96 protein-coding genes and 3 tRNA genes (2 of these 99 only partly in view) are annotated in these 115,343 nt (G+C 47.8%); 37 read left to right on the top strand and 62 right to left on the bottom strand.

The window, feature by feature from the left end:
• Nucleotides 1-72: the 3' end of a tRNA (N(6)-L-threonylcarbamoyladenosine(37)-C(2))-methylthiotransferase MtaB gene (gene mtaB, locus OO017_RS04845; protein WP_266051323.1), read on the top strand. The gene continues 1,248 nt to the left of window position 1, outside the view; 72 of the gene's 1,320 nt are visible here — the last part of the coding sequence; its start codon lies beyond the left edge, outside the window; its stop codon occupies nt 70-72.
• A 68-nt stretch (nt 73-140) separates the two neighbouring features.
• On the top strand, nt 141-761 hold the full coding sequence (locus tag OO017_RS04840; RefSeq protein WP_266051322.1) for an OmpH/Skp family outer membrane protein: 621 nt from the start codon (nt 141-143) through the stop codon (nt 759-761).
• Nucleotides 762-846: 85 nt separating this feature from the next.
• Here OO017_RS04840 and OO017_RS04835 read toward each other — a convergent pair whose 3' ends face one another.
• Nucleotides 847-2,091, bottom strand: a complete 1,245-nt coding sequence (locus tag OO017_RS04835) for an ABC transporter permease (protein ID WP_266051321.1) — start codon at nt 2,089-2,091, stop codon at nt 847-849.
• 133 nt (nt 2,092-2,224) lie between these two features.
• On the opposite strand from OO017_RS04835, the gene OO017_RS04830 reads away from it, so the two are divergent.
• A complete protein-coding gene (locus tag OO017_RS04830) occupies nt 2,225-3,490 on the top strand; it encodes an asparagine synthetase B (protein WP_266051320.1) in 1,266 nt (421 codons plus the stop codon).
• A gap of 119 nt (nt 3,491-3,609) precedes the next feature.
• Here the strand turns inward: OO017_RS04830 and OO017_RS04825 are convergent, their stop codons facing one another.
• The 3 genes from OO017_RS04825 to lpxK form a co-directional block, all read right to left on the bottom strand.
• A complete protein-coding gene (locus tag OO017_RS04825; protein ID WP_266051319.1) occupies nt 3,610-4,218 on the bottom strand; it encodes a MiaE family protein in 609 nt (202 codons plus the stop codon).
• A 75-nt stretch (nt 4,219-4,293) separates the two neighbouring features.
• Nucleotides 4,294-6,225, bottom strand: coding sequence for a putative porin (locus OO017_RS04820; protein WP_266051318.1), 1,932 nt, complete (start codon nt 6,223-6,225; stop codon nt 4,294-4,296).
• A 39-nt stretch (nt 6,226-6,264) separates the two neighbouring features.
• The gene (gene lpxK / locus OO017_RS04815) at nt 6,265-7,317 is read right to left on the bottom strand and encodes a tetraacyldisaccharide 4'-kinase (protein WP_266051317.1); all 1,053 of its coding nucleotides are present in this window, start codon (nt 7,315-7,317) and stop codon (nt 6,265-6,267) included.
• A gap of 72 nt (nt 7,318-7,389) precedes the next feature.
• Between lpxK and OO017_RS04810 the strand changes: the two genes are divergently transcribed.
• The 11 genes from OO017_RS04810 (at nt 7,390) to groL (ending at nt 19,654) form a co-directional block, all read left to right on the top strand.
• Complete coding sequence (locus OO017_RS04810; protein ID WP_266051316.1) at nt 7,390-8,490, top strand: Nif3-like dinuclear metal center hexameric protein; 1,101 nt, start codon at nt 7,390-7,392, stop codon at nt 8,488-8,490.
• A 3-nt stretch (nt 8,491-8,493) separates the two neighbouring features.
• Nucleotides 8,494-9,225 carry a zinc ribbon domain-containing protein gene (locus OO017_RS04805; protein WP_266051315.1) on the top strand — a complete coding sequence of 244 codons (732 nt, stop codon included), beginning with the start codon at nt 8,494-8,496 and terminating at the stop codon, nt 9,223-9,225.
• A 71-nt stretch (nt 9,226-9,296) separates the two neighbouring features.
• On the top strand, nt 9,297-10,736 hold the full coding sequence (locus tag OO017_RS04800; protein WP_266051314.1) for a tetratricopeptide repeat protein: 1,440 nt from the start codon (nt 9,297-9,299) through the stop codon (nt 10,734-10,736).
• Nucleotides 10,737-10,744: 8 nt separating this feature from the next.
• The gene (locus OO017_RS04795) at nt 10,745-12,046 is read left to right on the top strand and encodes an anthranilate synthase component I family protein (RefSeq protein ID WP_266051313.1); all 1,302 of its coding nucleotides are present in this window, start codon (nt 10,745-10,747) and stop codon (nt 12,044-12,046) included.
• Nucleotides 12,047-12,229: 183 nt separating this feature from the next.
• Entirely contained in the window at nt 12,230-13,660 is a 1,431-nt protein-coding gene (gene miaB, locus OO017_RS04790; RefSeq protein ID WP_266051312.1) for a tRNA (N6-isopentenyl adenosine(37)-C2)-methylthiotransferase MiaB, read from the top strand.
• A gap of 103 nt (nt 13,661-13,763) precedes the next feature.
• On the top strand, nt 13,764-15,041 hold the full coding sequence (locus OO017_RS04785) for a sigma-54 interaction domain-containing protein (RefSeq protein WP_266051311.1): 1,278 nt from the start codon (nt 13,764-13,766) through the stop codon (nt 15,039-15,041).
• Nucleotides 15,025-15,552 (top strand): LPS assembly lipoprotein LptE, encoded by a 528-nt coding sequence (gene lptE, locus OO017_RS04780; protein ID WP_266051310.1) that lies wholly within the window; start codon nt 15,025-15,027, stop codon nt 15,550-15,552. Before OO017_RS04785 ends, lptE begins: the two co-directional genes overlap by 17 nt.
• Nucleotides 15,553-15,581: 29 nt before the next feature.
• Nucleotides 15,582-17,033, top strand: a complete 1,452-nt coding sequence (locus tag OO017_RS04775; RefSeq protein WP_266051309.1) for a DUF8458 domain-containing protein — start codon at nt 15,582-15,584, stop codon at nt 17,031-17,033.
• A gap of 1 nt (nt 17,034) precedes the next feature.
• Complete coding sequence (gene secG / locus OO017_RS04770; protein ID WP_266051308.1) at nt 17,035-17,415, top strand: preprotein translocase subunit SecG; 381 nt, start codon at nt 17,035-17,037, stop codon at nt 17,413-17,415.
• A 265-nt stretch (nt 17,416-17,680) separates the two neighbouring features.
• Nucleotides 17,681-17,971 carry a co-chaperone GroES gene (gene groES / locus OO017_RS04765; protein ID WP_266051307.1) on the top strand — a complete coding sequence of 97 codons (291 nt, stop codon included), beginning with the start codon at nt 17,681-17,683 and terminating at the stop codon, nt 17,969-17,971.
• Nucleotides 17,972-18,013: 42 nt separating this feature from the next.
• Nucleotides 18,014-19,654, top strand: coding sequence for a chaperonin GroEL (gene groL, locus OO017_RS04760; protein ID WP_266051306.1), 1,641 nt, complete (start codon nt 18,014-18,016; stop codon nt 19,652-19,654).
• A 68-nt stretch (nt 19,655-19,722) separates the two neighbouring features.
• Here groL and OO017_RS04755 read toward each other — a convergent pair whose 3' ends face one another.
• The 3 genes from OO017_RS04755 to OO017_RS04745 form a co-directional block, all read right to left on the bottom strand.
• Nucleotides 19,723-20,328, bottom strand: coding sequence for a hypothetical protein (locus OO017_RS04755; protein WP_266051305.1), 606 nt, complete (start codon nt 20,326-20,328; stop codon nt 19,723-19,725).
• A gap of 119 nt (nt 20,329-20,447) precedes the next feature.
• A complete protein-coding gene (locus OO017_RS04750; protein WP_266051304.1) occupies nt 20,448-21,050 on the bottom strand; it encodes a hypothetical protein in 603 nt (200 codons plus the stop codon).
• 162 nt (nt 21,051-21,212) lie between these two features.
• Nucleotides 21,213-22,613 carry a peptide MFS transporter gene (locus OO017_RS04745; protein ID WP_369426409.1) on the bottom strand — a complete coding sequence of 467 codons (1,401 nt, stop codon included), beginning with the start codon at nt 22,611-22,613 and terminating at the stop codon, nt 21,213-21,215.
• Nucleotides 22,614-23,276: 663 nt separating this feature from the next.
• On the opposite strand from OO017_RS04745, the gene pckA reads away from it, so the two are divergent.
• From pckA to OO017_RS04730, 3 genes are all read left to right on the top strand, one after another.
• Nucleotides 23,277-24,893 carry a phosphoenolpyruvate carboxykinase (ATP) gene (gene pckA / locus OO017_RS04740; RefSeq protein WP_266051302.1) on the top strand — a complete coding sequence of 539 codons (1,617 nt, stop codon included), beginning with the start codon at nt 23,277-23,279 and terminating at the stop codon, nt 24,891-24,893.
• Between the two features lie 146 nt (nt 24,894-25,039).
• Entirely contained in the window at nt 25,040-25,756 is a 717-nt protein-coding gene (locus OO017_RS04735; protein ID WP_266051301.1) for a 16S rRNA (uracil(1498)-N(3))-methyltransferase, read from the top strand.
• 21 nt (nt 25,757-25,777) lie between these two features.
• On the top strand, nt 25,778-26,440 hold the full coding sequence (locus OO017_RS04730) for a DUF4159 domain-containing protein (protein ID WP_266051300.1): 663 nt from the start codon (nt 25,778-25,780) through the stop codon (nt 26,438-26,440).
• Between the two features lie 114 nt (nt 26,441-26,554).
• Here OO017_RS04730 and OO017_RS04725 read toward each other — a convergent pair whose 3' ends face one another.
• Nucleotides 26,555-27,085 carry a hypothetical protein gene (locus tag OO017_RS04725; RefSeq protein ID WP_266051298.1) on the bottom strand — a complete coding sequence of 177 codons (531 nt, stop codon included), beginning with the start codon at nt 27,083-27,085 and terminating at the stop codon, nt 26,555-26,557.
• A gap of 48 nt (nt 27,086-27,133) precedes the next feature.
• On the opposite strand from OO017_RS04725, the gene OO017_RS04720 reads away from it, so the two are divergent.
• The gene (locus tag OO017_RS04720; RefSeq protein ID WP_266051297.1) at nt 27,134-28,348 is read left to right on the top strand and encodes an ArnT family glycosyltransferase; all 1,215 of its coding nucleotides are present in this window, start codon (nt 27,134-27,136) and stop codon (nt 28,346-28,348) included.
• Between the two features lie 493 nt (nt 28,349-28,841).
• Complete coding sequence (gene smc / locus OO017_RS04715) at nt 28,842-32,378, top strand: chromosome segregation protein SMC (RefSeq protein ID WP_266051296.1); 3,537 nt, start codon at nt 28,842-28,844, stop codon at nt 32,376-32,378.
• 68 nt (nt 32,379-32,446) lie between these two features.
• On the opposite strand, the gene OO017_RS04710 is transcribed toward smc, so the two are convergent.
• From OO017_RS04710 to OO017_RS04690, 5 genes are all read right to left on the bottom strand, one after another.
• Complete coding sequence (locus OO017_RS04710) at nt 32,447-32,998, bottom strand: 1-acyl-sn-glycerol-3-phosphate acyltransferase (RefSeq protein WP_266051294.1); 552 nt, start codon at nt 32,996-32,998, stop codon at nt 32,447-32,449.
• A gap of 96 nt (nt 32,999-33,094) precedes the next feature.
• Nucleotides 33,095-33,730 (bottom strand): hypothetical protein, encoded by a 636-nt coding sequence (locus tag OO017_RS04705; RefSeq protein WP_266051293.1) that lies wholly within the window; start codon nt 33,728-33,730, stop codon nt 33,095-33,097.
• An 87-nt stretch (nt 33,731-33,817) separates the two neighbouring features.
• A complete protein-coding gene (locus tag OO017_RS04700; RefSeq protein ID WP_266051292.1) occupies nt 33,818-34,582 on the bottom strand; it encodes a patatin-like phospholipase family protein in 765 nt (254 codons plus the stop codon).
• A gap of 1 nt (nt 34,583) precedes the next feature.
• Nucleotides 34,584-35,426, bottom strand: a complete 843-nt coding sequence (locus tag OO017_RS04695) for an MBL fold metallo-hydrolase (protein ID WP_266051291.1) — start codon at nt 35,424-35,426, stop codon at nt 34,584-34,586.
• Between the two features lie 126 nt (nt 35,427-35,552).
• Complete coding sequence (locus OO017_RS04690) at nt 35,553-36,503, bottom strand: acetyl-CoA carboxylase carboxyltransferase subunit alpha (RefSeq protein WP_266051290.1); 951 nt, start codon at nt 36,501-36,503, stop codon at nt 35,553-35,555.
• Nucleotides 36,504-36,729: 226 nt separating this feature from the next.
• Here OO017_RS04690 and OO017_RS04685 point away from each other — a divergent pair.
• The 3 genes from OO017_RS04685 (at nt 36,730) to OO017_RS04675 (ending at nt 37,073) form a co-directional block, all read left to right on the top strand.
• Nucleotides 36,730-36,803, top strand: a tRNA-Asp gene (locus OO017_RS04685).
• A 61-nt stretch (nt 36,804-36,864) separates the two neighbouring features.
• A tRNA-Asp gene (locus OO017_RS04680) sits at nt 36,865-36,938 on the top strand.
• Between the two features lie 61 nt (nt 36,939-36,999).
• Nucleotides 37,000-37,073 (top strand) — tRNA-Asp (locus tag OO017_RS04675).
• A 150-nt stretch (nt 37,074-37,223) separates the two neighbouring features.
• Here the strand turns inward: OO017_RS04675 and gmd are convergent.
• The 5 genes from gmd to OO017_RS04650 all read right to left on the bottom strand — a co-directional run bounded on the left by gmd (nt 37,224) and on the right by OO017_RS04650 (nt 43,477).
• Nucleotides 37,224-38,342, bottom strand: a complete 1,119-nt coding sequence (gene gmd / locus OO017_RS04670) for a GDP-mannose 4,6-dehydratase (protein ID WP_266051289.1) — start codon at nt 38,340-38,342, stop codon at nt 37,224-37,226.
• A gap of 54 nt (nt 38,343-38,396) precedes the next feature.
• Nucleotides 38,397-39,332: a GDP-L-fucose synthase gene (gene fcl, locus OO017_RS04665; protein ID WP_266051288.1), complete on the bottom strand. Its 936-nt coding sequence runs from the start codon at nt 39,330-39,332 to the stop codon at nt 38,397-38,399.
• A gap of 39 nt (nt 39,333-39,371) precedes the next feature.
• The gene (locus tag OO017_RS04660; RefSeq protein WP_266051287.1) at nt 39,372-41,744 is read right to left on the bottom strand and encodes a GumC family protein; all 2,373 of its coding nucleotides are present in this window, start codon (nt 41,742-41,744) and stop codon (nt 39,372-39,374) included.
• 9 nt (nt 41,745-41,753) lie between these two features.
• Nucleotides 41,754-42,533, bottom strand: a complete 780-nt coding sequence (locus OO017_RS04655) for a polysaccharide biosynthesis/export family protein (protein ID WP_266051286.1) — start codon at nt 42,531-42,533, stop codon at nt 41,754-41,756.
• A 140-nt stretch (nt 42,534-42,673) separates the two neighbouring features.
• The gene (locus OO017_RS04650; RefSeq protein ID WP_266051285.1) at nt 42,674-43,477 is read right to left on the bottom strand and encodes a DUF481 domain-containing protein; all 804 of its coding nucleotides are present in this window, start codon (nt 43,475-43,477) and stop codon (nt 42,674-42,676) included.
• Nucleotides 43,478-43,688: 211 nt separating this feature from the next.
• On the opposite strand from OO017_RS04650, the gene OO017_RS04645 reads away from it, so the two are divergent.
• The 3 genes from OO017_RS04645 to OO017_RS04635 all read left to right on the top strand — a co-directional run bounded on the left by OO017_RS04645 (nt 43,689) and on the right by OO017_RS04635 (nt 46,967).
• On the top strand, nt 43,689-44,153 hold the full coding sequence (locus tag OO017_RS04645) for a hypothetical protein (protein WP_266051284.1): 465 nt from the start codon (nt 43,689-43,691) through the stop codon (nt 44,151-44,153).
• A gap of 76 nt (nt 44,154-44,229) precedes the next feature.
• The gene (locus OO017_RS04640; protein ID WP_266051283.1) at nt 44,230-44,883 is read left to right on the top strand and encodes an HD domain-containing protein; all 654 of its coding nucleotides are present in this window, start codon (nt 44,230-44,232) and stop codon (nt 44,881-44,883) included.
• Between the two features lie 89 nt (nt 44,884-44,972).
• On the top strand, nt 44,973-46,967 hold the full coding sequence (locus OO017_RS04635) for a monovalent cation:proton antiporter family protein (protein ID WP_266051282.1): 1,995 nt from the start codon (nt 44,973-44,975) through the stop codon (nt 46,965-46,967).
• Between the two features lie 16 nt (nt 46,968-46,983).
• On the opposite strand, the gene OO017_RS04630 is transcribed toward OO017_RS04635, so the two are convergent.
• Complete coding sequence (locus OO017_RS04630; protein ID WP_266051280.1) at nt 46,984-47,571, bottom strand: DUF4136 domain-containing protein; 588 nt, start codon at nt 47,569-47,571, stop codon at nt 46,984-46,986.
• A 334-nt stretch (nt 47,572-47,905) separates the two neighbouring features.
• On the opposite strand from OO017_RS04630, the gene OO017_RS04625 reads away from it, so the two are divergent.
• The 5 genes from OO017_RS04625 (at nt 47,906) to alr (ending at nt 57,452) form a co-directional block, all read left to right on the top strand.
• Nucleotides 47,906-48,736: a DUF1206 domain-containing protein gene (locus tag OO017_RS04625; protein WP_266051279.1), complete on the top strand. Its 831-nt coding sequence runs from the start codon at nt 47,906-47,908 to the stop codon at nt 48,734-48,736.
• A gap of 335 nt (nt 48,737-49,071) precedes the next feature.
• On the top strand, nt 49,072-50,430 hold the full coding sequence (locus OO017_RS04620; RefSeq protein ID WP_266051278.1) for a sigma-54-dependent transcriptional regulator: 1,359 nt from the start codon (nt 49,072-49,074) through the stop codon (nt 50,428-50,430).
• A gap of 198 nt (nt 50,431-50,628) precedes the next feature.
• Complete coding sequence (locus OO017_RS04615; protein WP_266051277.1) at nt 50,629-54,951, top strand: PAS domain-containing hybrid sensor histidine kinase/response regulator; 4,323 nt, start codon at nt 50,629-50,631, stop codon at nt 54,949-54,951.
• Between the two features lie 179 nt (nt 54,952-55,130).
• Entirely contained in the window at nt 55,131-56,294 is a 1,164-nt protein-coding gene (locus OO017_RS04610) for an amidohydrolase (protein ID WP_266051276.1), read from the top strand.
• A gap of 6 nt (nt 56,295-56,300) precedes the next feature.
• The gene (gene alr / locus OO017_RS04605; protein WP_266051275.1) at nt 56,301-57,452 is read left to right on the top strand and encodes an alanine racemase; all 1,152 of its coding nucleotides are present in this window, start codon (nt 56,301-56,303) and stop codon (nt 57,450-57,452) included.
• 19 nt (nt 57,453-57,471) lie between these two features.
• Here alr and OO017_RS04600 read toward each other — a convergent pair whose 3' ends face one another.
• Nucleotides 57,472-59,145 carry a DUF748 domain-containing protein gene (locus OO017_RS04600; RefSeq protein WP_266051274.1) on the bottom strand — a complete coding sequence of 558 codons (1,674 nt, stop codon included), beginning with the start codon at nt 59,143-59,145 and terminating at the stop codon, nt 57,472-57,474.
• A gap of 178 nt (nt 59,146-59,323) precedes the next feature.
• Here OO017_RS04600 and OO017_RS04595 point away from each other — a divergent pair, with 178 nt between their 5' ends.
• On the top strand, nt 59,324-60,190 hold the full coding sequence (locus OO017_RS04595; RefSeq protein ID WP_266051272.1) for an alpha/beta fold hydrolase: 867 nt from the start codon (nt 59,324-59,326) through the stop codon (nt 60,188-60,190).
• A gap of 61 nt (nt 60,191-60,251) precedes the next feature.
• Here the strand turns inward: OO017_RS04595 and hisIE are convergent, their stop codons facing one another.
• The 13 genes from hisIE to OO017_RS04530 form a co-directional block, all read right to left on the bottom strand.
• Nucleotides 60,252-60,863: a bifunctional phosphoribosyl-AMP cyclohydrolase/phosphoribosyl-ATP diphosphatase HisIE gene (hisIE, locus tag OO017_RS04590; RefSeq protein ID WP_266051271.1), complete on the bottom strand. Its 612-nt coding sequence runs from the start codon at nt 60,861-60,863 to the stop codon at nt 60,252-60,254.
• A gap of 190 nt (nt 60,864-61,053) precedes the next feature.
• On the bottom strand, nt 61,054-61,812 hold the full coding sequence (hisF, locus tag OO017_RS04585; protein WP_266051270.1) for an imidazole glycerol phosphate synthase subunit HisF: 759 nt from the start codon (nt 61,810-61,812) through the stop codon (nt 61,054-61,056).
• Entirely contained in the window at nt 61,806-62,528 is a 723-nt protein-coding gene (gene hisA / locus OO017_RS04580) for a 1-(5-phosphoribosyl)-5-[(5-phosphoribosylamino)methylideneamino]imidazole-4-carboxamide isomerase (RefSeq protein WP_266051269.1), read from the bottom strand. The genes hisF and hisA overlap by 7 nt, the downstream gene beginning before the upstream one ends.
• Entirely contained in the window at nt 62,525-63,106 is a 582-nt protein-coding gene (hisH, locus tag OO017_RS04575; protein WP_266051268.1) for an imidazole glycerol phosphate synthase subunit HisH, read from the bottom strand. Before hisH ends, hisA begins: the two co-directional genes overlap by 4 nt.
• Before the next feature lie 369 nt (nt 63,107-63,475).
• A complete protein-coding gene (locus tag OO017_RS04570; protein ID WP_266051267.1) occupies nt 63,476-64,486 on the bottom strand; it encodes a bifunctional 3-deoxy-7-phosphoheptulonate synthase/chorismate mutase in 1,011 nt (336 codons plus the stop codon).
• A 1-nt stretch (nt 64,487) separates the two neighbouring features.
• Nucleotides 64,488-65,264 carry a tryptophan synthase subunit alpha gene (trpA, locus tag OO017_RS04565; protein WP_266051266.1) on the bottom strand — a complete coding sequence of 259 codons (777 nt, stop codon included), beginning with the start codon at nt 65,262-65,264 and terminating at the stop codon, nt 64,488-64,490.
• A complete protein-coding gene (trpB, locus tag OO017_RS04560) occupies nt 65,254-66,444 on the bottom strand; it encodes a tryptophan synthase subunit beta (protein ID WP_266051265.1) in 1,191 nt (396 codons plus the stop codon). Before trpB ends, trpA begins: the two co-directional genes overlap by 11 nt.
• Nucleotides 66,445-66,548: 104 nt before the next feature.
• Nucleotides 66,549-67,172, bottom strand: a complete 624-nt coding sequence (locus OO017_RS04555; protein ID WP_266051264.1) for a phosphoribosylanthranilate isomerase — start codon at nt 67,170-67,172, stop codon at nt 66,549-66,551.
• A gap of 15 nt (nt 67,173-67,187) precedes the next feature.
• The gene (trpC, locus tag OO017_RS04550) at nt 67,188-68,006 is read right to left on the bottom strand and encodes an indole-3-glycerol phosphate synthase TrpC (RefSeq protein WP_266051263.1); all 819 of its coding nucleotides are present in this window, start codon (nt 68,004-68,006) and stop codon (nt 67,188-67,190) included.
• 64 nt (nt 68,007-68,070) lie between these two features.
• Entirely contained in the window at nt 68,071-69,093 is a 1,023-nt protein-coding gene (gene trpD, locus OO017_RS04545) for an anthranilate phosphoribosyltransferase (protein ID WP_266051262.1), read from the bottom strand.
• Nucleotides 69,094-69,215: 122 nt separating this feature from the next.
• Entirely contained in the window at nt 69,216-69,779 is a 564-nt protein-coding gene (locus tag OO017_RS04540) for an anthranilate synthase component II (RefSeq protein WP_266051261.1), read from the bottom strand.
• Between the two features lies 1 nt (nt 69,780).
• A complete protein-coding gene (locus OO017_RS04535) occupies nt 69,781-71,193 on the bottom strand; it encodes an anthranilate synthase component I family protein (protein WP_266051260.1) in 1,413 nt (470 codons plus the stop codon).
• 257 nt (nt 71,194-71,450) lie between these two features.
• Nucleotides 71,451-72,935 carry a M20/M25/M40 family metallo-hydrolase gene (locus tag OO017_RS04530; RefSeq protein WP_266051259.1) on the bottom strand — a complete coding sequence of 495 codons (1,485 nt, stop codon included), beginning with the start codon at nt 72,933-72,935 and terminating at the stop codon, nt 71,451-71,453.
• A 277-nt stretch (nt 72,936-73,212) separates the two neighbouring features.
• On the opposite strand from OO017_RS04530, the gene OO017_RS04525 reads away from it, so the two are divergent.
• Nucleotides 73,213-73,623 (top strand): hypothetical protein, encoded by a 411-nt coding sequence (locus OO017_RS04525; RefSeq protein WP_266051258.1) that lies wholly within the window; start codon nt 73,213-73,215, stop codon nt 73,621-73,623.
• Between the two features lie 70 nt (nt 73,624-73,693).
• Here OO017_RS04525 and hisB read toward each other — a convergent pair whose 3' ends face one another.
• From hisB to OO017_RS04500, 5 genes are all read right to left on the bottom strand, one after another.
• Entirely contained in the window at nt 73,694-74,797 is a 1,104-nt protein-coding gene (gene hisB, locus OO017_RS04520; protein ID WP_266051257.1) for a bifunctional histidinol-phosphatase/imidazoleglycerol-phosphate dehydratase HisB, read from the bottom strand.
• Between the two features lie 97 nt (nt 74,798-74,894).
• Nucleotides 74,895-75,938, bottom strand: a complete 1,044-nt coding sequence (gene hisC / locus OO017_RS04515) for a histidinol-phosphate transaminase (RefSeq protein WP_266051256.1) — start codon at nt 75,936-75,938, stop codon at nt 74,895-74,897.
• The gene (gene hisD, locus OO017_RS04510) at nt 75,931-77,220 is read right to left on the bottom strand and encodes a histidinol dehydrogenase (protein WP_266051255.1); all 1,290 of its coding nucleotides are present in this window, start codon (nt 77,218-77,220) and stop codon (nt 75,931-75,933) included. Before hisD ends, hisC begins: the two co-directional genes overlap by 8 nt.
• 4 nt (nt 77,221-77,224) lie before the next feature.
• Nucleotides 77,225-78,076: an ATP phosphoribosyltransferase gene (gene hisG / locus OO017_RS04505; protein ID WP_266051254.1), complete on the bottom strand. Its 852-nt coding sequence runs from the start codon at nt 78,074-78,076 to the stop codon at nt 77,225-77,227.
• Nucleotides 78,077-78,842: 766 nt separating this feature from the next.
• Nucleotides 78,843-82,523, bottom strand: coding sequence for an MBG domain-containing protein (locus OO017_RS04500; RefSeq protein WP_266051253.1), 3,681 nt, complete (start codon nt 82,521-82,523; stop codon nt 78,843-78,845).
• A gap of 464 nt (nt 82,524-82,987) precedes the next feature.
• On the opposite strand from OO017_RS04500, the gene OO017_RS04495 reads away from it, so the two are divergent.
• Nucleotides 82,988-83,860, top strand: a complete 873-nt coding sequence (locus tag OO017_RS04495; protein WP_266051252.1) for a DUF2911 domain-containing protein — start codon at nt 82,988-82,990, stop codon at nt 83,858-83,860.
• A 67-nt stretch (nt 83,861-83,927) separates the two neighbouring features.
• On the opposite strand, the gene OO017_RS04490 is transcribed toward OO017_RS04495, so the two are convergent.
• The 5 genes from OO017_RS04490 to mnmA all read right to left on the bottom strand — a co-directional run bounded on the left by OO017_RS04490 (nt 83,928) and on the right by mnmA (nt 90,647).
• Nucleotides 83,928-86,360 (bottom strand): TonB-dependent receptor, encoded by a 2,433-nt coding sequence (locus OO017_RS04490; RefSeq protein WP_266051251.1) that lies wholly within the window; start codon nt 86,358-86,360, stop codon nt 83,928-83,930.
• 15 nt (nt 86,361-86,375) lie between these two features.
• Nucleotides 86,376-87,029 carry a ribulose-phosphate 3-epimerase gene (gene rpe, locus OO017_RS04485; RefSeq protein ID WP_266051250.1) on the bottom strand — a complete coding sequence of 218 codons (654 nt, stop codon included), beginning with the start codon at nt 87,027-87,029 and terminating at the stop codon, nt 86,376-86,378.
• Between the two features lie 61 nt (nt 87,030-87,090).
• A complete protein-coding gene (locus tag OO017_RS04480; protein WP_266051249.1) occupies nt 87,091-88,755 on the bottom strand; it encodes a S8 family serine peptidase in 1,665 nt (554 codons plus the stop codon).
• Between the two features lie 3 nt (nt 88,756-88,758).
• Nucleotides 88,759-89,520, bottom strand: a complete 762-nt coding sequence (locus tag OO017_RS04475; protein WP_266051248.1) for a hypothetical protein — start codon at nt 89,518-89,520, stop codon at nt 88,759-88,761.
• Entirely contained in the window at nt 89,520-90,647 is a 1,128-nt protein-coding gene (gene mnmA, locus OO017_RS04470) for a tRNA 2-thiouridine(34) synthase MnmA (protein WP_266051247.1), read from the bottom strand. The genes OO017_RS04475 and mnmA overlap by 1 nt, the downstream gene beginning before the upstream one ends.
• A gap of 229 nt (nt 90,648-90,876) precedes the next feature.
• Between mnmA and trpF the strand changes: the two genes are divergently transcribed.
• Nucleotides 90,877-91,500, top strand: coding sequence for a phosphoribosylanthranilate isomerase (gene trpF, locus OO017_RS04465; protein WP_266051246.1), 624 nt, complete (start codon nt 90,877-90,879; stop codon nt 91,498-91,500).
• 155 nt (nt 91,501-91,655) lie between these two features.
• Here trpF and trmB read toward each other — a convergent pair whose 3' ends face one another.
• The 10 genes from trmB to OO017_RS04415 all read right to left on the bottom strand — a co-directional run bounded on the left by trmB (nt 91,656) and on the right by OO017_RS04415 (nt 103,076).
• On the bottom strand, nt 91,656-92,312 hold the full coding sequence (trmB, locus tag OO017_RS04460) for a tRNA (guanosine(46)-N7)-methyltransferase TrmB (protein WP_266051245.1): 657 nt from the start codon (nt 92,310-92,312) through the stop codon (nt 91,656-91,658).
• A 2-nt stretch (nt 92,313-92,314) separates the two neighbouring features.
• Nucleotides 92,315-93,565, bottom strand: coding sequence for a bifunctional folylpolyglutamate synthase/dihydrofolate synthase (locus tag OO017_RS04455; RefSeq protein WP_266051244.1), 1,251 nt, complete (start codon nt 93,563-93,565; stop codon nt 92,315-92,317).
• A gap of 59 nt (nt 93,566-93,624) precedes the next feature.
• Nucleotides 93,625-94,551, bottom strand: coding sequence for a hypothetical protein (locus tag OO017_RS04450; protein ID WP_266051243.1), 927 nt, complete (start codon nt 94,549-94,551; stop codon nt 93,625-93,627).
• Nucleotides 94,552-94,562: 11 nt separating this feature from the next.
• Entirely contained in the window at nt 94,563-94,964 is a 402-nt protein-coding gene (locus OO017_RS04445) for an ExbD/TolR family protein (protein ID WP_266051242.1), read from the bottom strand.
• 2 nt (nt 94,965-94,966) lie between these two features.
• On the bottom strand, nt 94,967-95,677 hold the full coding sequence (locus OO017_RS04440) for a MotA/TolQ/ExbB proton channel family protein (protein ID WP_266051241.1): 711 nt from the start codon (nt 95,675-95,677) through the stop codon (nt 94,967-94,969).
• A gap of 1 nt (nt 95,678) precedes the next feature.
• A complete protein-coding gene (locus tag OO017_RS04435) occupies nt 95,679-96,815 on the bottom strand; it encodes an HU domain-containing protein (RefSeq protein ID WP_266051240.1) in 1,137 nt (378 codons plus the stop codon).
• Between the two features lie 9 nt (nt 96,816-96,824).
• Nucleotides 96,825-98,519, bottom strand: coding sequence for a TonB-dependent receptor (locus OO017_RS04430; protein ID WP_266051239.1), 1,695 nt, complete (start codon nt 98,517-98,519; stop codon nt 96,825-96,827).
• Between the two features lie 32 nt (nt 98,520-98,551).
• Nucleotides 98,552-101,689 (bottom strand): tetratricopeptide repeat protein, encoded by a 3,138-nt coding sequence (locus OO017_RS04425; RefSeq protein WP_266051238.1) that lies wholly within the window; start codon nt 101,687-101,689, stop codon nt 98,552-98,554.
• A gap of 227 nt (nt 101,690-101,916) precedes the next feature.
• Nucleotides 101,917-102,963 carry a DNA polymerase III subunit delta gene (holA, locus tag OO017_RS04420; RefSeq protein ID WP_266051237.1) on the bottom strand — a complete coding sequence of 349 codons (1,047 nt, stop codon included), beginning with the start codon at nt 102,961-102,963 and terminating at the stop codon, nt 101,917-101,919.
• The gene (locus OO017_RS04415) at nt 102,936-103,076 is read right to left on the bottom strand and encodes a hypothetical protein (RefSeq protein WP_266051236.1); all 141 of its coding nucleotides are present in this window, start codon (nt 103,074-103,076) and stop codon (nt 102,936-102,938) included. Before OO017_RS04415 ends, holA begins: the two co-directional genes overlap by 28 nt.
• A 101-nt stretch (nt 103,077-103,177) precedes the next feature.
• Here OO017_RS04415 and OO017_RS04410 point away from each other — a divergent pair, with 101 nt between their 5' ends.
• A complete protein-coding gene (locus OO017_RS04410) occupies nt 103,178-104,326 on the top strand; it encodes a hypothetical protein (RefSeq protein WP_266051235.1) in 1,149 nt (382 codons plus the stop codon).
• 74 nt (nt 104,327-104,400) lie between these two features.
• Here OO017_RS04410 and OO017_RS04405 read toward each other — a convergent pair whose 3' ends face one another.
• Nucleotides 104,401-105,078, bottom strand: coding sequence for a hypothetical protein (locus OO017_RS04405; protein ID WP_266051234.1), 678 nt, complete (start codon nt 105,076-105,078; stop codon nt 104,401-104,403).
• A 219-nt stretch (nt 105,079-105,297) separates the two neighbouring features.
• On the opposite strand from OO017_RS04405, the gene tyrS reads away from it, so the two are divergent.
• Nucleotides 105,298-106,602: a tyrosine--tRNA ligase gene (tyrS, locus tag OO017_RS04400; RefSeq protein WP_266051233.1), complete on the top strand. Its 1,305-nt coding sequence runs from the start codon at nt 105,298-105,300 to the stop codon at nt 106,600-106,602.
• 77 nt (nt 106,603-106,679) lie between these two features.
• Here tyrS and OO017_RS04395 read toward each other — a convergent pair whose 3' ends face one another.
• Together OO017_RS04395 and OO017_RS04390 are read right to left on the bottom strand one after the other, a co-directional pair.
• The gene (locus tag OO017_RS04395; RefSeq protein ID WP_266051232.1) at nt 106,680-106,871 is read right to left on the bottom strand and encodes a BF3379 family histone-like protein; all 192 of its coding nucleotides are present in this window, start codon (nt 106,869-106,871) and stop codon (nt 106,680-106,682) included.
• Between the two features lie 105 nt (nt 106,872-106,976).
• Nucleotides 106,977-108,215: an aminotransferase class I/II-fold pyridoxal phosphate-dependent enzyme gene (locus OO017_RS04390; RefSeq protein ID WP_266051231.1), complete on the bottom strand. Its 1,239-nt coding sequence runs from the start codon at nt 108,213-108,215 to the stop codon at nt 106,977-106,979.
• Nucleotides 108,216-108,427: 212 nt separating this feature from the next.
• On the opposite strand from OO017_RS04390, the gene accC reads away from it, so the two are divergent.
• Complete coding sequence (gene accC, locus OO017_RS04385; RefSeq protein ID WP_266051230.1) at nt 108,428-109,927, top strand: acetyl-CoA carboxylase biotin carboxylase subunit; 1,500 nt, start codon at nt 108,428-108,430, stop codon at nt 109,925-109,927.
• Nucleotides 109,928-110,332: 405 nt separating this feature from the next.
• Here accC and rplT read toward each other — a convergent pair whose 3' ends face one another.
• The 6 genes from rplT to OO017_RS04355 all read right to left on the bottom strand — a co-directional run.
• Nucleotides 110,333-110,677, bottom strand: coding sequence for a 50S ribosomal protein L20 (gene rplT / locus OO017_RS04380; protein WP_266051229.1), 345 nt, complete (start codon nt 110,675-110,677; stop codon nt 110,333-110,335).
• A 99-nt stretch (nt 110,678-110,776) separates the two neighbouring features.
• Complete coding sequence (gene rpmI / locus OO017_RS04375) at nt 110,777-110,971, bottom strand: 50S ribosomal protein L35 (protein ID WP_025605954.1); 195 nt, start codon at nt 110,969-110,971, stop codon at nt 110,777-110,779.
• Nucleotides 110,972-110,994: 23 nt separating this feature from the next.
• Nucleotides 110,995-111,516, bottom strand: a complete 522-nt coding sequence (gene infC, locus OO017_RS04370) for a translation initiation factor IF-3 (RefSeq protein WP_140622135.1) — start codon at nt 111,514-111,516, stop codon at nt 110,995-110,997.
• A 118-nt stretch (nt 111,517-111,634) separates the two neighbouring features.
• Nucleotides 111,635-113,572 (bottom strand): threonine--tRNA ligase, encoded by a 1,938-nt coding sequence (gene thrS / locus OO017_RS04365; RefSeq protein ID WP_266051228.1) that lies wholly within the window; start codon nt 113,570-113,572, stop codon nt 111,635-111,637.
• 6 nt (nt 113,573-113,578) lie between these two features.
• Nucleotides 113,579-114,658 (bottom strand): tetratricopeptide repeat protein, encoded by a 1,080-nt coding sequence (locus OO017_RS04360; RefSeq protein WP_266051227.1) that lies wholly within the window; start codon nt 114,656-114,658, stop codon nt 113,579-113,581.
• 172 nt (nt 114,659-114,830) lie between these two features.
• Nucleotides 114,831-115,343, bottom strand: the 3' portion of a protein-coding gene (locus tag OO017_RS04355; protein WP_266051226.1) for a tetratricopeptide repeat protein. Its footprint extends 276 nt past the window's final position; 513 of the gene's 789 nt are visible here — the last part of the coding sequence; its start codon lies beyond the right edge, outside the window; the stop codon is at nt 114,831-114,833.

Here is a 115,343-nt window from a genome sequence, read left to right as displayed (position 1 = left end):
CGCCTGACTCAACTGGATGCTGAGGGGCTGATGGAAGCCGAGGAAACTTTCCAGGAGGTGCTGCGGCATTAGGTTTTTGCCTCGGAAATCATTTATATTTAGGCTGCGAAATCTTCCAACTAAACAAATTAAGATAAAGCGTGAAAGTTTTAAAAATGACATTAGGTCTGGCCGCGGCCTCTGCCATGATGGTAGCCTGCAACCAGAACCCCAACAACGGCACCACTGCCGCCTCTGCTACTGAGACTACAGCAGGTACGCCCGAGATCGTGTATGTGAACTCTGACTCGTTGCTGGCGAACTACGAATACTTTAAGGATGTACGCTCCCGCCTGCAGACAAAGGCTGAGCAGAAAGAGAAAGATCTGCGCACGCAGGCCGAGTCTTTCCAGAAAGAAGTACAGCGCTTCCAGCAGAACGCTGGCGGCATGACACAGCAGCAGGCCCAGGCCACTGAGCAGCGCCTGATGCAAAAGCAGCAGCAACTGCAGGCGTTGCAGCAGAGCTCCGGCAACGAGCTGATGACAGAAGAATCTGAAGAAATGAAGAAAATCTACGACCGTGTAGAGGAGTACCTGAAGCAGTTGAGCGAAGAGAAAGGCTACAAAATGGTGCTTACCTACCAGCGTGGCAACAGCGCCATCCTGTACGGCGACTCTACCCTGGACGTTACCGAAAGTGTAGTAGAAGCGCTTAACAAAACCTACGAGTCTGAGAAAGCCGAGGCTGACAAGAAAAAGGAAGAAGTAAAGAAGAAGTAAACACTTCTGAAAGTATATATCAAAAAGGCCTGCAGCTTAATTGGTGCAGGCCTTTCTGTTTCCGGGAAACTTGATTTATACTTTACTACTCGTACCGCAGAGACTCAATCGGATCAAGTTTAGAGGCTTTGTAGGCCGGGTAGTAGCCGGAGATAACGCCAACCAACACACAAATGGTAAGCCCGGTAAACACCCATACCCACGGCACAAAGAAGCCGGCACCATCTGCAATCAGCGCAGCTATGCCATTGCCCATCAAGATGCCCAGCATGATACCGACCAGCCCACCCATCACGCAGATGACAATGGCCTCAATCAGGAACTGCTGACGTATTTGGAAAGAAGTTGCCCCAAGTGCCTTGCGTACGCCTATTTCGCGGGTGCGCTCGTTTACAGACACCATCATAATGTTCATCAAACCCACCGAAGCTCCGAGTAAAGTAATGAACCCGATCACGCCACCACCCAGTTTCAGGTAGCCCGATATTTCGTCCAGGCTCTGCACCAGCGAATCTGAACGCCGTATCTCAAAGGAATCTTCCTGCCCAAGGCCATCCTGCCTTATATTACGCATGGTGCCCGTGGCCTCTCCCATTACATAGTTCAATTCATCCGCCCTGAAAATAGCCGTCTTGATGTCATAGTTTAGCTCAGAGTTGCCGTTCCTGGGAATCTGTCGGCCGGTTTCTAAAGGTATAAGTATACGCCTGTCGCTGCTGCCGCCCATGCTGCTGCCTGCCTTCTCCATCTGCCCCACTATCTTAAACCTGCGGCCCAGAAAAGTAATGTACTCCCCGATAGCGTCCTTGTTCTTAAAAAGCGTCGAGGCGATCTCATCTCCTACAATGGCGACATTCGTTCCCTGCTCCTGCTCAAAGTTCGAGAAGTCGCGACCCTTGGCCAGGTTCAGGTTGTTGTTGAGCATGTAGTTTTCGTCGGCGCCCACCACGCTAATGTTCGGGTTTGTCTTCTCCGTCTCACTCTTCACCACAGTAGCCCCTGAAACAAAGGCCGACAGGCTCACGCGGGCCTCATCCTTCATCAGTGTCTTGTATTGTGTGGCCTGGTCGTAGTCGATATTCGGGTATACTTTCTCGACACGCCCCCCACGGCTGCCCCGGTTGTTCATGCCCTTCTTGCGAATATCGAAGGAGTTGGCACCCAGGTTAGAAAAGGTTTGCGTGAGCGAGTATTTCATTCCGTCCACGGCCGTGAGGATACCCACCAACGACATAATACCGATTGAAATGATCAGGCCGGTAAGTATAGTACGGAGCAGGTTCCCCTGAATGGCTCTCAGGCCCTCTAAAATATTTTCGAGTAGGTTCATCGGTTGAAAAGATGTGCGCTTTTGTTATCTTTTACGTTAAGTATAAAAATCGGCACGCTGCTTCTAAGATAGCGGCATTTTCTGAAAAAAGAACCACTTTTATACAGTTGATGACTTTTTAAAGACGAACCTGATGTTTTTCCGTACCACCGCGCTTATACTTTGCCTCCTGCTGTTCTCATCTCCTGCCTGGGCAAGCACCATACTTATCCCGATGGATGAGACGCAGAAAGATCACCTGAAATCCTACGGCATTGCCTACTGGGTGCTGGGCCAGCATGTACCTGTAGACTGGCTTCTGAATTACAGGGGCGGGAGCTTTGCCTTTAACCACCTGCCACAGCTGGAAAACGAGCTGATTGTGCGCGGTGTGAGCTATACTGTTATCTCTGATGCCCAGTATAACAGCATCCTGACCGAGATCGGTAACCCGGAGGCTAACATGGATATCATGAAACTGGAGAAGGTACCAAAGGTCGCCGTATACTCACCCAAGTCTAAAATGCCCTGGGATGATGCCGTAACGCTGGTACTGACTTATGCAGAAATTCCGTATGATGTGATTTATGACAAGGAAATCATTCAGGAGGAGCTTCCGAAGTATGACTGGCTACACCTGCACCATGAAGACTTTACTGGTCAGTACGGCAAGTTTTACGCCAGCTACCGCCATTACCCCTGGTACCAGGAGCAGCAGCGCGAGTCTGAAGAATCAGCCACAGAGCTTGGATTTAAGAAAGTATCGCAGCTAAAGCTGGCGGTAGTAAATAAGATAAAAGACTTCACGGCAGGTGGGGGTTTCCTTTTTGCCATGTGCTCAGCCACCGATACCTATGATATTGCCCTGGCCGCCGAAGGAGTAGACATTGTGGAGGCCATGTTTGACGGCGATGCCGCAGACCCGAATGCGCAGCAGAAACTAGACTACACCAAAACCTTCGCGTTCCAGGATTTCAGAATTTCGCGTAACCCTCTGGAGTATGAGTACTCCGACATCGACATGCAGCCGCAGGAGCGGCCCGTAAACGAGGCTAACGATTATTTCCAGCTGTTTACCTTCTCCGCCAAATGGGACCCCATCCCAACCATGCTGACGCAGAACCACGCTAAAACAATAAAAGGGTTCATGGGCCAGACCACAGCGTTCCGGAAGAGCCTGGTGAAGCCGGAGGTGGTGGTAATGGGCGAGAACAAAGATTTAGGTGAGATACGCTACATGCACGGCACCTACGCCCGCGGCACCTGGACCTTCTACGGCGGCCACGACCCGGAAGACTACCAACACCTGGTGGGCGAAGACCCGACAGACCTGAACCTGCACCCTAACTCACCCGGTTACCGTCTTATCCTGAACAACATACTTTTCCCGGCTGCTAAGAAGAAGAAACAAAAGACATGATTCAGTTATCAGTTGACAGTAAAAACTTATCAACCTATAGTAAAAAGATATAAAAAGGGCCTGAGAAATCAACTCAGGCCCTTTTTATGATATTTGATAAATGATCTCTGTAAAATGTTCTAGTGCATCCTGTCAGGGCGAGGCTCCAGGTTACGGATGATCTCTGCCTCAATGGCAAGAAGCTCCTTCAGGCGCGCATCCACTTCCTCTACCGGCATGTATTCTTTGGCCAGCTTAACGAAGCTTACGTAATGCCCTGCCTCGGACACCATCAGCTCATAATAGAATTTCTGCAGTTCCTCGTCCTGTATGTTCTTCCAGAGTAGCTTAAAGCGCTCGCAGCTACGTGCTTCTATCAGGGCGTTTACCAAAAGGTGGTCCATGAGCTGGCGCTCGCGCTTGTTGCCTTTGCGGATGTGTTTTGTCAGTTCCACCACGTACTCATCTGGGCGGTTGCGGCCGAGGCCATAGCCACGCTTCTTCAGCTGTTCCATCACACGCTCAAAATGGCTCCACTCCTCCGCCACCAGTTCAGTCATCTCCTCCACCAGCCGTTCTTTGTCCGGGTACTTCACGATTAAGGAAATACCGGAAGTGGCGGCTTTCTGCTCACAGTAAGCATGGTCCACCAGTATTTCTTCTATGTTCTTCTCCGCTATGTTTACCCAGCGCGGGTCGGTAGGCAGCTCCAGGCGAAGTATGGTTTTGGTAGGTTGTGTGGTAAACATGAAGCTAATTTACGCTTGAAAAGGTATTAAAATAAACGCTTAAGAGAAGATACAGCTTTTTATTTGACTGCGAAATTAATCAAAAAACCGCCATGTTAGGCCAAAGACAAAACTGCGACGCATGCCCGGGTAGTATGGCGTGAGGAAGTACACGGGCTCTGTTAACTCATAGTTCGCATGGCTCATTTTCAGGAATACGTTTACAGTTTTTATATCCGCATTCAGAAATACCTCTGCCACCGGGTAACCTTGCACCGCAAAATCATCCTGAACAAAGAATTGCTGCGTAACCGGCATGTACCCATAGCTGTAATACTCAGAAGCGTAGGTGCCCTGCACACCAAGCTGCAGGTATAAAGCGTTTTTGAAAAGAGGGCCTTGCAGGTATACTTTCGACTCTGCCAGCCACTCTGGCATCAGTATGTTGTTGGCTTCATCGGTATTATTATAGGCCACAAAATTATCGAAGTACAAAGGCCCGAAATGTATCTTGTGCGAAATGCTGCCTCCCCAGAAACGCTGGTTGCCACTTGCCTGAACAGGCACTGCCGCCTCGTTAAAGTATATCCAGCGCTTTGCATTCGTGTAGTGGCCATCCAGCTTCACGTACTGCCTCTTCCCTATTTTCTGATGTAAACCGGCTCCAATGCGGTCAATCACTATGTTGCCAAAATCGTTGTTCCAGGCGTAATGGTTGCTCACCATAAAGTTATGTATGCGGGATGGAGAGTACAGCACGCGCTCCAGCGTTCCATAGGCTCCTCCTAACCTGGCAGTGCCTTTAATGCGATAATCACCTGCCAGTTGATATTCAGCCTTACCCGTTAGCTCTGCCAGCTCCTTGTAAAACAGCCTTACATCACCTCCTATGAAAACCTGGTTATAGTTCTCATCATAGCTAAGCGTTTTGAAAACGTTGCCGGACTGCAAAAGCGAATCAGGAAGGCTAGCAGCGGTGCCTATAGAGTCGATGACGCTGTAGGTAGTACCGGCATTACGCAGTTTCACATAAGCCTTGTAAGACGATAGCTTATTGTTACCAGTCAGGCCAAAGGTGTTTTCCAGTTCTTTAAACTCCGTGGCGTCGTTTGTACGCGCTGCACTGTACCTGAACTGAGGGTACAAGTATGATCTGTTATCCCCTGTGAGAGTCTGGGGTATACCATCATCCACAAACTCGTTACGCTGGCGGTAATAATCAAAAGTATGGTATACTTTAAGGTTCTCCTTTGCTAGTCGGTAGATGTGGGTCAGGTGCAGGTTGTTCCTGGATTCTTCGTTTGACGCCTGGCTCAGGTATACAGGCGCCTCCTCATAGCGCTCAAATTCATCAGCTGTTCTGCCCGTTGTGTCTATGCCGCCTGTTTCTATCTGCTCCACCTTCATAAAAGTATAGTTGAAGAACAGGTCATACTTCTCGTTTTCGGAGCGGTAATGGGTAAAGGCTTTCACGGCCTGGTTATCCAGCATGCCTTTGGTACGTCCTTGGGAACCCGGACCAATCTGTTGATCAGCCGAAAGTATCTGGTACGCCACGCCAAAGTTCCAGCGGGGATTTATGTTGCGGGTGTGCAGCACCTCAAACACCTGCTCGCCCCTGCCCCCCTGCACATACTTAAGGTGCGTATACGGCGAGCGTGTATCGTAGTAATTTATACTTTGCGGATCGTAGGCATATCGGTCAAAAACATTCTTACCCAACCGCACGCCGATTTTCTCTGGCATATGGAAAAGCATGGGCGTTGCCGCCGTGCCGATGTTGCCCAGGTGCTGGTAAAAGCTGGTGTCGTTGAACCAGTAGCGCTCGTTATGCAGGTTGTCAAGCGTGGTATCTATCGGCACCGCTTCATAACGACCTTCCAGTACATCCTGCTCGTATAGCTTAAGCACTGTTTTAGGTCCATAGATTGCCTTGGTCGAATCGTCAATTATCTGAGCAAAAGCACCTGTGTTCACCAGCAGCAAAGCCAGTACAAAAAGTATAAAGGCGGATAGTTTTCTTTTCACGTTTCAAAAATAGAGAAATATTAGCGGAAATACGCAGCCTCAGGCATGCACCAGGCGCTCCACGTGCTGCAGCACCAGTTGGTCAAACTTATCTCCGCCTGACAATATCTTTACTTCAATTGGCACATAAAAGATTGGAAGCTGCTTTGTTAGGGGTTCTAACGCGGCATCCGTCAGTTTAACAGCATCTTTTCGAGTAGTAAGGATGGTAGCGCCGGCATAGGCTGGCTTCTGGAGCAGTTCTGTTAATTCCTGCAGGTTGTCGCTCGTGTATAGGTGATGATCGGGGTACGCATAATGCTTAAGCAAAGTATAACCCTGGCTTCTCAGGTAATTTTTAAGCGGCTCCGCGTTGGCAATTCCCGTCAACAGCACCGCTTTTTTAGATAGCGAAAGTGCATTTCCGATAGCCACGGGTGCACCATAGGCAAAGGAAGAGAAGAACACCGGCGTATCGGGCAAAGTATACTTTTGCACCTGCTCCAAGATCTGTTCCCGCTCCTGCTGCCCCATCCCAGCCGGACACTTGCTCACGATAACAGCATCGGCCCGTTGGGCTCCGCTCCTTGGCTCCCGCAGCCTACCGGCAGGCAGCACATGATCATTATAGAAAGGGCGATTGTAATCGGTTATAAGTATGTTCAGGGATGGCTGTACCGGACGGTGCTGCATAGCATCATCCAATAAAACAACTTCCAGCCCCGGCACCTGCTTCTGCAATTGCTCAATACCCTTCACACGATCCTCACATACGGCCACCTCAACCTCCTTAAAGTCGAGGTGGTATTGAAAAGGCTCATCACCAAGTATGGCAGCCGACGATGAAGCATCAGCAAGTATAAATCCTTTGCTTTGGCGCTTGTACCCGCGGCTGAGGGTAGCCACTTTATAATTATGCAGCAGGCGCAGCAGGTACTCCACATGCGGGGTTTTGCCCGTGCCTCCAACAGTCAGGTTGCCGACAGCGATAACAGGAATCTGGAAGTGCCGCGATGCGAGCAGGCCTTTGTCGTAGCCGAGGTTGCGCAGCCGCATGATGCCACCATAAAGCTGCGAAAAAGGCCAGAGCGGTATGTGGAGATATTTATGCATGGTTTTGTAACGCGTGCAATTTACGTTAATTTTAACGTGCCTACGCTAACTACACAACGAAAGAGAGAAACTATGGCAAAAATGCACGAAGTAACCGCCCTATTGGAACAGCTGGCCCCGCTCCGCTACCAGGAGAGCTACGACAACGCCGGCCTGCAAACCGGCGACGCCAACGCAGAGGTAAAGGGTGTGCTGGTAACGCTCGACTGCACCGAGGCCGTGCTGGATGAGGCATTGGAAAATGGCTGTAACCTGGTGGTGGCGCACCACCCGGTAATCTTTAAAGGGTTGAAGCAGCTTACTGGCAATAGCTATGTGGAGCGCACCATCATCAAAGCCATCCAACACAACATTGCCATCTACGCCAGCCACACCAACCTGGATAACGTGCTGCACGGCGTGAACACCAAGATTGCCGATAAACTTGGCCTGCAGCAGCAGCGCATACTTGTCACCAAGCCCTCCACCCTTATGCAGCTGGTAACTTTTGTGCCCGTGGAGAATACCGAGGAGGTGCTGGCAGCCTTGCATAAGGCCGGTGCCGGAAACATTGGCGAATACAGTTGCTGCAGTTTTAGTATAACCGGCACCGGCCGGTTTACGCCCTCCGCTCAGGCCGACCCCACCATTGGCAGAGCTAACCAGCCGGAGCAGGTGCAGGAAAACAGGCTGGAACTGCTCTTCCCGGCCTACCTGCAAGGCAAGATAATGGCCGCACTCAAACAGGCGCACCCGTATGAGGAAGTAGCCCATTACCTCTACAACCTCGAGAACCAGAACCAGGAAGTGGGCATTGGGGTGATCGGGGAACTGGATGAGGAATTTACAGAGGGGAAATTTCTGGCTTACCTAAAGGATAAAATGGGGTTGCAGGGCCTGCGCTATACTTCCATAGGCAGCAAAAAGGTGAAACGCGTGGCCGTTTGCGGCGGCGCAGGCAGCTTCCTGGTAAAAGACGCGATACGCCAAGGGGTTGACGCACTGGTAACCGGCGATGTGAAGTACCACGAGTTCTTCGATGCCGAAGGCAGGCTGATGATCGCCGATATAGGCCATTATGAAAGCGAGGTATACACAAAGGAGATATTTTATGACACTATTTCAAAAACTTTTCCTAATTTTGCAGTCTTAATATCAGAAGTAAACACTAACCCCGTCAGATACACTTTTTAATACATGGAAAGTACTGTAGCCAGCAAACTGGAAGCACTATCAAAGCTTCAAAGCATCGATTCACAGCTTGATGAAATCAGAAGAGTTAGAGGAGACCTGCCTGAAGAAGTTCAGGACCTGGAAGATGAGATTGAGGGCTATGAAGTAAGGGTTCGTAAGTTTGATGATGAGGTAGCCGGACTGAACGATTCTATCGCGCAGCGTAAGCAGGCCATCAAAGACTCAGAAAGCCTTATCCGCAAGTATGAGGAGCAGCAGCAGAATGTACGCAACAACCGTGAGTACGATGCCATCACCAAAGAAATTGAACTTCAGAAACTGGAGATCCAGATCTCTGAGAAGAAAATAAAAGAGGCGCACTACCAGATCGAGCAGAAGAACAGCGAGATAGAGGGAACGAAGCATCGCCTGGATGAGCGCCGCAAAGACTTGGAAAACAAGCAGAAGGAGCTGGAGCAGATCGTGTCTGAAAGCCAGGAAGAAGAGAAAAAACTGGAGGAGGAGCGTCAGAAAGCTACTACTGGTGTAGAAGATCGCCTTCTGAGTGCTTATAACAGAATTCGCAAGAACGTGCGCAACGGCCTGGCTGTTGTTTCCGTGAAGCGTGATGCCTGCGGAGGTTGCTTCAACACGGTACCGCCACAGCGCCAGGCTGACATCGCGGCACAGAAGAAAATCATCGTTTGTGAGCACTGTGGCCGTATTCTGGCTGGCGTGGAGCAACGCGTATTTTAATCTGATCAATCTTGAGCGTACATCGCTTGCATACAAACCGAAAGAGGATGGCTAAACCCCATCCTTTTTTTTTGTGGCTGAGTTTTTGGCTTCTGCCCCTGACTGTAGCTACTGCTGCCGCGTTTACGCCCCAGCACAAAACCGCCTACCAGGAGCTTTTACAGCTGAAAGTAAATAATGGCCGTAATCTTTTGGAACGGCTGCCACAGCACGATGCGAACACACTCTTACTTGCCAACTACGCTGACTTCCTGGAGCTGTGCGTGCAACAGGACCAAAACAAGTATGATGATCTTTTAGATGCACAGGAGGCACGGCTGGAGAAGCTTGAAAATCTAACTCCTCAGAATGAGTGGGCAGACTATGCTATAGCTGAAGTCAGGCTTCAGATAGCTATGTCTAAACTGTTATTCGGCAACCGCTTATCTGCCTCCTGGGACTTTCGCGAGGCTTACCTCCAGTATACCCAAAACCTGAAAAATTACCCTGACTTTATTCCCAATAAGAAAAATCTCGGCGTTCTGCAGGTACTCATTGGTTCCGTCCCTGACAAGTATAAGTGGTTCCTCAACATTATTGGTCTTAAAGGAAGTATAAAAGCGGGGATGGCAAACCTGAAGGTGGCCACTGCAAAAGCAAACCCTTTCCACCAAGAGGCCCAACTTCTTTATGCCGTTATACTGCACCTGACAGAGCCTGACAAAGAAGAGCAGGCCCTGCGGCAAGTGAAAACGATGGCAGCCCGAGAGCAAGACAACCTGCTATTCCAATTTGTAGCCATGCACCTGCTAAAGAAAACCCGCAGCAGCGACGAGGCTTTGCAAGTATACCTGCGCCGACCACAACGCAGCAGCTACCTGGCATTTCCTTACTTGCACCACATGGCCGCCGATTTATACCTTTTCCGGGCCGACTATGAAAAATCCATACAGGAAAACAAGCAGTTTCTGAAGATGCACCCGGGGCAGCACTACCTGAAGTCAGCTAACTATAAATTATACCTCGCCTACGCGCTAAGTAACCATAAACAGCAGGCGCAGTGGCACCTGCAGCAGGTAGCAGCTGCAGGACTTGAAGAGAGTGAGGAAGACCGTTATGCCGCCAGGTATGCCCAAAAACAGGAGCCACTTGTAAAGCCGCTGATGCAGGCGCGCCTACACTCCGATGGCGGCTACTTCCGGGAGGCACTACAGGAGCTGGATCAGCTACAAATTACTAACGCGACGCCAGTAGCAGTGCAGGCAGAGTATTATTACCGCAAGGCGCGCATTTTTCATGGCACTCACTCGCTGCAGGAGGCACTCCCGCTGTACCAGAAAGCCATTGCCTTAAGCCAAACCACCGATTTATACTTTGCCCCCAGTGCCTCTCTCCAGTTGGGTTATATTTTCCAGGAGCTGAAGCAAACAGAGAAGGCTAAAACATACTTTAAGCAGGCGCTCAGTTATAAGCATCACGAGTATAAAAACAGCATCGATGCCAAAGCTAAACTGGCCTTATCGGCCATGTAACAAAGAACATGTTCAGATTAGAGATACAGGAAACCGACCTACCGGTAAGTATAAGCGAGTTCAGGCTCAAAGCGCTGGCCTGGGCCGAAAAGCACCCTTTGGCGGCTTACTACAACCACAACGACATCCCTTACCCGCACAACGGTTTTGAGCACTTTCTGGCCGTTTCTGGAGGGGATGTGCTGCAGCTACAGGAGGAGAAAAGTTTTGAAGACCTGCGGCATTACCTGAAGCAACAGCACCCGCTGCTTTGTGGCTATCTCGGCTACGACCTAAAAAACCAAATAGAGGACCTGAGCAGCCAAAACCCGGACCAGCTATACTTTCCGGTGTTAACATTCTTCATCCCGGAAGCATACTTATGCTTTAGCTCAAGTAGTGTAACCATTTATACTTCTGCATATAATCACGAAATTATACTTGCATCTGTACTTTCCTCCCCTACTCCTGCCCCCGCCACGACACAGGGTATACAAATGGTGCAACGGGTACACAAGGATAAGTATAAACAGCAGGTGGAGCGCGTGCGGCAGCATATCCTGGAGGGGGATGTGTATGAGTTGAATTACTGTATGGAATTTTACGCCGAAAACGTGCAAATAGCGCCTCTGCCCCTGTACCTTGCCCTGAACGAAGCCTCTCCTACCCCTTTTTCGGGATACCTGAAGCTGCACGACAAATACCTGATGTGCGCCTCGCCGGAGCGTTTTTTGAAAAAAGAAGATCACAAACTGATTTCTCAGCCCATTAAAGGCACTATCCGGCGTGGCCAAACACCTGAGGAGGACAAGCAATTGCAGCATCAGCTCCGCCACGATGAGAAAGAGCTGGCCGAGAACATGATGATCGTGGACCTGGTACGCAACGACCTTAGCCGCTCCTGCGCCACCGGAACTGTGCACGTGGAGGAAATGTTCGGGATTTACGGCTTCCGGCAGGTTTCGCAAATGATCACTACGGTAGTGGGCCAACTACGGCCAGACAAAGACCTGGTAGACGCACTGGTAGGCGCTTTTCCGATGGGAAGTATGACTGGTGCGCCCAAAATAAGCGCAATGCGCATAATTGAGGAACTCGAGGACACGAAAAGGGGGCTATATTCCGGCGCATTCGGCTTTGTTAAGGCAAACGGAGACTGCGACTTTAATGTGGTGATCCGAAGCATGCAGTACAACGCAAGCAACGGCTACCTCAGCTTTATGGTTGGCAGCGCCATTACCTATGACTCTGACCCGGAGCGCGAGTATGAGGAGTGCCTGCTGAAGGCGGAGGCAATGCTGAAAGTGCTGGGCAGGAATCAAAAAGTATGATTTAAAGATAAGTATACTTTTAAGGTAAAAAGGCGCCAGCTACCTACTTATTTGTACGCAGTTGATAGACTCCTACTTAAAACCCAATCCCTGAATAAGTCATTCAAAAATATCACACTCTTCTGCCATTCTGTCACGTTTTTGAGAACATTATAGTATATTTGCAGCTGTAATTGAAGTAACATGGATCCAATAGTAGACTTAGACTTTATTGATAACCGCACACCAGAGCAAGCAGCAGCCTGCGATACCCAGGTTTCGAAAGAGACCAATACGGGAAAATCACGCAAACTGTACATAGAAAGCTATGGCTGTGCCATGAACTTTTCAGACAGCGAGATCGTGTCGTCGATTATGTTTGAGCAGGGTTTCGACACCACATCAGACATTGCGCAGGCTGACCTTGTGTTCCTCAACACCTGCTCTATCCGGGAGAAAGCGGAGCAGACGGTGCGCAACCGTTTGGGCCAGATCAATTACTATAAAAAGAAAAAACCTGCCATGATGATCGGTGTGCTGGGCTGCATGGCCGAGCGACTGAAGAAGTCATTGCTGGAGGAGGAAAAGATCGTGGACCTGGTGGTGGGCCCGGACGCTTACCGCGACCTTCCAAACCTGATCAACGAGGTAGACGGGGGCCAGAAAGCAGTGAACGTCCTGCTATCGCGTGAGGAAACCTATGCAGATATTAACCCAATCCGCCTGAACAGCAACGGGGTGAGCGCCTTTATCTCCATCATGCGTGGCTGCGACAACATGTGCTCTTTCTGTGTGGTGCCCTTTACCCGGGGCCGTGAGCGTAGCCGCGATGCTTACTCCATTGTGCGCGAGGCTGAGGCGCTGGTAGCACAGGGTTATAAAGAAGTAACGCTTCTGGGCCAGAATGTGGACTCTTATAAGTGGGCTTCAGAGGATGGCACAGATACCGTAAACTTTGCACAGCTGCTGGAAAAAGTGGCGTTGGTAGATCCTAACCTGCGGGTGCGCTTCTCTACCTCCCACCCCAAAGATATTACTGATGAGGTGTTGTACACGATGAAGAAGTATGACAACATCTGCAAGTATATTCACCTGCCGGCACAAAGCGGCAACTCGCGTGTGCTGGAACTGATGAACCGCACCTACGACCGTGAGTGGTATATAAACCGTGTGGATGCCATCAGAAGTATACTTGGAGAGGACTGCGGCATTTCTTCAGACATGATCGCCGGTTTCTGCACCGAGACCGAGGAAGAGCACCAGGATACGCTTTCCCTCATGGACTATGTGCAGTACGACTATTCTTATATGTTCTTCTACTCCGAGCGCCCGGGCACTTTAGCCGCCAGAAAACTGGAGGATGACATTCCGCTGGAAGTAAAGAAGAGACGTTTGGCCGAGATCATAGACAAGCAACGCGAAACCTCCCTTAACCGCAACAAGCGGGATGTGGGCAAGGTACACCGAGTGCTCGTGGAGAATTTCTCCAAAAAATCAGAAGAACAGCTCAGCGGCCGCAACGACCAGAACAAAGTGGTTATCTTCGATAAGAAGCACTATAAGAAAGGCGACTACGTGAATGTGTTTGTACATGATTGCAGCGTAGGCACCCTGTTCGGGGAAGCGGTAGATTAGGGCATAGATGAAGCAATGTGGGGACTTGGCGTTCTATACATCAAGCTCTTGCATTCTCTGATCATTTGCTTCCCAGAGCTTCTCATCTTCAAATCTGTAAAATATGCGCCATATCGATATACAAAGTATAAAACAGCGCTTCGGCATAATTGGTAATTCACCGTTGCTAAACCACGCGATACAGGTGGCAGCGCAGGTGGCCCCTACCGATATGACGGTGATGATTACCGGGGAAAGCGGCAGTGGTAAAGAGTCTTTCTCTAAGATCATTCACCAACTCAGCCCGCGAAAGCATGGGCAGTTTATCGCCATTAACTGTGGAGCCATTCCTGAAGGCACCATAGATTCAGAGCTTTTCGGCCACGAGAAGGGCTCTTTTACAGGGGCTCAGGAGGCTCGCAAAGGCTATTTCGAGGTAACCGATGGGGGCACGATTTTCCTGGATGAGATTGGTGAGATGCCGCTGGGCACGCAGGCCCGCCTTTTGCGCGTACTGGAGAACGGCGAGTTTATTAAAGTAGGCTCCTCTAAGGTACAGAAGACGGATGTTCGGGTGGTGGCAGCCACAAACGTAAACCTGATGACTGCTGTGGAGAAAGGTAAATTTCGGGAGGACCTGTACTACCGCCTGAACACGGTGCCGATCTCTGTGCCTCCGCTGCGTGATCGCGGTGATGATATCTACCTGTTGTTCCGCAAATTCGCCTCTGACTTCTCAGACAAGTATAAAGTTCAGTCAGTTCAGCTGACACCTGATGCGGTGCAGGAACTGCAGGCATACCGCTGGCCCGGCAACATCCGCCAGTTGAAGAATATTGTGGAGCAGATCTCGGTGTTGGAGTATGACCGTGAAATAAACGCAGAAACGCTGCGCCGCTACCTGCCACGGGATTCAGCCTCCTCGCTGCCGGCTGTGCTGGCAAAAGAAAACTCCGCAGAGGGCCCAATTTCGGAACGCGATTTACTTTATAAGGTGCTTTTTGATATGCGCCGCGACATGTCTGAACTCAAAAAGCTTGTCTTTAACATGTTGGCGCACCAGCCAAAAGACGAAGACCTGCTACGCGAGCATAGCCACTTGTTCGAGAACATGGAGCCGCAGCAGTATAACGGGCGTTCCTACCAGCAGGAACAAGCGCAAAGCGAACCATATTACCTGCCCATAAAGCATAGCCAGCCGCAGGCTTATGAAGAGGATAAAGTAGAGGACATTCCGCACGAAACAGAGGAAGAAAGCTTATCTTTAGAGGATAAAGAGCGTGAAATGATCCTGAAGGCGCTGAAGAAACACAACAACAAGCGCAAGTATGCCGCCCTGGACCTGGGCATTTCGGAGCGCACACTCTACCGCAAACTAAAGCAGTATGACATTGAAGACTAATATTCGTTTTTTAAGCTTTACGCTGCTGTTACTACTGACCCTGAGTAGCGGCTGCGGCATCTATTCTTTTACAGGCACCACCCTTTCGCCTGACATCAAAACGATCTCTATACAAAACATAGAAAACAGCACCGGCGAAGGCCCTTCTAACCTGACGCAGGTGGTAACAAACAACCTGAAGGATTATTACCGTCGCAACACAAACCTTGCTATTGTGCAGGGAGAGGGCGACTTGCAATTAGCAGGGCAGATTGTTAGCTTTACTTATTCGCCTGCCGCTATTCAGCGCGAGGGGCAGCAGGATATTGCCTCGCTGAACCGCCTGACACTTGGCGTGCAGATACGCTTTGCCAATGTAAAACAGCCGGAGAAAGACTTTGAGAGAACATTTACCATTTCACAGGACTTCCCACAGAACGTAGACGTTACCCAGCTCTCTACTGCCCAGATTGAGCAGCTATCGGAGCAGCTGGTGGTGGATGTGTTTAACAAAACAGTGGCAGACTGGTAAGGCCTACTTACAAAAAGCTATAAGCAAGTATGAATAAATCCGCTTTTCTACAACTGATACAACAGGCAGCCAGCATCTCTGACCAGCAAACCGAAGAGCTGGAAAAGGTAGCGGCGACCTTCCCGTATTGCCAGACGGCACACCTGCTGCTGGCTAAATCAGCTTACGATAAGGGCAGTATGCTTTCCACGCAGCGTCTACGGCGCGCATCGGCCTACGCCACTAACCGTCAGCGGCTGAAGCGTGTCATTTATACTTCGCCTGTGGCAGCGCCAGTGTTTGATGAAACTGCAGTAGAAGCCCCTAATGTTGCCCCGGTACAGGAAAAGCCCACTCCTGCACCACTTGCAGCAGCACCTGAAGCAACAGAGGGTAATGCAGCTGTAGCTAAAGAGATTATACTTCCTGAAGAAACAGAAACTAGAAGTATAGCCGAAGTGCACCAGCCTGAAAGTATAACGCTGGAAGAAGAGGTCCTGGTAGAAGAAGAACGGCCGGAAACTACTCCACTAGAACTTGATTCACAATTTGGTTCAGAGCTAACCGAAGCTGTTGGCTCGGTAGAGGAAACAGAGACGGAAACAGAAGCGTTTGAGCCGGAAAGTATAAATACCTTATCACCGGACAAGGATATACTAGAGCAACCTATGGAGAAGCTGGACTCCGAGCTGGCCTTGCTCCTAACTATAAAAAGCCTTAGTCCCTCTTTTACAGATCTGCTGGCGCAAAAACCGGATGATGAACCGGCCTTCGCAGCCCCTGTTATCCCGATGGCCCCACAACCACAGGAGCAAGATACTACTGAAGAAGTACCGCAGGAAGAGCTGCCTGAGCCTGACCGGCATGAAAAGCCAAACACCTCCACAGACGAATTAGCCAGCCTTATCTCAGCAGAGGCAGCCGCAGCCGCTAAAGCATACTATAGCTTAGAGGAGGTTGAGGGAACCGCACCTGCCAACGAAGCTGTTGTGACTGCACCAGAAGAAGCAGAAATAAAGTATGCGTTTGATGAGATTGACGAGATGTACCAGCAGGATGTACTGGGCTATTGGATGTCATCTAGCCGCATGGGAGAATCGCTGCAGCTGAAAGAAGAGAATGAGTTTACACGGCCGAGGCCTGCGGCCTTTCATCCGGAGCTTATTCTGGAGTACAGCAAAACTCATGAGATGGTGAGGCAGGAAGAAGCCGCTATGCCGCAACTGCACGAACAGCTTCATATAATAGACCAGTTCCTGAAGATAAATCCGCGGCTTAAGGCGCTGAATAATATCAAAATGAAGCCTGAACCGCAGGAGGACCTTTCCCTTAAAAGCTCTAAAATAAAGCGAGGAATGGCCTCGGAGAATCTTGCCAATATATTCGTGAAGCAGGGCAAAGCGAAAAAAGCCATAAAAATATATGAACAACTCATTTTGAAAAATCCGGAAAAAAAGAGTTACTTTGCTGAACAGATCGAAAAATTACAAAACCTAAGTTAACATGTATATCGCCCTTATTAGTATCATTATCTTTATCTGCGTGCTGCTTATATTGGTTGTACTTGCTCAGAACCCTAAGGGAGGCGGCCTCTCTAGCCAGTTTGGCGGTAGCACCAGCCAGCTAATGGGCGTTAAGCGCACCGGCGACCTTTTAGAGAAGCTGACATGGGGATTTGCCATTGCACTTGTGTTGCTTACCTTGGGTACCCACATGCTGGGTAATACAGGCGAGGCAAGTGTAAGAAGCGTAAACGAAGAACGTGCACGTCAGTCGCAGTTGCCTGCAGCCCCTGCCGGAGCTCTTCCTGGCGCTACAACTGACACTACTGCAGCCATACCAGGTGCCGGTGAGATACCAGCCATGGTAGACACTGCACAATAAAGGAAAAGCCCCTCAATGGGTTAAGCCGGTCCTGATTAAGGTCCGGCTTTTTTATTTCTCCCCTCCTGCAGCGTCATAGCATGACAGATTTACAAAATAGTTCCTCTTGCTGGCAGAAATTGACAAACCTGACAGTCTTATAAGCGTTAGAAACTGAAAAATTGGCTTAAAGTGGCACCTTCTGCGTCTTGGCACAGGAAATGATAAAGCACAGGTGTTATTGTAGATTTTATAACAACAAAACATAACTAAATAACCAAAAACTATGTCAATCAACATCAAACCATTAGCAGACAGAGTAATTGTAGCTCCGGCTGCAGCAGAAGAAAAAACCAAATCTGGTATCATCATTCCTGACACTGCTAAAGAAAAACCTCAGCGTGGTGAGGTGGTAGCCGTTGGCGAAGGCAAAGTATCGGAGCAAGGCGCCCTGATGAAGCCACAAGTAAACGTTGGCGACACTGTGTTGTATGGCAAATATGCCGGTACTGAGATCTCCGTTGACGGTAACGATTACCTGATCATGCGCGAGTCAGACATCCTGGCAGTTCTTTAATCAAGTCTTAAGCAAAAACCAAATCCATAAAATTTATAAACTATGGCTAAAAACATCACATTCGATACAGACGCCCGCAACAAGATCAAATCTGGCGTAGACAAACTGGCTAATGCCGTTAAAGTTACCCTGGGTCCTAAAGGCCGTAACGTTATCATCGATAAAAAATTCGGTGCACCTACTATCACAAAAGACGGTGTATCTGTAGCGAAAGAGATTGAGCTGAAAGACCCTATCGAAAACATGGGTGCCCAGCTGGTGAAAGAAGTTGCTTCTAAAACTGCTGACCAGGCTGGTGACGGTACTACTACTGCCACTGTACTGGCACAGGCAATCTACACTGCCGGTATTAAAAACGTAGCAGCAGGTGCCAACCCAATGGACCTGAAGCGCGGTATCGACAAGGCTGTTGACGCGGTGGTTGCTAACCTGAAGTCTCAGTCTAAGACGATCGATAACTCTTCTGAGATTGCACAGGTAGGTACCATTTCTGCCAACAACGACCCAGAGATCGGCAAAATGATCGCGGATGCGATGGATAAAGTTGGTAAGGACGGTGTAATCACTGTAGAAGAGGCTAAAGGCACTGAAACTGAGGTAAAAACTGTGGAAGGTATGCAGTTTGACCGTGGTTACCTGTCTCCATACTTCGTAACAAACGCGGAGAAAATGGAAGCTGACTTCGACAACCCATATATCCTGATCTACGACAAGAAAGTTTCTACCATGAAGGAGCTGCTGCCAGTTCTGGAGCAGGTTGTTCAGACAGGAAAAGGCCTTGTGATCATCGCAGAAGATGTTGATGGCGAAGCGCTTGCTACCCTGGTAGTAAACAAACTGCGCGGCTCTCTGAAAATCGCTGCTGTAAAAGCCCCAGGCTTCGGCGACAGAAGAAAAGCCATGCTGGAGGACATAGCAATCCTGACTGGCGGTACCGTAATCTCTGAAGAGCGCGGCTATAAGCTGGAGAACGCCACACTTGACTACCTAGGTCAGGCAGAGAAAGTGATCATCGACAAAGACAATACGACGCTTGTAAACGGTGCCGGCACGAAAGACGATATCGTAGCGCGCATTAACCAGATCAAGGCGCAGATGGAGACAACTACATCTGACTACGACAAAGAGAAGCTACAGGAGCGTTTGGCTAAACTGTCTGGCGGTGTGGCTATTCTTTACATCGGTGCTTCTACTGAGGTGGAGATGAAAGAGAAGAAAGACCGTGTAGATGATGCCCTGCATGCTACTCGTGCTGCCGTTGAGGAAGGCATCGTAGCCGGTGGTGGTGTTGCCCTGATCCGTGCGTTGGATGCCCTGAACAGCATCGACGTGTACAACGCAGATGAGCAGACAGGTGTTAGTATCATCAAGACTGCCCTGGAGGCTCCGCTTAGAACAATTGTTTCTAACGCTGGCGGCGAAGGTTCTGTAGTTGTTCAGGCTATCCGTGAAGGTAAGGCTGACTACGGCTACAACGCCCGCGACGACAAGTATGAGAACATGTTTGCGGCCGGTATCATCGACCCTACAAAAGTTACTCGTCTTGCGCTGGAGAACGCAGCCTCTATTGCAGGCCTGCTGTTAACTACAGAATGTGTGGTTTCTGAAGAGCCTTCTGAAGAAGCTGCCCCTATGGGCGGTGGCATGCCAGGCGGCATGGGCGGCATGGGCGGCATGATGTAATCTCCGCTTAGCCAATAAAAAAAGCCCCGGATTATACTTTAACCCGGGGCTTTTTGCTTTACACTTTTCTATAGATTTTTTATCTTAATTGTTATATCATGCGGCGCCACCTCATCTCCCCCAAAGTATGGATACAACCGGTAGCCTCTCCCCGTCCCGCTGCAGCCCCTTGGCAACACAACCTCTGATAAACCATTAACCCTGAAGATATAGGTATTACCATCCAGTAGAAGCTCAAAACGCTGTGGCTGATTAAGCTCAACTGCGCCAATCAGCTTATAATGCCTTGTTCCGTTGTTGTACACATAACCTAGTATCTCCAGTTTGTTATTATACCATCTCCAGCCAAAACGGGCACTATTGCTCTGATGAAGTGAGCTGCAGTCGGCCATACCATAAAGCTTGTTAATATCGGCCTGATTGTTAGCATTCTCCGTCTGGTAAACCGCAGATTGGTCAAATATAGCTTCGAACTTAAGGCTATTAGTGCTAAGGCTTTTATAAGGTGAGTTATCGGAAGAATGCTGCCCTTTTCTGATGACGTAAGTAGTATAACTGTCAGTGGTGCGGCCTTTCTTTGCTTCTATGGCCTCACTTTTCACACTTATGTCAGTGTCTTTCTCGCAGGATACAATGGCTAAAACTACAAAGAGCAGGAAGATTCTGTGTAACAAAAGCTTATAGGTCGGCATACATTTAAGATTAATGAAGTGGAACATCAATTAACCAACTTCAACTGCCATCATCACAATAATTGATACGTTTAGAACTGGATATAGTATAATTATTTAAATTATTTATTATACGTATCTTTTATAGAAATGCGAATATCATGAGGAGCCACTTCGTCTCCACCAAAGTATGGGTAAAGCTGGTAACCCTCTGCCGCACCGTTGCAGGCACGCGGCATACTCACTTCCTGCCCATGCAGCTCAAATATATACTTGCCCTCCTCCATACGCAACGCTAAAGGTATAGCTTGCCCAATAGGCACAGGGCCCAGCACCTTGTAGTCGCGCTTCTTGTTCAGGTAAGTGTAAGCCAGCAACTCCAGCCGGTTGTTATACCATCTCCAGCCGTAGCGGGCACTGTTGGTATGGTGGCTCGTGTTGCAGTCAGACAACCCGTAAAGCTTGTTTATATCTGCCTGGTTAATCGCCTTCATAGAAGTATAGACAGCGGTACTGTCGAAGGTAACCTCAAAGCTGATGCGGCTGGTAGTAATTTTTCGGACGTTGTTCTTGTCAGAGTAATGGTCCCCTTTCTTTATCGTATAAAGTATGGCTGGCTCCTCCTTCACTTTTGGGGTAACTTCGGTTACAGTTTTGCATGCTGAGGCAACAAAGCTCAGCACCAGGGGCAACAACAAATGCCGCACCCGAACAATGATAAACATAGCTAAAAGTAATATTGGCTAAAAATAGATTACCCGGTAAAAGACATTAAATCAGTTCTTAAAGGGTAATGCAGCCACAAATGTATAAAATACTTCATAAAAAAAGCCCCTGATGAAGCATCATCAGGGGCTAAATTAAAATTTTATACTAATAGCAGGATCTTAGCTCATCTCTGCCTCTAACAGTTGGCCTGTCTGCGCCTGCTCCTCGTCTATCTTTTTATCTTCCATGCCATGCGTCAATTTATTGATACGCTTCGTCAGAATCATCAAGATAAGGCCAAGCACAATTGTAAAACCGGCGATGTACATGAAGATCTCCAGCTCGCCCAAACGCTGTGCCCAAATACCGATAAGTGAGGCCAGCTTGTTACCTAAACCGGTAACCGCAAAGTATAGACCCATCATAGAAGCCACGATACGCTTTGGCGCTACCTTCGTGATGAAAGAAAGCGATACAGGCGACAGGGCTAACTCACCGATGGTGTGGAACAGGTAGGCAAAAACCAGCCAGTGAAGCGACGAAAGCCCGTCAGCAGAAGAGTTGCGCTGCAAAGAGGCAAACACCATGAAAATAAAACCAATACCCAGAATGGAAGTACCTAGGCCCATTTTGAAGATGGACGGTGGGTTTTTACCCTTTTTAGCCAGAGCAATCCAAATAGAGGCTACAATGCCACCCAAGCTTAAGATAAAGAAAGCGTTCAGTCCCTGAAGCCAGGCCGTAGGCACTTCCCATCCAAACACAAAACGGTCGGTATACTGTAGGGCATACAAGTTCATCAGACCACCAGCCTGCTCAAAAGAGGCCCAGAACACCAGTACTATAATGAATGAAATCAGGATTACAATGATACGGTCCCACTCATTTCTGTTGAAACCCAGGAAGCCCGAATGAGCAGGTTTTGGCTGATCTTTGGTAAAGATCTTATCCTCATTCTTCTCCTCCTTAGTTAAGTTACCTATGCCATGCAGGTATTTACGCCCCCAGATAAACACTACCTGCCCAAGCACCATACCGAAACCGGCAAGGCTGAATCCATAGTGCCAGCCGTAAACCTCGCCAACATAACCAACAATTAGAGAGGCTAGCAGCGCCCCAAGATTAATACCCATATAGAAGATAGTGAAACCAGAGTCGCGACGGCCGTCACCTTCTCTGTACAGGCCACCAACCATGGTTGAGATATTAGGCTTCAGCAGTCCGGTACCTAAAACAATCAGAACCAGAGCCGTATAAAACGCCCACTCCGGCGGGTACGCCATTAAAAAGTGACCAGCCACCAAGGTAAAGCCACCTATTATAACAGCCTTTTTCTGCCCCAGGTATCTGTCGGCAAGTATACCACCTGGGATAGACATCAGGTAAACGAACATTGTGTACGTACCATAAAGCTCCAGAGCTTCTTCATTAGTCCAGCCATATCCCCCATGGGTGGTAGAAACGAGAAACAGCACCAAAATGCCACGCATGCCATAATAGCTGAAGCGTTCCCACATTTCGGTAAAAAACAGTACCATCAATCCTTTAGGATGACCAAAAAGAGTGCCTTGGTTATCCATGAAACCAGGAGCTCTCCCACCAGAGATATTCTGAGATGTTGACATAAATTGGTTGTATGTATTTAAACAGTTTTGCGCATTATAAAAATAAAAATACGACTCTATAATGAGTAATACAAATTTGCCCCCTTCCTGTGTTATTCTGCCAAAAGGTTTTCCAGTTAGAGACAAACACGTGATCTTATTGGTAAAACAGTAAAAATTAAAATTGCATCTCGCTCTATGCTCATAATCAACCAAAAAGCACAAACAAGCACGACTAAATAGGAGTATACTATACTAAAACATCATGTTGTAGCGATTAAATATAGGTATTAGTATATTAAATAGAAGAGATTTATTTTCTGATGTAGCCTTAAACTCAGGGCCTGTTAACGCGTAATAAGCCGTAAAAGCTGCTGCTCTTGGTGAAGCCTGATTTGGTGAGAAGGTGAGTATGCTTCATGTTAAAATTGCAGCTGCCAACACACAGTAACAATGTTTTTTATTCTTAGATACCAGTGTATTTTAGATTCTGACACGCCTGCTCCTAAGGCCTCACCCTTAAGAGCAGGTGGTATTTTTTTAAAAATAAATAAGCTCCTATAAGAATATATAAATTTTTCTATTTTTGTATCATAGTTGCGTAAAACCTAACATTTCAATCAAACCCAAAAAATTTCAATGAAAGAATCTGGAGATAAATCTAACGCAGTAGGTCTCGAGAGCATCGGTATTAGGGAGGCACAAGAAGTGCTGTGGAACCTGACACCTGCTGAGTTGGTGGAGGAAGCCATTAAAAACGGCGAGGGTGCGCTTACAGACAACGGAGCCCTTATGTGTGACACCGGCAAGTTTACCGGCCGCTCGCCAAAAGACCGCTTTATCGTAAAAGATGCCAATACAGAGGATTCTGTATGGTGGGGAGACATCAACATTCCGTTTGACCCTGAGAAGTTTGACCAGCTGCATGCTAAGATGGTAGACTACCTGAAGGACAAAAAACTTTATGTGCGCGATGCTTATGCAGGTGCACACCCTGAGTACCGCTTAAACCTGCGCATTGTAAACACCCAGGCGTGGCAGAATCTCTTCTGCAACAACATGTTCCTGCGTTTAACAAAAGAAGAGCTTAAAGATCACACCCCTGAGTTCACGATTATCTGTGCCCCTGAGTTTGAGGCCGACCCTGCCGTAGACGGAACACGCCAGAGCAATTTCGCTATCATCAACTTCACCAAGAATATGATACTTATTGGTGGAACAGGCTATGCCGGTGAAATGAAGAAGGGCATTTTCGGCGTGCTTAACTACATCCTGCCCCACCACAAGAATACACTGTCTATGCACTGCTCTGCCAATGTTGGTGCAGATGGTGACACTGCTATTTTCTTCGGTCTGTCAGGCACAGGTAAAACCACTCTTTCTGCTGATCCGCACCGTGGTCTTATTGGCGACGATGAGCATGGCTGGACAGAAGACAGCGTGTTTAACTTTGAAGGAGGATGCTACGCCAAGGTAATCGACCTGACTCGTGAAAAAGAGCTACAGATCTGGGACGCGATCAAGTTCGGCTCCATTGTAGAGAATACCCGCTTCTTCCCTGGCACCCGTACAGTAGACTATACAAACAACTCCGTTACAGAAAATACCCGTACAGCCTACCCTATCAACTATATCGACAACGCTGTAGAGCCATCCAGAGCGGATATACCGAAGAACATTTTCTTCCTGACAGCTGATGCGTTCGGTGTGTTACCTCCGATCTCCAAATTAAACCCAAGCCAGGCTATGTACCACTTTATTTCTGGCTACACCGCAAAGGTAGCAGGAACGGAAGTTGGTGTTACAGAGCCACAGACTACCTTCTCTGCCTGCTTTGGCGCCGCTTTCCTGCCATTGCACCCAACCAAGTATGCCGAAATGCTGGGTAAGAAAATGGAGGAAAACAACGTAAACGTGTGGCTGGTGAACACCGGCTGGACTGGCGGCCCTTATGGTGTTGGACACCGTATGAAACTGCCGTACACACGCGCTATGATCACGGCTGCGCTGAACGGTGAGTTAAACCAGGTAGCGTATACCAAGCACCCTGTTTTCGGCGTAGAAATGCCGCAGTCTTGCCCTAACGTGCCGGAGGAGATCCTGAACCCTAAAAACACCTGGGCTAACAAAGACGAATACGATGCCAAGGCAACAGACCTTGCCTCTAAGTTTGTAAAGAACTTCCAGAAATATGCAGCCTATGCAAACGATGAGATTCTGGCTGGAGCACCGCAGGTAGAGGTTACCATCGATTAAGCAATTAAGTACAAGATTTGAAAGCCTCTCTGCGTCATGTGGAGAGGCTTTTTAATTCCCTGTGCGGGTTCAGCATAAATTTTATACATTCGTATACTATTTCAGCTAAGCCAGATTTTAAATTTAATTTCAAAATAGCAGCATCAGTGCATCTTTTCTATACCCCAGATATTACCGGTGAGTTTTATACTTTAAGTGAGGAAGAATCCAAACACTGCACGCGCGTGCTCCGCCTGAGCCATGGCGACACAGTGTACCTTGTCGATGGTATTGGTGGCATGTACACAGCCATTATTCAGGATGCACACCAAAAACGGTGTCAGCTGCAGCTCATTGATAAGCAAATAGAGTATGGTAAAATACCTTATATAGCACACATTGCTGTAGCCCCCACAAAAAACATGGACCGCATGGAGTGGTTTGTAGAGAAAGCCGTGGAGATTGGAATAAGCGAGATTACGTTTTTGTTGTGCGAGCACTCCGAGCGCCGTAACTTAAGAATGGACAGGCTGGAGAAAGTAGCGGTAAGTGCCATGAAGCAATCCAAAAAAGGATACCTCCCCCTCCTGAACGATATGACACCCTTTCACCGTTTCGTTCAGAAGGCCGTGCCTGAATGTACATTTATTGCTCATTTAGAAGATGATGCAACCAAAAGCATAAAGGGCTACTACAAGTATGGGGAGCCGCACTGCATCATGATTGGGCCGGAAGGAGATTTTTCTGCTAATGAGATTACTGCAGCCTATAAGGCAGGGATCAAACCTGTAACATTGGGCCAAAGCAGGTTACGCACCGAAACAGCAGCTTTGGTGGCCTGCCATACATTAAATGTACTGCACGACGTTTTTGCTCCCTTGTAATGATACCAGCAACCTCAACCTATGAACCGACTACTCCTTTTCGTATGCCTGTTGCTCTTTGCTTTAACCACATCAGTAGCTCAGACACACAGCTTTAAGATAGCAAAGTTAAAGTATAACGGCGGCGGCGATTGGTATGCAAATAAAACCTCTCTGCCAAATCTGATCCGTTTCTGTAATCAAAACCTGAACATGAACATCGCTTCTGAAGAGGAGGTAGTTGAGGTTGGAAGTCCGGAACTATTTACGTACCCCTTTGTGCATATGACTGGCCACGGTAACGTTGTTTTTTCGGATACTGAGGCACAAAACCTACGCAGTTACCTGTTAAATGGCGGCTTTCTGCATATTGACGACAATTATGGGCTGGACCAGTATATCAGGAAGGAAATGAAGAAGGTTTTCCCGGAGTATGAGTTCGTGGAACTGCCGTATGACCATCCGATTTACCGCCAAAAGTATAACTTCCCGAGAGGCTTACCCAAAGTGCATGAACACGATAACAAGCCACCTCAGGGCTTTGGTATTATGCACGAGGGAAAATTGGTGTGCTTTTATACTTATGAAACAGACCTTGGTAATGGCTGGGAAGACCAGGAGATTTATAACGACCCGGAGCCTATACGGCAACAGGCATTGCGTATGGGGGCTAATATTTTAACCTTTGCACTTACTCAGGAATAACTAATTTAGAATAGGTAAGTTTAGCTTGTAGCACCACAATTTCAGTATTTCCCCTTTGTAGTTAAAAGACTTTCAGCCTGGCTTTAATCCAATCAATAAAAGCCCCATCCTACCTTAACTATACTTCCTGTTGAATATTTCAGAAAGTATAACTGCGTCACGGGCGGTAACTGGGTTATGGAGCATTTCTGCATAGCGATTAACTTTAGGAGCATGCTGTTGTTCATAGGCCAGAAAAGGTTCTTTCCTACTTAATTTGCTCTGTTTTGCGGCTTCTATTGCTTCTGCTCTCTTCTCCCAGGAAAGTATTCTTGGGGCGTTATCCTCATAATTCTTGTACTTGCGCGGAAATTCTGTTTCAGGAGCCAGAGTTGGGGCACTTGGAGACAGGTCACGTACACGCTCCTTTGCCTGCTGCACTACCTCCTGTCCCTGCTGCTTGGCCTGCTCTACTTTTGGCTGCAGCTCCCTTAGCATATCCTCAAAAGAAGTAACCGGTCTGGCAGGATGCTGCCGCGGAGTTCTTCTTTCTCTGTCGACTTCAACTTCCTCTTCGTCGCCTCCTTTAAAAGCCTTCCGCCACTGTGTCAGCAGAAAGTAAGCTACAGCGGCAAGTATGTATATTATAATTTTAAAATCATCCATAGGACCTTTCTCTTAACCAAATATAGTGAAAATGCGCATCTTTGTCATATGGATACAAAGTATAAATCTACTAGTGAAACTATTTTCAAAGCCAGGCATCTTCTAGTGCTTATGTTAGTTTTTGCAGTTATATACTTTTTGGGGGCACATGAAGGTATTTATTACTCTGATGATCTTGCCTATAGTGAGTTTGCCGGAAGATTAGTTAATGGGACGTTTGATGTGACAGATAATGGTCATACGTTCATTCACAGGCCAACGGTTTTCGTACCAATTTCTATTTTATACCACCTGTTCGGCGTCAACATTTTAACCTATTCTTTTTGGCCCTTCCTTTGTACAATAGGCTGTATATATATTACTTACAAAGTTGCACACCAACACGACCTGAACGCTGCTGTTGCTTCTGTGTTTCTAGCTTTTACGTTCTACTTTATATATTTTATTAATTTCCTATACCCCGATAACATTGTAGCTTTTTTTGTGCTTATAGCTGCCTCCACCTACTTCAGTGTCCTTTATGGTGAAAATAATAAACACCTTTTTAAGGCTATTGTGTTTACAACCAGTCTATTCCTAGCTGGGCTAACTAAAGAAACGGCAGTAGTAGTTTTACCTTTTTTCATGTATCATGCTATCAGAGCGTTCATGAAGAGAAGTGCACTCCAAAAGTTCTGGGTATATAGCTTAGTTACTGGCCTGGTTCTACTCCTGTCTTATTTTACCTGGTACTATATTGAAACCGGGGATCCATTCTATAGGATATCCGAAATGGAAAAGGCAAACATGGTTTATGACAATTACTTAAATAATCCATCCAAAAGCTACTTCCCAAGATTAACAGTAGCCCCGATAGAGGTTTTGATAAGTACAGGCAGCTTCATTACACTTATTTTTTTGCTAGGGGGCGAGAAGATGTTAGAAGATACTGATCTAAAGAAAAAATATTACTGGTTATTCCTTTTTCTTACTGCTTACCTCACTCTCAACTTTTCCTCCACATCTTTATCCGTTTACAACCCTATAAAATTGGATGCTAGAATGTTCAATCTGGTGCTTCCCGCATTAGCGATTTCTGCTAGCTATGGTTTTAACAAAAAATTAAATAGTATAAAATTCACATTAGCATACACATTAATATTTTCACTTACAGCCATATATTTAACTAATAAGGTAGGGGTTATATATGGCTTGTTAGCTTTATACTTTGCTGCACACGCAGCGTGGTTATACTTTGGTTATACTTTAAACCTCACAAAATAAAACCATTACCCTATACTGCTATAGCAGCCATCATAGTTATTCTGGGAATACGGCCTGCCTATTTTATACTTAAGGAGAAAACATTATACTACCAGGAACATAAGCAGTTAATGGAACTCTTGGTACAACAAGCCGATAGCGATAAAACCTCGCAAGCCATACTTCCTGATTATTTATATCACGGCACTAACTACTACTTAAAATATAATAAAGTTAAAGGACTCACATTTTATTCGTACTCTGAAATGGACAGTACTAAGGATTTTACTGGCAAATTCATTTTGATTAACCATGCCTTAAACACAAACCCATCTTTTCACCAGGAATCCCCGCACGAATACTTACTCAAGCTTAGTAGCCAGGGTAAACTTATATGGAAAAGGGCACCTTTAGAGCTATACGAACTATAACATCTCTTTAATTTTACAAGAGGAGATTATTCAAATTATAGTCTTATTTTTGAAGATAGAATTTAGAGTTCCCGCACATACGCATGCAAGTTTCAAAATTAGAGATCAAAGGATTTAAGAGTTTTGGCGACCGCGTCGTTATTAACTTCGATGACGGCATTACAGGTATAGTTGGGCCTAATGGTTGTGGCAAATCAAATATTGTTGATGCCATACGTTGGGTACTGGGAGAGCAGAAAACGCGTAACCTCCGGTCAGACAAGATGGAGAACGTGATCTTCAACGGCTCCAAGACGCGTAAGCCGGTGCAAATGGCGGAGGTTTCCATTACCTTCGACAACAACAAAGGCATCCTCCCTACTGAGTATTCGCAGGTAACCGTAACACGCAAATACTACCGCACCGGAGAGAGTGAGTATATGCTGAACGGGGTTACCTGTCGCTTAAAGGATATCAACGAACTTTTCCTGGATACCGGTATCGGTTCGGATAGCTACGCCATCATTGAGTTGAAAATGGTGGACGAGATTCTAAACGATAAGGAAAACTCACGACGCTTGTTATTTGAGGAGGCCGCAGGTATCTCAAAATTCCGTGTGCGCAAAAAGCAGACACTGAAAAAACTGGAAGAGACTGACGCTGACCTGGAACGCGTGGAAGACTTGCTGCATGAGATTGGCAAGAACATGAAAACGCTGGAACGCCAGGCAAAACAGGCTGTTAAATATTTCAACCTGAAGGATGACTATAAGAAGCACAGTCTGGAGTTTTCCCGCCGTAATATATCACAGTACCAGCAAACACTTGAGCGCCTTGAGCAAGACGTAAACCAGGAAACCTCTCTGAAAGAGCAGTACATAAGTATAGTGTCTGATGCCGAAGAGTCTATTGCCGGGCAGAAAGAGGAACTGAACGAGACTCAGGAAAAGTTGTCAGAAATGCAGCGCTCCATGCAAGTGCAAACAGCCAAACTTCGACAACTGGAGAATGACATCAAATTAAAATCTGAGCGCAGCACCTACCTGAAAGAGCGCCTGCATCAGCTTCGCCAGCAAATCAGCCAGGACACGGCCAACGTGGAGCACACACAGGAAAGTATACTGGAGCTGCGCGACGAGCTAATGGCCGTTCAGGACAATTTTGCGGAGGCTGAAGCACAGGTAGCTGCCATGAAAGAGCAACTGCAGGAGGCTAATGAGCAAAAGGCAATCCTTCAGGAGACATACCAGGATCTAATGCAGCAACAAAAATCTAAACAAAACGAAGTATACCAGCTAAATAAGTCTCTGGAAATAAGCCAGGTGCAGATCCAGAACATTAACCAGGAACTGGAGCGGTTGCAGCAGCAGCAACTTACTGCCGACGAGGACGGCCGCATGCTGCAAGAGCAGCTGCAGGAGGCACAACAGGTGCTCGAGGAAAGAACATCGGAGATGGTTCGGCTGCAGGCAAAGGAAGAAACGCTGCAGCAAAGTATAGAGGCCACAGAGGCCAATGTGGTGGAGCTGAAGGGACAGCTGGTAGAACTGAACCGTACGTTAGATGCCAAACAGAACCAGTATAGCCTCACAAAATCTCTTGTCGAGAATATGGAGGGATTTCCGGAGGCCATTAAGTTCCTCAGTAAGTCAGATAGCTGGGCTAAGCCGGCCCCTCTCCTTTCTGATATACTAGTGTGTAAATCTGACTACAAGCCGCTTATCGAGAGTTACCTGGAGCAATACATGAACTACTTTGTAGTGGATGAGTTGCAGGATGCCATTGATGCAATTGCCCTGCTAAAGCAGGAAAATAAAGGACGGGCCAACTTTATAATACTTTCCGAAATAGAGGAACTGGAGCCAACGGCTACCTTTAACGAGGGAAATCTGCAGGCAGCTTATGAATTGGTGTCTGCAGATAAAAAGTATAGCAGCCTGATGAAATACATGCTCCGTAATGTGTACATCAGCGATGATTCAGAAGAAGAACTCTACGACAGCGAATTCAAAACCATCATCCTGAAGGATGGCAGCGCGATCCGTAAGCCGCTCAGCCTTTCGGGTGGTTCTGTGGGTGTGTTTGACGGGAACCGACTGGGCCGTAAGCAGAACCTGGAGAAGCTGGCAGAGGAAGTAGCCGAGCTGCAGGAGCAGGTAGAGCTGCTTCAAAGCCGCATAAATACTCAGAACCAGATCCTCCAGAACCACAGGAATGAGTCGGAGAAAGATACGATAAAGGGCTTGGAGAAGGAGGTTAGCAAACTGCAGCAAGACCTGCTAACGGTGCGCATTAAGCATGAGCAGCACCAGCAGAACATCCGTAACTTCGACCAAAAGCGTGACGAGTTGCACGAGCGCCTGCTGGAGCTACGCGAGCAAAGTATGGAAGTATCTCCACAAGCTGAAGCCGACATGAAAGAGTTGCAGCGCCTGGAGGAAGAAATATCCGTTTATACGTCTAATATAGAGCGTCAGCAGGAGCAAATAGCCGTTATTTCTGGTCGCTTTAACCAGGAGAATATTCAGTACCACCAGCTTAAAAACCGCTTCGCCAGCCTGCAGCAGGAAATTAGTTATAAGCAAAAGTCTGTTGAGACAAACCAGGAGCGTATTGAGGGGCTGAAGCAGGAGCTGGAAAAATCTGAGCAGGAAATTGCCGAGGCAGACACTTTTATACTTGAGAATCAGGAAGTGGTGGAAAGTATGAATGAGGCACGCCGTGAGTATGCAGAGGAGTTGGAGGAGATAGAGAAAGAGTACTTCACGCTTCGCGGTGATCTGGACGAGAAAGAAAAAAGCATCCGGGAGATGCAGCGAAAGCGCCAGAATTCGGATGAGCTCCTGATGCGTATGCAGCAAGCCAAGAACGATACGCAGTTGAAGTTAGTAGCCATTAAAGAACGATTGGCTGCTGAGTTCAATATTTCGGACGAAGACTTCGCAAGCCCGGTTCCGGAGGAAGAGTTGCTAATCCCGCTATCCAATGATGAGTTGAGTGAGCATATATCAACTGTAAGGATGCAACTGGATAAAATGGGTCCGGTAAATGCCATGGCTGCAGAGGCTTATGCCGAGATCGAGGAGCGTGAAAAATTCATCAGTGAGCAGAGAAATGATTTGGTTAATGCCAAGAATGCCCTTATCGATACAATCAACGAGATCGACACAGTGGCAAAAGAGAAGTTCATGGACTCATTCAACCAGATCAAAGATAACTTTAAGCATGTGTTCCGAAGCCTGTTTACGGAGGAGGATAACTGCGACTTGGTAATATCTGACCCGAAGAATCCGCTGGAGGCTAAAATTGAGATCATGGCTCAGCCAAAAGGCAAGCGCCCGCTCACCATTAATCAGTTATCAGGGGGAGAGAAAACACTTACAGCCATTTCGTTGCTGTTCGCCATCTACCTGCTTAAGCCCGCGCCGTTCTGTATTTTTGATGAGGTAGACGCCCCGCTGGATGACGCCAATATTGACAAGTTCAACAACATCATCCGCAAATTCTCCAATGATTCGCAGTTCATAGTGGTAACGCATAACAAGCGCACCATGTCTTCTACAGATGTCATGTATGGCATCACTATGATAGAGGCCGGTATATCCAGGGTTATACCTGTAGACCTTCGCCAGATAGCTTAGGTATTAATCAAAACAAACAGAGCCGCTCAAATTCAGCGGCTCTGTTTGTTTATAAGCGTATACTTTCATTACCTCACCCCCTGCTCCGGGAATTTTGCTGTCTTGGTTCGGTAAAAAGCCATAATCTTTTCTATGTCGGCCTCTACATCACCTGATGGAATAATGGTAGGTCCGATTCCGGCTTCTTTTTTTGCATAGTCCAGGTAGCCAAGTACAATAGGTACATTCGCCCCAAGAGCTACATAGTAGAACCCTCTTCTCCAACGTGGCTGATACTTTCTTGTCCCCTCAGGAGTTACCATCACACACATGTCCCCCGGTGTTTCCTCAAATATCCTGATCATGGCTTCTACCATGCGCGTGTTTTTAGAGCGATCAATCGGAAGTGCCCCAATTTTTTTCAAAATCGGACCGAAAGGGAATTTCATGAACTCTTTCTTGATGGTATAGCGTATTGGGGCCTCCATAAGGTAAAAGGCAGCGCGGGCATACACAAAGTCCCAATTGCTTGTATGTGGGGCTGCAACCATCACGCAGCGCCTATCTTGTGGAGCTAGTGTACCATTGAGTTTCCAGCCAGTTGCTTTAAAAAACAGCTTAGAAATAAATTTACCGATCATGTATAGTTAGGGTGTTATTAAAAAAGTAGGCAAGGTACAAGCTTGCCTACTTTAAAAAGTCTATCAGACCGTATAGTTACATACTTCTACGCTGTTTTACAAGGCTTCTTTAACAGTTTGGGAGGTTCTTCTCCATAAATAGGCCTGTATTCCAACTCCAATAAGCGGCCCGAGAGATACATTCGACTGATCTCCCTCCCACTCCCGAAAATAACGGAACGACAGCATCGGCTCCACAGAGATTTTCTCATTTACAAACAGTGCATACCCCACCCCCATTGTACCTTCAAACAAGTTAGTCTTGGAGCCAGTGGAGAAATTAAGCAAACCGCCTTTCAGCGCAAGCTCACCAAATATACCATTGTCCAAATAATAGCGCGTAAAGGGGCCGCCTAGCATATAGGTTCTTCTGAAAGTCTGCTTAGCGCCCTCAACTGATACGATATAACTCTCATGGTTAATACCTAAATCTACGCCAATAGCTACATCGTGCATAAAAAAGTAACCACCCTTAAAGTTCAAGTTGGCTAAAATATTGGTGCCATCTTCGGGGCCTAGTGGCTGGTTAATATCTCTTGTTGTTTTCTGTATCGCCGCATCCAAGTTTCCACCAATCAGAACAGAACCATGCTTTACCTTAGCCTTCCACATAAAGCTTTTGTTCTCCTGGGCCAAGGTGAGGGATGAGAAGGAAATAAAGACCAGGAGAAAGAATATTTTAAATTTAATCATATTTTATACGATTCAATATATATGCCTTTTACGATAATCATGCTAAAGGATACATATAAAACCATATTTATTTTAATTTTTTTTCAATTATTTATTTACCAGTTGCCTGATGAAACGCTCCATATGCATCGCATATCTGTAACCAACGTCAAAAATTTCATCTGCCTTTCTAAAACTGATAAGCCGATATGATTTTAACTCTTGTGGTTCCAGCAACAAGTCACACTGATTTAATCGCAACTTAACATTACTGTTGATAGCCAACATAAGCGTGCGTTCAATCATACCTCTTAAGGATATAACTCGCGCCTGGTGATTAACAGGGTTGACGTGGACAGCTATTTTAACGTCACAGTTATTATGTAACGGCTCAATCGGTAAATTATTGAGGAGACCACCATCATTCAGTGTTTTACCATTAAACAGAATGGGTTGATAAAGTATGGGAACGGCAGAGGAAGCTAACAAAGGCTTAATTACCTCACCAGTAGAAAAGTAAGCAGTAACACCTTCATTCATTTCTGTGGCACTAACTACCACCGGAATTTTCAGGTCTTCAAATTTCAGTTGCGAGCCCAGGTATTTATTGTACAGCTTTTCTACTTCCTCCAGGTGCAGCAGACCACTTTTGCCAAATACAGGCCGCATGACGTGGAAAACGCTCAGCTCTTTTATTAGTTTCAGGATTTCTTCCGGGGAATAACCGTAGCCATATAATACCCCCGCAATTGCTCCGGAGCTAACCCCTGAAATCATACTTACTTTTACACCCTGTTCATCCAGAGCCTTTAGAACGCCTAAATGTGCAATTCCTCTGGCACCACCTCCAGATAAAGCCAGCCCGACCCGCATCCTAAAGCTCAGAAAGGCTAAAGGCTTCCTTCAGACGAACGCCCTTTTCAGTATGTTGTACAGTGCAGCATTGGTTTACAGCATCGTGCTCAAAGAATAGCACCATGTTCTCATCAGCAGCACGATTGAGGAACTCAGCCTTCTCATTTAATGTAAGTAGCGGACGCGTATCATACCCCATAACGTATGGCAGCGGGATATGCCCTACTGATGGCAACAAATCAGCCATGTAGGCTATTTTGCGGCCTTTATACTCCATAATCGGAATCATCATCTTATCCGTATGGCCATCCGCATAAAATATTTCAAATTGAGGAATCGGAGAGGGTGTTTGGGGTTCTATAAACTTGAGATGGCCGCTCTCTTGCATGGGAAGTATATTCTCTTTTAAGAAAGAAGCTTTCTCACGGGCATTAGGCTTTGTTGCCCACTCCCAATGAGCAGCATTAGACCAATACGTTGCGTTAGGAAAAACGAGCTCTAAAGCGCCATCCCTGTTTTTATACTTTACACCGCCCCCACAATGGTCAAAGTGGAGGTGCGTCAGAAACATGTCGGTCACATCCTCTGGAGAAAACCCTGCTGCTTTTAAAGAGTTTTGCAAGGTTGCGTCTCCGTGAAGGTAATAGTGGCTAAAAAACTTTGCGTCCTGCTTATCCCCTATACCGTTGTCAATCAGAATCAGCCTGTCGCCATCTTCAATCAGCAAGCATCGCATGGCCCACGTACACAGGTTATTCTCGTCAGCAGGGTTGGAGCGCTGCCACAGTGTCTTAGGTACAACACCAAACATGGCGCCGCCATCTAACTTAAAAAAACCTGTATCTATAATGTGTAGCTTCATTTTGCTTTTGCTTAATGTATGATATCTGAACTATACTTTGGTATAAAGCGGCCTAAAATAAAAATGAACTAGAGTTAAGAACATCTGCTCCCGCCTCTAATTCATTCTTAAGCTCATAGGTAAAGTCTATGCTTCCAGCACAACGCCCATGTTGGAGAACTTTTCAATGCGTTCCATGATACGTTCATCAGGGTTCATGGTTCCGAGTTCATCCACCAACCTGATAACTTCTTTCTTCAGAGTGGCCATCATTTTATCTGGATCTAGGTGCGCGCCACCAAGAGGCTCTTTGATGATACCATCGATCAGCTTATTTTGCAGCATATCCGTGGCCGTGAGCTTAAGCGCCTCGGCAGCCTGCTCCTTATAGTTCCAGCTGCGCCAAAGAATAGAAGAGCATGACTCTGGTGAGATAACAGAATACCAGGTGTTCTCAAGCATCATCACGCGATCACCGATGGCTATACCCAACGCACCGCCCGAAGCTCCCTCGCCAATAATAACACATATAACCGGCACCTTCAGCATAAACATCTCTTTCAGGTTGCGGGCAATAGCCTCTCCTTGTCCACGCTCTTCGGCTTCAAGACCCGGGAAGGCACCTGGCGTATCGATAAACGTAACAATAGGCTTGTTAAACTTCTCCGCCATTTTCATCAGGCGAAGTGCTTTCCTATAGCCCTCAGGGTTCGCCATACCAAAATTGCGCATCTGTCGTTGTTTGGTATTACGGCCCTTCTGCTGGCCTATAAACATTACGCTGCGGCCATCTACCTCTCCAAAGCCTCCAACCATGGCCTTGTCATCACTCACGGTGCGGTCTCCGTGCAACTCCACAAATTTATCCGTGATGCCGTGGATGTAATCCAAAGTATAAGGTCTTTCAGGATGGCGCGAAAGCTGCACGCGCTGCCAACGGGTTAAATTGGCGTATGTTTCTTTTTTGAGTGTCTTGATTTTCTCTTCCAGAGCCTTAACCGCCTCCGATACATCAACCTGACTCTCGTCAGCAAGTTTTTTCATCTCCTGCAGTTTGCCCTCCAGGGCAGCAATGGGCTGTTCGAAATCTAAAAGCATAAGTTCGTACCTTGTGTTTAGCACCACAAATTTAAGATTTTCCTTCAATGCACGTAACAGAAGTAGCGATTTATACTTAAGGATAAAATTAATTTACCTGTAAATGAAGCTGTTTACTATTTACACGTAAAATATAGGGTTAAAATGATGCATAGCATTTGCACATTTAAATCCGGAAACATACCTTTGCATCACTTTAACACTCACAGTTAAGGAAAAGACAAACGGTCTGGTAGTTCAGTTGGTTAGAATGCCGCCCTGTCACGGCGGAGGTCGCGGGTTCGAGTCCCGTCCAGACCGCAGGTAAAACTGCGGTAGACGCACAAGCAGCGCAAGAGGTGCTGCAAACATCAAAAGTATTGGTCTGGTAGTTCAGTTGGTTAGAATGCCGCCCTGTCACGGCGGAGGTCGCGGGTTCGAGTCCCGTCCAGACCGCAGGTAAAACTGCGGTAGACGCACAAGCAGCGCAAGAGGTGCTGCAAACATCAAAAGTATTGGTCTGGTAGTTCAGTTGGTTAGAATGCCGCCCTGTCACGGCGGAGGTCGCGGGTTCGAGTCCCGTCCAGACCGCTCTCTTAAAGAGCTTGTGTAATAACGCAAGCTCTTTTTTGTTGCCTATACTTTTACGCAAAAGGTTAGGCAACAAAAAAGAAGGCCGGCAGAACTTAATCAGCCGGCCTTTCTTATTATAAGTAAAGCATTGATGCTAGTTTATACTTTCTACTGAAGCTCGTGGTAATTGTACACCTTGTGTCCGCCCTCAACCAGGTAGCTGTCGCGCTTGAAGAGCTCGATGTCTGACTCCATCATGTCTTTCACCAGCGCAGGCAGGTCATACTTCGGCACCCACTGCAGTTTCTCCTTGGCCTTGGTGGCATCGCCGATCAGCAGCTCCACCTCGGTTGGACGGAAGTAGTTCGGGTCTACGCACACCACCTCACGGCCAAGCTCCAAGTGATAGTCCGGGTTATTGCAGGCGGCCACATAGCCTTTCTCCTCCACGCCCTCTCCCCTGAACTCGATCTCAATGCCAAGCTCGGCGAAGGACATCTTAACGAACTCACGCACGGTGGTGGTCACGCCTGTGGCAATCACATAATCCTCCGGCTCGTCCTGCTGCAGAATGCGCCACATAGCCTCCACATAGTCCTTTGCGTGGCCCCAGTCGCGCTTGGCATCCATATTACCCAGGTACAGCTTGTCCTGCAGGCCCATACCGATACGGGCGGCAGCGCGGGTGATCTTTCTTGTTACAAAAGTCTCGCCTCTGAGCGGCGACTCGTGGTTGAATAGGATGCCATTGCAGGCGTACATGCCGTAGGCCTCGCGGTAGTTCACCGTGATCCAATAGCCGTATAGCTTGGCCACGGCATATGGCGAGCGTGGGTAGAACGGCGTAGTCTCTGACTGTGGCACGGCCTGCACCAGGCCATAAAGTTCAGAGGTAGAGGCTTGGTACACTTTTGTCTTCTTCGTCAGGCCAAGGATACGGATAGCCTCCAGGATGCGTAGTGTGCCCAAGCCATCGGCATTGGCCGTGTACTCCGGCGTGTCGAAGCTCACCTTCACGTGGCTCATGGCGGCCAAGTTGTAGATCTCGTCCGGCTGTGTCTCCTGGATGATGCGGATCAGGTTGGTGGAGTCCGTCAGGTCGCCATAGTGCAGCTTGAAGTTGATGTTCTTCTCGTGTGGGTCCTGGTATAAGTGGTCAATTCTATCTGTGTTGAAGCTGGAGCTACGGCGCTTGATGCCGTGCACCTTGTATCCTTTGCTTAGAAGTAACTCCGCCAGGTATGCTCCATCCTGACCGGTTACACCAGTGATAAGGGCAGTTTTCATTATGTAAAGGGTTTGTAAAAGTATAGTGAAGATTATAGTAAACGGGTATATATACTATACTTCTACAATTTTGTTTTTGAAATCTGCATAAGCTAGAGAAATTCCTTCCTCCAGGCTTGTAGAGTGCTTGTAACCAAGAGAATGTAATTTATACACATCCATCAGTTTTCGGGGTGTGCCGTCTGGCTTGGTTGTATCAAACTCTAGTCCACCCTCAAATTGCACAACATCTTTCACGAGCAGGGCCAGGTCCTTGATGGTGATGTCCTCGCCAGTGCCAATGTTAACTAACTCCCTACCGTTATAGTGCTCCATTAAGTATAAACAAGCATCGGCCAGGTCATCGGCAAAGAGAAACTCGCGTCGAGGGCTTCCCGTGCCCCACACCGTGACAGTAGGTGCCCCGTTCTCCTTCGCCTCATGGAACTTGCGGATAAGCGCCGGCAGCACGTGAGAGTTATTCAGGTCGTAATTGTCGTTGTAACCGTAAAGGTTGGTGGGCATTACGCTGATGAAGTTGCAGCCGTACTGATCGCGGTAGGCCTCGCAGAGCTTGATGCCGGCTATCTTGGCGATGGCATAGGGCTCATTGGTCTGCTCCAAAGGGCCTGTCAGCAGGTATTCTTCTTTGAGAGGCTGTGGCGCCAGCTTCGGGTAGATACAGGAGGAGCCAAGAAACATGAGCTTCTCCACGCCATTCCTGTAGGCTGCATGAATGATGTTAGCCTCCATCATGAGGTTATCGTAAAGGAACTCGGCGCGGAAGGTGTTATTGGCCTGTATGCCCCCCACTTTGGCAGCGGCCAGAAACACGTATTCCGGCTGCTCCTCTTCGAAGAAACTCTCCACGGCCATCTGGCTTCTTAGGTCCAGTTCCTTGGATGTGCGGGTGATGATGTTGATGAAGCCTTCGTTTTGAAGCTTCCGTACGATGGCTGAGCCGACCATACCTCTATGGCCCGCCACGTATATCTTGGAATTTTTAAGCATAAATATGTTGAAGAAAGGTATATAAACAAAAAAGGGGTTTTACCCCCTTATTCGTTTCCACCAAGACTTTGTTTCATTGTCTTCAGCATAATACCCATACCCATAGCCGTATCCATAGCCATAGCCGTAGTTTAGTTTCTTATAATCAACATCATTGAAGAGTATGGCTGTGTTTCGAATTTTACCAGACTCGTGCTGTAGCTGCACATTCTTCAGGAAATCTCTAATTGTGTAATCCTGCCGCACCATAAAAACGTTGGCATCAGAAATCTGCATCAACTCCAAACCGTCCGAAAGTATACCAACAGGAGGCGTATCCATGATAATATAATCGTACCTCGTCTTCAACTCTACAATCAGGTCGGACATTCTGTTGCTCAAAAGCAGTTCAGAAGGATTTGGTGGAATATCGCCAGAAGGCAGTACATGCAAGTTTTCCTGAATAGTAGTATTTATCACGTTTTCAAGAGCAGCATGACCAGCCAAGTAATTGCTCAGGCCTGTGCTGCTGTTTACCCCTAAGTCTGTATTGTTATTTGGCTTGCGCATATCCGCGTTAACTAGGAGTGTGCGCTCTCCGGAGATGGAAATGATATAAGCCAGGTTTTTAGCTGAAAACGTTTTACCCTCACCACTAATTGATGATGTGATCACAATAATCTTCCCTCCTTCAGTGGTTGTATCTGTAACCCCAGTCATGTAGCGCAAGTTAGAGCGCACAGTCCTGAAAGCCTCTGCCAGCGCAGATTTAGGGCTTAGGTTAGCCAAAAGATTATCTTCTTTTTTGTTATGCCCTACCAACCCCAGTAATGGAAGCTGAGTATGTTTCGCAATCTCCTCAACAGTGTGAACCTTATTGTTCATCAGTTCCTTCAGGAAAATGAAAGCAAAAGGTAACCCCAGTCCGATGGCGAGAGCAATGCCATAATTACGAAGAGGCAACGGAGCTGTCTGTTTACTTACAGAAGCTTCTTTCAGTATGGTAACATCTGAAGTATTAGCAGCTTTGGAGATACCCGCCTCTGCGCGCTTCTCCATCAGGAAAACATACAGGTTCTCGCTCAGATTATAAAGCCTCTGTATATTGATTAACTGCCTTTCTGAAGAAGGTAATTTTTGTAACTCTGCCGCAGCCTTATTGATACGCTGGTTAAGGTTTCTCAACCCAATCTGATTGGCTTCCTCTAAGCTTTCCAAGTTTTCCAGCAAGGACGCTCTAACCTCATTAAGTTGTTGACGCTTTAATTTTATAGCCGGGTTTTCTTGTCCCTGTCCGGTTGAAGCTACACTAAGTTCTGTTTGAAGTGAAACCAACTGAGAGACCAAGGCATTCAGAACAGGATCACTGATACCTAATGTAGCAGGAGCTTGTATAAGCTCTTCAGGGTTCTCTTTGCTAAGGTAGGTAGAAAGGTAGTCATAGTAGCGCGAATTCATCAACAGTTCGGCTTTCTTCTGTTCCAGAGATTGCAGTTCTCCGGCTACTTGTGCCCCAGCGGCACTTAGATCCATCGCTGCGTTACGCTTTTTAAAATCCTCCAGGCGAGATTCTATAAAGTATAAAGAGTCACTAATTTGCTGTAGCTGCATATCAATGAAGCTAAGAGTCCCGGTAGCTTTGGCATTCTTAATATCCAGGTTGTTCTGCTTATAGGTCTCCATGTGGGCGTTCAGGTAATCAATATCCTTTTTAGGGGTGGTACCTGCTACCGTAAACACTAAGGCAGATGCATCGCCACCATATGGTGCTACAGAAAGGTTGGATGCATAGCGTTTTGCTAAGTCATCAAGGTTATTGATTTTAAAGAGAATCTCATTACCAGTGAAAGGCTCAGGCTTGATTAAATTAACAGTAAAGGCAAAATCATCTAGTAGGTAAGACTGACCGAACTTGAAAGTTTTACCAGCCACCTTCTTATTCCACGTCAAGTTCTCAGAAGACAGAATGTAATTATCACCGTCAGCTAAGCTTATCTTAAATAAAACATCATAGGGAACGTCAGCTCCTGTTGAATCGAATACAACATGAATAGGAGCTTCAGACTTGTAAGCTTCTAACAGGAGTACATTACCTTGTATGTAATAGCTCACCTGAAAATCCAGCTTGTCCAGGGTCTTGCGGGCTAGCGTTTTAGTCTTTAATAAAATAGACTCGTTCGTTAAGCCTTGAGCTCCTTTAAACATTTCATTTCCATAAAGCAATGCAGCAGCAGCACCGTTGTTCGCATCACCGGAAAACATAACAGAAGAGGAAACCTCATACTGTGGGACAGTGTACCGATTAACCAAATAAGCGGCTGATAAAGCTATTACTGCCCCAAGTACAAACAAATACCATTTAGAAATGGCAGAGTTTAAAAGAGCTTTGAAGTCTATGAAGCTATTTTCTTCAGGATTGAATGTAGATTCCAACTTATAAAGTTATTGTAGTCTGTTAACAAGAAGAACGATGGAGGCAATTATACCAAAGCCAAGAGAGAAGGTGCCCAACACATTCTCTCGGAAGAATTTAGCTGGCAGCGGGTCGACGACGATCATATCGTCGGGCTGAAGGTAAAAATTATTCTTTGCCAACGTTTGGTCATCGAGGAGGCTGAATGCATAAATCTTGGCTTGGCCTTCTTCATAGCGAATCAATTTAATCTTACCACGGTTAGCATAAGGACTTAAGCCGCCCGCCGTAGCAATAGCCTCCATCACATTAATATTATCCTGATAGGTTGTGAACTGTCCTTGGCTTGTTACTTCTCCTACTATGGTATAGCGGAATGTCAGTAGTCTAAGATTTACAGTTGGGTTAGCAAGGAATGGCTTCAACGCATCGGTTACAGCAACTCGGGCTTCAGGCATACTTAACTCCCCTAAATGCACTTTGCCAACCACGGGAAGCAAGATATCCCCATCATCATCGATGGTATAGCCATCTAGCACTGGATCCGTTGCGCCAAAAGTTGTGGTGCCAGAGCTAAGAAAGTCATATTCTGCTGGTGTAGTGGTTTGTACCTTAAGCGATAGTACATCACCGGGCTTTAAGGTATAAACTGGCTTGTGCAGCTCAAATGTTTTCAAAAGCTCATCTGCTTTGCCCTGATTTTTCACTTTCGGGTTCTCCTGCAGCAGGAGGAGCTTTTTTTGTGGGACGCAGGAGGCAAATACTACCATCCCAAGCACGAACCACCATGCGATAAGGGTTTTGCGCATCGGTTTCTTTATTCCTTCTATTAAAAAGTAGGCTATTCGCTACTATAAATATATGACTGTTCTATCGACTGAAATGGTAAAATTATGAAAATATTGTGTGAGAAAGCAGATTTAACTTCAATTAAATTTAAAACAAACATCTAAAACTGAAGCTGGATGCCGTTTGATATAGCATAAACAAACCTGGTGACAGGAACGATAGGCTCGTCTTCATAAGTACAGCTGAAGTTGGTCTTAAAGGAGAACTTATTCGTGAGTTTTACCTGCAGGGTCAAATCCCCACTCACCCTGTTTCTGAAGGAATCGATGTTATCGTCGAACCCAACCTGGTAGTAAACAATGCCTTCAGTGCTCACTTGCTCATTTAGCTTTACCTTTCCGCTCAGGTAATTGGTTGACTTGAGAAGATCAGATACTATCAGTTTTTGTTCCAGCTCCGGGTTCTCCCACTCCTCATGCTCATGCATGAACCCGGTTCCGAAGTATAAACTACTATTCTCGCCTTTCAGTATCCGGTACCGTACTCCTGCACCAGCAAGCGTTCTAAACTCCAAACCCCTGGCCTTATCTGCCTGCAACTGGGTGAATAGCTCGTAAGACAAGCGCTTTTTGCGTAGAACGTTTATCCTGAAATGAGAGTAGCCCGTACTTGCCACTGTATTCCGCAGCTCTTCGGAATCATAATTTACAAGCAGGTAATTATAATAATTGAGCAGCAGGTAACTGTGCTTCTCAGAAACATAGGCTAGATCACCATTGAAGGTTAGCTGTAGGTAATTATTGGGGTTGTCTTTTCCTGCATTCCTGTTAAACATAGAGAAGCTTAGGCCACCCTTTCCTGTAAAATAGTTTGCTGAATCCTGCTCCATCCTTGCTCGCTCAATATTAAGAATCTGCGCCTGCCCCTGGTTAGAGACAAAGTATAGAAGAAAGAATGATAGCACGAGAACACAACGAAATGCTGACGCAGGACTGTTAACTGTAAAGATATTTTTTGCCATTGAACTTAAGAGAAAACTAAACATTTGACCAAGTCTAACGGATATATTAGAAAGGAGCAAGTAGGGCCAAGACTAATGATGTGAATTATACATCCATTTATATTCTGTACTTACTAAGTACTCCCTTTTATAGATCATATAGCATTTAGTATCCATGGCAAGGAGTTCAGTAGAGTTGATTGAGGCGCTTCGCGATACGGCAAACCGATTACGCACGGGTGCAAAGTATGAGTGGGGCCATATGGGCAGCTGCAATTGCGGCCATCTCGCCCAAACCATCACAAAGTATAGCAAAGGGCAAATACACGGGGCTGCCATGTGGCGATACGGCGACTGGCGCGAGCAACTGCGCGATTATTGCCCACAGAGTGGCCTTCCGCTTGATGAGATTATCGACCAGATACTCGAAATAGGCGTTACAAGAGAAGAACTTGCCCATTTGGAGTCACTTTCTCAGCCGGAAATAATTAACCTGCTGCCAGACCACCGCAAAAACCTGAAACACAACCAGCGCAATGACGTGGTGCTATACCTGGAAACATGGGCCCAACTTCTGGAGCAACAGCTTAAAACACCTTATAAACTATCCGTGGAGACGGGAGAGTTGGTGCCCGCATAATCCTCAGCCTCGGATTTATACTTCGATCGAATAAAGTTTTTCTTTAGCTTTATGCTGATAAGGAAAGACATTACCCATGTATAAAGAAGAGACTATAGGCGCAGCAGCCAAGTATGTGCAGGAAATGCTATCGGGCGAAGGCTCAGGACATGACTGGTGGCATATTCAACGGGTGTGGACAAATGCCCGTTATATCGCCAGACAGGAACAAGCTGACCTGTATGTGGTGGAACTTGCCGCCCTCCTACACGATATTGGCGATCACAAATTTCATAACGGAGATGAAACGGTAGGGCCACGCATGGCCCGCGAGTGGCTGGAGCAGCACAGTGTGGAGGAAGCGGTTATACTTCATGTGTGCGACATCATCAAAAGTTTATCTTTTAAAGGAGCCGGCACTTCTTCGGCCATGCCAACTTTGGAAGGCAGGATTGTGCAGGATGCTGACCGTTTAGATGCGATCGGTGCCATTGGCATAGCCCGTACCTTTGCATACGGCGGACACAAAAACCGAGAGATGTATAACCCAAGTATAAACCCTATACTTCACGATTCATTCGAAGCTTACAAATCCAGCACCGCCCCCACCATTAATCATTTCTACGAAAAGCTTTTACTGCTGAAAGACCGTATGCATACAGATACCGCTAAAAGTATGGCTCAGCAGCGCCACCAGTACATGGAGGATTTCCTGGAGCAGTTTTATGCGGAATGGGAAGGTAAAAGGTAAAAGCCAAACGGCATTGTGCTGAAAGCCTGAGCTTTGAAATTACCGTTTATACCTTAATACGACTCAAAAAGAAATAGTAAAGCTAGTTCATGGAGATACCATTACTCTCAGATATAGTCATTATACTTGGTTTGGCAGTTATTGTCATACTTCTTTTCCAGCGCTTTAAACTCCCAACTATACTTGGCTTCCTGGCCACCGGTGTTATAGCCGGCCCACATGGGCTTAGCCTTATCAATGCTTTACATGATATTGAGATTCTGGCTGAGATAGGTGTAATTCTGCTGCTCTTTATTATCGGCATGGAGTTCTCTCTCAAACAGTTGGCCATGATCAAGCGGACGGTGCTGCTGGGCGGCACGGTGCAGGTGCTGGCCACCATTGGGTTGGTTGCGCTGGTAATGGTACTGCTGGAATTTAATTGGGGAGAAGCCGTTTTCATGGGCTTTCTGATATCCCTAAGTAGCACTGCCATTGTTTTAAAGCTGCTGCAAGACCGTGGGGAGATAAACAGCCCGCAGGGACGTGTGGTGCTGGGTATACTTATTTTTCAGGATATCATTGTGGTGCCGATGATGCTGCTTGCCCCTCTCATGGCGGGCGGCTCAGAGAATGTGGGCGCTTCCCTACTGCTGATGGCTTTAAAAGGAGCCTTCGTGATTGTTTTTGTATTGATCAGTGCCCGCTACCTGGTGCCCCGCCTTTTATATCTTGTGGCCGAAACCAAGAGTAAAGAGCTTTTTATACTTAGTGTGGTCGTGATCTGCTTCGCTGTTGCCTGGCTCACCTCTAGCCTGGGACTTTCGCTGGCGCTCGGTGCTTTTATGGCCGGGCTGATTATTTCAGAATCAGAGTACAGCCACCAGGCAACCAGCAACATCCTCCCCTTTCGTGAGATCTTCACCAGCTTCTTCTTTGTGTCGATCGGTATGCTGCTCGATTTTAACTTCCTGCTGCAGCACCTTCCTGTGATCCTGCTCTTCACGTTGCTGACGTTCCTGCTAAAAGGCATAGTGGCCACACTTGCCTCGCGGATGCTGCAATATCCGCTGCGGGTGTCGCTACTTGTGGGTTTATCGCTTTTCCAAGTGGGTGAGTTTGCATTTATACTTTCCAAAACTGGTATAAACAACGGGCTGCTATCCGAGGAAACGTATCAGTATTTTCTTTCCGTATCGCTGCTTACTATGGGGGTAACTCCTTTTGTGATGGGCTCTTACCGCAAACTGGCTGATTTGATCGCCCGCCCCTTCTCCTCGGTGCAAGAACCCATGCCGTTTGCGCAGCAGTCGAAAGAACTGCACGGAGACTTGCCTGAGCTGGATGACCACATCATTATTATTGGGTATGGCATAAACGGGCGCAACGTGGCCAAGGCAGCCAGGTATGCCAGCATCCCTTACGTTATAGTAGAGTTGAATGCCGCCACGGTTAAAAATGAGCGTAAAATAGGAGAGCCGATCGTATACGGCGACGCTGTTCACCCCATGATCCTGTCGCACATCAATATACATAAGGCAAGGGTAGTCGTTATAGCGATATCAGACCCGGAGGCCACCAAACGAATCATCACTACCATCCGGGAGATCTCAGAAAAGGTACACATCATCGTGCGAACCCGCTTTTTGCAAGAGATGGAAGAAAACTACAGGTTGGGTGCCGACGAAGTGATACCGGAGGAGTTTGAAACAAGTATAGAAATCTTTACCCGTACTTTAAACAAATACCTGATGCCCCGGGATGAAATTGAGGCGTTCACACAGAAAATAAGGTCTGATAACTATGAGATGCTGCGCAGCCTTGCTACAAAACGCCATGCTGATGTGGCGAAACTCAGTGTAGAGCTTCCGGATATTGAAGTGGCTACCCTCAGGGTTTTCACGAAAGACTCTGACATCATTGGAAAACCTTTACTAGAATCCAACATACGTAACAAGTTCTCCACTACCGTAGTGGCCATAAAACGGAAAGAGCAGGTAATATTAAACATAAACGCAGATACTAAAATAGAGCGTGGAGACTTGCTTTATGTAGTTGGCAAACCCTCTGATGTACTACGCTTTAATAATTTTCTAAAAGAATAAGCTGGGGCGGTTCGGCTTAAAACTGCTCCAGCACCTCCTCTACCCTGTTCTCAATTGCGTTTGCACCATCGTTAAAATCAACGGCACCTTCTGCCCAGCCTCGCCAAAGCAGCATTTTGGACCTGGGGTGTATGAGGTCGATGATCAGGGTACCTTCTTTAAAGAGGTCTACACTTCGATAACCGGGCATGTCTGAGTGACCGTAGTCGTAGCGGTAGCCGCTCATGTAGCCATAGCTATAGCCAAAGCCCTCCGAAAAGTTTTCAGACTTGTCTTTCTCCAGCGGCACCGATACGCTCACATCGTAAGCTACCAGCACATCCGGGTTACTCTCAGCTTTAGTATACCCTTTCTTCTCCAGTTGCTGCTCTATAGCCTGCACCAGGTTACGGTGCAGGGCAGGTTTATACCCTTTCAGGTATTCCGGCTCGGCAGGTGGCTCAGGTTGGTACCAAGCATAAGTTTTAACAGTGCGTAAGCTGCTGGCATAGGGTGCTTTTATAGACTTTGCCCCCATAGAGGCAGATGTTGTAACGCAAGAAGAAAGGTAGAGCAGCCCCAGAAAGAGGCAAGGAATTGTGGATAGAGAGAAAAAACGTTTCATAGTTTTATAGTATAAAGTAGTACAAGTATGCAGGCTAAGGCTACCTGTAAGCATTGTTGCCTAAATGGACAAATATAGTAAAAAGTATACTTCCACCCCGCCGGCAGATCATACACTTCCACATCAAGCTGCCATCATCAACTGCTTAAGTAGTTCCATACTTTTATAGCATTAAATTGTTCGCCCTACAGATAATTTCAAAAGTATAGGTAAACACCTTTAACACAGCATTCCGAAATAATCACTACGGCAGGAATTAAGTATAGGAACAACCAAGTATAAACATTATTCGTGTATGTCAGAAATACAACGATATTATTAAACACGACATACTATGAACGATGTATCTACTTATGTTCCGAGTCCACCCCCGAGGTGGGTGGAGAACTTTGCCAAATTCGGGCTTACCGCAAAAGGAGTAGTTTACTGTCTGGTGGGAGTTATCGCCTTTATGGCAGCTTTTGAGATCGGCGGTAAATCTACCAGTAGTGCAGGCAAGGCTAATATATTGAAGACCATACAAGACCTGCCCGCTGGTAATGTGCTGTTAGGCATTGTTGCCTTAGGTTTGCTTTGCTATGCAATATGGCGCTTTATTCAAGCTGTAAAAGACACGGAAGATAAAGGATCCGGGGCCAAGGGTGTAGGCAAGCGTCTGCGTTACGTATTTAGCGGGCTGGTTTATGCTGCATTGGCTTTCCTGGCTGGGCGCATGGTGCTAAGCGGCAGTAGCGGAAGTGGAAACGACTCGCGGGAAACCCTGGCAGCCAAGCTGCTGGAGCAGCCTTTTGGCCAGTGGCTGGTAGGTATTGTGGCAGTCGGGATTATCATCACTGGTATTTACCAGATTTACTACGGCTACTCTGAAAAGTATAAAAAGAAAGTACAAAGCGGAGGGCTGAAGCATGAGGTTGAGCACCAGATGATACGCGCCGGGAAAGTTGGGTACATGGCCCGCGGTATCGTTTGGATGGTAATCGGATACCTCTTCCTGCAGGCAGCGCTAAGTTCAAGTGCACAGCAAGCGGGCGGCAGCAGTGATGCCTTTCAGTTCCTGGAGAGCTCTTCGTACGGTTCCTACATACTTGGAGCGGTAGCGCTGGGGTTAGTTTGCTACGGTGTGTTTATGTTTATGCGCGCTAAGTATCAACCCATTAACACCTAAACCTTAAAGCTGAGAAGCGTTACAGCCTCCTCATTTAGGTAATCCTATATGAGGAGGCTCTTTTGTTATACTTTATACCTTGTTCTTCAATTGCTGCACCCGACTCTCCACTTAAAAAGAGAATGGCTCACTCAAAAGTATGAGACAAAATGAATACTTAAAGTTAGAGATTCCCATTTTAAGAAGTAGCCACCCATAGTTGTAAAAGACTGTAAATTTCAATTACTTAGCCCCTTATTTAGCGAATATAAAGAGAAGCATCGGAGTATATTATTTTTAACTAAAACTTCCATGTTATCTTCATAAAAGGCGGCTTCCTGCTACGGAATTTAGAGATGAAGAATATCCCATTCAAAATATTTATTCTGGACGATGATGTGTGGTACAGCGAACTATTGGAGTATCATTTGTCGCTAAATCCAGACTATGAGCTCAAGAAATTCCACTCCGCCAAGGATTGCCTCGACAACATGTACGAGCGGCCTAATGTTGTTACATTGGATTATTCCCTCCCGGACAAAAATGGCGCAGAAGTTCTTCGCAAAATAAAAGAGCAGAGTCCCGACACGCAGGTAGTCGTCATTTCTGGTCAGAAAGATGTGGCAACGGCTGTAGACCTGCTTAAGAAAGGTGCTTACGACTATATTGTGAAGGATGAAGATACGCCTGAGCGCGTCTGGAACTCCATAAATAAGATTCGTGAGAATGTATCGCTGCGCGAGGAAATAGCCCAGCTGCGTGAAGAGATCGGGCAGAAGTATGACTTCAGTAACTTTATCATCGGCAACAGCGATGCCATGAAGCGCGTGTTCACCATGATGGCTAAAGCAGCCAAAACAAACATCACCGTTTCTATAACCGGCGAAACCGGAACTGGCAAAGAGCTGGTAGCCAAGGCCATACATTACAACAGCACTAAAAAGAAGATGCCTTACGTGGCTGTAAACGTTGCCGCTATACCCCGTGAGTTAATCGAAAGTGAACTTTTCGGACATGAGAAGGGTGCCTTTACAGGCGCTGTGTCACGCAGGCTGGGTAAGTTCGAGGAAGCGAACAAAGGCACCATTTTCCTGGACGAGATTGGCGAACTGGACGTAAGCCTGCAGGCCAAGTTGCTGCGTGTGCTGCAGGAAAAAGAAATTACGCGCGTGGGTGGCAACAGCGTTGTGCCTGTTGATGCCCGCATTATTGTGGCTACCCATAAAGACCTGGCCGATGAGGTAAAAAAAGGAAACTTTCGGGAAGACTTGTATTACCGCCTGCTGGGTTTACCCCTGCACCTCCCGCCCCTGCGCGACCGTGGCGCCGACATTCTGGTACTGGCCAAGCATTTTATGGATGCTTTTGCAAAAGAGAACGGGATTGGCAAAAAAACACTTTCTGCGGAGGCACAGGAGAAACTCCTCTCCCACTCTTATCCTGGTAACGTGCGCGAACTAAAGGCTGTGGTGGAACTGGCAGTTGTGATGGCTGACGAGCACGTAATAGAGGATCCGGACATAAACCTGACCGCAAGCAACAAAGCGAAAGACTTTCTGGCAATAGAGCGCCCGCTACGCGAGTACACCACTGAGATCATTCAGCACTTCCTTGACAAGTATGACAGCAACGTACTGTTAGTGGCAGACAAGCTGGATATTGGCAAATCAACCATATACCGGATGATTCAGAATAAAGAACTGGTGACCCGCTAGGCTCCAACGCTCGTAAAAGTATATCCCCCGCAGCTTTGTGTTTCAAGTAAAAAGTGATACTTTATAGCTGGGGTTTAGCAGTGCTGAGGCAGGTATAAAAACTCAATAAGCAAACTTTCCGAACGTAGAGCCCGAAACTTGCCCGTTAAAGGTAAGCTCCTGAAAATAAGCTATCCGTATGGAAAAGATTCATTTTATATGATCAGCAAAAATGAACTGCTTCAGCAGTTAGAGGAGGAACGAAGTGCCCGTAAAGCTGCTGAGGAGCTGGCTCAAGCACGTTTTCTGGAGTTGCAGAAGCTCCAGGAGCAGCTAAAACACCAGAGTAACAATCGAGACAAGGTAGCAGAACCAGCTCCGGAAAACAAGTGGATAAAGCTACAGGCCGAAGTGCAGCATGAGTACCCCAATCCTGTACTTCGGCTAGGCTATGATGGTGAAATACGCTTTGCCAATGCAGCTGCTGAAGCCTTAGTGTATGGCATCACCCAACCTCGGTTAGAAGGATTAAAGCGCCTGCTGCTGATGCATATCAGGCATATAGAAAAGATACAAGGCCACAAACCCGCCTCTTTTGATACGTGCATTGCCAGCCGCCATTACCATGTGCTTTTCTACCCTGCGCCCCATAAAGCATACTTCAACATCTACATGACTGATTTTACGGAGCAACGCAATGCTGAATCTGCTCTACGCGAAAGCCAGAAGTTGTTACGTAACATCGCACTCACCATTCCAAACATCGTTTATATTTATGAGATTGAGGAAGATACCTGCATCTACATAAATGATCAGATACAGCACCTGCTCGGTTACAACAAGCGTGACCTGGAAAAGATGGAGGGGCAGATTTTCTCTCAAATTGTGGTGCCGGAGCAAAGGTCCAAAGTCCAAGAGCACACGCAGCGCATGAAGGGCGCGCAAGACGGCGAAGTGGTAGACATTGAGTATCTCGTGCAGACAAAAGAGGGAAGTATAAAAAACCTTTTCTGCCGCGAAAGTGTGTTCAAACGCAAAGACAACGGACAAGTACAACTCATAATCGGATCGGCGGAGGATGTAACGCAGGTACGCCAGCAGAGTTATGAGCTGCTACGGCAAAAAGAGTTCTACGAGGCTATCCTTAACCATATACCTTCTGATGTGGCCGTTTACAACAGTAACCTGCAGTACCTGTATGTAAACCCTGCCGCTGTAGGAGACAACGACGTGCGCAGCTGGATTGTGGGCAAAACGAACGAGGATTACAGCATCCTGCGCAACGTGCCGCCAAACCGCATGAAAAGCCGCACCTTGAACCTGCACCGCGTGCTGGAAGCTAAAGCACGTGTAGAGTTTGAGGAGAGGCTGGTGGACAGGAACGGGAACGAATCATACCACATCCGCAGGCTAAACCCCGTGCTAAACCAGCAAGGAGAGGTAGAGTTGATTATTGGCCACGGCCTGAACATAACAGAACTCCGCCTTGCCCAGGAGGAGATTATAGCCAGCGAGGCGAAGAACCGCGCTATACTTACCGCCATCCCCGACCTGATGTTCATCATCGATAAGCAGGGGGATTACCTCGACATGAAAAACGGGGCGCAGATACACCTGCTGGTACCAAAGGAGAATGTCGTCGGGAATAATATTTACAACCTGCTGCCCTCCGACCTAGCCACGACGTTCATGAAGCTGATTGCCAAGGTAATCACGACAGGGCAATACGAGTCGATAGATTATTCCCTGGAGCTTCCGGAGGGCTTGCGACACTACGAAGGCCGTATTCTAAAGTATAGCGAGGACGAGGTACTGACAATCATCCGGGATATGACGGAGGAAAAGCAGGCTGCCCTGCAGGTAAAAGAAAAGAACGAGTTTATCAGGCAGGTACTGGATGCCAGCTCCAGCCTGATTTATGTGAAAGATGCCGAGGGAAAACTTGTACTCGCGAACCAGGAGTTTGCAAAGCTTTTCGGTAAAACGCTGCATGATGTGTTAGGCAACCGTAGCCTGGATGTTCATCATAATAAAGACGAAGCTGAGTTCTACCTTGACATTGACAGACAGGTAATTCAGGATCTCCGCGAAATACGGGTGCAGGAACGCCACACCAGCATTCATGGCGAAACGTTGTGGTTTAACACGGTAAAAAAACCGCTTATCACCAGCGATGGGAAAGTGAACGTGCTGGGCATCTCCACCAATATAACAGAGCAGCGCGTAGCCAATAAGCGCCTGAAAGACAGCGAGGAACTGCACCGATTGCTGTCGGAGAACTCTAAAGACATGGTGAGCCTGCACAACCTGGATGGCAGTTACGTGTATGTATCCAAAGCAGTGGAGGAAATATTAGGCTACACGCAGGAGGAACTGGTTCAGCTGAAGCCGGAAGTAATCATACACCCGGATGACATTAACAAGATAAAGGAGCAGGTATACCGTGAGGCGCTGCAGCAAAAGCACAACACAACCCTGCAACACAGGCTTATCCGAAAAGATGACCGGGAAATATGGGTAGAGACAAACATACGCCCTATCCTGAATGAGCAAGGCGAACCTGTAAAGTTTCAATCAGCTGCCCGCAACATCTCTCAGCGCCGTAAATCGGAAGAGGCCCTGAAGAACAGCGAAAAAAGGTACCGCGACCTGATCAACTACAGCCCGGCGTTTATCTGCACCCACGACCTGAATGGCGTCATACAATCAGTAAACCCATACTTGCTGAATATGCTGGGGTATACGGCTGACGAGATGATTGGCCACAGCTTGCTTGATTTCTTCCCCAAAGAAAGTGAGGAGAACTTTGCCGCTTACCTGAGGCAGTTCGGTAGCATGAACCTGGTGGATGGTATCCTGACCATTCTAAATAAAGAAAAAGACGTTCGCTACCTATACTACAAGAATTATAAGGTGGAGGAGCCAAACCTGGCCCCTTACATCATTGCCATCGCTCAGGATATTACGGACCGCCTGCGAACCGAACAGGAACTTACCAGAGCCAAAGAGGCTGCCGAAGAGTCTGCGCGCGTGAAGGAGAACTTTATGGCCAACATGAGCCACGAAATCCGCACCCCGATGAACGGCATCCTTGGCATGGCCAGCCTGATGCGTAAAACGGAGCTCGACGAGGCGCAGCAGAATTACCTGAACATCATCCGCCAGTCAGCCGAAAACCTGCTGGTGATCATAAACGACATACTGGACATAGCCAAAATTGAGGCTGGGAAACTGGAGCTGGAGGAGATCCCATTCAACCTGAAAGAAACGATACAACTGGCCTTCCAGACCTTTATTTACAAAGCCGAGGAGAAAGAGATAGGCTATGTGCTTCAGCCGCTGCAACTGGAGCACCCCATGGTGATCGGTGATCCGTACAGGCTGAACCAGGTACTGCTCAACCTGCTGAGTAATGCCATTAAGTTTACCGAAGAAGGAAACGTTACCCTCAGCTGCCAGGTACTGGATGAAGAGGAAGATAAGCTGACAATAGGGGTTTCGGTTGCTGACACAGGTATAGGCATTCCGCCCTCTAAAGTAGATTATATTTTTGAGGGCTTTAGCCAGGCTTACTCTAGCACCACCCGCAAGTATGGCGGCACGGGTCTTGGCCTCAGCATATCCAAAACACTGATTGAGATGCAACACGGCCGTATTTGGGTGGAGAGCAAAGAGAAAAACGGTAGTACGTTCAAGTTTATACTTAGCTACCAAAAGTCAGAAGAAGAGATACCTGTGATGCAGGAGGAGGAAATTGACTACGGTAGCTTAGGCCCTTTACAGGTGCTGCTGGCCGAGGATAATGAGATTAACATCTTTCTGGCGCAGTCTATTTTAGAGGGATGGGGTATGAAGGTGCATGTTGCCCGTAACGGACGCGAAGCAGTAGAACTGGTGGCCCGGCACAAGTATGATGTGGTGTTGATGGACATACAGATGCCTGAATTGAGCGGAATAGATGCCACTGCAGAAATCCGTAGCTTACCAGACAAGGCTAATGCAGAAGTACCCATTATCGCCCTCACGGCGAATGCGCTGAAAGGTGACGCCGAAAAATACTTAGCGGCCGGAATGAATGACTATATCTCCAAGCCCTTTGAAGAAGACAAGCTGTTTATGAAGCTAGCCGCCCTGGTGCCACATAAAAAGAAGCTGTCAGAAAGCCAGGCTGTAGCGGAGCACACTACTGCGCAACCGGTTGCTGAACCACTGTTTGACCTTACCCTACTGCATAAAATATCGCGAGGCAATGAGGCGTTTATCACCCGAACAAAGCAGCTTTTCATACAGTCGGTACCCGCTACCGTAGCAGAAATGCAACAGAAACTACACGAAGCAGAATGGGCAGGCGTGAGCGCTGCGGCTCATAAGTTGAAATCAACCATAGATACGATGCGCATAGAAAAACTGAGGGACGTAGTGCGAAATATAGAAAGCAATGCTAAGAGCGAGGAAAACCTTCAGGACATTAAAGCTGATGTGGAAGTTCTCGCTACGGTTATGGAGCAGGTGGTAAAGCAGCTGCAAACCGACCTGGTGTAGTTTATAAATAGTAACAGACAGAGCCGTTGTTTCTGCATAAGGAGCAACGGCTTTGTCTATTATACCCCACCCAAAGTATAAATTACCATACAAAACCAACTAATCCCAGCCTTCATAAAACGTAACCTCTGCCCTGGATTTCGTATCTTAGTTCAGGAACAGCAGAAATAAACCAAGCCATGCAGCACCCTCACCTAACAGACCTCCCCGACCTCGTACAACTGCGCCGCACCCTGCACCGGCATCCGGAGCTCTCTGGCGCTGAAACAGCAACAGCGGAACGTATTGCAATGCAGCTACAAAAGTATAACCCTACCGCTATCCTTACCCAAGTGGGTGGAACCGGAGTTGTGGCGGTGTTTGAAGGAGAAAATGTTGCGGCAGGCCCCACTATACTTTTCAGGTCTGAGTTGGATGCTTTGCCGATACAGGAGGAGAATCCCAACCTGCCGCACTTATCCGCTGCTCCCGGGGTAGCACATCTCTGTGGCCACGATGGGCACATGACCATTTTGACAGGGTTGGCAAGCCTGCTGCAAAAGTATGAGCTTTCCAAAGGGAGAGTCGTGTTACTGTTTCAGCCAGCTGAGGAAACGGGGGCTGGCGCCTGGGATATGCTGCAGGAAGAACGCCTGCTCGACCTGCAGCCCGATTATGTTTTTGCACTGCATAACCTGCCAGGCAAGCCTCTGCACCAGGTGGTGGTGCGGGAGAACGTCTTCGCGGCTGCGTCTACGGGTATGATTGTGGAGCTACAGGGATACCCCTCTCATGCGGCAGAACCGGAAAACGGCCTGAACCCCGGGGAAGCGATGGCAGAGATCATACTTGCCTTTAACCAGGTCATCCGGCAAAAGGAGCAGTTTGAAGACCTTTCATTGCTAACTGTTATACACGCGCGCCTTGGCGATGTGGCCTTTGGTACGAACCCGGGCTACGGAACCGTAATGGCTACCCTCCGCTCCTACCAAACCGCTGACCTGCAGAAACTGAAAAATTTGGCAGAGCAACAGGTACAGCAAATAGCAAAAAAGTATGGGCAAAAGTATAAGATCCGTTTTGTGGAGGAGTTCCCGGCCACGGTAAACCATAAGATGGCGGTAGATTTGGTGCGCAAAGCGTCGGAAAACCTGCACCTGAAAGTAAAAGAGGCTGAACAACCGTTCAGGTGGTCTGAAGATTTCGGGCATTTTACGGCAAAGTATACAGGGGCTTTCTTTGGGCTTGGGGCAGGAGTCTCTCAACCGCAACTACACCACGCAAACTACGACTTCCCGGATGAGATCATTTCCACTGGCGCAACTTTATTTTATGAAATCGTACAGCAAATACTGCATCCATAAACCATTATGCTTCACAGCTCATACATCGAAATAAGTAAATCAGCACTTCAGAACAATATAGACTTTATCCGGCAGGAGATCGGGACTTCGGTAAAGCTATCTTCTGTGGTAAAAGGCAATGCCTATGGCCATGGCATTGAGCAGTTTGGGAAGCTGGCGCAGGAGTGCGGTATTGACCATTTTTCTGTTTTTAGTGCCGACGAGGCTGACCGCCTGCTTCAAACGCTTGAGAAGCCGGCTACCATCATGATCATGGGTTATGTAGATAACCCTGAACTAGAGTGGGCGATACAGCATGAGATAGAGTTTTTTATTTTCGAACTAGATAGGCTGCTCGAGGCGTCAGCCATAGCCAAAAAGTTAGGGAAACGCGCCAAAGTGCACCTGGAGCTTGAAACCGGCATGAACCGCACCGGCTTTGACAAAACTGCGCTGGAACATGCGGAAGCAGTTCTGGAAGGTTGCCGCGAATACGTGGAGCTGCAGGGAGTATGCACACATTATGCCGGTGCTGAGAGCCTGCAGAACCACGAGCGGGTGTTGCGCCAGCTGCATGCGTACGAGCAACAGCTGCAGCAACTAAAGGAAGCCGGCCATACCCCGATACAACGCCATACCGCTTGCTCTGCGGCAATGGTCTCCTATCCCCAAACCCGCATGGACATGGTCCGCGTCGGGATTATGCAGTACGGTTTCTGGCCCAGCCCCGAAACCTATACCCATTACATCAGCCAGCATAACGAGAAAAAAGACCCGCTCCGCCGCCTCATCAACTGGAAAAGTCATATCATGAGTCTCAAAAGCGTGCCGCGGGGCGAGTACATTGGCTACGGAACCACCTTCCAGGCTCCGCGCGACATGGTGCTGGCTGTGGTGCCGGTAGGCTATGCCTGGGGCTACAGCCGCTCCCTTAGCAATCAGGGCCAGGTGCTGATAAAAGGGACACGCGCAGGTGTTGTAGGCACCGTAAACATGAACGTGATGATGGTGGATGTGACCAACATTCTAGACGTACAGAAAAACGATGAGGTGGTTCTGCTAGGCATGCAGGGCGATGAAAGTATAACCGTAGCCTCTTTCGGTGAGTTAAGCACGCAGCTGAACTATGAGCTCCTGACACGGCTCCCCTTAAACATACCACGCTATATTATAGATTGATAACAGCAACAATGTAAAGTTATTGCTTGGCCATTCCTTTTAAACCCATACTGGAAAAGAAACCGCTGGTCAGGCACTCTTTCCAATAATTAAAAACCGATTTTTGGGAATCACGGGTCACAGTAATGTTTCCGGTGCGTGGCTCCTCGCCCACTTCCGGGTTGCTGCTTTCAATGGCTACTTTATTAGCAAGGAAGGAAAGTACTTCTTTTCCCAATCCCTGATCGCCACCGCTCCCTTTGGTCAGCAGCTCTATATGCAGGTTATTGTACAGCAAGAGCATGGAACCGTTAGCCCGGTTTCTGGAAAGCTCCGCCTTAAAAGTACCCCTGCTTATGTGCCCGCTTTGTACCTGAACAAACGCAGCCGGCATAAGTATGGGGTTTAAAACCTGAAGGTTAGTCTCTCCTATCCTGCCCTCTAACGTGTGATAGCCGTTTTCTTGAAGCAGTGGCAACCTGATCGTCAGCTCCAGCTTTGCCCTATCCATTACCATCGTACTTGCCTGAACCAGAGCAGGATTATCCATACTTATCTGTTCTGGAATATTAGACAGGTTCGTGATGCTGACGTTGAGTTTATGAAAGCTGATATGGCCGCGTTCAACTGCCTTCGGCACAAGTTCGGCGTAGCGGATGTACCCGTCTATAAGCTCCAGGAAATCGATCAAGAAAGACGTTTTTATACTTTGCACCATGTCGTGCGGCAGCTCTTTCGTGCCTTTATCCTCAAAATGCTGCTTGTCTTTGAAAGCCACAAGTGATGGCTTTTGCAGTGCCAAATGCTTTACCCTGATGCTGTTGTCCCGGGAATGCGCCCTAAAATCCACCCCTTTAAACGATGCCTGCCTTACCTCCACTTCCTGATACGTAACAGCCTTGCCTTTAGCACGCGCAAGCGCTGCTGGCTCAACAGTTGGTTTAAGCTGAACACTATTCACAAGTATAGTTTCTGACTCGGTATCGATGAGAATAGAGTCAGCGGTGGCTTTGTAAAGGTTGTCGGAAAGCAGATAAAATGCCTCAGAGACCATCAGTTTATACTTCTGCGCATAATATGCCCTGTCCTTTGCCTGGAAAGAGGCACTATCCAGCTGATAATCAGTAACGACTAAATCAAATTTACGCAAGGCGAACAGCGTATCAGAACTGGATCCTTTACGGTAGTTAAGACCTGCCTCCCGTACATCGATCCTACCAATTTTAAGACCTTTTATAAAGCCTTTAACCGTCTCGTGCAGCGGCTTATGTTCTTCTGTGGTATCAGGCCGCATCACGGTCATGAGCAGTTTTGGCTGCTGTACCTTCAGTTCGTCCAGTTGCACATCCTGGCTGAATAGGGCTTTGGCGTAGTTAAAGTTTCTAAGGTTTATGGCGCTTGCTTGCAGGTTAAGCAAGGTGCGCGGCACCTTTTGCCCCTGCTCGCTAAGTGCCTGCCATTTCTTAAAATCCGGCGTAAGCGCTAAACTGTCTACCGAAAGGCTGCCAATAAAGGGGGATGTCTCTAGTCCGTATACCTGTAATTTGTACACGCCCTTAGACTGGTCTGCCACCATTCGCTCTATTTTATGCTCCAGCCATGCGGTAAAAAAGAATAGCCCTATAAAGAGTAATTGTGCCACGCCAACCACCCAGGCCACCACTTTCAGCCACTTTTTTACTTTATTAGAATTCTGGTTTTTATCGTTTTGCATGTATAAGCAGGGTTTAGCCTACCATACGAGAAAATTAAGGCACAGCTGTATTGCTGATCCCAAATATTTAATTTTTGGGTAAATTCGGGAAGACCTTCAGAAATGAATCAAAGTGTAATCAAAGAAGTATACCTAGCATACAGCCCTGAGCTCCACATGCATACAAAACCGGAACCCTATGAATACTCCCAAATGGATTGATAGTATCCTCTATCCTTTTGCCCATCATACCTTAGAGGTAACCGGTGGCCGCATGCATTATGTGGATGAAGGCGAGGGAAACCCCATCGTGTTTGTACACGGCACGCCAACTTGGTCATTTGTATGGCGGCAGCAGATAAAATCGCTGAGCCGGAACTACCGCTGCATCGCCGCGGACCACATCGGGTTCGGGCTTTCTGAGAAGCCAACTGATTTTGCATACACCCCAGAAGCACACGCAGATAACCTGGAGCAGCTGATAGAGTACTTGCAGTTGAAGAGCATCACGCTTGTGATGCATGATTTCGGCGGTCCCATTGGGTTGCGGTACGCACTGCGGCATCCAGAGAAAACAAAAAACCTTATCACCCTGAACACCTGGATGTGGAGCCTGGAGGAGGAAAAGAAAATAACGAAGATAAGCAGGTTTATGGCGGGAGGCTTGGGCAAGTTTTTATACTTGCAGATGGGTTTCTCTACAAAGGTTCTATTGCCACTAGGCTACCACGAAAGAAAACACCTCACGAAAGATATCAAACAACATTACCTAAAGCCCCTCTCCACTCCTACCAACCGTCGGGGCACCTGGGCTTTTGCCAAAGCGCTGCACCAGTCCAACCCATACTTTGCGTCGCTGTGGCAGCAGCGCGAAAAAATGAAAAGCATCAACAAGCTTATACTTTGGGGCGAGAAGGACAAACTGTTACCACTGCATTTTCTGAAGCGTTGGCAACAGGAGTTTCCGGAGGCAAAAGTGATAAAGTATAAAGCCGGGCATTTTGTGCAGGAAGAACGTGGCGGCGAAGTGGCAGACGCTATCCAAGAATTTATGGAAGTTCGCTAAAGCAAAAGCAGAAAAAAGTATACTTTACACTTACTTATACTTAACATAATCTTCATACTAGTTACTTTTGCTGATGCCGCTCCTGAAGCATCTCCACCACATCCTTTAACTCCAGCCCAGAAGCAGCCAGCAGCACCAGCAGGTGGTAGAGCAGATCTGCCGCTTCGCCTTTCATGGTATCAAGCTTTCCGGCTACAGCATCAATTACTGTCTCTACGGCTTCCTCTCCTACTTTCTGGGCAATTTTATTCACGCCTTTATCAAACAAAAAGTTAGTGTAAGAGCCTTCCACAGGAGAGACTTTTCTCTGCTGAATAACCTCCTCCAGTTGCGCAATAAACTGGATGGCTTTTATTCTTTTAGCTGCTTCCTCTTCTCCAAAGCAGCTGGTGCTCCCGGTGTGGCAGGTAGGGCCATTAGGATTAACTTTTATCAGCAACGAATCAACGTCACAATCCTGAGCTATACTTACTACCTGCAGGGTATTCCCAGAGGTTTCACCCTTAGTCCAAAGCCGGTTTTTGGAGCGGGAAAAAAAAGTTACCAGCCCCTCCTGCCGTGTTTTATCCAACGCCTCCTGGTTCATGTAGCCCAGCATTAGCACCTGGCCGGTTGTATTATCCTGTATCACGGCAGGCACCAGGCCGCCGGCTTTATCGAAATCTAAGTACATTTTATTAGTTCTGAGTTCTGAGTCACGAGTTTAGAGTTTTCACTAACTCTTGTTTGCGCAAGAATCCTTCTCGTGCTCACTGTGTGTCCGAGTCTCCTGACTCGCTTAAATTTATACTGTGAGTGAGTCTGGAGACTCACCCGCTCCCTACCTCACCGGAATGATTCCGGCGCCAGGCTAATTTTCAAAATCAAACACGCACTGCAATTCCCTGCTCTTTCAGGTACTGCTTTAGCTCCGGCACGCCAAGCTCCCGGAAGTGGAACAGGCTGGCGGCAAGGGCTGCGTCGGCATTGGCTTGTAAAAATGCCTCGGCAAAATGAGCCATACTTCCGGCACCGCCAGATGCAATAACAGGCACAGAAACGGCACGTGCAACTTCACCAGTAATATCCAAAGCAAAGCCTGCTTTCGTACCGTCATTATTCATACTTGTTAGTAGAATCTCACCGGCTCCAAGATCCACTACCTGCTTTGCCCAATCTACTGTGCTAAGCTCTGTTTCTACGGTTCCGGCACGGGTGTATACTTTCCAGCCGGTGTCTTCTTTATACTTTGTGTCGATAGCAACAGTAACGCACTGGCTGCCAAAGTGCCTGGCTAGTTCTTCTACCAGCTGCGGGTTTTTGATGGCAGATGAGTTGATGGACACTTTATCGGCACCGTTCTGCAGCAGCACTTCCACATCGGCCACAGAACCGATGCCACCACCCACGGTAAACGGAATATCAATGTGGCGGGCAATGTCGCGCACCAAATGGGCAAATGTTTTGCGGTCTTCGTTGGTAGCGGTAATGTCAAGAAACACCAGCTCATCGGCTCCTTGCTCAGCATACCATTTGGCCAGTTCTACCGGATCGCCGGCATCACGAATGTTCTCGAACTGTATGCCTTTTACAGTGCGTCCGTCTTTTATGTCAAGGCAAGGAATAATGCGTTTGGTTAGCATATAAATCGCTCTAAGTCTTTTAACTGAATGGTGCCTTCGTAAATCGCTTTGCCGATGATGGCACCCTTTACACCTATTTCCTGTAGCTGCTCCAGGTCATCTATAGTAGTAACCCCTCCACTGGCAATGATTCCGGCTTCCGGCAAAGTCAGCTTCAGGTGGCGGTAGGTGTTCAGAGATGGGCCCTGCAGTTTTCCGTCTTTGCTTACATCGGTGCAGATAAATAATCTTGCCCCTGTTTTTACATACCCCGAGATAAAGTCCTGAAGCGGATACTTGCTTTCTTCGGTCCAGGCAGAGATGGCGATGTTCGTTCCTTTAAAGTCAGCACCAATGATGATTTTATCTGCGCCATACTTCAGTAACCACCCTTTTACTGTATCCGGTTCACGCACGGCTATACTTCCGGCGGTTATCTGCGCTGCACCTGCATCAAAAGCTTGCTTAACAGCTTCCTCAGACTGCAAGCCGCCGCCAAAGTCAATTGTTAAACTGGTGTTGGCAGCTATACTTTCCAGCACCGCCAGATTTACTGGCTTTTTAGCTCTGGCCCCATCCAAATCCACCAAATGCAGGCGCTTTACACCATGACTTTCAAAACGCTTGGCTACTTCCAAAGGATTGCTGTCGTAGGTGGTTTGCTGGGCAAAGTCTCCTTCGGTAAGGCGTACGCACTGGCCGCCGATTATGTCTATTGCAGGGATGATTTCCATCATAGGGCTAAAAAGTTTTTAAGTATTTGTGAACCGGCTGCCCCGCTTTTTTCGGGGTGAAACTGCGCGGCGTAAAAATTTTTATACTGCAGAGCTGCCGAAAACGGCTCCGGGTACGAAGTCTGGGCGATAGTATACTCGCTTACCGGCACATAGTAGCTGTGCACATAGTAGACATATTCCTGCTCATTTATACTTTGGAACAAAGGCGTGCGAAGGTTTTCGATCTGATTCCATCCCATATGAGGCACTTTCAGCTCGGTTTCGAAATGCTTTACCGGCAGCGGAATAATGTTGAGCAGATCGGTGTCCCCTTCCTCGGAGTGCTGGCACAGCAGCTGCATGCCCAGGCACACGCCAAAAAAGGGCTGCTCCAGCGTTGGCAACAGTTTATCGAGATTACGCGCCTTTAGCTGCGCCATGGCTGAGGCCGCCTGCCCCACGCCCGGGAAGATCACTTTATCCGCTGCCTTAATTGTCTCGGCATCCGAACTAAGCGTAGCCTGTACACCCAGCCGTTCAAGCGCAAACTGCACCGACTGAACGTTGCCGGCTTTATAATCAACTATAACTAAGTTCATCTTTACTATTTATGAATTAGAAATTTAAATTATGGATGAGGTAAACCCCCGCACATAATTTTAGTTCATGTTTTGCATTGCTAATCAAATTGCTGCTTTCAAACCTCCTGTTCCGAAACAACAATGGCATTATTTAAAGTAAGCCCACATGCTTTAAAATACTATTAAGCTGAGGTACGGACAATAAAAAAAGCCTGACTCGTTTCGGAGTCAGGCTTTTGAAAATGTATAGCTATTAAACTACTGGCAATTCCATAGGCAGACGGCTCCGAAACTATTGCTTCGTGCATGATGATGATGCTTATGAGCCATTGTGCCTTTCATTATTGCAAAGATAGCGCATCTGAAGTATAAATCAACTATAAACTATCAGAAACTCTCCCGTAGATCATAAGCCTGACGCATGCGCCGGATCATTCGCTCTGACTCCCAGAAATTCACCGTTTGCTGCGCATCCGAGAAGGCTTTCTCCGGCGTTTGGTGCGTTTCATAAATTACACCATCAGCTCCGGCCATAACAGCTGCCAACGACATACTTTCCACGTAATCGCGCAGGCCGATACCGTGAGACGGGTCCACAATCACCGGCAGGTGTGTTTTCTCCTTAAGCACTGGCACCGCGTTAAGATCCAGCACATTACGGTATGCACCCTCATAGGAACGAATGCCGCGCTCGCACAGCATGATCTTTTCGTTGCCGTGGGAAAAAATGTATTCAGCAGCCTGCAGCAATTCTTCCAGTGTTCCCGAAATTCCGCGTTTCAGCAATACCGGCTTCTGCGCTTCACCCAGCGAGTCGAGCAGGTTAAAGTTCTGGCTATTGCGCGCTCCCACCTGAAATACATCTACATAGTCTATCATCTCCTCGATCTGAGACACCTGCATCACCTCGGTAATAATTTTGATGTCGTTCTCCCTACAGATACGATGAAACATTTTCAATCCATCCATACCCATACCTCGAAAGGCATAAGGTGAGCTTCGTGGCTTGAACACTCCGCCGCGCATGATACGCACATTGTTCTCCTTCAGATGTGCTACCACACTCTCTATCTGTGCTTCGCTTTCGATAGAACAAGGACCAGCCATGATGCTAAAGTTTCCTTCGCCCACCGTTACACCATCACCAAGATCGATGCGTGTAGGTTCTACTTTCCACTTGCGGGAGATCAGTTTATACTCCTCCGACACCCGGTGTATATCGGCCACACCCGGCAATTGCCCGATGTGACGAATGTCGAACTCTTTTTTACCGATAGCAACCAGGTAATGCGCCTCTTGGGTTATTACTTCATTTGCCTTGTAGCCAATCTCTGAAACCTGTTTCAGGATGTTCTCCTTCAGCTCTGCCGGTATGCCTTGTTGCAGTTGTATGATCATGTTAGTTTTTAATGCTTTGGATAAATGATGAGATATTTTCCTGCAGGCTTCCCTCCTGCTGCAGCGCCTTTACAAAGGCACTGCCGATAATGGCCCCACTGGCATGGTTACAGGCCGCGGCAAAGGTTTCCTTATCGTGGATGCCGAAGCCGATAACCCCCGGATTCTGTAACTGCATACCCGCCACACGCTGAAAATATACCTGGCTCTGCTCTGCTAAACCTGCTGTTTTACCTGTTGTTGAGGCCGAGGACACCATATAAATAAAGCCGTTGGAATGGCTGTCAATCTCGCGGATACGGGCTTCCGGCGTTTGTGGCGTTATTAGGAATACTTTGCTCAGATTATACTTCTCGAACAGCTCCTTATAATCCTCCACGTACTCTCGCAACGGCAGGTCCGGAAGTATGATGCCGTCTATGCCTACTTCAGCACATTTCTGGCAAAATCGCTCCACACCATACTGCATTACCGGGTTCAGATAGCCCATCAGCACAAGCGGAATCTGCGTTTTCTGCCTTATATCTTTCAATTGCTCAAACAGTTTAGAGATGGTCATGCCGTTTTTAAGGGCAACGGTACTGCTTGCCTGAATGGTTGGTCCATCGGCAAGCGGATCAGAGAAAGGCATGCCTACTTCGATCAGATCTACGCCATTTTTTTCCAATTCAAGTATAACGGTTTCGGTATCATTCAGGCTCGGGAAGCCGGCTGTAAAGTATACCGACAGCAGCCCTTTCTGCTTTTGTGCAAACAGGCTCTTGATTCTATTGTTCATCGAAGTGGAAATGCTTTAAGTAAGTAGATAGGTCTTTGTCGCCGCGGCCGGACAGGTTGATTATTACGGTCTCGTCCGGTTTTGCCTGCAGCCGCTCCAGAACTGCCAGTGCATGTGCGGTTTCAAGGGCCGGAATGATACCCTCCAGCCTCGTTAATTCCAGTACCGCCTGAAGCGCCTCATCATCGGTGGCGCTCATAAAGCGGGCACGTTTGCTCTCAAACAAATGTGCGTGCAGCGGCCCAACACCCGGGTAATCCAGGCCAGCTGATATGGAGTATGGCTCTGTTACCTGCCCGTCTACTGTCTGCATAAGCAAGGTGCGGCTGCCATGAATAATGCCATCTCTGCCAAGTATAGATGTTGCCGCCGACTCACCGGAATCGATGCCCTTACCGGCTGCCTCAACGGCTATCAACTGTACTTCCAACTCATCAAGGAAATGGTAAAATGCTCCTGCTGCATTGCTTCCTCCGCCTACACAAGCTACCACATAAGTAGGCAACTCTGTACCTTCCTTCTCTAGCAATTGCACACGCATCTCCTCCGAGATTACCGCCTGGAAACGAGCCACCATGTCCGGGTACGGGTGCGGACCAACCACTGATCCGATGATATAATAAGTATCTTCCGGGTTGTTAATCCAGTCACGGATAGCCTCGTTGGTGGCATCTTTTAAAGTTTTACTTCCGCTGGTAGCCGGCACCACCCGTGCGCCCAGCATCTTCATACGGGCCACGTTTGGGGCCTGACGTTCAATATCCACCTCACCCATGTACACAATGCATTCCAGCCCCATCAGCGCGCACACTGTAGCTGTAGCCACACCATGCTGCCCTGCGCCAGTTTCGGCGATAATGCGTGTTTTGCCCAGCCGCTTTGCCAGCAAAACCTGCCCTATGGTGTTGTTTATTTTATGTGCACCAGTATGGTTCAGATCCTCACGCTTGAGGTATACTTTGGTATTATACTTCTCTGAAAGACGCGGTGCAAAGTATAAAGGCGTAGGCCTGCCTACATAATCTTTTAGCAGATGCTGTAGCTCCTCCTGGAAATCCGGCTCCTGTATAATGCGCAGGTAATTCTGGCGCAACTCTTCCACATTCGGGTATAGCATTTCCGGAACGTAGGCCCCACCGAACTTACCGTAAAATCCTTTTTCGTTAACGTGATAGCTCATTTTTTATCTTTCACATATGTTACCCATCCCTGCCCCTCCCAAGAGGGGATTTTTCCACTATAACTGATTTCCCTCCTTGGAGGGGCTAGGGGTGAGATTAGTCTTTATTTATCTCTGATCAACTCAAACAGCATCTTCAGCGCTGCCACATTCTTATTTCCCGGCTCTTGCTCAAAGCCGCTGTTAACGTCGATGGCAAAAGGCACTGGTCTCACTTTGTCAAGCTGTTTAATATTCTCCAAATTGATGCCTCCACTTAAAAAGTATGGCTTTGGAGAAAGATAGCCTTTCAGCAGCTCCCAGTCGAATGGAAATCCGTTACCGCCATACTCCTGCCCCCGTGTATCAAAGAGAAAGAAATCTGCAACATTTTCATACAGCAGCGTATTCTCGAACACAAACCTGTCATCTACTGAGAAAACCTTTATCACTTCTACGCCCAGTCGCTTTATCTCGGCACATTGCCTTGGTGTTTCACGTCCATGTAGCTGTACCGCATCTAGTCTATACTTCTCAACTGTCGCAGCTATACTATCGGAAACAGCATTTACAAAAACACCCGTCTTTTTTATAATAGCTGGCAATTCAGTCAAAAGCTCCGGTGTAATGTAGCCTTCGGCATAGCGCTTAGAGCCTTCGTAGAAGATAAAACCCATATAATCCGGCTGCAATTCTGCTACCTGACGGATGTTCTCCGGGTCTCGCATGCCACATACTTTAAGTTTCATAGCTTCCAAAGTAAATTAAACTAACTGTCCCTCTTTCTTTTCCAGCAGTTGCTTGTACTCTTTAATAAAGTTCGCAGCTGCATGTTCAGGTCTGCTGTTGTACATAAAGCTTTCTCCTATCAGGAAGCCATTATAACCAGCTTCGCGGAGGTTAAGCAGCGTTTGCGGGTTGCTGATGCCGCTCTCTGAGATTTTAGTTATGCCAGCCGGAATATGCTGTACCATCTCAAAAGATATGTTTACATCAGTAACAAAGTCTTTCAGGTTACGGTTATTCACGCCTACCACATTAATATCATCAGAAAGTGCAGCATCCAGCTCTTCTTTATCACGCACCTCCAGCAGCACTTCCAAATTAAAAGAGCGTGCGAATGTTGCCAGTTCTTTTAGGCGGGCAGGCTCAAGTGCGGCAGCGATCAGAAGTATGGCATCGGCACCTATGGATTTGGCCTCCACGATCTGGTACTCGTCTACTGTAAAATCTTTTCGTAAAATCGGGCAGTAGTTATACTTCCTTGCAGTTGTCAGATCCTCATTCCTGCCTCCAAAGTATGGCCCATCAGTTAAAATAGACAAGGCCGAAGCACCAGCCTGCATGTAGCCGATCGAGGTCCGCTCTACTGACACATAAGGGTTGATATCTCCGCGCGATGGAGATTTACGTTTGATCTCGGCAATAATACCGCTTTTGTCAGGGCGCAGCAGGTATCGCTCCAGTGAAATGCAGGGTGACTCGAAGTATAAACTCTTCTCCAGAAGTTTAACCGGGTACAACTCTTTACGTTCAGCTACTTCTTTATATTTAGTGGCGATAATTTGGTCTAGTATGTTCATGTTTTATGTGCTAATTTGATAATGTGCTATAGAGTTTGTGTAATTCTGATTCCCCCTCCTGTTTTTAGGAGGGGGCTAGGGGGAGGCTCATCAGTTTCTGATCGTTTATTAGCTTGTTAAATAAAGTATAAGCCTTACCTGACTCCAGCGTTTCTTTAGCTATACTTACTGCTTCTTTCAGTTCCAGCTCCGGACGGGCACACTGCAGCGCCATAGCAGCATTTGCTGAAACTACGGCTGTTTGTGCCTCAGTACCCTCTCCTTTTAGCACTGTTGTAAAAATCTCAGCAGCTGAGGCTATAGTTCCACCACCCTTGATCTGCTCCTGCTGTAGTTGCGGCAGCCCAAGCGCCTGTGCATCCAGCAGCGCCTCCTGGTTATCTGAAATCACTTTAAAAGGACTAGTCAGGGAAATTTCGTCGTAGCCGTCCAAAGTATGAAGTATAGTATAGCGGGTATCGGTTTGCTGGTAAAGGTAGCCGTACATGCGGGCCAGTTCCAGGCTAAATACGCCCACCAGCTGTCGCTTCGGGAAAGCCGGGTTCACCATCGGCCCAAGCATATTGAAGAAAGTTTTAACGCCCAGTTCTTTCCGGATCGGGCCAACGCTTTTCATGGCCGGGTGGAACAGCGGCGCGTGCAGAAAGCAGATATTATACTTCTCTATGCTGCGTTCCAGGGCATCTGTTTCAGTCGTGAATTTGATACCCAAAGCCTCCAGTACGTTAGAAGAACCGCAGGACGATGACACGCCATAATTACCATGCTTTGCTACTGCCACGCCGTTAGCCGCTACCACAAAAGATGACAGCGTAGAGATGTTAAAAGTATCTTTGCCATCACCGCCCGTACCGCAAAGGTCTATCGGGTTGTAAGCATCAAGGTCTATACGGTGGCAAAGGGTCAATAGAGCATCCCGGAAACCTTCCAGTTCCTCCACAGTAATGCTGCGCATCATAAACACCGTCAGGAAGCTGGATATCTGGCTCTGGTTATACTTACCGGCCGCAATGTTCACCAGCACCTCACGCGCCTGTTCCTTCGTCAGCGTTTTATGTTCGAATAAGTGGTTTAGTATTTCTTTCATGGTTATTTCTCTACAATTGCCCTGCTCCCCTTAGCGAGCATATTTTGGGGAATTATTGTCATCCCCCTGCCCCTCCCGAATCAAGTCCGGGATCTTCGACTTCAAAGGGGGACATTAAAGTTTTAGCTTTCGAGCCAATTCCGGATCATCTCCTTTCCGTGCTCTGTCAATACCGACTCCGGGTGAAACTGCACCCCGCGTACTTTGTGCTCCTTATGGCGCATAGCCATGATATTGCCATGTTCATCAACAGCTGTTGGTAGCAGGCATTCAGGTAGTACCTGCTCCACCAGCCAGGAGTGGTAGCGGCCGGTATCAAATCGTTCTGGCAGGTTCTTGAACAGTGGTTCCTCTTCACACACAACCTGCACTGGCGTTGCAACACCATGCCATACTTCGTTGCTGTTAAACAGTTTACCGCCGTATACTTCACCTATCGCCTGATGTCCCAGGCAAACACCGAACATATCTTTTGTAGAGCCATAGGTGCGGATGATGTTTTTTAGCAGCCCCGCCTCATCCGGAATTCCCGGACCGGGAGAAAGCAGGATCTTGTCAAATTGCCCTACCTCTTGCAGCGTAGTTTTGTCGTTGCGGCGGACCGTTACCGTGGCACCCAGTTCCTGCAGCAGGTGTACCAGGTTATAGGCAAATGAGTCGTAGTTATCGATTACCAGAACATTCATATTAATTGATCTCCTGTGCTAGTTGTAAAGCGCGGCGCAGCGCCATTAATTTGTTGTCTACCTCCTGCAACTCGCTTTGTGAGTCAGACGCGGCCACAATACCTGCACCTGCCTGGAAGTATAGCTTATAGTCTTTACTCAGGAAAGAACGGATCATAATAGCGCTGTTGAAGTTGCCGTTGAAGTCGAGAAAGCCGATGCAGCCACCGTAGAAAGCGCGGTTGGTGGTTTCATACTTGTCTATCAGCTGCATGGCCCTGTGCTTTGGTGCTCCGGATAGCGTACCGGCCGGGAAAGTGCTGGCAACCATTTTCAGTGCATCTTCCTGGTTGTGCAGCGTACCTGATACCTTGGATACCAGGTGGATTACGTGCGAGTAGAACTGTATCTCACGGAAAGTCTCGACCTGAACACTGTGTCCTTTGCGACTCAGGTCGTTGCGGGCCAGGTCTACCAGCATCACGTGTTCGGCATTTTCTTTTGGGTCAGCCAATAGCTTCTCGGCCAGAGCTGCGTCAGCTGCATCGTCTCCGGTTCTTCTGAAAGTGCCGGCAATAGGGAAAATGCTGGCTTTCTGGTCTTTGATTACCAATTGCGCCTCAGGCGAAGAACCGAAGATCTTAAAGCTGCCGTAGTCGAAGTAAAACAGGTATGGTGACGGGTTGATGGACCTTAGGGCACGGTATACATTAAACTCATCTCCTTGGAAACACTGCGCGAAGCGGCGCGAAAGCACCAGTTGGAAAACATCGCCACGGTAACAATGCTGTTTGGCCTTCTCAATGTTCTTTAAGAAGTCCTCTGCAGAAATGTTGTGCTCCTCCTCACCTGTAGCTTTAAAAGTATAACTCGGAATGTTACGGCTGTTCAAAAGCGCCTCCAGTTGCGCAATGCCGTCATCATCACCCTGGTTATAGTTATGAGCAAAAATGTAAGCCTCGTTGGTGAAGTGGTTGATGGCGATGATATGACGATATACCGCATAGTACAGATCCGGGATACCGGCACGGCCTTCGCGCAGCGTCAGGTCAATATCCTCGTAATAGCGCACAGCATCATAGCTCATGTAGCCAAATAAGCCGTTATGAATGAAGTTGAACTGCTTGCTCTCCTCTACCTCAAAGCTGCCCGAAAACTGACTTAGCAACACTGGTACATCGGTTTCTTTGGTAATGCTGGTGGTGCGCACGCTGCCGCACGGGAAAGTCTCTGTCAATACCTCCTTCTCAGCTTTTATACTTGCCATGGGGTTGCAGCAGATGTAGGAGAAACTGTTTTCGGCACCGTGGTAGTCGGAGCTTTCCAGAAGGATGCTGTTCGGAAACTTGTCGCGCAGCTTAAGGTACACACTAACCGGAGTCAGGGTATCGGCCAGAAGGCGTTTAAAAGTGGTGGTTAGTTTATACTTGTTCATGGTGCAAATTGGGCTAAAACAAAAAAGGCCTGCTGTTCTCGGTGAACAGCAGGCCTTTGATACCTTTGGTTTAATGCTATAGTATTACTTCATACCTGGCATAGAACGTCTGTTCACGATACTTTGAGTAACGTGCCACCACCATGCCATATGAAGATTCTGAATCATTTTGCTTTTAAAGTTGAGACATTATTAATTGTCCCTGTTGCAAATGTAAAGGCTAAAACAACAAACACAAACTTTATATGACTTTTATTTTACTCCCCCCCTACTCCAAGCGGAATACCTTTGCTGTACTTTTCTACCAATTGCTCCAGTTCCTGCTCGCCGCAGGTATTCCGGATTAATGCGTTATAAAAGCTGACACTGTTCTCCAGCACCTTCACAGAAAGCCGCTCGTTGGCATTGTGAATCAGTTTTGCACTTTCACGGTTAACCACCTGCGGCGCAAACCGGAAAATATTATTCGTGAGGTTAGTATAATGCTTCGAGTCTGTGGCACCAGGAAAAAGCGCAGGTACCACCAGCACATCCGGAAAAACACCTAGAATAGTTGATTTGAGGGCACTATAAACCCATGTATCAGTAGCGGTTACCGGCGAAGGAGGCGTGTAAACTCCGTACCTCTCAATTTTCACCCGATCATCCTTGATTGCCTGGCGTACATGTTGCATCACAGTCTTCTCGTTTTCCCCGTTCAAAATGCGCACGTTAACGATGGCCGTAGCCTCCCGGGGCAGCACGTTATACTTTTCACCAGCTGAAATCACTGTAGGCACCAGTTTCGTGCGTATCAAGGCGTCTGTGGCCCTTTCCTCAGAAAGCTTCCTCAGAATTTTACCCTTAAACAGACTATAGTGCTTTAAAGCGAACTGGTGCTTCTTCCCCATTTTGCCAGCCAGCGTCTCAAAAGTTTCCAGCGTTGTGGGAATCATGCGCGGCTCAAACGGATTTGCTTTCAGCTGCTGTATAGCCTCACTTAGAATATCAATAGGTGTATCTGTGGGAGGTATGGAGGAGTGGCCTCCATCGCCATTTACCGTCAGGAGCAGGTTCAGGTTCCCCTTTGCTGCCGTGCCCACCAAGGCCAGGGCACCGTCTATACCTGGTATTACCCCCTCTACTACGGCCAGACCTTCATCAAAAACAGCCTCCAGTTGCACATTCTGCTCTTGTAGATGCCTGCTGATCATCCCTGCTCCCTCAAAGCCACCCACTTCCTCATCATGACCAAAAGCCAGGTATACTGTGCGGTTTAGGGTATACCCCTTTTCAAGCAGCTGCTCCACTGCTTCCAGTATCGCCACAACTCTATACTTGTCATCCATGGTGCCACGTCCCCAAACGTAGCCATCTTTCAGTTCGCCGGTAAAAGGCTCCTCTTCCCACGCCCCCTGCGAGGCAGATTCTACAGGCACTACATCCAAATGGGCACTTAAGAGCACAGGTTTTAGCTGCTCTTGCTGCCCTTGCCAAGTATACAGCAGGCTATACTTATTGATAACCTCCACTTTTAAATGGCTATGCACCAACGGGAAAGCATCCGCCAGGTAAGTATGAAGCGCTTTAAACTCGCCATAGTTAAATTGAGCAGAGTCAACCGCTGAAACAGTTTTGTAACGGATCACACCAGCCAGCTTCTCGGCAGAGGTTTTACGGGCTGACACAGCCGTACTATCGGATCCGGCGGAAGCAGTGCTTAAGGTAAAAATGGTGAAAAGAAGGGCTAAAAGGTATTTCATACTTGCTGATGCTCTTATCAGGACAAACCGGGTTTGATGCATCTTTATTAGGATTAAAAATGTGCGATGGAGTAAAAGACAGAATTGTAAGTTATTGATAAACTATACCATATACTATGTACGCAAATTGACGGCTGCTGTTAAAACTTAATTTTTTGACCGGGATACAAACCTATGACAGGTGGATAGGCGGGAGAAGATACCTTAGATTTTTTTGAATTTGTGGCTATGCGATGCTTACCTTTGTAGCCCTTCCGCCAAAAATTTTACCTGTACTATGAAAAGGACCCGCACAGAACTTTTATATAGAGACCCCTCCATCGCTATTGAGTTTAACCCAATGGACGGCTGGATGTATGTGAACTGGCGAGGGTACCAGAATAAAGAATCTGTGATGGCCGGCTGCCTGAAGATGCTGGACATCATGAAAGAAATCGCCTGTTACCGCATCCTGAATGACAATACGCTTGTGGAGGGCCAGTGGTCATCGGCAGCTAAATGGCTGGCTGATAAGTGGTTCCCGGCAATGTTTGAAGCGCGTTTGCAGCAATTTGCCTGGGTATACTCGCCAAGCACTTTTAGCCGCCTCTCCACTGACAAAACCCTCAAACTTGCCAACTTCCCGGAAAGTATAAAAGTTTTTGATGATATAGCACAAGCTAAAGACTGGCTGCGTTCACAAGCCTAGATCTAACATTAGTGTTAACAGGAAGAGGCGAAAAGTGCAACCTTGCCGCCTCTTCCTGTTTCAGAGCCTTTTATAAACTGCCTTTGGTACTAGGTATGGATGTATCGTGCGGGTTACGCTCTACGGCCATACGGATGGCGCGGGCAAATCCCTTAAAAATCGCCTCTATCTTGTGGTGCTCATTATCGCCCTCCACCCTAATATTCAGGTTAGCTTTGGCCGTATCCGAAAAAGACTTAAAAAAATGAAAGAACATTTCGGTCGGCATATCCCCTACTTTCTCCCGTTTAAAGTCAGCATTCCAAACTGTCCAAGGCCGGCCGCTGAAATCTATAGCCACCTGGACCAGCGTCTCGTCCATTGGAAGAATAAAGAAACCATAACGGCTAATACCCCGCTTATCGCCAAGCGCCTGCAGAAAAGCCTCTCCCACTGCCAGACCGGTATCTTCTATGGTATGGTGCTCGTCGATGTGCAAATCGCCTTTCACTTCTACATTTAAGTCGATTTTAGCGTGCTTGCCTACCTGCTCCAACATGTGGTCAAAGAAACCGATGCCGGTGCTGATACTCATTTTACCAGTTCCATCAAGGTTAACCTCAACCTTTATATCGGTTTCGGAGGTGCTGCGGCGTACGGTGGCAGTCCGGCCGGCACGTTGCTGCTTTAGGTAAGTATAAATATCGTCCCAGTCAGTAGTACTGAGAGATGCCCCTTTAGCGCTTGATTCTCCAATAAAAATGGCCTTTGCCCCCAGGTTCTGAGCAAGTATCACATCTGTCTTCCTGTCACCGATCACATAGCTGTTTGCCAGGTCATACTCTCCGGCCAGGTAATTTTTCATCATGCCGGTGCCGGGTTTACGCGTCTCCAGCCCCTCATGCTCAAAACTGCGGTCTATAAGAATCTCGTCAAACTTTATACCTTCACTTTCCAGAATCTCCAGCATTTTGTTCTGGTAAGGCCAGAAAGTATGTTCCGGGTACGTGTCTGTGCCAAGGCCATCCTGGTTGGTCACCATTACGAACTCATAGTCCAGCTCACGGTAAATGCGTGCCAGGTTGGTGATGGATTTAGGAATAAAGGCGAACTTCTCTAAAGAATCAACCTGGTAATCGATTTTAGGCTCAACCAGTATGGTGCCGTCACGATCTATAAAAAGTGCTTTTTTCATTTATAATTTCTGTAGTAAGTTACCCGTATCAGGCATCAAGACATAAAGCACATATAGTTAAAAATTATGCCTCATGATACCAGACACATGCGACATCTTAAAACTCAACTAGTGCCTTTAACAATATTTGATTCTCCTCCAGCGTGCCTACCGATATACGAATACAGCCTTCGCAACCTGGCAGATAAGAGCGGTTACGCACCACTATTCCATTATCCAGCAAATAGTTATACACCTCGTTTGCATTTCCTACTTTAACAAGTATAAAATTAGCATCCGACGGATAAACGTGCTCCACAACTGGCATACTTAGGAGAGCCTCCATCAGCAGCTCGCGCTCCTGCACGATTTCTTCAATCATGTCTTTCAGTGCTTCTTCCCGCTCTAACGCCTGTAGGGCAAGCTCCTGCGTCGCCTCATTGATGTTGTAAGGAGGCTTAATTTTGTCCAAAACAGAAACCAACTCTTCGGAGGCAAATGCCAAACCTAACCGCAGACCAGCCATGCCCCATGCTTTGGAGAAAGTCTGTAACACCACCAGGTTAGGAAACTCGTGGAGGCGGGATGTCCAGCTGCGGGCATCGGCAAAATCAATATAGGCTTCATCTATTACCACCAAACCTTTGAAGGCGCGCAATATATCCTCTATACCGCCCTGCTCAATCAGGTTACCGGTAGGGTTATTAGGCGAGCAAATAAAGATGATCTTAGTGGTAGGCTTAACATTAAGCAGCACCTCCTCCACCGGCACCTGAAAATCTTCTGTCAGTTGCACCGTCTGCAGGGCAACATCATTCAGGTTGGCAGACACCTCATACATGCCATAGGTTGGTGGCAGGTGCAGCATACTGTCCTGCCCAGGGCGGCATACCATCCGGAACAGCAGGTCGATGGCTTCGTCGGAACCGTTGCCTAAGAAGATTTGCCCCGGCTTTACGCCTTTCACTTCTGCGATGCGGGTCTTCAGTTTTTTCTGGTGCGGATCAGGGTAGCGGTTGTAGTTATTGCCGGCCAGGCTGCCAAGGTTATTTTCGTTGGCATCCAGAAATACGTTGGCGGAGCCTTTAAATTCATCGCGGGCCGAAGAGTAGGGCTTCATCTTCAGCACATTCGGGCGAATGATGTCGTTCAGTTTAAACACGGTTCAGTTCTTTTAATCGGATAGATACGGCATTTTTGTGCGCCTCCAGCCCTTCGGCCTCGGCCATGGTTTCGATGGTTTTACCGATATGCTGCAGCCCTTCGCGGGTTATGTATTGGAAAGTGATCTTCTTCACAAAACTATCCAGCGACACGCCGCTGTAAGCACGGGCATAACCGTTGGTTGGTAAAGTATGGTTGGTGCCTGAGGCATAATCGCCGGCACTCTCCGGGCTGTAGTGCCCCAGGAAAACAGATCCAGCGTTGGCAATGCCGTCCATCAGCTCTTCAAAATCAGAGACCGAAAGTATAAGGTGCTCCGGGGCGTAAAGATTAGAGAAGGCCAGCATCTCCTGTCGGCTGCCAAGTATAATTCCAAGGCTGTTCTCCAGGGCTTTGGCGGCAAATTCTTTTCTTGGTAGCACACGCAGCTGCGTCTCCAGCTCCTGCTCCACCTGTTGCAGCACCTCTTCCGAAGTCGTCAGCAGCACTACCTGCGAGTCAGCACCATGCTCCGCCTGTGAGAGCAGGTCGGCAGCTACAAAGGCTGGGTTAGCACTCTCATCAGCCATCACCAGCACTTCCGAAGGCCCAGCTGGCAGATCGATGGCCACACCAGCCTTGCTTACCAATTGCTTGGCTACCGTTACGTATTGGTTTCCAGGGCCAAATATCTTATGAACGGCGGGCACACTTTCTATACCAAATGCCATGGCAGCTATAGCCTGGGCTCCTCCTGCTTTAACTATACGGTTTACACCCAGCAGAGAGGCTGTATAGAGTATGGCAGGGTGAATGCTTCCGTCTTTGGCGGGCGGCGTACAAAGCACCAACTCTTTACAACCTGCTATACGAGCCGGCACGCCCAGCATTAGCAGCGTAGAAAATAGAGGCGCTGTTCCGCCTGGAATGTACAGGCCTACTTTCTCTATAGCTACGCTCTTGCGCCAGCAGTTCACGCCGTTCATGGTCTCGATTTGCTTTACAGGCTCGGCCTGCTGCGTATGAAATAGCTGTATATTGCTGTATGCCTGAAGTATAGCCTCTTTCAGTTCCTGTGGAACTTTGGCTTCAGACTCGGCGATTTCCTTTTCCGTTGTAACCAGGCTCTGCAACCGCACACCATCATACTTTTGGGCCAGTTGCAGCAAAGCTTCGTCCCCCTGCTCCTGCACCAGCCTGAACGTTTCGAGTATGCCCGGCTCCAGCTCATCCAGGTTTTTGGTTGGCCGCTGCACCAGTTCTCCCCAACTCTGTGGGGCTGGATTTATAATCTTGCGCATATCTTTATATAATCATTTTCTCGATCGGAACCACCAGAATGCCCTGCGCACCAGCTGCTTTAATCTTCTCGATTATCTCCCAGAAATCATCCTCATTTACTACGGAGTGCAGAGAACTCCACCCCTCCTCTGCTAAAGGCAGCACCGTTGGGGCTTTAATACTTGGCAGGAGCTTACTGATTTCCTCGATCTTATCATCAGGAGAGTTTAGCAGAATATACTTGGCTTTGCGGGCGCGCTGCACCGCATGTATACGGAAAAGAAGTTTCTCCAGCACCTGGCGCTTCTCCTGCGTCAGCTCTTGGTTGGCAATGAGTACTGCCTCTGACTTAAACACGCGCTCCACCTCCTTCAGTCCGTTGCTGATGAGCGTACTCCCTGAGCTAACGATATCGCAGATAGCCTCGGCCAGGCCTATACTTGGCGCAATCTCCACAGAACCGCTTATCGTGTGTATTTGTGCCTGTACTCCCTGCTTATCCAGGAAAGCCTGCAACAGGTTAGGGTATGAGGTAGCTATGTTCTTGCCATTGAGGTCTTGTATGGAACTGTACTCGTCGCTTTTAGGCACTGCCAGTGACAGGCGGCATTTCGAAAAGCCCAGCGCTTCCACTGTCAACTCTTCTTTGCCTTCTTCCACCAGCACATTCTGGCCTACAATGCCTATGTCGGCCACACCGTCGGCTACATACCCCGGAATATCATCATCGCGAAGAAAAAGGATCTCCAGCGGGAAATTAGTACACTCTGTCTTAAGTTTTAGGGAGCTGCCGATAAAGGAAATACCGCACTCACGGATCAGGTTGAGCGATTCTTCGCTTAGCCTCCCGGATTTTTGAATTGCTATTCGTAGCATTCTGTTTTGTATCGTAAAAGTATGATGTAGAAAATAAGGTTATATACCCTGCCTCTGGCAAAGTATAATACGGGACAAAGCCCGTCGGGGGCAATATAGTTGTATGGATTCCTCTTACGAGGAATGATGGATGTGGTGGAAATGAACAAGCGCAGCAGGGGCAACAGGAGTTGTCCAGCTAAGAGAGGTGCTATGTGTATAGGCCTTGTTCATGTACTTGCGCAAAGTAAAGGACTTTTGCGCTTAAATAAAAATTAAGCTGTAAGGATTAAACAGGGTAAGTATAAACCTCCATTACGGAAGTATAAATATACGCTAAGGGTAAGCGTTTGCTCAAGCTTATTCTGAGATAAGCCTGATTAGTTTTTGTAAAATAAATCTGCAAACAATCATAATTAGTAAGCTGCTATACTGAGGTTATAAAAAGAACTGCAACCGCAGTAACACATGGTAATTTGTACTCTATACCCCCTTTAAAATAAATAGTTGCCGATTTTTAGTGAACGAAAATAGCGTCCTTCTAATGTATAGTTGATGCACAGCTGCAGCAAATGAACTTAGAAGTATCATATTCAGCATCATATACAACCTCATTAATCTATACTTTAGGATGATAAATTTTTAAAAAATAAATTTCTGCATGCATATCTTTTTCTTCTGCCCAAGTTATAAAAGGGATATGGTACTGTGCTTAGCGTGGCCTTAGCAGCAAAAAAAAGCCGGCCATTTACATCTGGCCGGCTTTTTTGATTAAAGTTTAGCAAGCTTATCTTTTCAGCACCATTTTGAGGGTTTTAACCCCTGATGACGTTACCAAGCGGGCAAAATACACTCCTTCCGGCAGGTTGTCGGCTGAGAAATTATACTCGTAAAGCTGCCCTGCATCGGCTATACCCTCTTTAACAGTTCTAACCCGGGCGCCCTTCACATCACACACTTCCAGCACAAAGCTTTCCTCTTTGTCTAGAAGGAAGGCTATGGTTGTTTGGGAGACATATGGGTTCGGGTAGTTCAGGAAGCGGGGGGAGTTTACAGGAAGTACAGCCTCCTGAACGACAACCTTTTTGGAAGTGGACCCTCCTGCTAAGGTTTTACTCTCATGGATTACGATGGACCCGCCGCCAAGGGCTGTAGCCGGTTCTGCGTTTTCGTCCGTATTCGCCAGGTTGTTATCGTAGACCACATCATTCTCATTACCGTAAGTCCAGATCTTTATGCGGAATTTATCTGTACCTCCGTTAGCATCACCATCAATGGCAGATACCATAAAACCATAGTTGCCCGTACCGTTGATCTGCCCTACCCCTTTATAATTAGCCTTAGTTCCGGAAATTACGAGGCGCATCTCGTCGTAAGCCGCACTATTAAAGTTCAGGTTGCCCGCCTGGAACTGGAATTCAGTTGAACCATCAGGAATGTTAGAGCCTTTCTTATACTTTGCTACAAAACCAAAGTGTGCTTTACCTGCCAGCGTGGCATCGGCCTTGTAGGCACCGGCAGGTGAGTTGATCCAGCCGCCTCCGGTTACAAACCCTCCATTAGGATCGTAAATTGGCAGGTAAACAACCGTCTCATCGCAACCGGATCCAGCCACAACTCTAATTTTATAAACTCCTGCTGGTAGCACGCCCACTGTCACGGTGGCAACACCCAAACTATTAGTCAAAGTATTTACAGCTGGCTGACTGTCAAAGTATAAGGTTACGGGCACATTAGCTGCTACAGCACCGGTTAAAGTATAGACACTTATTGCTATAGTAGTCGCCGTGCTTTTCAGAGCCTGAGGAGTGGCATTTGCAGAGGCATCCGCAACTATCCCCCCGATGGTTAACGTGCCGTTAGTAGCTTCAATGGTATAGTTTTCCAAAGCCTGCCCAGATAATGCAGGCACTATGCTATAGATGCCGACAGCACTGGTCGCATCTGCAGTAGTGGTATAGCTCGCTGAAATGGCATCGTTAAACTTTACACCCTCCAAAACGCCCGTAAACTGCGGATTGCTCTGGCCACATAAGCGATTGGCATTGTTTGCCGTTACGGTTAGTCGTGCCGGTGTAATGTTCAGTTTAGACTCAACGTAATTCAGCATATAATTGGCTCCGAGCGTAAGCGTGTGCTGGTTTATAGTATAGACACCAACTCTTTCACCTGCTGCTCTACCCAATGCGCCCTCAAAGTCATCCCCTGCAACCAGCGATCCTGCTATAATTGTAAACGTAAGGCCTGGGTCACTGTCTCCGTATACTTTGGTTTTACCTGCTGCAGCAACGGTTATTGGTCTGGCATCAACAGTGAGTGTTCCGTTAATGGCGGATACCTCATAGTTAGATATTGTTGCCCCGGTAATAGCAGGAACGATGGCATAAGTACCGACACCCGTGGTGGAAGTTACGGTCGAGGAGGCAGAAACATGAAATGATTCTCCCGCTACCGCTCCGCTTTCAATAGTGGCGGTTAACATAGGAGTTTCCTCTCCGTAGGTTTTACGGGCATTATTCGCTTTTATACTTAATGCTGCTTTGTTAATCTTCAGCGTGCCGGTAACTTGAGCTGAAGTATAATTGGGGTTTCCATCGAAAACAGCCAGCACCTCGTACTCGCCTGTCTCTACCGGCCTTCCTACAGGTACACCGCTCTTCCTGTAAGATACCGACGCACTTCCCAGATCGTCGTTTATCACTCCTGTAACAACAGCACTGCTTATGTTCTTAGCCATGCCATCATAAGTGTAAGGCCCCCCCTCGGTAAGTGTAATCGATGGTGTGGCCTTTGTAACCGTCAGGCTTACTGTTGCTTCTGTCTGCCTGTAATTTTGTGTTTCATGGGCTGTAACCCGAATTGTGTGTACACCTGCACCAAGTATGGTTTCTGCCGCTGGAGTGTAGGCCAGCGCACCGTTTCCTGTAGCCAGACCCGCATTTAATTGTGTTGCAGATAAAGGAGTGCCGTAACGTATACTTGCCGGAGCGGCCCAACTAATCACCTGGTCAGCTTTGTTGATGAACAGTGTCCCGCTTGCGCTTCCTGCGTAATTGGCATTGTTTAAGGTGGCGGTAACAGCATATCCCCCTGGTTTGTGGTTAACAGGAAGTTCTTCTACTTCATCATACGTTATGGTAAAGGTGCTTTGGTCTTTGGCATTTGTAGCGGCAGTGGCAGACTTCGTGTCTCCATCATACGTATGAACAAGGTTATGCAAAGTAACAGTGGCCACAGCTTTCACGATCTCCATTGTAGCACTCATTGGTGCCGCCACGTAGTTGGGGTTATCCAGGGTGGCAACCACGTTATAGCTACCTGCATTGGTTGGCGGCGTTGCAGAGCCGTTGTAGGTTACGTTTAGTCCGGATAAACCAGCGGGACTCAAACTGACTGTAGCTTCCTGCAGCTGGCCTGTATAGGTTTTAGTTAATCCTGCCAAGGTAATGGAAGCAGTTGCTGGAGAAACGGTAAGACTGGCTGCATTGCTATACTTGTTTGTGCCACACCCGCTCACCACGGCCCTGTACAAATAGCCGCTCATGGCAACTACCGGGTTTACTACAGTGTAAGCAGATGCAGATGCCCCCGGTATGTTATCCCAACTACCTCCACTATCTGTACTTACCTGCCACTGATAACCATTTACATTTCCGCTTGCAGTTACCGAGAATACAGGATTTGAGCCACCAAAAGTAAGTACTTGCGCCAAAGGGTGCGCTGTAACAGAAGGGGCAGTACAAGGGGGCGCCGCAATTACAAGCAGGCCACTCTGATTCACAGAACTAGTGCCATTTGCATGTGCCGTAGTGGCCTTAACTGTAAACGTTTGACCAGGAGGCAGCACCACGGGTGAAGTTGGAGCCGTTGTCAGGGTAAGTATAAACTGCCGTGTTGAGTTACCTGAAACGGAAATAGTAGCAGGGCTAAAGGTTACGCCGCTTGGCAGCCCCTCTACATCCAGCGTAATCGTAGCAGTAGAGTTATTGTTTCCAGCCACCCTTATGGAGCTCTGATACTGAACTTGGGTTGGTACTCCAAATGTGGGTACTACGGATTGATTTCCGATTGTTAGCTCATGTAGCTGGCCATCCGTAAAGTTGGCTCTTTTCTCTATCCCGGTTTGCTGGCCTACCACTATAACCGTGAATTTAACGCCCAAATGCCTGTCCTCAATAGGGTACTCAATTCGCCAGGTACCATCAGGATTAACTCTGGTGTCGTGGTAACCATGGTGATGGTCATGAGACGGCTCTTCCTCAAAGTGCACATCAACCAAGGAGTCTTGCATCCAACCGGCGCCTGTTATGATGGCAATTTCGCCTGGGGCATAGTCATCTTTGTCTGAGGTGACTGTCTGAGCCATCACTCCAGGGCCAGCCAGCAGGTAAAGTGCAGAGACCAGCAGGAACAGCCTGATAACTTGGCGCACAATAAAATAGTGTGAGTGTAAAGGTTTTACATTCATATAATTAAAAGGTTAAAAATGGTTTAGCAAGAAAAAGGAAGAATCTATACTTCAGATAGCCAACCGCATAGCTAAAGTATAAATCATAAAGCACCTACCGGAAAGCTATAAGGCACACCTTAAAGGAGAACCATTAACTAGGTAATGTACTTTTAAACTAAATGGAGCGGAAGTGTAATTATACGTATACTAAGTACAGCAAATAATATTTAAAGTTGCATTTTTATAGCATTTATTTTAACTATAAAACTTTATTTAATCTTAGATTTAATGTAAGGGTTCATGTAATAACTGTAAGAATGAGTACTTACCAATTGCAAGAGAAAGAGCATAAAGCCGGACTCTACTTTAGAGTAAACTTTATTAGCTTTGCATGCAAAATATAAGCGAGTAGCGATAGTATTGGCATAGTTTTTTCGGTATGGGATACCGTAGAAACAGCCCTTTAAAGTATACCTAGTGCCATGATAAGAGTTTTATATACCATTTTTATACTTTCTTTAACCCTTATATTAGGGGTTGGTAACGTTTCTGCTCAGGTACAATTGCCGCAGGCTAGTCCGGCGGCTATGCTGCGCCAAACGATTGGTCTAACAGATGTCACTGTAAATTACCATGCACCTAGTGTTAGAGGCCGAAAGGTTTTCGGGGGACTTGTGCCGTATGGCGAAATGTGGCGAGCAGGTGCCAACGAAGCAACGCTGGTTACTTTCCAGGACGAACTTTTTCTGAACAACGAGCGTGTACCCGCCGGCACTTACTCCTTTTTTATTTTCCCGCAGAGTGATTCTTTATGGCATGTTGTTTTAAACAAAGACACGACCCTGTGGGGTTTGGAGGGTTACAATGAGCTGGATGATGTGGCTTACCTGGAGGTAAAACCCTTGAAGTCGGATGTGTTTGTGGAAACGATGCAGTTCTCCTTCTCTGATATCAGTACAAACAAAGCGAAGCTAAATCTTGCCTGGGAGAACACCAGAATGTCGCTTAATATTGAGACGGATGTTGAGAAAAAGGCGCTGGAGAATATAAATAAAGCACTGGCAAGTGCCGCTGATGACGACTGGTATACCTGGGCACAATGTGCCGAGTACATGCTGCCTCGAAAAGAGCACCATCAGAAAGCGCTTCAATGGATAAATAAATCGATTGCGATAAAAGAGAATTTCTATAATAACTGGATTAAGGCCAAGCTTTATGCTTATAACAATGAGTACCAGATGGCAGCCACCTTATCGGCTAAAGCCATGCAACTAGGAAACTCAGAACCAGAAAGTTATCAAACGTACGCCAAACAGATTGAAACAGCTTATAGCGAATGGAAAAAACGCAAATAAGTGATTAAAGTATAAAAGAGCGGGGGAGCCAAGATCTTGGCTCCCCCGCTCTTTTATACTTGTCTTATTAGAATTTAGCTACAACCCTGAGGTTCAGCCTACGCCCCGACAGGTAATTCGGAACGGCATAAGTCACACCATTTACATCGCTTACGTAGTTGTAAGAAACCCTATTCTTCGCGTCAATCAGGTTAAGTACCTCTAACCCCACCCAAAGGCTCTCCAACCCGAATTTTCTTTGCTTTACCACATCGCTCTCCACTACAATCACTTTCGAGAAGCCAATATCTACGCGCTTGTAAGAGCGGCCATCGAAGGCATTGCGGTACTCGGGCTGCTGCGGCGGACCAAAAGGAAGGCCGCTGCCGTACACCAGGTTCAGGTACATACGCACGGTGGGGTTGTCCGGCAGGTGGTCCTGGAAGAAAACGCCTATGTTCAGCAACTGGTCCGATGGCCTGCGGATATACCCCTGCTCCTGCTTGCCCAGCAACTCGCCCTGCGAATTGTATGCCGAAATAGAGTCGCCCTCCACATTCTCCTTTGTCGTCAGCAGCCCAACGCTCAGCCAGGATTCAGCTCCCTGTATAAACTCGCCGTTCACGCGCACATCAAAGCCGGCTGCATAAGCCTTTGCATTGTTTTTGGCATAATAGCGCAGACGTACATTGTCCAGGTCATAGGGCACCACATTCGTCATCCATTTATAGTATGCTTCGGTGGTTAGTTTAAAATCCCTGCCCCAGGCTTTGAAAAGGTAATCGCTGCCTACAATGGCATGTACGGAACTTTGAGCTTTCAGCTCCGGGTTAAGGACTCCGTTAAAATCGCGGAGCTCGCGGTAAAACGGGGGCTGAAAGTATAAACCGAGCGCGGTCTTAAAAGATAGATTTGGGTTCTGGCGGGTGATGAAAGAATACTGCACGCGCGGAGAAAAATTCAGTTCCCTGTTGTAATCCCAGTATGTGGCGCGGATGCCGTAGGTAATCGTCTTCAGAGAATCCAGCTCAAAAGTATGTTGCAGGAAGCCGCTAAAGCGCAGCGTGTTCAAATCAAGCTTGGATTGAAGGTAATAATCATGTGTCACGTAGTCGGCAGAGTCGGAGAAGCCATACTCCTGCAGCTGGTCCTCTATATTTTCAGACCCCACCTTCGCACCGAACTGGAGGTTGCTGCGCTGGCTCACTTGCCAGGTATTACGTAGTTCAGCTGCCAACATGCGCGCGAGTAAGGTGTTACGGGCATGGTTAAAAGTACTGCCCACTCCCCGCTCCTGCTGGCATTCGCCAAAGTTATTCCCGGTGGTGCCCACATCGCAAAGCCTATACCCCGCCTCCACATCCCGAAACTCGCGTTCCCGCGAGTGCACACCCGAAAGTATGAACTCTGAAGTATAAAATTGGCTGAAACGGTGCGATAGGTTTATACCGGCCTGGTAAGTGGCGTACTCCATCCGCTCCTGTCCGTCAAAGCCGATGAGGAGGCGCAGTGGCGTGTTTCGCGTTCCAAATGTCGTAACCTGCGACTCCGGCTCCACCCTGAAATCATTTTGGGCATAGCTGGTTAGTATGCCAAGTTTCGTGCGGCCCCGTTCAAGGCTGTCTTTGGTAAGGTCAATCTGTACGTATGCCTGCGCATCGGTGAAGATAGGGTTATATTTGCCGTCCGTTTGCAGCCCCCTAAGTATATACTGCCCGTTTTTATGGCGAGCACCAAATAGATAAGAGACCTTCTTGTTTTTTGAGGCTGATTCAAGATGTATCGTTCCACCGGTTAAACCTCCACTTACAGAGGCGGCAAATTCGGAAGGTACTTTATACTTGATATTTAAAACCGACGACAGCTTATCCGCATACTTCGGTTGCCAGCCACCGGAAGAGAACTGAATATCTCCCACCAGATCGGGGTTCACGAAAGAGAGCCCCTCCTGCTGCGCTGAGGTGATGAGAAATGGCCGGTAGATCTCAATGTTGTTGACGTATACTAAGTTCTCGTCGTAATTACCGCCACGCACGGAATAGGTGCTGGATAGCTCGTTGTTACTGGTTACACCCGGCAGCGTGACCAACACTTTATTGAAATCGCCGAAGGCAGAAGGAAGGTTACTGATATCACGCGGGTCCAGAGTAGTTACGCTTACCTGCTCCCTGGCGTCATCATTTTTACCGCGTACATCTACGATTCTCAGCTGCTGTGGGTCAGGCTCAAGTATAAACTGCACGGCTTTGGTTTCGCCGGGCTGCAACATGAGTTTCTGCTCCAGTTCTTTATACCCCAGGTACCTTACCAAAACCACGATCTCCCGCTGCGAAGGCACGGCAAGTATAAATTCGCCGGCAGCATTGGTCTGGGTGCCCCATGTGGCACCTTTTATACCAACCGTGGCCAACTCCAGCGGCTCCTGCTGCTGGTTTAGCACCTTACCGGCAAGTTTAGCCTGTTGTGCAGCAACACCTAAGGGCAAAAGTATACACAACCATACCAATAGATATTTCAGCATCTGGGGCGCAGGTAATTATTTGGATGATTTTAAATCGGTGATGGTCTGGATCGGGTCTGCTGACGAGAACACAAAACTGCCGGCCACCAGCACATCTGCCCCCTTCTCCAGCAACAGCCGCGCGTTCTCCTGGTTCACACCGCCATCCACCTCAATCATGGCCTGTGAGTTACGCTGGATGATCAGGTCCTTTGTCGCTTCTATCTTGCGGTACGTGTTCTCGATAAACTTCTGTCCGCCAAAGCCCGGGTTTACTGACATAAGCAACACCAGGTCCACATCCGCGATTATATCCGAAAGCAACTGAACCGAAGTATGTGGGTTTACCGCGATACCGGCCTTGGCACCTGTCGCTTTAATCTGCTGCACCGTGCGATGCAGGTGGTTACTAGCCTCAATGTGTACCGAAATGGTATCGGCACCAGCCTCTCTGAAACGCTCAATATATTGCTCCGGCTCCACAATCATCAGGTGCACGTCCATCGGCTTCTGCGCATGGCGCTTGATCGCCTCCATTACCGGAAAACCAAAAGAAATGTTTGGCACAAAACGGCCGTCCATTATATCAATGTGCAGCCAGTCGGCCTGGCTTTTGTTGAGCATCTCCACCTCCGCCTGCAGATTGGCAAAGTCAGAAGCTAATATGGAAGGAGCAATTAAAGGTCTCATACCTGCAAAGGTAAAATTTAAATTATGAATCTGGCAGATGATTTATCCGCTGATAATCAAACTATAACTTTATGAAGCGAAGCGTGGCCACTCTGTTTCCTGACCTTACCCGGCACAAGTATAAACCATTACGTAAATCCTGCGGCTGCAGCTTTAGGGGCTGCTCCTGGCCCGGCTGATTTATACTTTGGCGATACACCTGCTTACCTGTACCATCCAGTACCTGCACCTCCACCAACTGCTGCAGCCACTCCTGCCCCAGATAAAGTATAATTGGCTCCCGGCCCACCGGGTTGGTAATGTACAACGACTCCCCGGTGATTAACTCTGGCAAAGAGGTAATGGTACGGCTATAGTTTGGTATACCGTAGCCTATACTGTTATCAGGGTTCTCGGCATTGCTCCCGCTGCTGCGCAACAGCTCTATCATTTCTATATTGGTTTTGAACGGGTGGGCCTGCCACAGGCTCGCAGCAAACCCCGCCATAATGGGGCCGGCAAAAGAAGTACCATTGCCCTGTGCTAACCTGCCATTTGGCAGTATAAAGTATGCCTGCTGCCCCAGCGCCACCACATCCGGCTTAATTCTTCCATCGGCTGTAGGCCCAAAAGAGCTGAATAAAGCTTTCACACCCAGCGAGTCCACGGCCCCAACAGCCAGAACAGAATCGCCATCGGCAGGTGCTGAAATGTAGCGCCAGTTTTTATTCCCCTCATTACCTGCGCTTACTACCACCAGCATACCAGCGGCGGCAGCAAAGTCAGCGGCTTTAGATACAATCGAGGTGTTGCCATCCAGATCCTGGTAAGTATAGCTTCGGGAGGGTGAATCAAAAACGGTGTAGCCGAGGGAGGAGTTGATTACGTCAGCGCCAGCGCTATCGGCAAACTCGGCGGCCAAAAGCCAGTTTACCTCCTCTATGTTGTGTTCGGTGGCGGCATCCTCCGTACGAAGCAAAAGGTAATTGGCTCCGAATGCGGTGCCAACCATGGTGCCTGGCACATATGCAGCCATGGTAGAGAGAACAGCCGTGCCATGTGCATCTGCCCCAAAAACGCTCTCCTGCTTTTGCACAAAATCATAGGTAGCCTGTAGCTGGTTATTCTGGAAAAGGTGTGAAAATGCGCTTACATTAGGAACTTCCGGAAATCCGGCATCAAACACGGCAATGGTCATACCTGCGCCGGTGTAGTTATCCATGTGCAGCTCGTCAGCCCCCAGCATATCCGCTTGATGAAAGGCCAAGCCATAGTCCTCCCTTTCCAATACAGGCCAACCGGCAGCTTCTTCGGAAGTAACCACTAACTCTTGTTCCGTTTCCTGTTGCATAGCTCCCGCTGCCCCGGCCACTCTGTTCAGGGTTTGCGTTCGCTGTACATAAGCCAGCGACTCCAGTTGCTGAAGCTGCGCATCAGAACATTGCACCACCGCCGCATTGAACCAACGCGAAGTATACCAAACCCTGACGCCAGCCTCTTGCAAGCCAGACACATAAACAGGGTTTACCGGAAGATCACGATTAGTGAGGGGGATATTTTGTCTGCTTCTCCGCTGCAGCGCTTTTGGTGAGAGAAACTCTAGTGGCTTTGAGAGGGAGAAAGGCGTGTTGTTTTTGTCTGTGAAGTATACCAAACGCTTCTGCTCTTCTCCATCTGTGTTACCGGATTCCTGCGCCAAAACGGGCAGGTGCGGCAGCAAGCAGATAAAGAGGAGCAGCAAGCGCATAGTTTATTCTTTTCCGTAGGAGATCAGTTTTTCGTGCCGCTCGTGGCCGTGGAGTTTGTAGCCAATGCCATAGGTGCAGTCTTTTGATTCCATTGCGTTGCAATAGATAATTCTTGTATATAACCTATAAACCATACCTACGCCTTCGGCATAAACTTCTTTACGATCGTCATAACCAATCCAAGTTTCTATTGGAGTACCCTGAACAACTGTTAATGTTTTGGAGTAAGTCGTATCATTTATAGAAAAGGCCTGCCCCACATTCTCAAAAGTATATGATTCCTTAATAAGGTAGTAATCAGATCTTCTGTTGGTGGCTGGGTCAGGTTTATAGCTAGCTTCTTTGTTATTGTTATAAGCATCACCTAACCATGTAAAACCTTCTTTTACAGGAAACACTAACTTTACATGCTTCGTATTGTTTCTGGTTTCCACCACCATAGCATCACTCTTGGTCACCACCATCACTGAATCATCCACCCACTCCTGATTCTCATTGCCACGGATAGAACGGATAATTTTATAGGTAAGCGTGTTGGTTTGGTCGAAGAAGGTCGTATCTACACGTTCGCGCAACTGAAAGCGGGTGGTGTCGCCCACGTCGCTCATGAAACGGATATCCGTTACATTGTAAATGCGGTAATCCCCGACTTCCAGCGGATAGTAGTCGTAGCCCATTACATTTGGGTCCGGGTCTTTATACTTATCCTCACAGGCGACTACAAAGCCAGCCAGAACAACCAAAAACAACAGGGCTCTTCTCATTATTGCAACACGTTCAGGTTATACTCAGAGTTATAGTTAGACTCAATCCAGCCACCACCAACAACATCGTCTCCTTCGTAGAAAACAGCAGCCTGTCCCGGCGCTATGGCATGCACCCCGCTCAGGAAATGAACCTTCATCTTATCGCCTTCCTGCTCGATAATCGCCTCGGTGCCGCCATCGTTATACCTTACTTTGGTGATGGTGGGGATAGGCTGACCAATCAGGTTCTCGTACTTTGACATATTGAGTTTGCCTACCGTCATGGCATTTTTCGCTAGCTCATCATAGTTTCCCAATACCACACGGTTGTTATCTTTCTCGATACGTGTAACATAAGCGGGGAAGCCTAAAGCTACGCCTAAACCCTTACGTTGGCCAATAGTATAAAACGGATAGCCCTCATGCTTGCCAACCACGGTACCGTCTTCCAGCACAAACTCGCCGCCAGCTACGCGCTCTTCCAGCCCCTCCACACGGCGCTTTAGAAAACCCCGGTAATCGTTGTCAGGTATAAAACAGATCTCGTAAGACTCTGGCTTATTTACCAGTTCAGTGAAACCGCGCTCGCGTGCCATCTCCCTGATCTCAGTCTTGTGCAGACCGCCCAACGGGAAAATCGTACGGCTCAGGCTCTCCTGAGATATTCCCCACAGCGCGTAAGACTGATCTTTAATCTCATCCAGACCTTTAGAGATCACATAGCGGCCGTTTTCATGGCGTAAGTTGGCATAGTGCCCAGTGGCAATGAAATCACAGCCCAACTGGTCTGCACGACGCAACAGAGCATCCCATTTAATGTGAGTGTTACACAGCACGCAAGGGTTTGGCGTGCGGCCTGCCAGGTACTCATCCGTAAAATGGTTAATCACGAAATCACCAAACTCTTCACGGATATCTATAATATAATGTGGGAAACCAAGTTGAACGGCAATGTTACGGGCATCGTTAATAGAGTCGAGCGAGCAGCAGCCAGTCTCTTTCTTGCTGGCACCACTGGAGGCATAATCCCAGGTTTTCATGGTCATCCCCACTACCTCGTAACCCTGCTCATGAAGCATAACGGCTGCCACCGAACTATCGATGCCCCCGCTCATTGCCACCAATACCCTTCCTTTTGTACTCATCTATATAAAAAGTGTATGTCGATTTAAAAATATTCGATAATTGATACAAATATAGCAACAACAACACAGTTATAAAGTTTCAGGTTCTAATTTATACCCCTCTCCTGCGTTTAATGTATAAATGAGCCGGAAAAAAGGCAAAAATTTGGCTTAGAAGTAAAATCGCTTTTACTTTGGGCTACAGAAAAGTGTGTATAAAAACTGATCAAAACATAAAGTAATAATTACTATGGGCCTACGTACCTCTGTGATAGTGAACGGAATAAACAACTTGAGCGATGCGCGCTATTGCGCTGGCATGGGTGTAGATATAATCGGTTTTAATCTAAAGCTGGATGATCCGGAGCGTGTACAGCCTCAAGCGCTGAAAGAAATAACCGGCTGGGTTGCCGGCGTGCAACTGGCCGGTGAGTTCCTGCGTGCCAGACCCGACGTCATCAACGAGATGGCCGAGGAGTTTGGCCTGGACTACATTCAATTGGACGTGCCTTACCTTATCGATGAAATAGAGGAGATCAACAAGCCGGTGATTCAGAAAGTCTTCATCAACAAAGATACCGTGGAGAGCGAACTGCTGGAGATGATGGAGCTTTACAGCACGGTAGTACATTCATTCATAATTTTCTCCGATGATTTTGATACGATAGATGAAACCAACTCACGTTTTCTGGCTGCCATAGCGAAGAACTTCAAGGTTTATATCGGATTCGGAATTGATAAAAACAACATCAACGCTGTACTGAAAAGCATCAAACCAACAGGTATCGGGCTCACAGGTGGCCACGAAATAAAACCAGGCCTGAAGGATTTTGATGAGCTGGCCGAAATATTTGAAGAGATAGAGGAAGCGTAAAAGCTTAGTTTTAGTGAGGAAAACACCTGTGGATGAAGTATGGCCTCTCTAAAAAGAAAAATAAAAAGGCCTGCTGAAGTATAAATTCAGCAGGCCTTTTTATTGAAGTTAAATCAAATCAGGTAATTTTATTATTACCCAACTCTCCAATTATTTTATTTCACCTTATACTGTAGGTATTTAATCGGCACACCCTCCGCCAGGTAGCGTTTCTCATAGGTCGTATAAATACCCATCGTATGCTCCTGCAGGTCTGAGTTATATAGGTCAGAAGTATAGATCAGGTCTTTCACCTGACGCTCCTGCAGCACTTCTACGGTATACTCATAGAGAGGGCCATTATCGGTTTTCAGGTGTATTATACCCCCGGGTTTTACGATACGCTCATACAAATCCAGGAAGCGAGGAGAGGTAAGGCGACGTTTAATGTCACGGTCGCGCGGGCGCGGGTCCGGGAAAGTAATCCAGATTTCATCGACCTCGTTCTCCGCAAAATTCTCTGAAATATTCTCGATAAAAGTCCTCAGGAAGGTCACATTGTCCATCCCCTCCTCTTCCGCCAGTGTGCTTCCTTTCCAGAGTCTTGCCCCTTTTATATCCGAGCCGATAAAGTTTTTCTCGGGAAACAGGCGCGCCATACCAATCGTGTACTCGCCACGGCCGCAGCCAACTTCCAGAACCAAGGGGTTATTATTCTCAAAGTGCTGCTCGCGCCACTTCCCAACAAGCTGGCCATAAAGCTCATCACCTGGCTCAATTACATTCTCCCGCTCTGCTATAGCGGCAAATTTTGCTAATTTAGATCTTCCCATGCTTATAATTCATCAATCTCTGCAACTACAAAGGTACTACCTCCAATAAAAATAACCTCATCGGGTGCAGCATTTGCCTTTGCCGCCGCTATGGCGTCTGCCACTGTTCTATACCCTTTTCCCTGCAAGCCCGCAGAGGCAGCCTTCTGTAACAGTTCCTGCACCGGAAGCGCACGCGGAATATTGGCCTGGCAGAAATAGTAGGTATAGTACTTTGGCAGTAACTCCAGAATCTTTGTTACGTCTTTGTCGTTTACCGCCCCGAACACGAAGTGGACCTGTTTGGGCTGCAGCCTCTCCAGCCCTTGCAGCACCTGTTTAACCCCGTCTTCATTATGGCCTGTATCACAAATGGTCAGGGGCTGTTGTTGCAGTACTTGCCAGCGCCCTTTCAGTCCGGTTATACTTTTGGCGTTGGCCAGGCCTTTGCGTAAAGCCCCTTCAGGAATTATAAAGCCTTTCTGCTCCTGCAATACAGCCAGAGCCTGTAGAACGCCCGGCAGGTTATACTGCTGGTACACACCTACCAAATCCAGTTCAAGCCCCTGCAAGTATAATTTCTCGTCACGGTACACCTGGAAAACCTGTCGTTGCAAATCAGCTACTGTATGCTCTAGCCTGAAATGATCCGGAGCAAAGTATAAACTTGCCCCTACCTCTGCTGCCTTCGCCATAAAAACCTCCTCCGCCTCCGGCTGTCGTGTGCTGATAACGGCGGGCACGTTTGTCTTAATAATGCCAGCTTTCTCTGCAGCTATTTCGCCGATCGTATCGCCCAGCATGCTTTGATGGTCATAGCCAATGTTGGTGATGAGCGATACTTCCGGTGTAATGATGTTCGTGGAATCAAGGCGGCCTCCCAAGCCAACTTCAATGACACCCACATCCACCTGTTGCTCGGCAAAGTACTTAAAGGCCAGGGCAACCGTCATCTCGAAAAACGAAGGTTTTATACTTTCAAACAGCTGCCTGTGCTGCTCCACAAAGTATACCAGGTAATCTTCCGGAAGCTCCTGCCCGTTTACCCGTATGCGCTCAGTGAAGGATTTGAGGTGCGGCGAAGTATAAAGCCCTGTTTTATAGCCGGCCTCCTGCAGCACTGCCGCCAACATATGTGAGCTACTGCCCTTGCCGTTGGTGCCTGCCACATGTATACTCTTGAATTGATGCTGCGGCTGCCCAAGGGCATTGCAAAGGGCTATAATGTTGTCGAGGCTCTTCTTAAAAGCAGCATTGCCGATGCGTTGGTACATCGGCAATTGCTGGTATAAGTAATCAAGACACTCTTGATAAGTCATCAAAAGAAAAATAATTAGCGGGACGTAATTCTGAATGTTACTTCCCCTGTGTAATTAACTGTTGTAGAACCGGTTCCTGTTCGGCTAAAGGTCGTTTTATAAAGCTGATCTCTGTACCACTTCTCCACCTGCGGTGAAACTGTACTCTCGACACGCTCTACATTTATAAGGTTGCCATCTGCGTCAATCTTAATCCTGAAACGGATGATACCGGTTTCATTGCTGTAAGGGTCACGCTTCGGCTCAATGTCATATCGCCAGCCAGGCATGTTCAGGGAACCGCCGGCTCCACCGCCAGCCTTGCCGTAAAGGGCTTTCGCGTTTACGTCACCAGCCGGATCACCTTTATCACCTACCTTGCCAGTGTCGTCACCGTTGTTGTTGCCTGTAGCGGCATCAGACGAACCGTTTTTGCCAGTACCCGTGCTATTCGTCGGCTGGCCCGGGTAAAGCGACTTGGGTTTCTCAGGCTCCTTTTTCACCACTTCCTCTTTGGGTGGCTGTGGTGTAGGTTCAGGTTTTTTAACTTCCTCCTTTTTAGGCTGAGGCTTAGGCACCGGCTTTACCTCTTCCTTAACAGAAACAGGCTCAGGTGCAGTAGTAGTGGTTACTTTAGGCGTCTCAACTGGCTGAGCCGGTGGAGTTGGCTGCGGTGTAGGGTCTGGCTGCGGTTCAGGCTCAGGATCTGGCTGGGTAGGTGCAGGCTTGCTATCCTCCACGTTCTTGGATTCATTCGGAGTGGCTTTTGTTTGCACATCGCCGCTACCCACTTCATCCATACCAAAATTAAGCTCAATACCCATTTCAGGTGCCGGAGGATCCGGAGCCCGCCATGCCAGCATGTAAATCAGGAAAAGCAGTATAAGCACATGTACCGTAATGCTGACACCAGCGGCAACGCGTTTATTCTTTTCTTCTTCCTTCGTGAGGGCAACTGCCATAGTATAGCTTCTTATTCTGTTGGCACCGTGGCCAGTGTTACACTTGCATTCAGGTTTTTAGCGATACCAGCCACCTTAACCAGATGCTCTACCGGTACACTTTTGTCTACATGCAACACCACAGCCCCCTGCTCTGTTCCCGTCTGCTGTAGCAGGGCGGTTAGCTGTGGCTCAATATCCTCCAGCGCAATTGGCTTTTCATTCAGGTAATACTTCAGGTCGTCTGTTATAGTCACGCTGATCTTCTGCATCACAATATCGGACGTCTTACTGCTAGGCAAGCTAACCGGTAAGCCCGAAGGCGTAACGAAATTGGACGTCAGCATGAAAAACACCAGCAACAGGAAGATGATGTCGGTCATAGACGACATGCTGAACTCTGCGTTGATCCTGTTTTTTGAGCGGAAATTCATTCTTAAAGCTGTGGTTCTTGTAGTAGATCAAGGAACTCTATAGAGGAGTACTCCATAGAATGCACAATGCTGTCGATTTTCGATACCAGGTAGTTATAGCCTACATAGGCCGGAAGACCGATTATCAGACCTGTTGCCGTTGTTACCATGGCCTGGTAGATACCGCTGGAAAGCAGTTTAGGGCTAACAGATCCTTCTGCCTGCGCAATGGCGATAAAGGCGGCAATCATACCTGTAACTGTACCCAGGAAGCCCAGCATAGGAGCTGCACCCGCAATCGTTGCAAGAGCAGCAAGGTTCTTCTCCAGTTTGCTGATCTCGATCTTGCCCTGGTTCTCAATAGAGGTCTCAATGTTCTTTAACGGATGGCCGATACGAGAAACACCTTTCGAAATCATGCGCGATACCGGCGTGTTAGCCTGAGCGCACATCATACGGGCTCCATTAATATCTCCGGCCAATACCATGCTCTTGATGCGGTCGTTGAAGCCTTCCGGGTTCTTTGCTGCTTTCTTCAGAGTCAGGTAGCGCTCCACAAAAATATAGATGCCTGCCAAAGACAGGAGTAAGAGCGGGATCATGGCCCACCCACCATTCATGGCCAAATCTAATAGCGAAACGGATGTTTCTGCAGCTGCTTCAGTCCCCTCTGCCAATGCTGCGGTAGTGTCGGCGGTTGCCGAGGTCGTGATTTGTAATAAGAGTGATGTCATGTTAATTATTAAGTACCCAAAGTGTTTCTCCGAATTTCTCTCTGTATGTGTTCAGGGCTACCTGTGCTTCCTCTGCTGTCGGGAAGTCAGCCAGCGCTACACGGAATAACCTGCTGCCTGGCTGTGGCAATAGTATATCTACCTCTTCATGCCCCTGCTCCATCAGGGTTGTGCGGTATTGCTCTGCATTCTCCAAGCGGGCATAGCCACCGGAAATAATGTAAGAACGTCCGTCCTTCGTATAAATTATATGTGCCGGCGCTTCAGGCTCTACATCTTCTACTGCGCCTACTGTTTCTTCTGCAACTTCCTCAGTCACAAAATCATCTGCAGCGGCTCCTAAAGCCACACTTGCGCCACTTGGCTCATATGCATTTGCTACCTCATTAGCGTTTTGCGAAGCTTCCGGAAGTATAGTTGCATAATAGCTTAAGCGATCTTCTTCGGTAAAAGGTACATAGTCCTGAGTGTAGCGGTTTGGCTCCACAGTGGCAGGTGCTGTATAGCCTGCTGCGGTGAAGACCGTCATCGGGTTAAGGCTACTCAGGTTGTAGTCAGCCTGCAAAGACAGGAAGTAAAAAGCAGAAACTGACAAACCGGCAAGAGCCAGGCCGGCGGCAACGTTATAGGCTCGTTTAATGCGTCTGCGAAGCGGCTGCCTCTCCTCTACCAACTCCTGCTGGCGCTCTTTGATAAGTGTGCGCAGCACAGCCGGCTCTTCTACTTTCACAGGTCTTGCCGATAGCTCGGGCAGTCCGAAGCTTGCCTCCAGCATGTTTTCTGCCTCTGCATACTCAAATACAAGGCGGCGCTCTGCATTATACCTGAAAACACCGATATCGCGAAGCTCAAAGCGCTTCTCAGCGTGCAGGTTGGTTTTAGCGTTGTGCACAAACTCCGCCACACGTTGCTGCGCCTCATCCTTTGTTATATGATCGTGATGAGCAATGGTGCTGATCAGCAACCCATCATTCAAAACGAGCTTCTCGTTAAAGGCGATTTTCTTCGATGGCGGTGAAAATGTGTGTTTTACCGGGTTTATACGAGCAGGCACATACCGCGCAATCAGCCCGCCGAAATCCGGGATGATAACGCAGTCGTGATCATACAGCAGTGACTTAATGTGCTTCTCAACCATAAGCAATGTTTAGAATGAGTAGGTTACGCCTCCTATCAGGTTTATACTTTTATTCGGGTAATTTACGAAACGCGCATACTTTTTCCCAAAAAGATTGTTGGCCATCAGGAACACCGTAAAATTGTTCGTGAACTTGTAGTCCGCCTTCAGGTTCAGGTCCACAATTGCATCTGTTTGTCGCAACTCCGTGGTTCCGTCCGGGCGGGTTATACGGCCAAATGAATCCCCAATATAATAAAGTTCTGAATTAAAGAGAATCTTGTCGTAGAAGTTGTAGGTACCGTAAACGCTCGCCATCAGCTCCGGGCGGTGGAAGGGCTGCTCTAAGCTGGCCATGTTATAGCTATTATAATCAGCCTTTAAACCCAGGCGCACCTCGTCCGAATAGTTAAAGGAAGCCTCGCCAAAAATATTAAATACATTCGTCACACCATCATCATACAGCAGTTCAAACTTAGCTGGGTCTGCGGCAGAGTTGTTGTAGAAGTATAAGTTGCGGAAATTCTGGTAAGCCACACGGCCGTTCAGGTGCACATAGTTCGCAATATTTGCCTGGAAACCGCCATACACCTCAAGACCTTTGTTCACGTCAGCCACCTGCACGTTCTGGGCAAGGTACGGATTCTCCTGCGTCAGTTCATATAAAGTAGTTCTTTCAAGGTCACCCCCTATCCCACCATATATCAATAGGTTACCTTTTACTGGTTCCAGCCCAACGCGTACCATCGGGTATACATTCATCTGGCGGGCGTCGTTCACTTCATCTCCGGTATAAGCCACTTTCGCACCTAAGGTAAGGCGCACCACATTGAACTGACGCTCGTAAGCAGCATTCAATTTAAACAGGCCTCGGCTTACATCAGCAGAGTCATTATGCGACAGCATCGACAGGTCAGCATCCACTTTAAAAGCAGATACCTCGTCAATGCCATACTCACTGCGGAAATCAACGGCAAAGTTGCTTTCCTTCATATCATACTCATCGTTGATATAGCGGAAGCGAGCGTTGGTTTTGTACAGGAAAGGCGACTGTGAGTTGTGGTTATGGAAGAACCCCTGCGCATGAATTCTGTTGAACACTTGCTTGATGGTATCGCGATCCACTTCTACACTCTCCTCCAGCATTGGCTCATAGCCGTAGAAATAGTGCTTCTCCCGGCCATACTTCAGGTCGCCGCCCACAGTAAGCCCCTGCATGTAACGTTCGCCATGCAAACTGATGTCGGACTGAGAAACGGCAGAGTTGTCTTTATCAACCGGGCCTCGCGAGGATGATACATGGCTTACATTCGCCCCAAAACTGGCATCCTTGCTACGTTTGTTATGAAAGTAGCCTTTCAAGTATAAAGAGCCGTAGTTACCAAGCCCGGCCTTGATGTAGTTGCCGTAAAGCTTTGTTAGTTCGTCCTGCTTAATCGTCAGCACTTTCATCTGCAGATCTACGTCCTGAGATGGCAGGCGGTAATCTGAGAACCTGTAGCGCACGTTACGGTCTGCTATCTCCGGTGGGTTGATGCGGAATTTTTCATAGTTACGGGCTGCCTGCGGCAACTCGATCACGCGGTTCTTCTCCACCACTACCTCGGCATCCTGCAGCTTTCCGCCTTCAGACCAGCCCTGGTTTTGTGCCTGTGCCGTGTTCATGTAACTATACCCCACGCTCAGCACAATGGCAAGTGATGCTAATTTTAACTTATTTTTCATGGTGATGCTTCTCTTCTAAACTGAAATTCTGATTAGTTCTGCTGACCAGTGGTGTCAATTGGCTGCACTGTGGTGTCAACAGGCTCCACAAAAAGGGTTGTGTCAGCTTTAACAGGCTTTTGCTTTTGCTGCTGCTGAAGATTCTGTGGCTGTGCTTGCTGGGTTTTACCGTCGAGCTTTGCCAGTTTCTGCTTCGCCTCTGCCACAATCTCCTGGTTTGGCGCATTTTCAATGATCGAGTTTAGCGTAGCACGGGCCTGGAACATCTCATTCTGAGCCACATAGATGTCCGAAATCAGCAGGAAGGTTTTGCCCAGCCAGAAATCATAGTTGCCAAACTTATTACTGAACTCGAAGGCATGGTCAAGCGCCTCCTTGTTTTTCTTTTGCTTATAAAGCGTCTCGGAGATGAGGTAATGCGCCTCCGCACCGTGAATATCGCTTGCCGAAGTGGCAGTCTCACGAAGTTCAGTAAGTGCTTGCGCCAAGTTGCCCTGCGCCAGCGTAGACTTAGCCTTAAACAGCAATGCAGAGTTATAAGCATTTAGTGAAGCATTGCCCTGGCTGATCAGCTCGCTTGCCACGCGCTTGGTAGCGGCATAATCATTCGTGCGGTAGTAGCTTTGCATCAGGCCAAGCAGTGCAGTCTGCTGTTCCTTGCGGTTCGTAGCCAGATCACGCAAACGGCTGTAGTACTTAATAGCCTCAGGGTAATTGCCAACCTCAAACTCCATATCTGCCACACGTTGAATAGCACGGTTCACAAATTCAGAGCGGTTCTCAGAAACCACCTTCTTCATCATTTCCACACCAGCCTGCTTGTTATCGCTGCGCAAGTATGAATCTGCCAGGTAGTAGCGGGCATCCGGCATAAAGCTGCTCTTTGGATAAGACTTAATATAGTTCTCCAGTTTAGCGGCCGCCTCTTTGTAGTTTTGGTTAAAGTATAAGGTCTTAGCTGCCTCAAACTCTATACTTTCCAGCGCATTACTTTCCGGGTTTGCAGACTTGTAACGGTCTACATACTTGTCGAATTCGCTGCTGCGGTTCTCCTGCCCCAGTACCTCCTGCAGGCTGTAAAGCGCTCCACTGGCTACCTTAGAATCAGGGTACTCATCAAGCACACGCTGCTGGTCCGCAATGGCTAAATCGTTCTGACGAAGGTTTGAGTAAGCTAAGCCACGTTTCTGCAGCGCATTTGGTATCAATCTGCTGTCCGGCATACCGTTGATGAGCCTCGTGAAGCTTTGCACTGCTGCCTGGTAATTCCCCGATTCAAAATCGATTACGGCATACTGGTACATGGCATCATCGCGGAAGCGAGAGGTCTTGTAGTTGTTGAGCAGCTCCAGAAGCGCATCTTTAGCACGCTCGTTCTGGTTCAGGATGCTCAGCACCACCCCTTTCTGGAACATGGCATAGTCGCGGTCCGGAGAGCTGCTGCCAATCACGCGCTCATAAAGACGAAGCGCCTCGTTGTAGTTCTTGTTTACGTAGTAAGTATCCGCCAGGCGCACCGTTGCATCATTGTAGTTCGGGTTACTTGGCTGCACATTATCCAGGTAGGCTTTAAAGTGCGTTAGGGCTTTGTCGTACTCCTTTGTGTTAAAGTAGGCATAACCGATGCCGTAGCGCGACTTGATGTAATAGTCTTCTTTGGTGTTTGGCGCAGTTCGGAATACGGCTGCATAGCTGTTGATGGCATCGTTATAGCGCTGCCCGATGGAGTATGCCTCCCCTTTCACGAAGTGGCTGGCTGAGGTAACTTCCTTATCGTAAGGATACTGCAGCGACTTGTCGAGCATGGCAACCGCCTGCGGAAATTTGCTATCGTTAAACAGGTTTACACCATGGTAGTAAGTTACACGCTGGTAGGTCTGCAAAATGCGCCAGCTCTTTTTCTCCATTGCCTCGATGTGGCGGATGGCGGCGGCATAATCGTTAGAGCCAAAGTATGACTCGCTCAATAGGCGGTCTGCTTCTTCGGCCTCCTCAGACTTGGGGTATTTTGTGGTGAAATCAGAAAGCGAATTGATCACTTCGCGGAAGTTACCCAGATCAAAATTAACCTGAGCGTACTTCAATGTAGCAGCCTCCGTAACCGGCTTGTCCTGGTCATTCTTGCGGGCCTGGTCAAAAGCGGTAAGGGCAAACTGCTTGTTATCCTCCTTAAGGTAGCTCAGGCCAAGATAGTAGGCTGCGTTCTGCCCAAGTGAGTCTTTTTTAAGCGCCACGGGCTTAAAGTTAGCGATGGCGTTTTTATAGTTGTTATTCTTGTAATCGGTGAAAGCGATCTTATACTGCACCACTGGCTCCAGGGAGCGTTTGCCTTGGGCATACTGGCTAAAGTACTTCTCGGCCGTTTTATACTCTGCGCGCTGGTAGTAGGCATCGCCCACGAGAAGGGCAATCTCATCGGCCTGCTGCACCTGCGGCTTTTTGGCCAGAGCAGCCTCGCCATACCTGATCACCTCGTAGACATCCTTCTCTTTGTATAGGATCTCCGTCACCATGTAAGGCACTATCCTGGCGTAAGCCTCATTCTTCTCGGCTATTTTCAGATCCTCCTTTGCAGCTGCATAGTCGCCTTTGCGGTAAGAGATGTAGCCTGCATAATAATTGGAGGCATAAGCAAAACGGTGATCGTCTTCCCTAAAACCAGTGGTCTTGTTCTTGTCGAACCAGATCTTGGCGTTATCGAAATCCTTTGTGGCGAAATAGGAATAACCCAGCTTAAACTCCAGCTCCTTGTTCTGTTTAATACTAAGCAAATGCGTTGGCGCATCTTTCAGCAGCTCAACCGCCTTTTTATAGTCCTTCTGCTCAAAGTAGTACAAGCCCAGCTCGTAGTTGGCCAGGGCCGTTTTCGGGTGCGTAGGGTACTTGCGGGCAAAGTTCAGGACAAGTTGCTCGGCATCCGGGTGCAGCAGGTATAAACCGCTTAGGGCATAGTAGTACCGCGCATCAGCAGTCTTCGCATCATTCCTAATAAGTTCGATATACTTTTTAAAGGCCTCCTGCGCCGCGCCATACTTGGCTCGGTCAAAAAGCTCAACGCCTTCATGAAAGTAACGCTCCTCAGAGGTAAAAGCCTGCGTATGCTGCGCCACCACCACATGGGAGCCGCCAGCCAGTACAGATGCAAGTGCTATTTTGTAAGCTATCTTCATATTTCCCTGTTCGCCCCGAAGGGCACATCGCTTTATTCTGATTAAAGGAGAAAGTATAAAATCACGGATAATTTCCGCTACTCATACTGCCTCACTCAAAGTTAGTAATTTTTAGAAAGCCACCACGGCCTTTGCTGTTTTTCTAATTTATAGCACGCCCAAGTATAGCAAAACCACTATAACAATGGCCGAAACGCTAATTTATTGTACCCTTCCCAAAATAAAGATCAAGAGGCCAGTGCCCGTGGCACCGGGTGCAACACCTTAAACACCAGCTCGCGCAGGATATCTGCCTCGCTCATGTCGCCGCCGGTAATTCCCTTCACCTGCAGATCGGCCACCCTGATAAAGTGAATAACATCGACACAGCGTTGCAAGGGGTAAACACGCATGGCCTGCATATAGTCCTTCACCTTCCAGGCCTGGTTGCCAAGGCTTTTCTTTAGGCCCGCCTCAGACTTATCCGACTGCGTGTGCAGCGTCAGGATTTTGGTGAAAAAGGTAAAAAGCATCGTCAGGTTCGGGATGAGCGGATTATTCTTGGGGTTAGCCTCGAAGTAATGGATGATGCGGTTAGCCTTTAGCGCATCGCGGGCAATAAGAGCAGCCTGTAGTTCAAAAATGTTGTACTCCTTGCTGATGCCCACGTTCTCCTGCACCAGCCCCTCGTCCACGGTGGCACCTGGCTTCAGGTTAATCAGCAGCTTATCTATTTCGTTGGCCAGCCGGGAGAGGTCAGACCCGATGTACTCACTCAGCAGCTGCACCGCCTGCTGGGTGGCTTTCATACCTTTGCTTTTAAGGTAACCGGTCACCCAGGCTGGCACCTGGTTGTCGTACAACTTTTTAGTGGTGAGTAGCACCGCATGCTTGTTCACGGCCTTGGCCAGCGCCTTTCGGCCATCCAGCGACTTATACTTGTAGCAGAAGACCAATATGGTTGACGGGAGCGGGTGCTGCAGGTAAGCCTCCAGTTGCCGCATCCCCTCCTCCTTCTCAATATCAGCTATACTTTGCGACTCCTTCACAATCACCACCGATCTGTCCGACATCATCGGGAAGCGCTTGGCCTGCAGCAGCACCTGCGACACATCCACGTCCTTGCCATACAATACCACCTGGTTAAAACCTTTCTCGTGCTCCTGCAGCGCGTGCTCCTCAATATAATCGGCGATGGTATCGATGTAATAGGATTCTTCGCCCTGCAGAAAGTATACAGGGGCAAATTGCCTTTGCTTGAGTTGCTCTAAAATGCCTTCGGGTGTATGGGCCATGGTGTTGCGATGTAGCGGGTAAACTTGAGCGACAATTTATACTTGCTGCCCTGCTCATACAAATTTAAGGCATCCCCCGGAAACACAAAGTATAAACCACGGAATAATGGCATGTGAGTGTACAGAACTCAAAAGTCGATATTTGTGTTTGTTTGGATGCAGCCGATGTTCCTTTATACTTTTAGAATAATCGGTTTTTATTGAAATCTACACCATGATATCTTCTTATAAAAATGGCGGACCAGCACAGCGCAGCAGGCGGTTTGCCAAACGGGTAGCCTTTTGGGCGCTGGTTGTGCTCATACTTGTAAGTATGCTATCTGCCATTTCGCCGGATACAGGTGTTGCCCCTATCGTATTGAAGACCGAAAAACTACCGTTTGCCCCCAAAGAGTTTTATGTGGCAAGCGTGGTGGATGAACGTGCCGATAAAAAAGCCGTTGCTCATATCATACCTGCACCTGCGGCAGGTGCTACCACTATTGCTGCCCCCATACCTGTAGACTTGCAGGGAGGCGGATTACAGGCAGTTAATCAGTTTATTGCGAAAGGCCTGCCACGCAATGAAAAGCTGCGCCCAGTCATTATCACCCTGAGAGAGTTTGAAGTGAAAGAAACTCCGGCCGGAAAAGGCCGTGTGGAAGGCCGTGCCGTGGTAGCCATGAAATTTGAACTGCAGGGTGATGGTGAGATCATTCCTTTAACGGAGTACAAGGGCGGCATACGTTACAACAGACCCGCCAGTCAGGTGGAGGCTGTTGAGCCAGCCCTGCGACAAGCTCTCTCAGGTGCATTGGCCTACTTTAATTCCTGGATAGAAAAAGAGGCCGGTACAAACCCTCGCCTTGCTAAATGTATAAAAGTAATATTTACAGATTATGCGGCTACCGCTGCTCCTGATACTGTTTTCTACTCCCCGAGCCGCCCTCTTAGCTGGAACGACTTTACAGGCAGCCCTTCAAAGCCAAGCAAGTATGCAGCAGCTGTTTTTCCGGGCTTTTCTTACGAAGGCCGAAGCGAAGTAGTGAACGGTGAGCTGCACCTGTACCTCGACATGAAAGTATACGTGCTGCAAAGCTCCTCCTGGGTGAAACCTGACTCCCGCGACGACTACAGCCTGAACCACGAGCAAAAGCACTTCGACCTGGTTAAGCTTGTGGCCGAGCGGTTTAAAAAGAAAATAACGCCTGAAATTTTATCGGTGGAAGACTACAACAGCATCATCCAGTACCACTACATCGAGTCGTTTAGGGAAATGAACAAACTGCAGGAGCAGTATGACAACGAAACGCAGCACGGCCTGAACAAGGTAGTGCAGGAGCAGTGGAATAAAAATATTGCAGAGGAGTTGGGGAAGTTGTAACGTGTTCGTGTATACCTTGTGCGAGGCCATCAGCCGAAGCATAGGGTATAAACTGTGTTGAGTAGAGTTATTTTTTATTTCAATCTATACTTCTTCGACCACTCTTCCACGTTTAGCGGCTTTGACTCGTTATTTGGGAAAGTGACTTTAATGTATTGGTACTGTTCCTGCGTCAGGAAAACAGCTTTTCCGTCATTGCCGCCCGACATCAGGTATAGCCGTTCTGGTGATTTACTTCTGCTCAATACGTCATTCACCATTTCAGCGTACCGCTTTGCTGCCACGCCCCAAGAGTTTGCGCTTCCGTTGTCATTTCTGAAGATGACATACTCTTTGCCGTTCACCCAGATGATGTGATTCAATCCCCCACTTTGAGAGTATTCTTCTATTTCATTTTCTATTTTCAGATTTACATTGAGATTTTTAAAAGTCCTGTCCATGTCGGAGAGGTAACTTCTAAAACCACCTTCTTCATACAAGGTCTCTCCGTCAAGTCCATACAGTCTGTAATCTGCTGATTGATACTTAGGCATTTCATAAGTCGTTACAAGTGCGCCATGTGTGGCATAGCCTTCGGCAAATGCTTTTATAAGTTCATTGACTTTGCTTGGATGGGCATACTTGAAGTAACCAAGCGACTCAAGCTTTTGAACAACTTCTTTGCCTGAAGGCTTTTTTTGAAAAATGCTCTTGAAACTAAACAGCATAGCTATTGAAGAAAGGCAAAAGGTGAATAGTAGGACCTTTTTCATTGATTACAATTTTACTCAACTACGGTAAAAACGTACACATACACTTATCTGCTCTACATCTGTAGTACTAGTTGTTTAAAAACCAGTACAAATTCAATACCCCTAATATAGTATATTCATAATAAACCAACACCATTCCATTACCCTTTCCTCACCTTCCACACTCCATTCTGCCAACTCTTTTTTATCTTTGCCTTAAACAGATGATTTAAGGTATAGATGAATCTTATAGAAGAACTACGTTGGAGGGGCATGCTCCATGATTTCATGCCTGGTACAGAAGAGCTACTTGCCTCTGAAATGACGTCCGGCTATATCGGTTTCGACCCTACGGCAAAGTCGCTGCACATTGGCAACCTAGCTACTATTATGCTGCTGGTGCACCTGCAGCGTGCCGGCCATAAGCCTTTTGCCCTGGTAGGCGGCGCCACCGGTATGATCGGAGACCCATCTGGCAAATCGGCGGAGCGTAACCTGCTGTCTGAAGAGGTGCTGCGCGAGAACCAGGAAGGCATCAAAAACCAACTGGAGAAATTCCTGGACTTTAATTGTGGCGCCAACTCTGCCGAGATCGTGAACAACTACGATTGGTTCAAGGATTTTAACTTCCTGGATTTCCTGCGTGAGGTGGGCAAGCACATTACCGTGAACTACATGATGAGCAAAGACTCTGTGAAGAAGCGCATCAGCGCCGATGAGGAAGGAGACCGCGCCGAGGGTCTCTCCTACACCGAGTTTGCCTACCAGCTTATCCAGGGCTACGACTTTTACCACCTTTACAAGAACAAAGGCCTGAAGCTGCAGATGGGTGCTTCGGATCAGTGGGGCAACATCACGACCGGCACAGAATTGATTCGCCGCATGGATGGCGGCAAAGCCTTTGCACTAGTAGGTAAACTGGTAACCAAATCGGATGGCACTAAATTCGGCAAGTCTGAGGGGGGTAATGTATGGCTCGACCCGAACCTGACATCACCTTACAAGTTCTACCAGTTCTGGCTCAATCTCTCAGATGAAGAAGCGGAAAAGCTAATAAAGGTTTATACTTTACTACCACAGGAGGAAATCGAAAAGATAACCGAAGAGCACAAACAAGCCCCTCACCTGCGTTTACTGCAGAAAGCCCTTGCTAAAGATGTTACAATTCGCGTACACTCCGAAGAAGACTATCTGGCTGCTGTGGATGCCTCAGAAATTTTATTTGGAAAAGGCGACTTAGAGACACTAAAAGGCCTAAAAGAGGATATTTTGCTCTCTGTGTTTGAAGGTGTGCCACAGATAGAGGTTACCCAGGCTGACTACACCAATGCTGCTACCGTTACTGACCTGCTTTCTGAGCTTACTGGTGGCCAGGTGTTCGAGTCAAAGGGCGAAGCACGCCGTATGATCAAGAACGGTGGCGTTAGTGTAAACCGCCAAAAGGTACAGAACGCCGATGAGGCCGTAAACTTCGAGTTGCTGCAGGGCAAGTACCTGGTAGTGCAAAAAGGAAAGAAGAATTATTACCTTGTTTCAGTTAACTAACTGATTATAAATAATTTAAAATAAAAAAGGTGCTCTTTGCAGAGCACCTTTTTTATTTTATTCAGTCTGTCTGAAGCTTATTTCTTCTCAGCAGTGCTGTTTTTCATGTCCTGAACTTCCTTACGGATGTCCTGAGCCATATTCTTCAGGTCCTGCATGCCTTTGCGTACGCGAGTACCAGCAGCTGCATTACCTTTGTCATAGAACTTTTCGAAGTCGCCTTCCAGGGACATAACTAAGTCCTTCAGTTTGCTAAAGTTGTTGTTCATTAGAGCAATTATTATAGTGAAACATTTGTTTTTATAGCTCTAATATACACATTTGTTACAAACAAGCAAAGATTAGGGAATTTTAATATAAGCCCCTGAGAGCCATTAAGCCGTAACTGCTGGCGTTGAGTACAGACCCTTATCTAGCTTTTGTGCAATTTTCTCAAAAGCATTGATCGTCTCCTCCACATCTGCCAGTGAGTGGGCAGCTGTTGGGATCAGGCGCAGCATGATCACATCCTTAGGCACTACCGGGTAAACCACGATAGAGCAGAAAATGCTGAAGTTCTCGCGCAGGTCCAGTGTCAGCTGTGTCGCATCCGGAATCTGACCGTTAAGGAACACAGGCGTTACCGGAGATTCAGTTGTACCGATATTGAAGCCTTTTTCGCGCAGGCCGCTCTGCAGGGCATGAACTACCTCCCACAGTTTGTCCTTCAGCTCTGGCTTGGAACGAAGCAGTTCCAGGCGCTTAAGCGCACCCACCACTAGTGGCATCGGCAGCGACTTAGCGAAAATCTGAGAGCGCATGTTATAGCGAAGGTACTCTACCACCTGCTCGTTAGAGGCTACAAACGCACCGATGCTGGCCATAGACTTCGCGAAAGTAGAGAAGTATACATCAATACCATCCTGTACGCCCAGGTGCTCGCCTGTACCGGCACCAGTGGCACCCATTGTACCAAACCCGTGCGCATCATCTACAAACAGGCGGAAGTTGAATTTCTCTTTCAGGGCTACTACCTCATGAAGTTTACCCAGGTTGCCTGACATACCGAATACGCCTTCTGTGATTACCAGAATAGCGCCGCCGGTATTCTCCGTCCAACGTGTGGCACGCTCCAGCTGCTTCTCCAGGCTCTCCATGTCGTTGTGGCCGTAAACAAAGCGCTTGCCCTGGTGCAGACGAACACCGTCGATAATACAAGCATGCGACTCTGCATCGTAAACAATTACATCGTGGCGGTCAACCAACGCATCTATAATAGAGAGAACACCCTGGTAGCCGAAGTTCAGCAGCATGGCATCTTCCTTCTTCACGAACTCAGCAAGCTCAGCCTCCAACTGCTCGTGCAGGTTGGTGTTACCAGACATAATGCGGGCACCCATAGGCGTCGCCATGCCCCATTCAGCAGCAGCGTCAGCGTCAGCTTTGCGTACCTCCGGGTGGTTAGCTAGCCCCAGGTAGTTGTTAAGGCTCCATGTCAACACATCTTTGCCTCTAAATTTCATCCGTGGAGCAATTTCACCCTCTAGTTTAGGAAATGTGAAATAGCCATGCGCATAGTGTGAGTGGCTGCCTAACGGACCGCGGTTGGTCAACAACTTTTCGAATAAATCCACTTGTGTAATAATTTGGTTATCGGGATAATTTCATATCTAATTGCTATCACTCCTTATTTTATACAATAAGGTACAATGCAGCACAAAGTTATGGTTTATTCACTTCATATACAATTGTTGCTCTATACTGTGTCTTTCAATTTTAGCAGCCTCTATTTTTAACTTTGCCCTCAAAAGCTTTTCTTTGAAGTAAAATAAACCATAGCATCTGCATGAGAAAGATCAACAAGATTCTGGTAGCCAACCGCGGTGAGATAGCCTTACGTGTTATGCGCACGGCTAAAGAAATGGGTATCAGCACCGTGGCCGTGTACAGCGAGGCAGACCGTAACGCGCTGCATGTTCGTTTTGCCGATGAGGCTGTTTGCGTAGGCGGACCAAAGTCAAACGAGTCATACTTGCGCGGCGATGTAATCATTGCTGTTTGCAAAGACCTTGGTGTGGATGCTATTCACCCGGGCTATGGCTTCCTGTCTGAGAACGCCGGCTTCGCTAAGGCCGTGGAAGAAGCGGGCCTGATCTTTATAGGACCATCCCCAGCGGCGATTGAACTGATGGGCAGCAAACTGGCGGCCAAAGCTGCCGTTGCCAAGTATAATATCCCGATGGTGCCGGGCACCGAGGAAGCCATTACCGATGTGGAAGAAGCGAAAAACATAGCCCGTGAGGTTGGCTTTCCGATTCTGATCAAAGCAAGCGCTGGTGGTGGCGGTAAAGGAATGCGTGTTGTGGAGCATGTAGACCTGTTTGAAGAGCAGATGCAGCTGGCTGTGAGCGAGGCTACCTCCGCTTTCGGCGATGGTTCTGTGTTCATTGAAAAGTATATCGGCTCTCCTCGCCACATCGAAATACAGGTGTTAGGGGATACACACGGCAATATTGTGCACCTGTTCGAGCGGGAGTGCTCTATCCAGCGCCGACACCAGAAAGTAATTGAAGAAGCTCCCTCTGCCATCCTCACTCCTGCCCTGCGCGAGGAAATGGGTCGCAATGCCGTGAACGTAGCAAAAGCATGCAATTATGTAGGCGCCGGTACGGTGGAGTTTCTCTTGGATGAGAATATGAACTTCTACTTCCTGGAGATGAATACCCGCCTGCAGGTTGAGCACCCGGTAACGGAACAGATTACCGGACTGGATCTTGTAAAAGAGCAGATACTGATAGCTGAAGGCCACTCGCTGGGCTTCAGACAGGAAGACCTGCAGATAAATGGCCACTCGCTAGAACTGCGTGTATATGCGGAGGACCCGGCAAACAACTTCCTGCCAGACATTGGCAAGTTGGAAACTTATAGGAGGCCACAAGGATTAGGCGTGCGTGTGGATGACGGCTTTGAGCAAGGTATGGATATTCCGATTTATTACGACCCAATGATCGCTAAGCTGGTTACTTTCGGAAAAGACCGCAAAGAAGCCATAGACAAAATGCTACGCGCCATTGACGAGTACCAGATTACGGGCATAGAAACAACGCTTCCGTTTGGTGCATATGTGCTACAGCACGAGGCTTTTGTGAGCGGCAACTTCGATACAAAGTTTATAGACCGTCATTTCAGTCCGGAAGTTTTGGAGCGTAAACCTAATGAAGACGAGGATGAAATTGCTGTTGCACTGGCCGCCATGCTCATGGAAACACAAAAGCCATCAACCACTGATGGAGTTGCTGTTTCTGAAAACAACAGCTCTAATTGGAGAAGAAACAGAACGCGCTAAGCGGGAAGTATAAAGTATAAATCCCCGGGGGTATAAGTGTAAGCTTTACTTATACCCCCGGGGATTTTGTTTGTATCATTTTCTGCCGCAAGTATAGCGACAGCGTAACCTGTGGCTTACTATCGCAGCAGTTTGTTACTACTTTGCTTCACATAAGCAAGGGCTTCAATTTCTGAAGCTACACTTTATACTTTGGCTATAGATAATGAAGTATAAATGCTTTTGAGTTTATACTTTCCTGCTTGCGCAGAATGCAAGTTGAAACTTGCCGCATGCATCACCACAAGTTACGCTCTCGCTAAACTTACGGCAGAGCGTGCTAATCTTAGCTACACCTTAAACACAAGTATAAAAACAAAAAGGGCTTAGCGCAATGCTAAGCCCTTTTTTATATCTAAAAGTAAATTACTTTACTTTATCAACGATTGCTTTGAAAGCCTCCGGATGGTTCATCGCCAGGTCAGCAAGTACTTTGCGGTTCAGGTCGATGTTAGCCTTCTTCAGGCCACCCATCAATACAGAGTAAGACAAACCGTGCTCACGTGCACCGGCGTTGATACGCTGGATCCACAGTGCTCTGAAGTCTCTCTTCTTAGCTTTTCTATCGCGGTAAGCGTAAACTAAACCTTTTTCTACCGCGTTTTTCGCAACTGTCCAAACATTCTTGCGACGGCCAAAGTAACCTTTGGCCATTTTCATTACTTTCTTTCTTCTGTGTCGTGCTGCAACGACATTTACCGATCTTGGCATTTCTTTAAAAGTTTTGGCGGCTGGTGATTTAAAAAATCTTCTTTAGACCAGATACCGGGTTCGTACTAATAATTAACCTAAACTAATTCTGTCGCAGAATTAGATTTTCAGCATGAACTTAACGTTTGCTTCGTCGGCTTTGCTAACAAGGCCGATGTGCGTTAAATTACGCTTCTGCTTTGTCGTCTTCTTAGTCAGGATATGGCTCTTATAAGCGTGCTTACGCTTGATTTTGCCAGTACCTGTCAAAGAAAAACGCTTCTTTGCACCAGATTTGGTTTTTACTTTTGGCATGAGTATATAATTAATTGAAAAAATTACTTTTTCACAGGAGCATTTTTCGGCGCCAGAATCAGGAACATGCGTTTACCCTCCAGCTTTGGCAACTGCTCAACTTTAGCAAGATCCTCAAGAGCCTGCGCAAACTTGAGCAACAGAATCTCACCACGCTCTTTAAACACAATAGATCTACCTACAAAGTGCACGTAAGACTTAATCTTGTAACCGCTCTCCAGGAAGCCCTTAGCGTGTTTCAGCTTAAACTCGAAATCATGGTCATCCGTGTTCGGGCCGAAACGAATCTCCTTGATCACAACTTTCTGCTGCTTTGCCTTCATCTCCCTCGTCTTCTTCTTCTGTTCGTACTTGAACTTAGAATAGTCGATGATGCGGCATACCGGTGGATTGGCTGTTGGCGAAATCTCAACCAGGTCAAGATTTTGCTCATTCGCTATCTTCTGAGCATCTCTGGTTGAGAACACTCCTTGCTCAACATTGTCACCAACCAACCGGACTTCTCTGGCAGTTATTTTTTCATTGACTTTGTATGGCTCCTCCACCTTTCCGCGTGGGATGTAGCGCCTGTTTTGCGTAGCTATAGTTGTACCTCCTTAGTTTTAAATTCTACAATTAGGTTGCGAATATCGCAATTTATCTATCAAAAAAGAAATATTTTTCTTAATTGTTCAGTATTTCAGCTATTTTGCCTTGGAAGAAGGTGCTGAACTCCTCGATCGCCATGGCTCCGAGGTCGCCCTCTCCGTGCCTTCTGACCGATACTGCTCCGTTCTCCTGCTCCTTCTCTCCTACTATCAGCATGTACGGAACCTTGCGCACTTCAGCGTCACGGATCTTGCGTCCGATCTTCTCATCGCGGTTGTCCACGTAGCCCCTGATATCGTCCTGTTGCAGCCTGTCATATACTTGCTGCGCGTAATCGTGGTACTTCTCAGAGATAGGAAGTATAGCAATCTGCTCCGGGCTAAGCCACAGCGGGAAATTACCGCCGCAATGCTCGATCAGCACGGCCACGAAGCGCTCCAGTGAGCCGAACGGTGCACGGTGTATCATTACCGGTCGATGCTTCTGGTTATCAGCACCGATGTATTCTAGCTGGAACCTTTCTGGTAAGTTATAATCTACCTGAATAGTTCCCAACTGCCACTTGCGGCCAAGGGCATCCTTCACCATAAAGTCGAGCTTTGGTCCGTAAAACGCAGCCTCTCCCAGTTCGGTTACAGTGCTCAGGCCTTTCTCGGCAGCCGCCTCAATAATGGCGCTCTCTGCTTTTTCCCATACTTCGTCTGTACCTATGTACTTGGCCTTGTTCTCCGGGTCACGCAGGGAGATCTGGGCAGTGTAATCGTCAAAGCCAAGCGCCTTGAACACGTAAAGAACCAGATCAATAACTTTGATGAATTCTTCCTTTACCTGGTCCGGACGGCAGAAAATATGTGCGTCATCCTGAGTAAATCCACGCACACGAGTTAAGCCGTGCAGCTCACCGCTTTGCTCGTAACGGTAAACCGTGCCGAACTCCGCCAGACGCACCGGCAGCTCCTTGTAAGAGCGTGGGCGTGTTTTGTATATCTCGCAGTGGTGCGGGCAGTTCATTGGCTTCAGCAGGAATTCCTCGTTCTCGTTTGGCGTCTTGATCGGCTGGAAAGAGTCTGCTCCATACTTCTCATAGTGGCCAGACGTTACGTACAGTTCCTTGCTGCCGATGTGTGGCGTTACCACTGGCTGGTAGCCAGCCTTCACCTGTGCCTTGCGCATGAACTGCTCCAGGCGCTCACGCAACAGCGTACCTTTCGGTAACCACAGCGGAAGGCCCATACCTACCTTCTCAGAAAAGGCGAACAGTTCTAACTCCTTGCCGAGTTTGCGGTGGTCGCGCTTCTTAGCCTCCTCCAGACGCTCCAGGTACTCTGTCAGCTCCTTCTGTTTCGGGAAAGTTACACCGTAAATTCGGGTTAGCTGCTTATTGTTCTCATCGCCGCGCCAGTAAGCACCGGCGATATTCATGATCTTGGCAGCTTTAATAAAACCTGTGTTCGGGATGTGCGGCCCACGGCAAAGGTCCACGAAATTACCCTGCTCGTAAAACGTAATGGAGCCATCTTCCAGATCCTTGATCAGGTCCAACTTATACTCATCCCCTTTCTTCGTGAAATATTCAATGGCTTCTGCTTTGGAAACATCGCTGCGCTTATACTCATTCTTAGCACGTGCAAGCTCCAGCATTTTCTGCTCCAGCTTCGCGATGTCTTCCTGAGAAAGGTGGTGCTCCCCCAGATCCACATCGTAGTAAAATCCATTCTCTACAGGAGGACCGATACCGAATTTCACATCCGGGTAAAGGTCTTCTAAAGCCTCTGCCAACAAGTGGGCAGAGGAGTGCCAGAAGGTATTTTTGCCTTCGTCATCGTTCCAGGTGAGCAACTGCACGGTAGCGTCCTCGCTAATGGAGCGCGTGGCATCCCATACAAGGCCGTTAACTTTGGCAGCTAGCACATTTCGAGCTAATCCTTCGCTGATGCTCTGTGCGATCTCAAGGCTGGTTACGCCACTTTCATACTGGCGCACCGAACCGTCTGGCAGTGTGATGTTGATCATAGTAGTTTATCTTTCTATCTGTTCCTGTAGGCGTACAGCTGCACTATCAGGTATTGGTCTTGCAATTTTATACTTTAGCCTGGAGATCGACCTGTAGGCATATGTTGCCTTCGGATCGAGCTGAACCAAACGCTGGTATGTTGCCAGCGCCTTGGTGAAGAAACCAACCCGCTCATAAGCAGTGGCCAGTTTAACCAAGTAATCCGTATCACTTTTGTAAACGCCGTATACTTTCTCCAGGTGCTCCAGCGCCTCGTCGTTATTGCCCTGTGCCAGGCGGTGTAATCCTAACCTGTAATGAGCACCCGACAAAGTATCGTTTATACTTACAGCCTTGCCAAAGGCACGCATGGCACTATCCTGCTTCTGCTCAGCCTGGTAGGCCAAGCCACGATTATACCACAGTTTTGCATCTTCAGGCGCTTTCCTGAGTGCCTTCAGTAAGTATGGCTTTGCTGCTTCGTGCTCTCCTTTATCTACAAGTATAGCTGCCAGTTCGCGCTGCGGCTGCATAAACTCCGGCGCTTGCTCCAGCGACAGTTTAAAGTTCCTAACAGCGTTTGTCGTGTCGCCGGTTGCCTCCTGCACCCTTCCTTTATAATAAAAGGCGTACTCATCAGCCGGAGACAGTTCCTGCGCTTTACGGATATACTCCATCGCCTGCTTATACTCCTTACGCTGCAAGTATAACTCGCCCAGCAGCACATATAGGGAGGAACTTTGGTAAGAGTTACGCTCTGCGGCCAGTGCCAAAGGCAGCGCCTCCTCCGGTTTACCCATGGCGCGCAGCACCTGCGCTTTCACGAATAAAGTAGAGGGCTCTTTACGGGTTAAACGCACAGCCTCTTCAGCATCCTGCAGCGCCTGCTCCAGTTCTCCATTCTGCAGCAATACCACAGCCCTGCGGGCATATAAACTGCCATCACGCCTGGAGTTCTCTAAGGCGATGTTCAGGTTTTGTAACTGTGCCGCCGGGTCGTCCTTTACCTCTGCAAGGTTTACCATCTGCTCATGGTTGCCTTCTTCCAACGTGCAGGAGCCCAGGCTTACCGATAACACCAACAGCATCAAACTCGAAATCCGCATCCTTACCGGCTTAATCTATACTTTTGTAAAAGTCCTTTTATACTTGTCTGCGCTAAATTAAGACATTTTAACCAAATAGAAACACATCGCCTGCAGGAAGCATCCCGCTACCCTAAAAACAAAAAGCCTGCCACCGAATCGGGAGCAGGCTTTTTGACAGTTTTTCAGTCTTTTACATCTTCTGTTGCTGCTGCAACAGGATACTGCATCGCCTGCTAATCTCCAGCTCCTCTTTTGTTTGGAGCGTAAGTGTTAGCGCCTTCTGTAAGGTGTTCACGCAGGCGGCGGAGTCTTTCATTTCTTTATACACACACGCAAGATCATAGTAATAACTGATATTGTTGGGCTCATAAGCAATTGCTTGCTCCAGAGCTTCAGCAGCTTTCCCGTTCGTAGCATCCCCACACACACCTCCAAAAAGCATTTTAGAGGCAGCCTTTTCGGCAAAGTTTAGGTTTGCCATTTTAAAATACCAGCGGCCTAATAAATGCCAGGTGCCTGCATGCTCCCTGTTATCTGCCAGTGCAGCATCCATAAAAGACTTCATCTGATGTATACCCTGCAACCGCTCCTTCGGCCCGGAAACCATCGCTTTTGCACCCAGCGCAACTGCCATCGCGTAGTTAGACTCCGCTCCCGCTGGATTCAGTTCGTAGGCTTTCATGGCGTATTCCTTACCTTTAGC

The sequence above is a fragment of the Pontibacter anaerobius genome (assembly GCF_026241195.1).
GTDB classification, from domain to species: Bacteria; Bacteroidota; Bacteroidia; order Cytophagales; family Hymenobacteraceae; genus Pontibacter; species Pontibacter anaerobius.
The sequence above is the reverse complement of the archived record's forward strand: the minus strand, read 5'-3'. Positions and strand labels throughout refer to the sequence as shown.

Bases quoted from the DNA above. Each gene is read 5' to 3' on its own strand.
- holA (WP_266051237.1), bottom strand. From the start codon at position 102,963: ATGGCCCATACACCCGAAGGCATTTTAGAGCAACTCAAGCAAAGGCAA.
- OO017_RS04710 (WP_266051294.1), bottom strand. From the start codon at position 32,998: ATGATCGGTAAATTTATTTCTAAGCTGTTTTTTAAAGCAACTGGCTGG.
- lpxK (WP_266051317.1), bottom strand. From the start codon at position 7,317: ATGCATAAATATCTCCACATACCGCTCTGGCCTTTTTCGCAGCTTTAT.
- OO017_RS04490 (WP_266051251.1), bottom strand. From the start codon at position 86,360: ATGCTGAAATATCTATTGGTATGGTTGTGTATACTTTTGCCCTTAGGT.
- trpF (WP_266051246.1), top strand. From the start codon at position 90,877: ATGGGCCTACGTACCTCTGTGATAGTGAACGGAATAAACAACTTGAGC.
- secG (WP_266051308.1), top strand. From the start codon at position 17,035: ATGTATATCGCCCTTATTAGTATCATTATCTTTATCTGCGTGCTGCTT.
- rpmI (WP_025605954.1), bottom strand. From the start codon at position 110,971: ATGCCAAAAGTAAAAACCAAATCTGGTGCAAAGAAGCGTTTTTCTTTG.
- accC (WP_266051230.1), top strand. From the start codon at position 108,428: ATGAGAAAGATCAACAAGATTCTGGTAGCCAACCGCGGTGAGATAGCC.
- OO017_RS04810 (WP_266051316.1), top strand. From the start codon at position 7,390: ATGGCAAAAATGCACGAAGTAACCGCCCTATTGGAACAGCTGGCCCCG.
- OO017_RS04620 (WP_266051278.1), top strand. From the start codon at position 49,072: ATGAAGAATATCCCATTCAAAATATTTATTCTGGACGATGATGTGTGG.
- tyrS (WP_266051233.1), top strand. From the start codon at position 105,298: ATGAATCTTATAGAAGAACTACGTTGGAGGGGCATGCTCCATGATTTC.
- hisB (WP_266051257.1), bottom strand. From the start codon at position 74,797: ATGAAAAAAGCACTTTTTATAGATCGTGACGGCACCATACTGGTTGAG.
- OO017_RS04825 (WP_266051319.1), bottom strand. From the start codon at position 4,218: ATGTTTACCACACAACCTACCAAAACCATACTTCGCCTGGAGCTGCCT.
- OO017_RS04535 (WP_266051260.1), bottom strand. From the start codon at position 71,193: ATGAACAAGTATAAACTAACCACCACTTTTAAACGCCTTCTGGCCGAT.
- gmd (WP_266051289.1), bottom strand. From the start codon at position 38,342: ATGAAAACTGCCCTTATCACTGGTGTAACCGGTCAGGATGGAGCATAC.
- smc (WP_266051296.1), top strand. From the start codon at position 28,842: ATGCAAGTTTCAAAATTAGAGATCAAAGGATTTAAGAGTTTTGGCGAC.
- OO017_RS04425 (WP_266051238.1), bottom strand. From the start codon at position 101,689: ATGAAGATAGCTTACAAAATAGCACTTGCATCTGTACTGGCTGGCGGC.
- rpe (WP_266051250.1), bottom strand. From the start codon at position 87,029: ATGAGACCTTTAATTGCTCCTTCCATATTAGCTTCTGACTTTGCCAAT.
- hisA (WP_266051269.1), bottom strand. From the start codon at position 62,528: ATGATGGAAATCATCCCTGCAATAGACATAATCGGCGGCCAGTGCGTA.
- OO017_RS04730 (WP_266051300.1), top strand. From the start codon at position 25,778: ATGAACCGACTACTCCTTTTCGTATGCCTGTTGCTCTTTGCTTTAACC.
- lptE (WP_266051310.1), top strand. From the start codon at position 15,025: ATGACATTGAAGACTAATATTCGTTTTTTAAGCTTTACGCTGCTGTTA.
- OO017_RS04700 (WP_266051292.1), bottom strand. From the start codon at position 34,582: ATGCGGGTCGGGCTGGCTTTATCTGGAGGTGGTGCCAGAGGAATTGCA.
- OO017_RS04625 (WP_266051279.1), top strand. From the start codon at position 47,906: ATGAACGATGTATCTACTTATGTTCCGAGTCCACCCCCGAGGTGGGTG.
- OO017_RS04475 (WP_266051248.1), bottom strand. From the start codon at position 89,520: ATGAGAAGAGCCCTGTTGTTTTTGGTTGTTCTGGCTGGCTTTGTAGTC.
- OO017_RS04530 (WP_266051259.1), bottom strand. From the start codon at position 72,935: ATGAAATACCTTTTAGCCCTTCTTTTCACCATTTTTACCTTAAGCACT.
- trpB (WP_266051265.1), bottom strand. From the start codon at position 66,444: ATGAGCTATCACGTTAACGAAAAAGGATTTTACGGTAAGTTCGGTGGG.
- OO017_RS04645 (WP_266051284.1), top strand. From the start codon at position 43,689: ATGGCAAGGAGTTCAGTAGAGTTGATTGAGGCGCTTCGCGATACGGCA.
- trmB (WP_266051245.1), bottom strand. From the start codon at position 92,312: ATGGGAAGATCTAAATTAGCAAAATTTGCCGCTATAGCAGAGCGGGAG.
- OO017_RS04830 (WP_266051320.1), top strand. From the start codon at position 2,225: ATGTTTTTCCGTACCACCGCGCTTATACTTTGCCTCCTGCTGTTCTCA.
- fcl (WP_266051288.1), bottom strand. From the start codon at position 39,332: ATGCTTAAAAATTCCAAGATATACGTGGCGGGCCATAGAGGTATGGTC.
- OO017_RS04430 (WP_266051239.1), bottom strand. From the start codon at position 98,519: ATGAAAAATAAGTTAAAATTAGCATCACTTGCCATTGTGCTGAGCGTG.
- OO017_RS04835 (WP_266051321.1), bottom strand. From the start codon at position 2,091: ATGAACCTACTCGAAAATATTTTAGAGGGCCTGAGAGCCATTCAGGGG.
- OO017_RS04630 (WP_266051280.1), bottom strand. From the start codon at position 47,571: ATGAAACGTTTTTTCTCTCTATCCACAATTCCTTGCCTCTTTCTGGGG.
- alr (WP_266051275.1), top strand. From the start codon at position 56,301: ATGCTTCACAGCTCATACATCGAAATAAGTAAATCAGCACTTCAGAAC.
- pckA (WP_266051302.1), top strand. From the start codon at position 23,277: ATGAAAGAATCTGGAGATAAATCTAACGCAGTAGGTCTCGAGAGCATC.
- hisD (WP_266051255.1), bottom strand. From the start codon at position 77,220: ATGCGCAAGATTATAAATCCAGCCCCACAGAGTTGGGGAGAACTGGTG.
- OO017_RS04450 (WP_266051243.1), bottom strand. From the start codon at position 94,551: ATGGCAGTTGCCCTCACGAAGGAAGAAGAAAAGAATAAACGCGTTGCC.
- OO017_RS04595 (WP_266051272.1), top strand. From the start codon at position 59,324: ATGAATACTCCCAAATGGATTGATAGTATCCTCTATCCTTTTGCCCAT.
- OO017_RS04445 (WP_266051242.1), bottom strand. From the start codon at position 94,964: ATGAATTTCCGCTCAAAAAACAGGATCAACGCAGAGTTCAGCATGTCG.
- groL (WP_266051306.1), top strand. From the start codon at position 18,014: ATGGCTAAAAACATCACATTCGATACAGACGCCCGCAACAAGATCAAA.
- OO017_RS04725 (WP_266051298.1), bottom strand. From the start codon at position 27,085: ATGGATGATTTTAAAATTATAATATACATACTTGCCGCTGTAGCTTAC.
- OO017_RS04655 (WP_266051286.1), bottom strand. From the start codon at position 42,533: ATGCGCAAAACCCTTATCGCATGGTGGTTCGTGCTTGGGATGGTAGTA.
- hisF (WP_266051270.1), bottom strand. From the start codon at position 61,812: ATGCTAACCAAACGCATTATTCCTTGCCTTGACATAAAAGACGGACGC.
- OO017_RS04785 (WP_266051311.1), top strand. From the start codon at position 13,764: ATGCGCCATATCGATATACAAAGTATAAAACAGCGCTTCGGCATAATT.
- OO017_RS04615 (WP_266051277.1), top strand. From the start codon at position 50,629: ATGATCAGCAAAAATGAACTGCTTCAGCAGTTAGAGGAGGAACGAAGT.
- OO017_RS04750 (WP_266051304.1), bottom strand. From the start codon at position 21,050: ATGTTTATCATTGTTCGGGTGCGGCATTTGTTGTTGCCCCTGGTGCTG.
- OO017_RS04415 (WP_266051236.1), bottom strand. From the start codon at position 103,076: ATGCCATTATTCCGTGGTTTATACTTTGTGTTTCCGGGGGATGCCTTA.
- miaB (WP_266051312.1), top strand. From the start codon at position 12,230: ATGGATCCAATAGTAGACTTAGACTTTATTGATAACCGCACACCAGAG.
- OO017_RS04440 (WP_266051241.1), bottom strand. From the start codon at position 95,677: ATGACATCACTCTTATTACAAATCACGACCTCGGCAACCGCCGACACT.
- OO017_RS04540 (WP_266051261.1), bottom strand. From the start codon at position 69,779: ATGAATGTTCTGGTAATCGATAACTACGACTCATTTGCCTATAACCTG.
- OO017_RS04635 (WP_266051282.1), top strand. From the start codon at position 44,973: ATGGAGATACCATTACTCTCAGATATAGTCATTATACTTGGTTTGGCA.
- OO017_RS04775 (WP_266051309.1), top strand. From the start codon at position 15,582: ATGAATAAATCCGCTTTTCTACAACTGATACAACAGGCAGCCAGCATC.
- OO017_RS04435 (WP_266051240.1), bottom strand. From the start codon at position 96,815: ATGGTTGAGAAGCACATTAAGTCACTGCTGTATGATCACGACTGCGTT.
- OO017_RS04570 (WP_266051267.1), bottom strand. From the start codon at position 64,486: ATGATCATACAACTGCAACAAGGCATACCGGCAGAGCTGAAGGAGAAC.
- mnmA (WP_266051247.1), bottom strand. From the start codon at position 90,647: ATGAGTACAAAAGGAAGGGTATTGGTGGCAATGAGCGGGGGCATCGAT.
- OO017_RS04795 (WP_266051313.1), top strand. From the start codon at position 10,745: ATGTTCAGATTAGAGATACAGGAAACCGACCTACCGGTAAGTATAAGC.
- groES (WP_266051307.1), top strand. From the start codon at position 17,681: ATGTCAATCAACATCAAACCATTAGCAGACAGAGTAATTGTAGCTCCG.
- OO017_RS04610 (WP_266051276.1), top strand. From the start codon at position 55,131: ATGCAGCACCCTCACCTAACAGACCTCCCCGACCTCGTACAACTGCGC.
- OO017_RS04395 (WP_266051232.1), bottom strand. From the start codon at position 106,871: ATGAACAACAACTTTAGCAAACTGAAGGACTTAGTTATGTCCCTGGAA.
- OO017_RS04360 (WP_266051227.1), bottom strand. From the start codon at position 114,658: ATGCGGATTTCGAGTTTGATGCTGTTGGTGTTATCGGTAAGCCTGGGC.
- OO017_RS04695 (WP_266051291.1), bottom strand. From the start codon at position 35,426: ATGAAGCTACACATTATAGATACAGGTTTTTTTAAGTTAGATGGCGGC.
- trpD (WP_266051262.1), bottom strand. From the start codon at position 69,093: ATGAAAGAAATACTAAACCACTTATTCGAACATAAAACGCTGACGAAG.
- OO017_RS04405 (WP_266051234.1), bottom strand. From the start codon at position 105,078: ATGAAAAAGGTCCTACTATTCACCTTTTGCCTTTCTTCAATAGCTATG.
- OO017_RS04410 (WP_266051235.1), top strand. From the start codon at position 103,178: ATGATATCTTCTTATAAAAATGGCGGACCAGCACAGCGCAGCAGGCGG.
- thrS (WP_266051228.1), bottom strand. From the start codon at position 113,572: ATGATCAACATCACACTGCCAGACGGTTCGGTGCGCCAGTATGAAAGT.
- OO017_RS04805 (WP_266051315.1), top strand. From the start codon at position 8,494: ATGGAAAGTACTGTAGCCAGCAAACTGGAAGCACTATCAAAGCTTCAA.
- OO017_RS04525 (WP_266051258.1), top strand. From the start codon at position 73,213: ATGAAAAGGACCCGCACAGAACTTTTATATAGAGACCCCTCCATCGCT.
- OO017_RS04600 (WP_266051274.1), bottom strand. From the start codon at position 59,145: ATGCAAAACGATAAAAACCAGAATTCTAATAAAGTAAAAAAGTGGCTG.
- OO017_RS04720 (WP_266051297.1), top strand. From the start codon at position 27,134: ATGGATACAAAGTATAAATCTACTAGTGAAACTATTTTCAAAGCCAGG.
- rplT (WP_266051229.1), bottom strand. From the start codon at position 110,677: ATGCCAAGATCGGTAAATGTCGTTGCAGCACGACACAGAAGAAAGAAA.
- OO017_RS04555 (WP_266051264.1), bottom strand. From the start codon at position 67,172: ATGAAACTTAAAGTATGTGGCATGCGAGACCCGGAGAACATCCGTCAG.
- hisG (WP_266051254.1), bottom strand. From the start codon at position 78,076: ATGCTACGAATAGCAATTCAAAAATCCGGGAGGCTAAGCGAAGAATCG.
- trpC (WP_266051263.1), bottom strand. From the start codon at position 68,006: ATGAACATACTAGACCAAATTATCGCCACTAAATATAAAGAAGTAGCT.
- OO017_RS04480 (WP_266051249.1), bottom strand. From the start codon at position 88,755: ATGCGCTTGCTGCTCCTCTTTATCTGCTTGCTGCCGCACCTGCCCGTT.
- trpA (WP_266051266.1), bottom strand. From the start codon at position 65,264: ATGAACAATAGAATCAAGAGCCTGTTTGCACAAAAGCAGAAAGGGCTG.
- OO017_RS04690 (WP_266051290.1), bottom strand. From the start codon at position 36,503: ATGCTTTTAGATTTCGAACAGCCCATTGCTGCCCTGGAGGGCAAACTG.
- OO017_RS04640 (WP_266051283.1), top strand. From the start codon at position 44,230: ATGTATAAAGAAGAGACTATAGGCGCAGCAGCCAAGTATGTGCAGGAA.
- OO017_RS04705 (WP_266051293.1), bottom strand. From the start codon at position 33,730: ATGATTAAATTTAAAATATTCTTTCTCCTGGTCTTTATTTCCTTCTCA.
- OO017_RS04500 (WP_266051253.1), bottom strand. From the start codon at position 82,523: ATGAATGTAAAACCTTTACACTCACACTATTTTATTGTGCGCCAAGTT.
- hisH (WP_266051268.1), bottom strand. From the start codon at position 63,106: ATGAACTTAGTTATAGTTGATTATAAAGCCGGCAACGTTCAGTCGGTG.
- OO017_RS04455 (WP_266051244.1), bottom strand. From the start codon at position 93,565: ATGTACCAACGCATCGGCAATGCTGCTTTTAAGAAGAGCCTCGACAAC.
- OO017_RS04495 (WP_266051252.1), top strand. From the start codon at position 82,988: ATGATAAGAGTTTTATATACCATTTTTATACTTTCTTTAACCCTTATA.
- hisIE (WP_266051271.1), bottom strand. From the start codon at position 60,863: ATGTACTTAGATTTCGATAAAGCCGGCGGCCTGGTGCCTGCCGTGATA.
- OO017_RS04745 (WP_369426409.1), bottom strand. From the start codon at position 22,613: ATGGATAACCAAGGCACTCTTTTTGGTCATCCTAAAGGATTGATGGTA.